The organism is Thermodesulfovibrionia bacterium (assembly GCA_030646035.1).
Lineage (GTDB): Bacteria > Nitrospirota > Thermodesulfovibrionia > UBA6902 > UBA6902 > JACQZG01.
Genome location: JAUSMY010000023.1, coordinates 57,672 through 163,701, shown reverse-complemented (window position 1 = coordinate 163,701; position 106,030 = coordinate 57,672). Strand labels below are relative to the sequence as shown.

Genomic DNA, 106,030 nt, shown 5'->3' with positions numbered 1-106,030 from the left:
TATCCGAGCTGTCCGGAAAGATGGAAGACCTTGAAAAGGCTTTGAAGTTAAAGAACAGCCTTGCTTCTGCTGAGATCTATCTGCATTAAGAAGGTATTTGATAAGCCCTGTCCCTTAATTTAAGGGGCAGGGCTTATTTTGTTTACAAATAACCTCTTTCGTGCTGACCACTTCTATGATTCTCAAAAAGACATCCCCACAGGACATTTCTATTTTGGCTTGATAAATAATCATCATCCAATTGACAAAAAATCGCCATTCCCTTACTTTAGAAAATACAAATAATTTCAGGAGGGCCATTAATGCCGAAAGCTATAGTTAAGCTGGTTGACGGGATGCAGTTTACAGGGAGTGCTGATTCAGGCCATGAGGTCGTGATGGATGCGCCTGCCTCTTCAGGCGGCAGGAATATCGGCTCAAGGCCGATGGAACTGCTGTTGATGGGACTGGGCGGATGCACAGGTATGGATGTTATATCAATAATGAGGAAGAAACAGCAGATAGTGACAGGGTTTGAGATAAACGTCTTTGCCGAACAGGCAGAAACTGACCCGCACAGATACACCTCGTTTCATATTGAGTATGTTGTAAAAGGAAAGGATATATCTGAGGAGGCGCTGAAACGGGCTATCCAGCTCTCGCTTGATAAGTACTGCTCTGTAGGCGCAACGCTTGGCGCTGGAGCAAAGATCGAACATTCCTATAAAATAATTCAGGAAGCCTGAGAATGAAGAAGATACCGCAGCACATAGCCACACTCGGTTTTGTAGGCTTCATGCCGATAGCGCCCGGCACATGGGGCACAGGCGTTGCCGCCCTCTTTGTATATCTGCTTGCCTACATGCTGGACATGACATCTCTTTTTGGAGACTATATCCTCATCGCAATATTCATCCCCCTCTTCATCCTCGGCGTCTATGCGGCAGGCAAGTCTGAAAAGCTGCTCGGCAAGACAGACAGCGGCCATATTGTAATTGACGAGGTCTGCGGCTACCTGATAACAATGCTCTTTCTTCCAAAGACGCTGCCTTGGCTTATAGCGGGATTCTTTGTCTTCAGGCTCTTTGATGTGGTCAAGCCGCCTCCTGTAAGGCAGGTTGAAAGGGCGCTTAAGGGGGGCTTTGGAGTCATGTTCGATGATGTTCTAGCTGCCGTATATTCCAATATCTGCCTGCAGCTCTTCAGGTTAATTTATTAAATTTACCATACCTCTTTGATATGTTATTCTATATGGCATGCTGAGATGTTTTATCGCCATAGAGCTGCCTGAAGAGATAAAGGAATCACTGGCGGAAACCCAGAGGGAACTTCAAAAATACGGAGCTGACATAAGATGGGTAAGGCCGGAAAATATCCATCTTACGCTTAAGTTCCTCGGCGACACAGCAGAAGATCATATAAAAAAGATATCAGAGAATCTCAGCGGCGTATGCAAAGGCTTTAAAGTTTTCAACCTGGAGATGACCGGACTTGGCGTATTTCCCGGCACGATGTCGCCAAAGGTATTGTGGGCCGGACTAATCGGAAGTAATAATATCATTGATCTTCAGAAAGAGATTGAGAGCAGCATGGCTGAAATCGGATTCAAGCCTGAGAATAGAGTATTCAGCCCGCATCTGACGATAGGGAGGTTCCGGTCACCTGAAAACAAGGATGCCCTGCTCGAAGCAGTCACGTCAGAGAAGGTGAAGAACCAGGGGATTTTTGAGGTTAAAACAGCAGTATTGATAAAGAGCAGCCTGACTAACTCAGGATCTGTATATACAAAGATCTCAGAGGCGCTTTTAACTAACCCGTAATACTTATAAGTAAAATAGACGATTCACTATAACGAATAACAATACCCCGGAGGAGCGCGATGACTGACAAGAACCGTTTAAAAGCTTTGGAAGTGGCAATTTCACAGATAGAGAAACAGTTTGGCAAAGGCTCCATAATGAAGTTAGGCTCTGAGGGGAGAACCGAAATCGAGGTGATACCGACCGGTTCCATCGGACTTGATATAGCGCTCGGCGTAGGCGGCTTTCCGAGAGGCAGGGTCATTGAGATATACGGGCCTGAGTCATCAGGCAAGACAACCCTCACGCTCAATGCGATTGCGCAGGCTCAGAAGGCAGGCGGCGCTGCCGCATTTATAGATGCTGAGCACGCACTCGACGTAACATATGCCGAGAAGATCGGGGTAAATATAAACGAACTTCTCTTGAGCCAGCCGGATTCAGGGGAACAGGCGCTTGAAGTGACAGAGACGCTTGTCAGAAGCGGTGCGCTTGATCTAATCGTTATCGACTCTGTTGCCGCGCTGGTTCCGCAGGCTGAGATAGAGGGCGACATGGGGCAGAGCCTTCCGGGGCTTCAGGCAAGACTTATGAGCCAGGCGCTCAGAAAGCTCACATCCGCCATCTCAAAAAGTCATACAACCGTCATCTTTATAAACCAGATAAGGATGAAGATTGGAGTCATGTTCGGGAACCCGGAGACAACTACCGGAGGAAACGCTTTGAAATTCTACTCATCGGTAAGGCTTGATATCAGAAAGATAGAACAGCTCAAAGACGCTCAGGAGTCTGTCGGAAACAGGGTCAGGGTGAAGGTAGTAAAGAACAAAGTCGCCCCGCCCTTTAAGCAGGCGGAATTTGACATATACTTCAATGAGGGCATCTCAAGGACCGGCGAGATCATTGAACACGGGGTATTAAAGGGAATTGTAGAAAGGGCAGGAGCGTGGTATTCTTATAATGGCAACCGGATAGGCCAGGGAAGAGACAACACCAAGGAATATCTTAAGTCAAACCCTGAGCTCGCCAATGAGATAGAGGATAAAGTGCTTGAGGCTTACGGCATGAAGAAGCATAAGAAATAAAGATATGGCAAGAGATATAAACGCATTACTGAGAAAAACGGTTTCTATGGGGGCATCAGACCTCCATATTAAAGTGGGCAGCCCGCCGATCATAAGGATCAGCGGAACACTGGTTCCTATGGAAGGCGAGGAAAGGCTCTCAGGCGATGATACTAAAGGCATCGCCTCTGCCATCCTCAACGAGTATCACCTTAAAGTCTTTGATGAGACAAAAGATGTTGATGTCGCCTACAGCATCCCGGGACTTGGGCGGTTCAGATGCAACTGCTTTTCCCAGAGAGGGACCGTCGGCATAGTCTTCAGGGTCATCCCTATGGAGATAAAGTCCATTGACGACCTGCTGCTGCCGCCTATCCTGAAGAAGATCGCTTCTGAAGCGAGAGGCCTCATTCTGGTCACAGGAGCAACGGGAAGCGGTAAATCAACCACGCTTGCCGCGATCATTGATTATATAAACACCACACGGCATGAACACATCATGACGATAGAAGATCCGATAGAGTTCCTTCACAGGGACAATATGAGCATAGTGAATCAGAGGGAGACAGGCTCTGACACGGTATCTTTTGCCAAGGCGCTGAAGGCATCTCTGAGGCAGGACCCTGATGTAATACTCGTCGGCGAGATGCGCGACCATGAGACGATCCAGACAGCGCTTGTCGCAGCTGAGACAGGCCACCTCGTTCTCAGCACGCTCCATACGGTGGATGCATCCGAGACTATCAACCGTATCATCACAGTATTCCCGCCGCATCAGCATCAGCAGATGAGGATACAGCTTGCCTCCGTGCTTAAGGCAATAATCTCGCAGAGGCTCGTGCCGACTGCCGACGGAAAGGGCAGGGTCGCGGCTATAGAAGTGCTTATCGCAACCAAGACCGTCAAGGGGTGCATTGAAGATAAGGATAAGACCGGCATGATCAGCGACTATATCGCTGAAGGCGCAAGCCAGTACGGCATGCAGACATTTGACCAGTCGCTTCTCAACCTTTATAAAGATGGCCTGGTAACATACGAAGATGCCCTTACCAGATCCACCAACCCTGACGACTTCGCGCTTATGGTCAGGGGCATACAGTCAACATCCAGATTTATGGATGACACCAGAAAAGGCGATAAAGGAAAAGAAGGAACCGGAGTTGTCGTTGACGATCAGACCCTCTTTGCATTATATAAAGACGGCACTATCTCATACGGCGACGCCTTAGCCAAGGCCAAGAACAAAGAGGACTTCAGGATGATGGCCGAAGTTTATAAATCTTCTCCCGACTATGCAGATCCCGCAAAAAAATCTCCAAAGAAAGATAAGGTCTCTGATGAGAGGTTCTCAAGCTGACGCAAAAAGTTCTGCCCTGAGACTCATTGACTACCGCCCCAGAAGCCGCAAAGAGATGATCCAGCGGCTGAAGTTAAAAGGCTTTGAAGATGATGAGATAAACGGCACAATTGAATACCTCGAACGTGCCGGGCTTATCAATGACGAGATCCTGGCTGACGGGCTGCTAAAACACGCGATTGAAAGAAAATTACTTGGAAAAAGAGGCGCGGAGCTCTTTCTTTACAAACGCGGGATAGAAAGAAACCTTATATCTAAAGTCATCTCCTCCCATACAAAAGAGAACGAAGACGAAGCCGCAAAAAAACTCCTCGAGAAAAAATTAAGAACATTAAGCAAACAGCCTGAAGAAGTCATAAAGAGAAGGCTGTACGGAATGCTCCAGCGAAGGGGCTTTGCCTCTGATGTGATAAAAGCGGCCGTCAGCTCTGCGATGAAGTAACGCCATCTGCCACGCTTCTGCCGATAACTTCTATATTTATATACGGATTTTTGTATAATACGGTATCAAAAAATCAGCAGGAGAATAATCCCGGAATGAATAGCAGCGATATAAGAAAACTCTTCATAGATTTCTTTAAGGACAAAGGGCATAAGGCGATGCCAAGCTCCCCTCTTCTGCCTGTTGATGACCCCACGCTTTTATTCACCAATGCAGGCATGGTCCAGTTCAAATCAATCTTTCTGGGCGATGTTGAAAGCCAGCATAAACGGGCTGTGACCGTTCAGAAGTGCCTGAGGGCGGGCGGCAAGCACAATGACCTTGAGAATGTCGGAAGGACGGCAAGGCATCATACCTTCTTTGAGATGTTAGGCAACTTCTCATTCGGCGATTATTTCAAGAGAGAGGCGTGTGAATGGGCGTGGGAATTTCTCACAGAAAAGGTAAAACTTCCGGCTGACAAGCTGATGATAACCGTTTTCAATGATGACGACGAGGCTGCTGAGATATGGCAGAAGCATATAGGCATACCTGCCAACCAGATATTCAGGCTCGGAGAGAAGGACAACTTCTGGCAGATGGGCGACACAGGGCCGTGTGGGCCGTGCTCTGAGATACTTATAGACCAGGGGCCTGAGATGGGATGCGGAAAGCCCGGCTGCATGGTTGGGTGCGACTGCGACAGATACCTTGAGATATGGAACCTCGTATTCATGCAGTACAACAGAGATGCGGCAGGCAAACTTCACCCGCTGCCCAAGCCGAGCATTGACACAGGAATGGGGCTTGAGAGGCTTGCCGCTGTGATGCAGGGAAAGAAGAACAACTTTGACTCAGACCTCTTCATGCCGATAATAAAATATGTTGCAGGCATTTCAGGGAAGAAATATGGCGCTGACAAAGCAACAGACGTCTCGATGCGGGTCATAGCCGACCACATAAGGTCATCGGCATTCGTGCTTTCCGAAGGACTGGTGCCTTCAAATGAAGGAAGAGGTTATGTCTTAAGAAGGATCATAAGAAGGGCTGCGAGACACGGGCTCATGCTCGGCATCAAAGGGCCGTTCCTGCATGATGTTCTTGATGCAGTGTATGAGATAATGTCCGGCTCTTATCCTGAACTGAATGAGAACATCGGGATGAGCAAAAAGGTTCTCAAGTTCGAAGAAGAGAGGTTCGCGCATACACTCTCTTCAGGCATGGATCTGATGGATAAGGTCATTAATGAGATAAGGGCATCAGGCAAAGAGATGATACCGGGCACCGAACTATTCAAGCTTTATGACACATTCGGCTTTCCGCTTGACCTTGCGAGAGACATTGCCGAAGACAACGGCTTGAAGATAGATGAAAAAGGCTTTAATGAAGAGATGGAGCTTCAGAAGACAAAGGCGCGCGCATCATGGGTCGGAGGCGGAGAGGAAGTTTCAGGGATATACAAAGAGATCGAAACGCTTGTCGGGGCCACTGAGTTCACCGGCTATGACGCGCCGGATAAAACAGAGAGCGTGGTCAGGGCGATGATAAAGAACGGCGCCATTATAAAAGAGGCCAAAGAAGGCGAAGAGGTTGAAGTAGTTCTGGACAAGACCCCGTTCTACGGAGAATCAGGCGGACAGGTGGGCGATACCGGCATAATGGAGCACGGCGAAGGGCTCTTGAAGCTTGAAGTGATGAATGCAAAAAGAACCCACAACCTTATTCTTCATTCAGCAAGGATAATCAAAGGGACTTTAAGGCCTGACGTTTATGTAAAGCCTATAATAAATGACGAGAGAAGAGAGGCTGTCAAACGCAATCATACCGCCACGCATATTCTGCACGCGGCGCTGAAGGAAGTGTTAGGCGATCATATAAAACAGGCAGGCTCGTTCGTAGCGCCTGACCGGCTGAGGTTTGACTTCAACCACTTCTTTGCCATGGATGAAAGGGAGATCAAAGAGGTTGAGAGGATAGTTAATGAAAAGGTGATCAAGAACATGCCTGTCCATGTCTCTGAGACATCTCTTAATAATGCGATAGCCCATGGAGTGGTGGCGCTCTTTGGTGAAAAATACGGTGAGACGGTCAGGGTCGTAAAGGCGGGAAATTACTCTGCCGAACTGTGCGGGGGAACGCACTGTGACGCGACCGGGGATATCGGCCCGTTCAAGATAATCTCTGAAGGAAGCGCGGCTGCAGGCATACGAAGGATAGAGGCGCTGACCGGCTTTTACGCGCATAAGTTCATTAATGACGAGGAAGAAGAGCTGAAAAAAGCTGCCGGCCTTCTTAAGGCAACCCCTCTTAATGTTGCAGAGAAAGTGCGAAAGGCCTTAAGCGACCTCAAGCTTCTGGAAAAGGAGATGGAAAAGCTGAGGAGCAGTTCAGCCTCTCAGGACATAGAGAGCATCCTTGGAAAGACGGTTGAGATAGACGGCATAAAGGTGCTTGCACACAAGATAGACGGGCTTGATATGAAGACGCTCAGAGATCTGGCGGACAAACTGAAAGATAAGATAGGCTCCGGGGTCATCGTCCTCGGCTCCATACTTAACGGCCAGGCGTCATATGTATCACTCGTCACAAAGGACCTCGCCTCCCATTTCCACGCGGGAAATATATTAAAGAGCGTCACCGGCGGCAAGGGCGGCGGCAGGGCTGATATGGCGCAGGGCGGGACAAAAGATATCGACGCTATTGATATGGCAATCTCCTCAGTACCTGATATAATTAAGGGAGAGGCAAAATAATTAATTAGGAGGTTTGTTATGTCATTATCTGATATCTTTCAGAAAACATGTATGGCAGGGCTTGGGATACAGGAGAAGTTCAAGGAGTTCGTAGACGAGCTAATCAATAAGGGAGAGCTCAGCGAGGCACAGGGCAAGAAGCTATTTGACGAATGGTCTGAAAAGGCGGGCAAGACCAAAGAAGACTTTGAAAAGAACATAACTGACCTTATTAATAAATCCCTCGATACTATCAACATACCTAAGAAATCAGAAGTCGAGGAACTTAATAAAAAGGTCCAGGCGCTTTCAAAGAAAGTGGATAAACTCGAAAGATCGCTCAATAAAGAGTGATCATAAGATATGGCTTTCTCAGGATTACTAAGGTTCTGGCGGGGATATAGAAATATCGCCCGTATAAGACAGATAGTAAATGTATTTCTGAAGCACGGCTTCGGGCAGTTCATCGAACAGATAAACCTGCAAAGATTTATCCCCCTCAGAAAGAGGATCAGGGTATTCGGCCAATGGAAGGAGCCTGAAAAATTCACGATACCTGAAAGGCTCAGAATAGCCTTCAGCGAACTCGGCCCCTCCTTTATAAAGCTCGCCCAGATACTATCCTCAAGGCCCGATATTATAACCAGCGAGTATGCTGACGAGTTCAGGAAACTCCAGGATGATGTGCCCCCCTTCCCTGCTGAAGAAGCCAGGGCTATGATAGAGTCCGAGCTTAAGAGATCCATCGGGAAGATATTCGCAGATTTTGAAGACGAGCCTTTTGCAGCAGCCTCCATTGCACAGGTTCACAACGCGACTTTAATAAGCGGGGAGAAGGTCGTTGTAAAGGTGCAGAGGCCCGGCATACATAAAACAATAGAGACCGACATATCCATCCTTAGAATTATAGCGCGCCTTATGGTCAGGCACATTCCCGAAGCATCGTTTTTAAACCCCGAAGGCATTGTCGATGAATTCGCAAAGACCGTCACAAAAGAGCTCGACTTTATCGGAGAGACGAGGAACGCGCAGCGCTTCAGAAGAAATTTCGCTGACAGCAAGATAGTCTATATCCCGCTTGTCTATACAGATTTTGTAACTGAAAAGATCCTGGTAATGGAGAGGATCGAAGGCGTAAAGATAGATGATATCAAGGCCATAGACACTCTGAGTATTGACAGGCCCAAGCTCGCCAAAAACGGCCTCAATATATATTTTAAGATGATATTTGAGGACGGCTTCTTTCACGCAGACCCTCACCCCGGAAACATGTTCGTCTTTCCGGACGGCAGGCTCGGCCTCATGGACTTCGGCATGACCGGCAGGCTGACGCCTGAGATGATGGAGAGCATAGCCAACACATTTCTGGCATTCTTTAATAAAGACTTTGACAGACTTATAGATGAGTATATCGAACTCGGCCTTTTAAGCGACGGTGTGGATCAGGACATCTTTAGGAAAAAGTTCAAGAGCGACCTGGTGGATCTGCTCGAACCTGTTTACGGCCTTACCATCTCAGAGATAAATTTTATTGACTATATGGAGAAGGTCACACGCCTCGCCATAAAACACGGGCTGACGATACCGTCTGACCTGATACTGGTCAATAAGACAGTTCTGATGCTTGATAATATAGGGCGGCAGCTTGACCCTGATTTTAATTTCATAGCCGCTGCTGAGCCGTATGCGGCAAAACTTGTAAAGAGCCGGATTAACCCTCAGAGGATCTTTGACAAGGCTAAAGACAATATATCAGAGATCAGCAACCTGCTAATCGATACGCCAAGACAGATCAACAGGCTTTTGGCAAAGGCGTTAAAGAATGAGATAAGCCTGAAGGTCGACCCGATAGGCATAGACAGGCTTATAAGAGATATCGACCGTTCAAGCAACCGGCTCGCCTTCAGCGTGATAGTGGCTTCGATCATTATCGGCTCGTCGCTTCTGATCCAGTCAGGCATAGGCACAACAATATTCGGCCTGCCTGCCATAGGGGCGATCGGATTCTTTATCGCGTTCCTGTTAGGCTTGTGGCTGCTTATATCCATTCTAAAATCCGGAAGACTATAGGAGACAAACAATGACGATCGATGAACTGAAGCAAAACTGTGAAGATGAATTTAAGAATATTGACGTTATCCTTCAGCACCTGCACTCTGTTTATGACAAAGGCAAGCAGGAACATACAATAGCCGAACAGGCGTCAATAGCCACCTTTATCATAAACATCTACAGCGGTGTTGAAACCATTCTTAAACAGATGCTTATCTACGACAAGCTCGATATAAAAGACTCGCCGGGATGGCACGAGATCGTTCTTAAAAAAGCGAACGAGATCGGCATACTGCCACCTGACCTTTATCAGGACCTGTCAAGGTATCTGGCATTCCGCAATTACTTCATCTACAACTATATTTTCAATATCAAATGGGATGACCTGAAGGCGCTGACAGATGCCGTAAGTGAATTGATTACGAAAACAAAAGCTGAGGTTGATGAATATATTCAGACGATATAGCATTGCCGTTCATCAAACAAATTTTTTCCTTTGAATTTTTATGGAATTAGTATAAAATTCAATTAAGAGACACGCCTGAATTGCACAGATCATATAATATATTTCTAAAAGGAGAGCATCCGATGAAAAGATATTCCTTTGTAATCCTTACCCTGACTGTTTCAATCTTATTTTTAATATCTTCCTGCGCAACCGGCATCAAGCAGGCTGAAGACGCGCCTGTTGATAACACATTGAAGATCATTGAAGGCGGCAAGCTTTATGATCAATGGTGGGTGGTTGTCAAAGGGGCTGAAGAGCCGAAGCTAAACCAGCCGTTATGGTCGCTGCAGAGCACAAACAAAAGAAGCGGCAGCGATACCTGGAGATGCAAAGAATGCCACGGTTGGGATTACCTTGGAAACGAGGGAGCATACAGCTCAGGTTCCCATAAAACAGGATTTGCCGGAGTGTTTCAGATCCAGAAAATGTCTTTAAAGGATATAGAGGCGATACTGCTGGGATCAAAAAATCCCTTTCATAATTTCAGCTATGTCATGGACTATGACGCCATTAATAACCTTGCCATATTTTTAAAAGAAGGGCTGATAGACGACAGGATATATATCGACTACAATACAAAGGCACCATTTAATGCTGATACAAAGAACGGCAAGGTGCTGTATGAAAAAATGTGCCTTAAATGCCACGGCGCTGACGGCACTGAGCTTAACTTCGGCACAGACCAGAGCCCTGAGTATGTCGGGACTCTTGCTGTATCAAACCCATGGGAACTTGTTCACAAAATAAGGTTTGGCCAGCCCGGCAGCATTATGCCCGCCCTCAGGCTCAGGCTGAAGCTCTCTGAAAAAGAGAACAAGATGCCGTCCGGCATAGAGACAGGATATACAATGCAGGATGTAATGGATATAGTAAGATACTCACAGACACTGCCTAAATAAGGTTTTCTGAAAAAGAGTTCAAGTATGGGATGAGGGCTATTAATCTCCTCATCCCATATTTTTTATGATATCGGCTTTCTTCTGCAAAAGTATTAATGTCCCAACCAGGCATGTCCCGGCAACCGTCTCGAGCGCATGCTGCGTGCCTACATAATGCGCCAGGCTTCCAATCGCTAAGTTCCCGAGAGTTGCCGTGCCGAGAAAGACGAGCGTAAACGCGCTCATCACCCTGCCCCTCAGCCTGTCAGGGACAGCAAGCTGCAGCATGCTGTTTGCTGTTGCTATATGGCTCACCGCTCCCCACCCGACTAAGAAGAGCATGACATTGGAAAGCCAGGCTGCAGTTGAAAAAGAGAATATGAGCAGGCTTATCGAAAATACGATCCCTGATACGGCAAGCAGCAGTCCTTTTCTTGAATGATCCCCTTTAAGCACAAGGCTGATAGCTCCGGCAAAAGCGCCCGCACCTGCAACGCTCATCAATATACCATAACCTGCCGCTCCGGTATTAAGTATGTCCCTCGCGTATATCGGCAAAAAACTTATATAAGGAAGCCCGAAGAACCCGGTTATCGCTATGAACATCAAAAGTGTATAGACGCTTGACTCGCTGAATATATACCTCATCCCCTCTTTGAATTCCTCCATTACCCCCTTTCTCTCCTCTTCCTTCTTTTCAGATACTGCGATCCTGATCAGCATAAGCCCTATGATCGCAGCCAGAAAGCTCAATGAGTTAAAGAAAAAACATGCTGCTATGCCCATGAAGCTTATTATTAACCCTGCGACAGAAGGGCCGATGACCCTTGAACCGTTAAATGCGGCTGAGTTTAGGGCTATCGCATTCATAAGATTCTCCTTACCGACCATCTCAATAAAAAAAGCCTGCCTCGCGGGCATATCAAAGGCGCGCGTCGTCCCGACAAAAAAAGCTATCGCCACGACATGCCAGACAGTCACCACATCTGCCATGACCAGGAAGGCGAGCAATAACGCAAGGAACATGAGCACGACCTGCGCCGCAATGAGTATCTTCCTCTTTGATAACCTGTCAGCTGCAACGCCGCCTGCCAATGAAAAGACAACCGAAGGCAGTGATGCAGCAGCGCCGACAAGGCCGAGATAAAAAGGCGAATCGGTCAGCTTCAGCACAAGCCACCCCTGAGCGGCAGAATGCATCCACGTGCCGGTAAGGGATATCACCTGCCCGAACCAGTAAAGGCGGAAGTTCCTGTTGTAAAGCGATGAAAAAACTTTAAAGGACATGGTCAAATTAATATAACACAACCCCCTCTTTGCCTTGTGCCTTTATGCCGGCGTAACTTCGTTATTATCTTTTGACATGAAAAACTCCATACAGTATCATAACGTGATGAAGAAGATAAGGCTTACTGAAAAAGTAAAAGCAGCAGGCTGAGCAGCCAAATTAGGTCCGGCGGACCTATCGGAGATTCTGACAGACCTGTATAAATGCAAGAACCGGAGCGTTGTCGTTGGCCCGGGAGATGACGCCGGCGTATTCCGCTATAAAAACACACTTATGGTGGAGACGGTTGATGTTATAACGCCGATAGTTGACGACCCATACACCTTTGGGGCGATCTGCGCTGCAAACTCTGTGAGTGATGTTTACGCAATGGGAGGGAGGCCTCTCACCGCACTCGCCATCCTTGGATACGCATCCTGCGATTTCGGCCCTGATGTCATAAGAAGCCTTATGAAGGGCGCAATGGACAAGCTTCATGAAGCAGATGTCTGCCTTATCGGAGGCCACAGCATAGAAGACAATGAGATAAAGTTCGGTTTTGCTGTTTCAGGGGTCGTCGAGAAAAATAAGATATTAAGAGCCGGCGGAGCGTCTGAAGGCGAGATACTCATCCTCACAAAAAAGCTCGGCACAGGCATACTGACCTCAGCTGTAAAACTCAAAAAGATGAAAGAGGCCGGATTAAAAGATGTAATTGACTCGATGCTGACGCTGAATAAAACCGCTGCAAAGGCTGCTGTTGCAGCCGGGTCTCAGTCTGCAACCGATGTAACCGGATTCGGGCTGCTCGGGCATGCGCTGAACATGGCGGCAAGCTCTAAAAAGAATCTTGTCATCTCATATGATGAAGTCCCGTTCATGGACAGGGTCAAAGAATTTATCGCAGCAGGCGTGATACCTAAAGGCGCAAAAAAGACTCTGGAGTTCTGCAGCAAAAATTCAAAGTTCTCAGACAGGCTTTCAGATATCGACAAGATAGCCCTCTCTGACCCGCAGACATCCGGCGGCATGCTCATAGCCCTGCCGCAAAAAGGGCTCGCAAAATTCAAGAAGTTTATGAATAAGGAGAATGCTCCTTACTGGATAATCGGAGAGGTTGTTAAAGGCAAAGGTGCGGTTATTGTCAGATAACGATCTGGATGAGATGAAGAAGATGATCGCCGACTATATGGAGAGCGGTTTTCTTGACAACATAATAGCGATGTTCAGGCAGGATAAAAGCCTCTACAGCATCATCGGAGATATCATCGGAGATGAAAGGCTGCGTGTACGGATAGGCACGATTGCGTTGGTTGAGTCCCTGATAGATGAAGACTATGTCCACCTCCATGCAGCCATACCCGGAATAGCAGAGCAGCTGCATAATTCAATCCCTTCCATACGCGGTGACGCAGCACATCTGCTCGGCATCATAGGACACAAAGATGCCCTTCCTTATTTAGTGAAAGCTCAGGATGAAGGCCACGAGCACGTAAAAGAAGTGATTGATGAATCCATAGAGGCAATCAGACAGAACGCGCTTTCTGAAAAGATAATAAACGGCGAATAACATAATTCATATTGCCAAAATGACAAAAGCCATCAGGCAGTCAATCGCAATAATCTGCATATTATTTTCAATGGCATTCTGCGCCTCCTCACAAGCAGATGAGAACAGCCTTTACGATTCCGAACTTGCAAAGGTCAAGGCATGCGACGAGTCATCTGATTTCACCAAACTGAGACTTCTATACTCAAAGACAGCCAAATATAATCCATATGCTTCTGATCAGAAAAAAAGCGAAGAGATGTACCGTGCGTTCAATGAAGGGAAGTTTGAAGAAGCCGTCAGCTATGCCAACCTGATATTAGATAAAAATTATGTCGATCTTGATGCTCATTTATTATTAACATTCGCCTATCAGGAGATCGGGAATTCGGAGAGGTCAGGTTTTCATGATTTTGTAGTTAACGGCCTGCTGAACTCCATCCTTGCTTCCGGAGACGGTGAGTCCCCAAAGACAGCCTTTGTGGTCATCACCGATAAGGAAGAATACGCAATCCTGCAGCTCCTGGAACTTCAGGCAGATGAACAGAAACTGGTCAATGAAGACGGGCACAGCTATGATGTATTTAAGGCCACAGACCTAAAGACCGGGCAGAGTTCAGTATTGTATTTTAACGTGGATATTCCCTTGGGCTGGTTGGGGAAGAAGATTTAGGGATGGTGACAGAGAGGATTTAAGAAGAAATTTCCACAGCCGGAGCAGCGCCCATCTTGTCAGGATTGATTATCCATATGATACCAAAGCCCTTCTCCTGATATATCCTTGCGAGTCCGAGCCTTGATATCTCAAGCAGCGCGAGAAAGGTCACTATGATCGAGACCTTTGTATAGTTGCCTTCAAAGAGGTCCTGAAACCTTATCCCGTCCTCTTTCTCAAGCCTTTCAACAATGAAGTTTATCTTGTCGGAGATCGTGAGCGTCTCTCTGGTTATCTCGAGCATCTGCATGGGCGCGGTCTTAAGCAGTTCCTTGAATGCGGAGATCAGGTCAAATACGCTCATCTCATCAAAGAGCGGCTCAGGCTCAAAATCAAAATCATCTTTTTGCGGAAGAGGCCTGTGAAAGACATTCTTCCATGTCTCTTCCCTCTTTCTTAAATAGGATGAAGAGTCTTTGAACGCCTGATACTCCAGCAGCCTCATGACAAGCTCTGACCTCGGGTCCTCGACAGCTTCGTCAGCTGCCACTTCATCAGGAGGCAGCAGCATCTTTGTCTTGATATGTATGAGCGTGGCAGCCATTACCAGGAACTCTCCGGCTATCTCAAGGTTCAGCTCCTTCATGAGATCAATATACTCGAGATACTGTTTGGTAATATGAACTATAGGTATGTCATAGATATCGATCTTCTCCTCTCTTATCATGTGAAGAAGGAGATCGAGCGGCCCCTCAAAATCAGGCATCTTAAAGAGGAAATTTTCCTGCTCTTCTGCTTGTAAAATATCTTCGCTCATTTCGGGGGTTATTATAACACGGAATTAATTTTTTTCTTGACTTTTTATGCACGGATTCGGCTTAAATCAATGATTAATTTTCATAGATAAATCTTAATAAAAAATGCTTGCCTATGCGTGTTGTTATCGTATATAATACTTAACCCTTCTTCAGGCGTTATCAACAAGTTATTCACAATTGTTGATAACTATAATTTTTAATTACTTTAAGGAACCCTTTCATTGCACTTGGAAAAAGAGATGGACGTACAGGAAACCTGGGATAAAACCCTTGAAATCATTCAGGAAAAGATCGGCGGCCAGACCTTTGACCTCTGGTTCAGGCCGATAAAGTTCTTATCGCTGAAAGACCAGCAGATAGCCCTTGAGGTCCCGAACAAGTTCTTTAAGGAATGGATAGAGGACCACTTCCCCCTGCTTATCGCAACAACTTTCTCAGGGCTGCTGAAAGAGAACGTCTCTGCCAAGTACAAGATCACTGAAAAAAAAGAATCCGTTGCGCTGAAAAAGGTCGAGGTAAAACAGGAGAACAGAAGGGTCAAGCTGGCAAAACGCGGCATCTTTCTTAACCCGAAGTTCACTTTTGAGTCTTATGTTGTAGGGCCGAGCAACCAGTTTGCCCATGCCGCTGCCAATGCTGTAGCTGATTCTCCGGGCACTGCATATAACCCGCTCTTCATATACGGCGGGGTCGGCCTCGGCAAGACACACCTGATGAACGCTATCGGCAATAACATAATCGATAAGAATCCTGACATAAAGCTGATGTATGCGCGGGCTGAACAATTCACCAATGAGTTTATCAACTCCATGCGGAACAAAAAGATGGACAGCTTTAAGGAGAAGTTCAGGAATTTCGATGTCCTTCTCATTGATGATATCCAGTTCATAGCCGGGAAGAATGCCACTCAGGACGAGCTCTTTCATACATTCAATTCACTGTACGACAGGCATAAGCAGATCATATTCTCAAGCGACAGGCCGCCAAGGGACATATCAGATATCACCGAGAGGCTCAGGTCAAGGTTCGGCATGGGGCTTATCGCGGATATACAGCCCCCTGAGGTAGAGACAAAGATGGCTATACTCGGAAAGAAGTCTGAACTCGAAGGCATATATCTTCCTGAGGATGTCTCGCTTCTTCTCGCAAACAAGATAAGGTCCAATATCAGAGACCTTGAGGCTGCGATGATAAGGCTCGGGGCGCACTCGTCACTTTCAGGCAAGGAGATAACCGTGGAGATGGCAAGGACCATACTCAAGGATATGATCCATGATGAGGAAAAGGCGCTGACAGTCGAGTACATCCAGAAGATAGTCTGTGAATATTACGGGTTGAAGATCCAGGACATCAAGGCAAAAAAGAGGACGAGGGATATCGCATTCCCAAGACAGATAGCGATGCATCTCTGCAAGATCCTGACCCACTCGTCCCTCAGTGATATCGGAAGAAAGTTCGGCGGCAAAGACCACTCTACAGTCATACACGCCTGCAAGCTCATTGAAGAGCAGAGGAAAAATGACAAGGACTTCAATGCAAAGGTTGAATACCTGATAAAAAAATCACGCGAGATCTAATAACATAAAAAATTTATAGTCTGAAATTTTAGGAGGAGATGATGAAACTCAGGATAGAAAAAGAAGAACTGCAGAAGGCGCTACAAAATATCCAGGGAATTGTGGACAAGAAGACGACCATGCCTATTCTAAGCCATTTCATGCTGAAGGTCGATAAGGCCACATCCATAATGGCCACTGACCTGGAGATCGCACTGAAAGGCCCTGTAGACGGAGAGATAATAGAAAAAGGCAGTCTATGTATACCGGCAAGAAAGCTCTTTGAAATAGTCAAAGAGGTAGATGGAGATATACTGCTCGAGTCACAGGAGAATAACTGGCTGAGGATCACATCCGGCAAAAGCACTTTTAAACTGATGGGCCTGCCGGAGGAAGAGTATCCGACCCTGCCGGAGATGACAAAGGCGGAAGATATCAGCATAGATGCCGGCACATTTAAAAATATGATCGAAAAGACAGTCTATGCCACAGGCGAGAGCGACACAAGATACACTCTGAACGGCCTGCTGATACACCTCATCCCCGGAAAGAAGACCACAGAGATCATAATGGTCGGGACCGACGGCCACAGACTTGCTATCATCTCAAATAAGATAGCTGGTGATATCTCCGAAGAGATGAAGCTGATCCTGCCTAAAAAAGCTGCCATGGAACTCAGGCGGATACTTGAAACAAGCTCAGGCGAAATAACCCTGCATCTCGCCAAGAACCATATCTTCTTTACGATAGGCGATATCGTATTGACATCAAGGCTTATTGAGGGCAACTACCCCAACTATGATCAGGTGATACCGAAAGGCAATGAGAAAGAAGTGATAATAGATAAGGTCACCTGCCTGAAGGCGCTGAGAAGAACATCCATAATGAGCAGGGAGAGGACAAATGCCGTCAGGTTTGACATAGAGGCCGGCAAGATCACACTCATCTCGATCAACCCGGATATCGGTGAGGCAAGAGAGGAGATCGCAGCCCAGTATAAGGGAGAGCCGGTATCCATCGGATACAACGCGCGCTACCTTATGGATGCCATTCAGGCAATGGACGGTGAATCAATAAGGTTTGAGATACAGGAACCTTTGAGCCCCACTCTGCTTGTAGAGACAGGCGGTGAAGGCGCCAGATGCGTAATAATGCCGATGAGGGTCTGAGAAATAAAGTGAAAACGGGAAGTGAAAACTAAGGGGACATAGATGAACGAAAATACGAACGAAAATACGAAAGAAGTAAAAGAAGACAGCTACGGCGCAGGGGATATCAAAGTTCTTAAGGGCCTGGACGCAGTAAGAAAGAGGCCGGCGATGTATATAGGAAGCACGGGTTTTGACGGCCTTCACCATCTCGTTTATGAGATAGCCGACAACAGCGTTGATGAGGCGCTTGCCGGCTACTGCAACGAGATAAACATAACCATACATCTTGACGGCAGCATAACAGTTGTTGACGACGGCAGGGGTATCCCGACAGGCGTGCATCCGACTGATCCGGAAAAGAGAACAGCTGCGGAGATAGCGCTTACCGAGCTTCACGCAGGAGGCAAGTTCGAGAACAAGGCGTACGCAATATCCGGCGGGCTCCACGGTGTGGGCGTATCTGTGGTAAATGCCCTTTCGGAACAGCTTGACCTTGAGATCAAGCAGAACGGCGAGGTATGGGAACAGCATTACAAAAGGGGCATTCCGTTAGGCCCGCTCACAAAGGTGGGCAAGACAAAAAAGAGGGGCACCAAGGTCACATTCAAGCCTGATTCAGAGATATTCGAGAGCGTTGAATTCAGTTATGACACACTGAGCAACAGGTTCAGGGAGATCGCATACCTGAACAAGGGCATCACTATCAAAGTCTCTGACGAAAGGTCAGGCAAAGAAGATGAATACCATTACGAAGGCGGCATAGTCTCTTTCGTTGAACATCTGAACAAGAACAAGACCCCTCTTCATCCTAACCCGATATACGTTGAGAAAGAGAAGGATGGAACTTCCGTGGAAGTGGCGCTTCAGTATAATGACGGATACTCTGAGACGCTCTACTCTTTTGCCAATAACATCAACACCAAAGAAGGCGGCACGCATCTCGTGGGCTTTAAATCAGCGCTTACAAGAACTGCCAACAGTTACGCAACAGCAAACGGCATAATCAAGAATCAGGCTGAAACCCTTACCGGTGATGATATACGTGAAGGGCTTACAGCTATCATAAGTGTAAAACTTCCTGACCCGCAGTTTGAAGGCCAGACAAAGACCAAGCTCGGAAACAGCGACATGAAAGGGATAGTCGAGTCGCTTGTCAATGACACCCTCGGCTACTACTTTGAACAAAACCCTTCTGTCGCGAAAAAGATAATCGAAAAGGCGATCCAGGCATCAAGGGCAAGGGATGCCGCGAGAAAAGCAAGAGACCTCACAAGGAGAAAAGGCGCGCTTGAAAACACAGGCTTGCCCGGCAAGCTGGCTGACTGCGCTGAAAAAAGCCCCGAGTTGAGCGAGATATTCATCGTTGAGGGTGATTCAGCCGGCGGCTCTGCAAAACAGGGCCGGGACAGGCAGAACCAGGCAATTCTCCCGCTAAAAGGAAAGATCCTCAACGTTGAGAAGGCGCGGTTTGACAAGATGCTTAATTCCGATGAGATAAAGATCCTGATAACCGCATTGGGCACGGGTATCGGCTCTGATGATTTCAATATCGCTAAAGCGCGTTATCATAAGGTAATAATCATGACTGACGCTGACGTGGACGGCGCGCATATCAGGACGCTTCTTCTGACATTCTTCTTCAGGCAGATGCATGAGATGATCGAGAGAGGATACCTTTATATTGCACAGCCCCCGCTCTTTAAGGTAAAGAAGGGCAAGACTGAAAAATACATACAGAATGAGAGGGAGCTGGAGGATATGCTGTTTGAGCTTGCCTCAGATGAGATAACGATACAGGCTGAAAACAGCCTGCTTGCCGGCAAGACTATAATCCCGCATATTAAAAAACTGTCAAAACTCGCTAAGCTCACAGAATGGTATTCAAGAAGGAAGATAGACACAAAGATGATCAACGCGATCATTGACCTTGGCGGGAATAAAGAGAGCATAAAAGACAATGTGAGCATGAAGGGCCTGCTCAAACAGCTTAAGTCAAAATTCCCCGGGATGTCAGAAACCATAGAAGAGGATGAAGAGCATCAGGCGTTCCGGGCACGAACAGAGAGAGACGGCATGACCCTCGTCATTGATAACGAACTTTTCGCCTCACCTGATTTCAGGGAATTCCAGGCCCTGCGCTTAGGCCTGAAGGAACTGGGCCGCCCTCCATTTAAGATCATCCATGAAGAAGAGACGATTGAGTTTGAAAAGATCAGGGACCTGCTTGACCACATATTATCAATAGCAAAACACGGAATAAACATACAGAGGTACAAAGGCCTCGGCGAGATGAACCCTCAGCAGCTCTGGGAGACGACCATGGACCCGAAGAAGAGAACTCTCCTTCAGGTAACCATTGAAGACGCGGTAAAGTGCGAACATATATTCACTACCCTCATGGGCGACAATGTCGAGCCGAGAAAGGCTTTTATCGAACAGCACGCGCTTGAGGTAAGCAATTTAGATATTTAAACACAGCAGTCGGTTGATATTATCTGCTGGCGGCTGAATGCTGACAGCTTTTTTAAGGAGATCATATGGAACGTTCAGTGATAAATATTGAAGAAGAGATGAAGACATCCTACCTTAATTACGCGATGAGCGTAATTATAGGCAGGGCGCTTCCTGATGTAAGGGACGGACTCAAGCCTGTCCAGCGGAGAATACTCTACGCGATGCTCAGGGAAGGATTGCTTCCGGGCAAGAGATATTCAAAATGCGCCGGTGTTGTCGGAGAGGTGCTCAAGAAGTATCACCCGCACGGCGACTCCGCAGTCTATGACGCGCTTGTCAGGCTTGCGCAGGATTTCAACATGCGGAATATACTTGTGGACGGACAGGGCAACTTCGGCTCTGTTGACGGCGACCCTGCTGCTGCATACCGTTACACAGAGGCAAAGCTTACAAAGATAGCAGAGGAGATGCTCACTGACATAGATAAGGAGACGGTTGATTTCATCCCCAACTATGATGAGACCACGACTGAGCCTACCGTTCTGCCTTCAAAGGTTCCGAACCTTATCATCAACGGCTCCTCCGGCATCGCAGTCGGCATGGCGACAAATATCCCGCCGCACAATCTCGGCGAGGTGGTGGACGGACTTCTTATGATGATAGCTGACCCTGATGTTGAGATCTCCGCGCTGATGAAAAAGATCAAGGGGCCTGACTTTCCGACAGGCAGCGCCATATACGGGAGAAAAGGCATAAACGACGCCTACACGACCGGCAGGGGACTGATAAGGATCAGGGCAAAGACAGAAGAGGAAGAGTATCAGAAGGGCACACGTATCATCATCACCGAACTGCCGTACCAGGTGAATAAATCAAGGCTTGTTGAAAAGATAGCAGAGCTTGTGCGTGAAAAGAAGATCGACGGAATCTCTGACCTGCGGGATGAATCAGACCGCAAAGGCATAAGGGTTGTTATCGAACTCAAGAAAGGCGCCTTCCTTCAGGTCGTGCTTAACCAGCTTTACAAGCATACCCCCATGGCAACCACATTCGGCGTCATACTCCTTGCCATAGTCAACGGACAGCCGAAGGTGCTCAACCTTGCGCAGATACTCTCTCTCTTTCTGCAGCACAGACGGATCATCATCACAAGAAAGACCGAGTTCGAACTGAGAAAGGCAAGGGAGAGGGCCCACATACTCGAAGGGCTCAAGATAGCTCTTGATAACCTTGACGCGATAATCAAACTCATAAGGGCGTCAAAGACACCTGCCGAAGCTCTTGAGGGACTGATGAATAAATTCCCTCTCACAAAGCTCCAGGCGCAGGCGATCCTTGATATGAAGCTGCAGAGGCTGACAGGACTTGAGCGGGACAAGATAATCGAAGACTATCAAGCCCTTATTAAAGAGATAGAGAGGCTTATATCAATCCTTGCAAGCCCTGAACTCATCAATAACATCATCAAGGAAGAGCTTACCGAGATAAAAGAGAAGTACGCAGACAAGAGGCGCACAACGATCACAGGCGAGGCAGAAGACATAACTATAGAGGACCTTATCAGCGAAGAAGATATGGTCGTCACGATCTCCCGCCTTGGTTTTGTGAAGAGAACAGCAGCTGATCTCTACAAGAGCCAGAAGAGGGGCGGCACCGGAAAGAAGGGCATGTCTCTAAGAGCAGGCACAGCGAAGAAGGCTGCGGATGGAACAGCTGTTACATCAACGGACGCGCAAGCTCCTGTAATTGAGAGAGAGGAGGATCTGGTCGAGACACTCTTTAAGGCATCGACGCATGACTATGCCCTATTCTTTACAAATTTCGGCAGGCTATACTGGCTCAAGGTCTATGAGATACCTGAAGGCGACAGGGCCACAAAAGGCAGGGCCATCGTGAACCTTTTAAAAATATCTCCGCATGAAAGGATAACGGCTGTCTTCCCGGTCAAAGAGTTCCGGAATGACCAGTATCTGGTCATGGCAACAAGAAAGGGCACCGTCAAGAAGACAGCTCTTGAGGCATACAGCCATCCGAGGGCAAACGGCATTAACGCCATATCGCTTGAGGAAGGGGACGAACTTGTAGGCGTAAGGATAACCGGCGGGGATGAGGATATAAATCTCAGCACAAAGAACGGCCTCTCAATACGCTTCAATGAAAAAGATGTCAGGTCCATGGGGCGCACTGCAAAGGGAGTGAGGGGCATCAGGCTCAAAGCTGATGATGAGGTTGTCTCTGTGGATGTTCTGGATGAGGAGACAACGCTTCTTACTGTTACACAGAACGGATTCGGCAAGAGGACCAAGGCGAGTGAATACAGGCTTCAGAGCAGGGGCGGCAAAGGTGTCTTCACGATCAAGGTCACTGTCAAGAACGGCAAGGTGGTCGGCGTGCTCAAGGTCACAAAAGATGATGAGATAATAATCATAGCAAACAGCGGCAAGCTTATCCGCATGAAGGCATCAAGCATATCCCTTATCGGCAGGGCAACCCAGGGGGTCACACTCATAAAGCTCGCCGAAAACGACAAGGTCGTCGGGATCGCACTTGTCGCTGAAAAAGATGAAGAAGAGAGTAACGAGGATATAGCAGAGAAAAAATAAAACCTTTTGAAAACAAGACAGCTTAAAGAGCTATTGGATGAACGCTACAGCAGTTCCTTCAATAGCTCTTTGTAATTCGGAAGGGCATCCACGATCTCAACGCCTATGCTGTTGGTCAGTTTATGCGGCGGGGTCTTGTATAGCCACTTTACCCTGCAGTTAAGACAGATAGGTTCCTTATCCTGCGGTTCAAGTTTGACCTGAACTTCTGAGCCGGGATATATATTCATGTCTGCTTCCAGCGGGAAGGTTCTCATATACAGGCCATCCTCACAAATACTGCTTGTCACGCCCTGGAAAGTTGAGTTCCCGGATAAAAGTTTTGCCTTAATATTAATTATCTTCTTTGTAAGGCAAATCATGCTAAAACTCCTTTGATTTTTTTTATTAAGTTAAATATCCTGTTTTATATTCTGTTTATATCATCAAAACCCCGGGCCTGCAAATTTAAAGTTGTCATAGACAGATAACGGGGGCTTATTGGTATGTTTGCGCAACTAAGGGGTTCTCTGAAAGCTAACGTGAATGACTTATCTGTCTTCCCACCAAAGCCCATACCCGTAATGCCATGGATAACCCATTTCAAAGCGGTGCCGGGGATATCTGTAATAGTCTTCCTTAACCTCTTCCCATAGGTAAAGTTCTACGATCTTAAAAAGAGGATAAGTGTATTCGATCTCATCGATCATACCTTTGCGCGTCCCGATATATTCACCGGCGATAGTTACCTCTCTTTTTTCCTGGAAGATCATAGGGTCAAGGATCTTGGCGCTGCCGGGGAAAATAGCCAGAAACCTTCCTGCGGAATTATCAATACCCTGATGATATCCCCTTGAATCAACAGCTACGTACAAAGCTTCGATAAGCGAACCTTCCTTTGTCAAAGTGGTTTTAGCTATAACCCCTCCGAACATAAGGGTTTTGCCCTGATAGAAGCCCGGGTTTTGTGCTACATCTGTCAATGTGAAGTTATAAACCGATTGCCCGGCAAGGTCCTGCCTGAGTACAGACGCGCAGGAGATAAAATTAATTGAGATAAGGAAAATAAAAAAAAGGCGCTTCATACCTGAATCTTACACGATTTTTGCGGGATAGTAAAAGGGGGTTAACTATCTTTCTGTTCGACTGATGAGCCATCATCGGAAGAAGCAGTTAATGAGATAAGGAAGTTATCTATAAGATAATTCGGCAGTGCCCTTCTATTAGCTGTTTTTCTTCTGATATGATACCTTCTCTGAGGGCCTTTGTAATTATTTGACCCGCCCATTTTTCTCCTGTCCTTGAGGGCCCTTCTGTCATATTTCCGGCACTCCTGTTTAGTGAATACATCTTCTACATATGATAATTTTTTCAATGTAACATTATTATTATCTTTCCACGGCCAGAGAACTATCAGGACTACGCTTCCTTTATAAATACCGTAATGTAAAAGCTGCCCTTTTTTGATCCCGCCTATTGAGTGGGCAAGTATCCTCGCAAGCTTGCTCCTTGTAGCGGGTTGTTTCTCAGATAATATCTCAAGTTCGTCAATTTCCTCATATTCTATCGGTGGCCCCAGCCTCTCAGCCAGTATATTGTTCCATTTTGAGAGATCCTCACTCTGAAAGACCAATTCAGCGTAATTGTCAGTATCGCTCCTTATCTCTTTAATGGAAGCGCTTAATTCTTCTCCAAGTATCTCTTTAATCTTCATAGAATGGGTTTCACTTGTCTGCTGAAACTTTAATATAAAAACTTATATTTTATTTACTTCAACAATATTATATACTGGAAAATATTTAAATTTGAAGCCTTTCAAAATAAGCCGCATTCAAGAGATACAGAAGGCAATTACCCTACTATTAGCGGGTGTTTCATGAGCTGGTTTCTCTGGGCCGAGCGAACTGTGTTCTCAAGCAGCATGGCTATGGTCACAGGTCCCACCCCGCCGGGAACAGGCGTTATAAAGGACGCCTTCTTTTCGACTGATCCAAAATCAACATCTCCGACTATGCTGCCGTCCTTAAGAACATTGATGCCTATGTCGACAACCACGGCGCCTACCTTGACCATATCTCCTGTGATCAGGCCTTTTACTCCTGTTGCAGAGCAGAGTATATCCGCCTGTCTTGTGAAATTGCCGAGGTCCTTTGTCTCCCTGTGGCAGACGGTGACAGTGGCTTCTTTTGCAAGGAACATAAGTGAAAGCGGCTTCCCTACAGCAAGACTCTTGCCGATAACAACGGCATGTTTGCCCTTTATATCAATTCCGTAGCTCTCTATAAGCCTGATGACGCCGAACGGTGTGCAGGGCAGATAGCTTGAGATAGCGTGCATGGCCATGCCTTCATAGAGGTTATCGTAACCACCGTTCTTAAATATCTGAAATGTGGACTCGTCAGCCGCAAGTCTCCCGACAGAGAGTGAGCCGAGTCCGTCTATATCCTTTTCAGGAAGTATCTCATTAACTATCCTGCGCGGGTTAATCTTTTTTGGAAGAGGGAAGAGCACCAGAAGCCCGTTTATCCTCTCATCATTATTAATGGAGTGAACTTTATTCAGCATCTCATTCACTGAAGCGTCAGCCGGCAGGATATATTCATACGCCTTTACCCCGGCCTTTTTGCAGGCCTTTAAGGTTGCGAGGAAATATTGTTTTGCCGCAGGATTGTCATCAAACATGAGCAGCCCGAGCCCGACATCTATGCCGTGTTCTTTGAGGTGTTCGACATCCTTTCTCACCCTCTCTTTTATCTTTTCCGAGAGGCTGTGCCCCTTCATTATCTCTGCCATGTTATCCGCCTTTCTGTTATCAATGACCGTCTCATTAGTTTGTTATGCTAATTTTACCATTGAACCGCGCCTTAATCCATACCGTGGAAAATGTTAAACTTTAATACCTCGCATAAAATCAAAGGAGCATAAATGTTAAAGAATATACCGTTAAAAGATATAAAATACGTTCTACTCGATATGGACGGGACGCTGCTTGACCTCTATTTCGATGATTATTTCTGGAAGCATCTCGTGCCGGAAAAGTATGCTGAAAAACATGATATTACATTCGGCGCTGCGCAGGATTATCTATATAAAACATATAAACACCATGAGAAGACACTGAACTGGTGCGATATCGACTTCTGGTCAAGTGAATTGAAGCTTGATATCCCGGCACTGAAGGAGCAGATAAGGCATCTCATCGAAGTGCATCCTCATGTTATTGATTTTCTCAAGATGCTCAGGAAAGAGAAGAAGAAGGTATTCCTTCTGACAAACGCGCATTACAAGACGGTCAATATAAAGTTCAAGAAGACCGCCATCGGGGAATATTTCGACTCTGTCCTCTGCTCTTTTGATGTCGGTCATCCGAAAGAGTACCTGGAGTTCTGGGAAAAGGCCGAGAAGAAGCTCGGATTTACAAAAGAGCATTCCCTATTCATCGATGACACTGAAGACGTGCTGAAGACGGCAAGGGATTACGGGATAAAATATCTCCTCTTCAAAGCGCATGCGAACTCAAAGGCTGAGCATGGCAAGTCAGAGCACTTTCAGTCCATCACCGACTTCAGGCAATTGATGTAACAGCAGGCAAACAAGAGCCTACTTGTTCATCATCTCAAGGAAATCCTTGTTGCTCTTTGTCCCGTTAAGCTTATCAAGCAGGAATTCCATGCTCTCAACAGGGCTGAGTGAATGCAGGACCTTTCTCAGTATCCACATCCTCTGAAGCACATCCCTTTCAACAAGAAGCTCCTCTTTTCTTGTGCCTGAGGCATTAATATTAATGCTCGGGAATACGCGTTTCTCAACAAGTTTTCTGTCGAGGTGAAGCTCCATATTGCCGGTGCCTTTGAACTCTTCAAATATGACATCGTCCATCCTGCTGCCGGTATCAACAAGCGCGGTAGCGATGATCGTGAGACTGCCGCCGTCCTCTATATTTCTTGCGGTGCCGAAGAATCTCTTTGGTTTCTGAAGCGCATTGGAATCAAGGCCGCCTGAAAGCACCTTGCCGCTTGCGGGTATCACAGCGTTGTAAGCCCTTGCAAGCCTTGTTATGGAATCAAGAAGTATGACCACATTCTTTTTGCTCTCAACAAGCCTCTTCGCCCTCTCCATGACCATCTCGGCGACCTGTATATGCCTCTGCGGCGGCTCGTCGAATGTCGATCCGATGATCTCAGTATCAACCTGCCTCTTCCAGTCGGTGACCTCTTCAGGCCTCTCATCTATAAGAAGGATGATAAGATGGACTTCAGGGTGGTTATGTTTTATAGCCTTTGCTATTGATTGAAGAAGAACCGTCTTGCCTGTCCTCGGCGCTGCGACTATCATACCCCTCTGCCCCATTCCGATGGGGGTGACAAGCTCCATAACGCGAGTAGAATAGTCATTTTTATCATGCTCAAGATTTATGCGCTGGGTCGGATAATACGGGATGAGGTTGTCAAAGAGCTGCCGCTTTACGTTCTCATCAGGCGGCTCATGTGTTATAGCCTCAACTTTGAGCAGGGCAAAGTATCTTTCGCTCTCTTTCGGAGGGCGTATCTGCCCTGTGACAAGGTCGCCGGTTCTAAGGTTAAATCTCCGAATTTGAGAAGGCGAGACATAAATATCATCAGGCCCGGGGAGGTAACTGTAATCAGGAGAACGGAGGAAACCGAATCCATCAGGTAGTATCTCAAGCACGCCCTCACCAAAGATGAGCCCGGTCTTTTCTGTCTGAGCCTGCAATATGGCGAATATAAGATCCTGCTTCCTAAGCCCTCTGGCGCCTTCGATATTCATTTCTTTTGCCAGCTGGGTCAGCTCGGATATCGGCAGTTCTTTTAATTTAGTTATGTTCATTCCTTCGGACTTCATTACCGGTTTGTTTTCTGGCTTGTTCTCTGTTTTAACGGCCGGCTTGCTCTCTGTCTTTGTATCATTTGCTTTTCTTACCACGAGAATTACTCCTTTTTTTGCGAGGTTTTTAATTTGAGGTTTTTATTTGTGGGGTTTCTTATATGAATTCATGGATCATTGATAAAATATCTATTGAAAGTTTTACTCTATAAGCTAAAACCGGATATAAAGAAGGACTTCAGTTTGCATAAAGCAGATAAATAGTTTTTTAACAGAATTTCTTGATTGTGAAATTTATTTTATTGGAAACATTAATTTCAAAGATTATATATCGGGAACTGGTTGAAGAACTATTACAACTATAAAGAAGAATATATATTTTGTCAATATACCTTTGGTTTCCATATTATTATTATTTTTATTTATCATCTCAGGTTGCATTTTTACAGGCTCTCTGTAAAAATAATTAGCCATGTCATATAATGCATCTCCAGAAGAGATAATAGTCTTTATTACATCATCAAGTGAAGAAGAGGCAGCCCGTATCGCAGCTTCTCTCGTAGAGGAAAGACTGGCGGCCTGCGTTAATATCATAAGGAATATCCGCTCAATCTACTCATGGCAGGGCAAGGTGTGCGATGATGCAGAAGTGCTTATGATCGCTAAAACGCAGAGAAGCCTTTTCAACAGCCTTAAAGAGAGGGTTAAGGAACTTCACAGTTATGAAGTCCCTGAGATAATCGCCATGCCGATCGTAGATGGTTCGGAAGATTATCTTAAATGGATCAGGGAATCAACAGGCAAATAATATAAGCCGGGAGAATAATATAAATGGAAGATAACAGCGCTGACAAATTAGAAGAATCCCTGGAAGGATATAAGGGAAAGATACTTGAGGTGAACAAAGGTTTTCTTGAATGGGACAAAGACCTGATCTTCAGGGTCAGGACGCAGATGGGATATGAGATAGATTATGACGCGAATCTGCAGTGGGGCTGCGCTCCCACGGAAACACTCTTGGCAAGCGTTGCCGGATGCATGGCGATCGATGTGCTCTTCTTTCTGAAAAAGATGAGGGCTGAGATCAAAGACTTTAAGATAAATTTTACCGGGGTAAGAAGGCCGGAGCCTCCGCAGTATTACAAATCCATAGACCTGCTTATAAAGGTGAAAGGGGAAGGCATCACGCCCAAGAAGATGGACAGAGCTATCTCACTTTCGCACGATAAGTACTGTTCGGTCTATAACGCCTTAAGAAAAGAGATCGAGGTCACAACACGCTACACAATAAACGAGGACTAAGAGACGTTCAGCTCTTTCTTCAGCCAGGCTTCAAGCTCTTCGGAAAGCGGATACATGCCTGCTACGCTCTCGCCCTGTTTAAGCTTCAGCGCATCCTGCAGAAGTGTTTCAGGAATATCTTTTATATATCCGACAGTCTTGCTCTGTGAATAATGGTTCTTCATTATAAAAACGGCAGGCTTGTCATCTACGAAATCGATATACAGCATATAACCATCGATGTTGTCAGGCCCGCTATCTGCCTTTTTCCCTGAATATTGCCCCTGCCGCATAAAGACCTTTGGCGTTACATCCCACCTGATCTCATCAATAAAACTCTCTTTTTTGTCCTTAAGGTCATTGATGCTGATATCTTCCATGCGTTTACTATATACCAATACTGCGAATAATTAAAGGGAAGCGTGCACTCCTGTTTCAAGGCTAATTATTTCAGTGCTGTGCTAAAATGAATCATCCCGTTTCATATAAATATCAAAGGAGGCGATGCAAATGGATTGTCTGTTCTGCAAGATTATCAAAGGTTTGATCCCTTCAAAAAAGGTCTATGAAGATAACGATGTATTTGTATTTGAAGATATAACACCGCAAGCGCCTGTGCATATTTTAGTAGTGCCGAAAAAACATATCTCAACGATACTCGAAGCAGGGCCTGAGGATAACGAACTGATAGGGAAGATGTTCCAGGCGGCAAACAGGATAGCGAGAGAGAAAGGCATTGACCAAAGAGGCTTCAGGCTCGTCATGAACTGCAACAGAGAGTCGGGCCAGACCGTATTTCACATCCACCTTCACATGCTTGGAGGCAGGCCGATGCACTGGCCGCCAGGGTAAGAAGTGCTTAAGAAGATCTACCGCACCCTCTATAAATCCTTCGGACCGCAGAACTGGTGGCCGGGTGACACGCCTTTTGAGATAGCCGTTGGCGCGATACTGACTCAGAATACCAGCTGGGGAAATGTCGAGAAGGCCATCAGCAATATAAAAAGACAAAAGGCGTTAACCGCGAAAAAACTTCACGAGATGCCGCATGAAGAGCTCGCTTCATTAATAAAACCTTCAGGCTACTTTAATGTAAAAGCAAAAAGGCTCAAAGGCTTTTTGTCATACCTTTCTTCCAACTACGGGGGGAGCATGGCAAAGATGCAGAAAAGAGGCCTGCCCATGCTCAGGAAAGAACTTCTCGAAGTAAACGGCATCGGCCCGGAGACAGCAGACTCCATACTTTTATATGCGTTGGAAAAACCGACCTTCGTGATAGATGCCTATACAAAAAGGGTTCTGCAAAGACACGGGATCGTGAAAGAAGATGCAACATATCATGAGATGCAGGAGCTATTTCATAACAACCTGCCGCATGATGTATCTTTATATAATGAGTATCACGCATTATTCGTGATGGCCGGCAAGCATTACTGTAAACCAAAACCAAAATGTGAAGGATGCCCGCTCGAAAAGATATGACTACCAATGTAAGGAAAACGCGCACTACCGGCAGAAAATCCGGCAGGATGAGCAAAGCGGGGCGCAGCGCCCTTTCCACAATACTCCCTCTTATCAAGCTATGCACAGAGTCTGTTATGGATAAGGCGGATGTCTTTGGAAGAGAAGCTCCACTCTACCTTGAGATCGGATTCGGCACCGGCGCTTTCCTGTCTGAAAAGGCGGCAACTGCTCCGCAACACGATTTTATCGGTATTGAAATATATGTGACCGGGATATCAAAACTGCTGGTCAATCTCATAAGCCAAGAAGATCCGGATGCACTTTCCATTACCAATGTCAGGGTATTTAATAAAGACGCCAGGAGTGTGCTTGAAAATAATATACCTCCCGACTCTTTCGACGGCATATATATTCTCTTCCCTGACCCGTGGCCCAAGAAGAAGCATCATAAAAGAAAGCTGATAAATCCTGAATTCGCCGCAATCCTTTTCCCCAGGCTTAAGGCGCAAGGATATATAGTTGTTGCCACAGACTCGGATGAATACGCAACAGAGATAGAAAGCTCTTTTGCCTCTGCCGGATTCGTGATCGAGGGAGAAGACCTCTCTGATATAAGCAGAACCGCTTTTGCGTTAAAGGCAGCTAAAGACAACAGACAATTTAATAGATACAGGTTTGTTAAGGCTGGTATCCGGTTAGTGGAGTAAAACATAGTATAATTAATAAGGTTTTTGCGAACTTGATACACAGTTGAAGCTGATAAAGTAAAAGCATTTAGCTGGGAAAAGGAAAAAGTTTAGGTTGTGAGTATTAGATGGAAAGGATAAAAATATAGGCATGAGAAATTTCTTATTTCTTTTTTTGGCACAACACCGTATATTCTGGGCAGCACGTGCCTTGCTTTCTCAGCTCTTATTCTCAATCAAACGTCATTTTTTTAAATTCCGCTATGGGTTGCAAGAAGAAATAACAAATTTTCAAACAGTTCGTGGTTTATTTCATAACACAGGTGGACAACTATTACTTGCCATTTCTGTTTCCATTAGTCTACAGATCATTAACCCATATCTACAACCTTTCTATGAATATGCTCATTTGAAAATTCCTGAAGATAGCGATTATGTAACATTCCTTGCTACTGTGAGTGGAATTGGTGGAATATTCATTGGTCTTTATTTTGCGGGAATAACTACTGTAGGGGCATCTGTCTATTCTCAAGTACCAAACAATTTACGTGAGTTATTGGCAAAAGAACGCTTTGGAAATGTGTATATGCGTTTTCTTGCATTTTTAACATTTACAGGGCTGTGCCTGATCGGATTGAGAATTTTAGGATATCCAAGAATCCCTATAGTTATTCCATTTATTATTCTTTTATCCGGTGTTGGAATTATTGCTTTCGTTAAATATGGTCGCATGTTTTTCTATCTATTTGACCCCACTGTCCTTTCTCACTCTATTTTCGATGACTCACGACGCTGGCTTAGAACAGTTAGTGTTGGAGGATACCGGTGGGATGATCAAGCATTTCAAGCTCATGCCAATAAACAGGCAACAATTGCCATAGAAACACTTGAGACCTTAGCGGATTTAACAAGCAACCCGAAATCTCCACATCTAAATGGTAGGCCATTTTCAGAATTAGCAAAATACACTCTTATTTATTTGATTCACTATCACAAATTAAAGAATCAGATACCATCTGGGAGTCTATGGTTTGAGCAACGCTATAGCCACAGAGACTGGTATCGCACTGAAGACACAGCACTAACGATAGCTCATCAGACAGGCACAATGATTCAGCCTGAAGTTGTCAATGATAAACTTTGGATTGAAGATAGGCTTATTCCCATTGTATTACGTTGCGTTGATACAAACTTAAAAGCAAAACGTTTCAATTTGGTGCAAGAACTACTTGGGGGATTAGATGCTTACCTGAGCAGTCTTTCTAAGAGAGGGGAAGTAAAACAGGCATTTGATACATTAGAAAAACTAAACTTAAGCATATTTACAGAAATTGGTAAGTCAGCGGATAAAATAGTTACAGAAGAACCAATTGAACACCTTGGAGTAGCTGAACGCTTGGCAATGATGCCAATTACCATACTATTATCCTATTCAGAATCTATAAGTAATCTCAGCAAGGCTGAAATCTCAAGAAGATTGGCTCACATTCGGTGGCAAAACAGTTCTGATATATATCTGCAGGGATTCCATGAGTATATGTTGCCCCGTCTTGAATGGTTTAAGGGAAGAATGGATTTTGAGTTATCTATAGAAGATAAGCTCATAAGCCCTTTGTGGTATCAAACAGAATTAATTGTTCAGGTTGAGGTAGAGAAGTTAGTTGAAAATATTAATTGTCTTGTTTCTACTGCAATGCAACTTTATCAAAAACTGATTGAGCAACTAAACACTGCAAAACATCAATGGGTTGCTTCGGTTTTCATCAGTAGAGAATGGGAATACTGGAATAAAATGGAATCTCACATTGGTAGATTATTTAAAATCTGGCAAGATTTTAGTGAGCATCGTTACATTGAAGATTTGCCTTGGCCTGATTATAAAATAGAAGTCAGTCAACGACAGGTTAAAAACAGAAAGAAAGAAGTCCTTAAACTCATGTCACAACAAAGCACAGTCCTTTTATTAATTCCTCGACCAAATAATTCCACAGATTACGGAGGACAATTCCTATACACAGCAGGCGAATCAATATTAGATGCACTTTGTAATGGTGATTTCGAGTTAATTAAAGCTACATTTAAAGCATACCTTTACGGATGCTTGTTAAAATTTGAAAACCTGAGACCAAAAACAGGCTCAACAGATTGGCGAGCCCAGCAAGAATTAAAAATAGCTGCTGCTCCTTTGCTAGATTTGATGGAGCTTAGTGGTTATGCTTGCCTATTGTCAGACTTCCATAATAATCCTGTTTTATGGACAGAAGTTACTGCCACTTGGGATGAATATCTAAATGAAAAACCCAACGCACATGTTATAAACCTGTTGGCTGCTGCAGTTGCAATAACTGAATCTGGCTTTGAGATACCACATCACGGTATATTACGTACAGGCTGGAAACAAAAAGTTGAGCATTGCTTTGTGGGTCTACCGAGGAAAGAAATATTTCATCGTAGGTGGCATACTTCAGATAGTATTATAATTCATGACAGCCCATTAGTTCGTATTTTTGCACGAGAACCGTATGGAAGTTTTCATGACGGTATCGATATATTTATTGCATTATATCTGCGGAAACGACCTGAAGGAAAAGATATCGATTTTGGTCAGAGAAGAAGGGATTTAGAAGAAGATTTAGAACGCGAAGAAAAGTATTACACAGAAATTGTTAATCATCAACAGGAAGGGGAAGATGAGGAAATATAGGGGAAATAGAAAAGGCCGACCCCACAAGCCGAGAGTAATATCTCATTTTCCAAGCTTATCGGAATACAAAACAGATCTTAATGTGCATATGTTTACAGAGGACGTTAGTCTCGCAGTGATGCCCATAGGTGGGAAAACTGACAAACATCCAGAGTTTGCTATTAAATTTAAAGGTAATGAGGTAGACTGCGAACGAGCTATAGAACTGTGCAGTTCGCTTGCCCAATATGATCACAGTGATATTGTTAAAACAGTGTGCGATGTCGTGCAACAGGTTACATTGAATTTGGCATGGTATGGGTATGCAGTCCACGAGATTATACGTGACGATGAAGATAATAGTAAATATCACTTGTATGGCTTTACCAGTAAGCGTCTCTTCCGACTCCCAAGATATTTTATTCAATGGGTTCCAAAACAGGACTATGAGTATTTAAAAAAACGTTATGTAATCATCCCTTCAACAGATATATGGGAGATTTCAATCCCTTCTGCTTTAGGTGGGGCCTCTGGTTATAAGAACATGCTTTTGAGACTAAAACGATTTGAGCATATAGGTCCGAAATTCTGGCGAAGCGACTTAGAAAATCAAATACAAACAAAAGGTTATAATTTCCAGGAATATGTCCTTACTACTGAAAGTTACTATAGAAAGATTACCAAACACTGGGGATGGAATCGTAGAGACCATTCGCAAAGAAATTGCACAGAGTTTTTCACTATCTATAAAGGGATTACTTTTAGATGGGCACAAGCCATATTACGCGAACATATTATTAGCGAAATAAATAAATTGCTTTCTCGCTTACAAATTAATGCCAAAATTGTTATTGCTGGGATACCATTAGCAGACGATATTTTACGGATTCGACAAGAATTAGTTGATGGAAAAATAGATTTTCAAGTGGCATATGATAAGTCATCTATTTGAATAAAAATCAGCGCAATTTTGATAATATTATGCTTACTTATAAAAACGGAATTATAAACAACCTATAAATGAAAGATCTCTTAGAGCAAACAGACTCCCTCAAATCCGCCCTCGACAGCCATCGTCCATTCCCCGACCATGTTGTCAAACAACTGAGAGATTACTACCGCATAGGGCTAACCTACACATCTAACGCAATTGAAGGCAACACCCTCACGGAATCAGAGACAAAGGTTGTCATTGAAGACGGCTTAACCATAGGCGGAAAATCTTTAAGAGAACATTACGAAGTGCTTGGACATGCAAAGGCGTATGACCATATCTATTTTTTATTGGACAGAGCAATAACAGAGGAAGATGTTCTGCTCCTGCATAAACTCTTCTTCCGGCAGATAGACTCTGGAAATGCCGGCAGATACAGGCAGCGGAACGTGATCATTACCGGAACGGATTACCTTCCACCTGATTACCACGAAGTCCCTGAGTTAATGAAACAATACATTGAAGGCCTGAATAGAGTTGATAGAGATAAACATCCTCTTGAACTGGCGAGTGATCTTCATGCTGAGTTTGAAGCAATCCATCCATTTATAGACGGTAACGGAAGAATAGGCAGGCTTCTATTGAGTATCCTGACCCTGAAAAACAGCTATTGTCCTGTTATCATTCCTCCGATCAGAAGGGCGGAATATATAACCGCAATGCGGAAGAGCAACAAGGGAGATTTGATCACCCTGCGTATCTTTATCCTAAGCGTTATTCATGAAGAGATGAAGTCATTGAAGAAGGTTGTTGAAAGTCTTGTTAGATAAAATCTCCCTTTTCTCAAAATATTAATATGAGCAACAAGACCCTCTTCATAGCCCCGCCTGGCGCGAGAAAAAAGAGAGACCGCATCTTCAAGGAACTCGTATCGCTTTGCCCTGAAAACGATTTCTCTTCTATCCTCTACATCTGCCCGAACAGCTTTATCATCACAGAGGCTGAAAGAGATTTCCATAACTATCTGAAGAGGCCTGCCTATATCCCGTTTCAGACGGCTGCGTTAAAGCAATTTGCTGAGCGTATCTTCCATGAAAAGTCCGGCGGAATTATCATCTCAGAGCGCATAAGGCCGCTCATCATCTCTGAGATCATTTCAGAAAAGAACGCAGGCTATACCCGCCTTTTATCCGACCTCCTGCGGAAGCTGAAACACTATATGCCCGGGAAAGAGCTTTCTGAGATCAAAGATCAGACGGTCTCGTTGATATTTGAGGAGAAGGCGGCAACCCGGGCTGCAGATGCTATAGAGAACCTGATCAAGTACGAAGACTGGATCAAGAAGAAGGGCCTGGCTGATCCTGAAGAAGTCCTTAAAATGAGCGTCCCGGTTATAAAGGGATCCAAAGAGATGACTATCGTTGTGATAGACGGATTCTTTGACCCGGCTCCGCTTGAGCTTGAAGTTATTATGGCGCTTATTGAAAAAGCTGAGAATGCTTTTTTGCTTGCTGAAGGCAGTAGCGGAATATGCCAATCACTGCCTGACCATAAGGGTTTATCTGTCATAAAACTTGACTCAAAGATCCGCAGGGAAAACCCGTCCTACTCCTCTTATCCCTCTATTGAGGAAGAGGTTGAATCAATCGCAAAGTCTTCTAAAGCGATGATCCTTGAAGGAGCGGACCCGTGGGATATAGTCGTCTCATTCCCTGAACTCGGAAAATACGCGCCAATTGTGAAGAGGGTCTTTGCAAAGCACGGCCTTCCGCTGAGCATTACAGAGCAGGACCTCTCATGCGCAAGTCCTGTCATCGCGCTTGAGAGCCTGCTGACATGCATTGAAGAGGATTACCCGTCCTATGACTTTCTCGCGCTCCTCACATCGCCTTCATTCCCTGAGATCCATCCGCTTATCAAGGAGTGGTCTGTCGCATATTCATACAGGGCTGGAGTCATCAAGGGGAAGGGATCATGGCTTTCAATAAAAGAGACTCTGCTTAACTCCATGACAGGAAAGATGGAAGATGAAGAGCGCGCAAGGATAGGAGATATCCAGAACGGGATAAAGGATATTATCGGCCTTATCGAGAATGTGAAGAGAAAGAAGGCGCTGCCCGGATTTCTTGACGCGCTTGAAGATACGCTCAGGAAACTCGGCTTCTCAGGCAACCCCGCGTATACAGAAATCACTGATATGATAGATGAGCAGTTTGATGAACTCAGGCAGTTCCATAAGATCTGCGGCAGGACACCGAACTTTGAGAGCCAGCCTGTTTCTCTTCTCAGAAATATCTTAAGGGACATGAAGGCGTTCTCAAAGAGAGACAACGGAGTACGCCTCATCCCGTTTGAGCTTGCCGCAGGAGTTGAGTCAGAAGTTCTCTTCTTCGGCGGCGCGGTTGAGGCAGACCTTCCTTCAAGGCCTGTGATAGACCCGATACTGCCTGAGAAGGTCAAGAAGGAGCTCGGGCTCCCGTATCTTGAATACTACATCCAAAGGCAGAAGCGTTATTTTAATATGATACTTCATTCCTCAAGGAGAGAGCCTTGCATCTCCTGCCCCTCGGCAGAAGGAGATAATCTGCTTCTTGCATCGCCGTTTCTTGACTGGGATTCGGTTGTGCCTTCTTCAGTACCGAATATATTTTCCGAAGAAGAGATACATGTAATGGAAGGGATGCGCGGTAATCATAGAGCCGGATCTGAAGCATCGATTGATACAGGCTCTTACTTTAAAGGTTACATAAGCGTGACGGATATTGATTCATACAGGAGGTGTCCCCGCAGGTTTTACATTGAGAAGGTATTGAAGATAATTGCTGAGGAGCCGCCCAAGTTTGAGGTCGAGGCAAGGCTGTGGGGAAGCCTCGCGCATAAGACGATGGAGCACCTTTTCAAAGACGGCGATATTGAGATTGACAGTATGGACAAGCGGCTCTTTGACGGGCTTTCGCTTGCACTGAAGAGATTTCCCGTTGGAGACTTCTGGTCAAAGGTAGCGCATGATATCTTCAGAAGGCTCCTTCCCGAACTCAAGGCGCGGGAGAATGAGATCAGGACTGACGGGTTCATGCCTTTTGAGGTTGAAAAGAAGGTGGCTGTAGAGATCGGCAGCCTGAAGCTTAAAGGCAAGATCGACAGGATCGACATAAAGACTCAGAGTGAAGTGGAAGGAAGTACCATAAGAATAATCGATTACAAGACCGGTAATCCTGATAAGGAGAGCCTTCAGCTTCCTCTTTATGTCTCTATGTGGCAGAAGGAGAACCCTGACATGGTTGAAAGAGCGGGTGTCTATTCCTTAAGGGACGGCCGTATCACCTGGTATCCTTCAAAAGGCGACATGGGTGAATACACCGAAGCTGCTCTCACAAAGGCGGAGGAGATCGTCGGCAATATAAGAAGAGGCATATTTCATCCTGAGCCGCATAATGCGCAGGAGTGCAGATACTGCTATCACAGCCCGTTATGCGAAGGTGCAAGGTAAATTAGTGTCTTTTGTGAAAACCAATAAAGTTGTTTAACAGGATCAGGGAAGAAGTGTCTGTCATTCCGGCTTGTCCGGAATCTATCTTTTAATATGGAAGTTAAGGTTTTCGCAATATATATCATGGCAAATTCCAGACCAACATTATATGTTGGTGTAACCAGTAATCTTGTTAGAAGAGTTTATGAACATAAGAATAATCTCAACACGAATAGTTTTACCGCTAAATATAATCTTCACAAGCTTGTATATTATGAGATTTGCAATAACAGTCGCAGTGCAATTATCAGGGAAAAACAGATAAAAAATATGAGCAGAGAAGAAAAAATAAATCTTATTAAATTAAGCAACTTTGCTTTAAAAGATTTATATGAAGACATTAAAGGACAGATTCCGGATAAGCGGGAGTGATGGTCGTGTGTAGGACATTATATGGAATGATTTTAATTAAATATGAGTATGACAAATCTTAACCTCAACACAGAAATTAGTTTCGTTGGCAAAGCCCTATTTGGAGAGGGTTGGCATCAAGCTTTCGTTAGAATGCAGAGTGATTTAGAGTTGGATATATTCTTTACTGATTTTGACATTTATTCAAAAAAAGAAATACCAGCTGTAATTGAGGGGAGCATAGAAGAGTGGACGATCACCGCACAGCGCTGTCTGAAAGTTACGTATAAGGGGTTCAAATATTTTAATCAACTTGTTGAAGATATAAATCTTAGAGCGGACCAGGCTGAAATAATCCCATTGATTGATCGTGGAAAGCCATGGTGGCATATGATTGTCCGCCCCCAAACGGTAGATTTTATAAAAATTGGATGCGGAGACGTTGTTCCTGATGAGTGGGGAATCAATTTTTATCCAGAAGATGCAAATAAAGCCCTCTTTAATCTTTTGCATGAGGGGTCGCGTGATCCTCATGGATTACCGCATATTTTTGCTGATGTTGACTCAAGTATTTATTTCAAGAACAGGCAAGGATGGACAATTACTTCTGTACGGGACAAAATCAAACTAATCCCATCGATTCTGACGCTTTTTGCAGGCTCTCCTCTCTCATATACTTCTTTGATTGGACGAAATGATAGAGATGTCATATATGTACGAGCGAACTACATATCAAGCCGCAATTCTTTTGTTTGTCCCGGTACTTTTAATGGACATGCTTATATCAACGATAGTGCGCTGGTTGAATTCAAAACAACCTTTACAGGCATTATTGATCGAGTTAACGACAATCCTGATCGAGAAAAAATAGGCATTATTTTATCCTATTTTGAAGAACTCTATACTGCGCTTCACGAAGAAACAAGACGTGCTTTTAGCTTTCAGCTTATAGAGGCTATTGCACGCTATAAGGGAATAAAGATAAAAAACTCTTTGATGAATAATATAAAGGAGAACTTGCTAAAGAAGTATTCAAAAAAACTATGCCCCAATTGTTTTTCTTTGCTTAATAGTGAGTTACAGCCCGAAACTGATGGTTTTGAACCATACATTGAGCAAGCTCTCGATGTGATTGGAGCAAAGGAAACCTTTAAACTGAATCCAGCAGTTGTAAAAGATATTGCAAGACGATATAGGAATGAAGTTTTTCACGGCAATTTTTTTGATGATATGACTGAAATTGAAAAACGATTGGATGAACTGCCAGAAAATTTGACTGTGTTGCTTCAAGCGGTAGCTTCCGTTTTGGGAGCCCATTTTTTATTAAGTTTGGATTTTAGCCAATTGACAGCATTAAAGAGAAAAATGTACCAAGTTACTTGAAAATTTTACTGTTCCAGAAAGTCGCTTTAAACCGTGTGATTATGTTATTCAATAATGATCTTAACATGATGCGTATTTTGGGGGACGCCCTAAGTGAAAACAGACGGAATACTCGATAATTGGGAAAAGATTGCAAAAGAAGCCGAATCAATACTCGCAAACAAGGAAGTATTGTCCATTGATGTTTTAATAAGCATTATAAAGCGCATAAACCCCACACCTCATCTCAATCTCAGACTTGAAGATAAAGTAAAAGCCTACTATCTAAAATCGGAACTCCAGAGCTTGCTTCTGACAAATTATGCACAGCTCTTTGACCTTGAACCTGTCCAATGGGATGACAATATAGTACTGCTCCGTTACAAACTCTCACCTTTTGTTGATGCCTGCCATGCAAAACTTCACATGCTGTCAACAATGGCACTTGAACAAGTTAGAAAAGCCAATAATGTGCCTGTAAAAAAACCACAAAAGAAAACAGCGATTAAGAGACCTAAACACATAGACGTCAGCACACTAAATGGTTTGTTGGAGCAGGCAAGCTTACATATTAATAATTTCGAATACGATTCAGCGAGAGAATTGCTTTCAGGCATTCAGGTTGATTCTTCAGATGAGACACCACTTTTTCTAAAAGGCGTATCTATATTGATTGATGAGCTTGGCGCATATGATATAGCCCTCAATCTTCTTTTTAACCTGCCAGATAATTTAATGGGTGACAATATGAGAGAAATTACTGCAAACGTATGTTGGCTTAATAATCGCTTTACTGATGCAAGGGGGCTTTTTGAGAGCTGTGTAATTAAGGAATTGAGGAAAGAATCTATTTTTAGATATGCAGATATACTTTATAGAGAAAAAGAATCAAGGGATGCCTTTGACTTGCTCAATTATTCTGAGGGTATGAGGGGCCATGTAGAAGGTCTGGATGCTTTAAAACAAAACATTTATCAGTTACTGCGGGAAGAAGCTGAGCCTTATCTTAATACAGCAAAAAAGGATTTTGACATAAACAGGTTTGAAACTGCTGAAGAAGCAGCCAGAACAGCACTATCGATATTTCCCGAATACAATGAAGCAAGGGAACTTTTGAGGATTATAAGAGATATTAAGGATGAGGATACGGTTAAATCTCTTTGGGGGAAATATGAAAAATCAGAAGACCACTCGGAAAGACTGAATATTCTAAATAAACTGCAGATTAAAGACCAAGGGGAAAAGAATAAAATTGCAGAACTTATTGAAAAGGAAAGTAGGGAAGAAAAAAAGAAACAACAGACAAAGGTTTTTCGTGAAATAACAGGATACCTGAAGAATAGAGATTATGGGGAAGCTTTTATAAGATTGCAGCCCATATTGAAAGAGAATGACTGCCCCGAACTTATTGAAAAATTGACAGGAGAGTACCCACTGATTCAGAGCATTATAAACAACGAGCATGTATTACGCCTAAAACGTACTGAAGGCAAGGAGTCATGGTTATCATATCTTCAACTAAGGGAAGTAATTTGTGAATGCGATACAGACAAAGCTTTATCACTCTTAAAAAAGGCTTGGGAAGGATTCCATGAAGATCCAGCTTATATTGCAATTAGAGAAAAGTGTAATACGATATCCGCAGAACAAAGCAGGATAAATATTCAGAACTATCTTAAAGAACTTGAAATGGATGATATTAAAATTGATAACGCTGAAAAGATTGTCGCATTGATTAAAAAAGAATTAAAAAATCTGCCTAAAGCAGAAGTCCGTGTATTTCAACTCAAATCAGAGAAGCTATTAAATAAATTACGGCACGAATTTAATGTCTCTTTAAGTAGAAAAAGATATCAGGAGTATTGCAGACAAATAGAAGCTGATGATATTAACCTCGAAAAGGCTGAAATAATAATTGCACTAATGGAAGAAGAATCGATCAATATTCCAAAGGAAGAATCCGAGAAAATTACCGTAATGTGCCAGGGAATATTAAATAAGCTACGGCAAGAAAATAACATATCTGCATTCAGGAAAAGTCTTCTGTTGGGTGATATTGAATCAGCTACTCTGCTTAAAAAACAAATTCACGACAATACTGTTGTATCACAGATAGAAGATGAGGTCGCTTCATTGTTTGCTGTTGAGAGGGCACAATTAAATGTTTTGTTCAATACAGACATTAATTCTGCTCTTAAAACTGACTGTATGGAGGGATTAGAATTTATACGCAATATTAATGACGAGGCATTCTTTAATCTATCAATCTCTGATAATAATTACCTTGTAATATATAACTTTAATAATTCACTTGCCGGTCAATACAAAATGACGAACTTCAATTTTAAAATCGAAAAGATAATCCATGCTGATCCTGGAAAAAGTGAATATCATCTCCTTTGTAAGGACGATACCGATGGTTTTTATTATATAAAAGCAATATTTCATACTCATAACTCAAGTGTTATGGCGCACCTAAACATATCTGAATTGCTAAAAGTCAACGAGGATTCAGAGATAGTAGACGCGCTTTTTCTTACAGATGATTGCAAATATCTTTCAGTACTATATATACCTGATTCAGAAGGTGACTGGGATTACCGGATGCTGGGAGTCATTGATTTGTACAATGGAAATACTCACAAAAAGAAGCAAATTAAGTTTGGGAGTTGGGGTTATGCAAAGATACCAACAAATCCACCTCGATTTCTACTTGGAGATGATGAACTCTTCCTATATAATGACAAGTTACAGAAGATAAAGAGGGTTCAATTTTGTTTTAAGGGCAAGGAGTGGTTTGATGAAGTATCAGTTAATGAAGAAAAGAGACTCATTTATATATTTATGGATAAAGATAAATATTATGGAAGATACTCATTCTTAATTCTGGATTTTGATTTAAATATTATTGAATGTCATGATAATATTTCTCCAAGGTATGATTTAAGATCCAGTGAAAATTTCTATGATGCAACACGAGATATACTCTTTTCTGCACCTGATTATTTTTATGACTACAAACAAAAGAGAATTTTGAAAAACCTAAGAGATGATGATTTTACTGAAGCCGATTTCGTTTTGTATTCAATATCGATAAATACTCTTTACCAGGCAATAAGAGATGATGGATATAATTACAGCATTCAAGAGGAAGATAACAAAATTGATTTCCTTAATAATATTCTTAAGCTCGGCAATTTTTGCAATCAGGTTAAGATTAGGAAACCTGACATGCAATGGTCTGAAGAAAGATTAGAACAGATGGAAGAAGCTAAGGAATTCATTGGTAAAGAATTTGATGATATAGAAAATTATGAGCAATGGCAATTGAAAAGTTTGAACAGAGGTCTGTTAGAGGATATTTATCCAGATCTTGTCCCTAAAAAAATATCTTTAAATTCTACGCGGAGTTTTATAAGGCAGAAGACGGACGAATATTATTTATGTGACTTCTTGACTGATACGGGTAAGTTAGTCATCACAAATATAACTTCATATATAGATAAGATTGTCGATATTCATAACTGATGAGCTAATGTCCATGATTTCATGGCAAATCTGTCGAACCATAGATTCCGGACAAGCCGGAATGACAAACTCTTTGCATTTAAAATAATGGATTAAATAGTTACATGACCTACCTCAACACAGATAAAAGCGTCATCATCTCATCGCCTGCGGGTTCGGGCAAGACCGAGAAGCTCGCAAGAAGATATATAGCGCTCTTAAAGAGCGGGGCAGGAGTTGAGAGGATACTCGCTGTCACATTCACTGAAAAGGCTGCGGCTGAGATGAAGCAGAGGATATTGACGATACTGAAGGCAGAGGACAGCCGCCTCTTTGATTCCCTGCTTGATAAGATGCCGCTCATGCGCGTCTCGACCATCCATTCTTTCTGCGGCACGCTTTTGAGGCGCTTCTCATTCGAGGCAGGCATAGACGCAAACTACAGGGTTGAGAATGCGATAGACTCAAGAATAATGTGGGAAGAGATAATTTATGAACTCCTTATGGAGGCCGGAACCGGCGACGGCAATCATGAGCTCTTTCTCCATACGATAGGCGAGAAGGGCTTCAGAGGGCTTGCAAATCTCAGTGATACAGTCAATTACCTTTATGAGAAGAGGCCGTTCTCTCTTGAGGCGACAGTTCCTGTGTATGAATCAACTGACATGCCGCAATTGATCAATGAACTTCTCTCATGGGAAGGCGCGGAAGAAGCCATAGACGGCTACCGTGATTTTTTCAATGAGAGAGAAACTGAAAAGATGGCGGGATTTGAAGATCACTTCCTGACAAAGGAAAAAGCGCCGCGCAAAAAAACTCCGAAGGGACTTGACGGAATAGCTGAATATAAGGAGTGGGCAGTGAAGATGCACGACTTCTGGAAGGAGAGAAAGCTTCAGGAGTACACAAACAGGGCATTGCGGATAAGGGAGATATTCAGCAGCTGTCTTAAGAGGCATGAGTTTCTCAAGAGTTCAAGATCGCTCCTTGATTTCAGCGACCTTGAATATATCGCGTACCGCATGCTCACCGAAGAGCCTGAATGGGCGAACATACTTTACGCGTTTGACGAGAAGACAGACCATATACTCGTGGATGAATTTCAGGATACTAATAATTTCCAGTGGGCTGTGATAGACAGGCTTACTGAGGAGTGGCGCTCAGGCCTTGGCGCAAAGCGAGACGAGGGCATAAAGCCGACGGTATTCTTGGTAGGCGACAGAAAGCAGTCGATATACTACTTCAGAGGCGCCAATGTCGAGATATTCCGCAGGGCAAAGGAGAAGCTCTCTGAATGGCTCGGAGATGAGTTTCACTATGAAGAGGTGAAGGAGAATTACCGGAGCGCGCCTGCTATCATCAAATTCACAAATGCCCTCTTCTCAAAGATAATGTCTGCTGATAACGCCTCGCCCGCATGGATGACAGAATACGGCGAATTCGAAGCCCGCAGAAAGAACCTGACAGGCGATGGAAGCGTAGAGATAATAATGCTTGAAGACCGGGATGAGGGCATATCGCTTCAGAGAGAAATGGAGGCGGATGTCATGGCAAAGAGGATAAAGGGGCTTGTCGGGAATCTCCGTATCACTGAGAGAAAGACCGGCGTTCAGAGAGAATGCACGCATGCCGACATCGCCATACTCCTCAGGAAGAGAACCCATCTGAAAAAATATGAGGAAGCGCTGATCAGGCATAACATCCCTTTTATCGCGGTAAAAGGGATCGGCTTTTATCAGGAGCCTGAGGTTGCGGTACTCCGGGCATTGGTCTATTTCCTCTCAAATCCGAAAGATGATTACAGCCTCTATGTCCTGCTTAAAAGCCCGCTATTCAATATTGATGAAGGCAGTATCCTTAAATTGATAAGCAATCAAGGAGATAGCCTGTTTGGAAAGATGAACACACCCCTTAATCTCTGCTTAAGGCACCTACAGTTGGCTTTGATAGAGGGGAAAACGCCACCAGTAGTATTTCTTCAGCAATGGCTCTCGGCGATTAAAGAGACACCGCTTGCCGAGTTGATAGAGCGCGTCCTTGTCGAGACGGGTGCGTGGCGTTATTATCACGAACCGCAGCAGCGCGCAAATATAAAGAAGTTCATCAGGATCATGGAAGAGACGGAATCAGGCGGCAGGCCTCTTATAAAGATCAGGGCGTTCCTTGAAAGGACGATAGACCGTGAAGATGAGCCGAAGGCGAATGTTAATACAGCAGGGATGAACGCGGTAAAGATACTCACGATACATACAGCAAAAGGACTGGAGTTCCCGGTTGTCTTTCTGCCCGCTATCGAAGACCAGTTCACTTTAAGAAGCAATGAGAGCCTTGTGTATGAAAGAGACGGGAAGTTCTTTTTTAAGACAATAAGGGAATCTGCAATAAGAAATGATGACAATGACTTCCGGCTCCATCTGATGAAAGAGGAAGAGGAGCAGAAGAGGCTCTTTTATGTTGCCGTGACAAGGGCTGAGGAGGCGCTCTTTCTTGTCGCAACATGGAAAGAAAGAGGCAAGAGCTTTCTCACTTATCTGAAAGATGGAATAGGGCTTGAGAAGAGAGATGACGGCTACAAAGTTAATGAAGATATTCCGGGGCTCTCAATTATTGACGGAGCAGCAATAACAGCCCCTTCCATTAAAACATCTGCCGGAATTAAGAAAAGGCATCCTCACGCGGAGTTCATATCAACGCCTGCGAGAGCTGAGAAAGAATGGAAGACAGTAACCGGAGACATGAAGAGAGCTGTGCGGTACAGCGGCAAGACAACGGTTCCCGGCGAGATAATGCATGAGATATTTGAGAAGATATCCAAAGGTGATTTAACAGATGACAAGATAGCGGATATGGCAAAGAGGCTCTTCATATCCGGAGAGATGAATGAGGCTGATGCTGAAGACGGCATAGCCGAGATAAATAAGACAGTCGAGATTCTTAAAGAGAAAGGCATATGGCAGAGCATCATTCAGCCTGTAAAGGATTCATTTACCGAACTCCCGTTTGTCCTTGAATCAGGGAACTCTGTCTACAGGGGCAGAATAGACAGGATAATAAAAGATGGCGATGTTTACAATATCTATGACTACAAGACATTCCCGGTTGCGGATGATGAGATGGAAGAGCTTGTGAAAGAGCACTCATTCCAGCTTGATATCTACAAAAAGGCAGTGAAGAAGATATTTAATACAGACAAGGTCAGGTCGTTTATTGTTTTTACGTATACGGGAGAAGTGAGAGAGGTATGAAACGCCCATTTGGACAGCATTTTTTATTCGACCCGAATATCTTAAACAAGATCGTTGACTGCAGCGGTGTTACGGATGAAGATACGGTTGTTGAGATAGGCCCGGGACTTGGCAGGCTGACAGGGATACTTTCGGAGCGGGCTAAAAAGGTAATAGCTATAGAGTTTGACAAGAGGCTTATCGAGAGGCTTACAGACGAGCTTGCAGAGAGAAAGAATGTCGAGATAGTTCAGGGTGACGCGCTTAAGTTTCCGTATGAAGATATCAAGGGAAATTTCAGGGTCGTTGCCAATATTCCATATTACATCACTACCCCTATTATCTTTAAACTGCTTGAGTATAAAGAGAAGATGCCGTCCATGACGCTGCTCATGCAGAAAGAGGTCGCAAAGAGGATAACAGCGTCACCCGGCACCAGAGAGTACGGCGTTCTCTCAATTACAACCCGGCTGTATACAGAGCCTGTGCTTAAATTCAGTGTCTCAAAAAAGGCATTCTCCCCTCCGCCAAAGGTTGATTCAGCAGTGCTTCATTTCAAGGTATCATCCGTGCCCAGATTTAACATTAAGAATGAAGAGCTCTTTTTAAAGATCGTCCGGGCCTCGTTTTCACAGAGGAGAAAGACGATACTGAACGGCCTTAAGAAGTTTGAAGGGATAAAAGATGCGCTGGATAAATCCGGCATCGACCCGAGACTTCGGGCAGAAACCCTTGGCATAGAAGACTTTGCAAGGCTTTCTGATGCCTTGACATAAACTGTTTCTTCCACAGACAATGCAATGCTATAATAAAATAATGAAAAAATCCGCGCTGTCTCTCGTTGCCTTAATTATCCTTGCCATCACCAACCTTGCATATAATAATGTCTTTGCTTCCGAACCTGAGTATGTCCCCGGAGAAGTGCTTGTAAAATTCAGAGACATCGCTGACGTCAGGAGTATGCAGAATGTTCATTCTGTCTTGAAAGCCACCCCAAAAGGAGAATTCAGCAGGCTCAAGATACATCACATGAAACTTCCTGCTGGAATGAGCGTTGAAGATGCGGTCATGAAGTATAAAGAAGACCCGAATGTCGAGTATGCCGAGCCGAATTATATTGTGCATACTCTTGCCGTCACGCCGAATGACACATCATTTACCCAGCTATGGGGGCTGAATAATACCGGACAATCTGGCGGTACCTCTGACGCTGATATTGACGCCCCTGAAGCGTGGGACCTGACTAAAGGCTCAGAAAGCGTGATAATCGCTGTAGTGGATACAGGCGTTGCGTATAACCATACTGATTTTTCTAACAATATCTGGATAAACAACGCTGAAGTGGCAAATGGTAACTGTACTAACGGCATTGACGATAACCTCAATGGTTTCATAGATGACTGCGGTGAATGCGGAGATGGTATTGATAATGACAGCAATGGATATACCGACGACTGTCGCGGCTGGGACTTTGTTGAGCATGACGGCTCTCCTTTTGACCTAAATGAACACGGCACTCATGTCGCAGGCACGATCGCGGCGCAAGGCAACAATGCGCTCGGGGTGACAGGGGTAATGTGGAACGCAAAGATAATGCCTCTCCGTTTCTTAGGCTTAAGCGGAAGCGGCACCACATCCGACGCGATACTCGCTATCCAGTATGCGGTTGACAACGGCGCAAGAATAATTAACAACAGCTGGGGCGGCGGCGGCTTTTCTCATTCTCTTGAAGATACGATAGAGATATATGGGTCAGATGTTTTATTTGTCTTTGCCGCTGGCAATACAAGCAGAAGCAATGACACAAGCCCTACATATCCTGCGAGCTACGATAGCAATAACATAATCGCTGTAGCAGCCACAGACAATCAGGACAAGCTCGCGTCCTTTTCAAGCTACGGCCCAACAACTGTTGACCTCGGGGCGCCGGGTGTAAGCATATACAGCACGATACCGCAATACAGCTACGGAGCACCTGTTACTGTATATGATTCTCTCGGCTTTGAAGGTACAACAGGCGCCCTTCCACTACAGGGATGGAGCAGATTTGGCACTAACTTCACCTGGGCAGTAACTGCAGGAACAGGGGCCGGAGTAAGCAACAGCCTTGAGGACAGTCCTCCTGGCGCAAATTATCAAAACGATACACTCTCAACAGCAGGCTACATGACCCCGATAACTTCTGCCAACGGCAAGCGTTATACGCTTAAATTTGACTGGAAGGGGGAACTTGAACACGGGTGGGACTTCCTGGATATAAAATATACTGATACTGATGTTAATAATGACGGCATCGATGATGGAATATGTGATAATGCCGCATGGGACTGGATAGACTACAGGACAGGGGATACAAACGGACTATTTGTCCTTAATGATCAAGCAGACCTTACACCTGTTGCCGAGACTTATGACAAATTCTGTTTCGGCTTCGGGATGGACACAGATATTGATACTGTTTATGATGGTGTTTATATTGACAATGTGAGGCTTGAAATGAGTGATATAACCATTAGCGGGTATAGTTACTATAATTACAGCGGCACATCCATGGCAACGCCGCACGTCTCAGGAGTTGCAGGGCTTATACTCGCAGTCAATCCTAACCTCACCAATCTTCAGGTCAAGGATATTATCCTCAACAATGTGGATACCGCCGCAAGCCTCACAGGCAAGGTACTGACCGGCGGCAGATTAAACGCCTTTAATGCGGTTCAGGCGGCTGAGGCAACCGTGGACACAGGCGGTGGGGGTGGCGGCGGTGAGGGAGGTGGCGGCGGATGTTTTATAGCAACCGCGGCATATGGAAGCTATCTTGCGCCTGAGGTTGAGATATTAAAACATTTCAGGGACAGGCATCTTCTGACAAATACCTTGGGGAGAAGCTTTGTAAAGCTCTACTACAGATACTCGCCTGCTCTTGCTGATACTATTAGAGAAAATGAAGGGTTGAAGTTTATCACAAGGGCCTTTCTGCTTCCTGTCATATTGATCGTAAAACACCCTCTTGCCTCATCCATATTCTTTATTTCAATTCTTCTGCTGATAACAATTCTTTTGCCTAAAACCAAAAGAGAGTCGATTTCCTGAACAAAACTTGCAGTCACCCCGATAAGCTGATAAGATTTATGAAAATGTCGGCATGAATTCAGGAATGAGGGACGCTGCAAAACACTGCCGCTCCTTACTCCTGCGGCATGAAAAAACTTGCGCATTCTGAAGACATTTCGAGTATAATCTTAGGTAAAAGCAGGCCCTTAAATTAAGATAATCAAAAAATAAACACAGGAGAATGCCATGTTTAATAACCGCAAAATATTACCGGCCATACTATTATGCTTTTTTATCTTTGCGATCTGCGCAGTCAGAGAGAGCAGCGCAGCAGATGCGGATAAGACCCTGAACCGAAACGCGATTGTATCAACCATTCAGAGCCAGGGCTATGCAAAGATATTGGTGACGCTCGATGTTCTGGGTATAAATTCTCTGACAAGGGCCTCAACCGGTGTCAAGGCCGTCAGGCCCGGGCAGAGCACTTTCGGGGTTCCGGATGCTGACCTTACATTATCTGCTCAGATAAGCTCTACTGCAGATAAAGTGATATCCCAATTGGGCAGTTATTCCACCTCATACAATGTGACTCATACATATTCGACCCTCCCCCTGCTTGCGATGAGCGTCACACTTGATAGCCTGATAGCTCTTGAAGCTGACCCGAATGTGACCAGGATATCTGAAGACCGTATTGTGAAAACCACTCTTAACAACACCGTCAACATAATAGGCGCAGACGCGGCATGGGCAGCCGGATATACAGGTGAAGGATGGTATGTTGCCATTCTTGATACAGGGATCAGGAAGAGCCATCAGATGTTTACAGGCAAGAATATTGTAGAAGCATGTTTTGCCAACGGCCAGGAACTCTCTGATACAAGAGGCCACTGCCCTAACGGCCTGAATGAGATGATCGCCTCAGGCGCAGCAGCTCATCATCCAAGTAATTTCGAAGGTTATGACCATGGAACACATGTAGCCGGTATAGCCACGGGAAACGCCCCTATTCTCAAGGGAGTTGCCAAGGACTCTGACATAATCGATGTACAGGTCTTTTCACGCTTTTCCGGACAGGGTGTGAATGAATGTAATGGAGTTGACTACTGTGTTATTGCTTTTGATTCTGATGTCATCAAAGGGCTTGACTATGTCTACTCGATCAGAGGCAGCTACAGCATAGCCGCAGTAAATATGAGCCTTAGCGGCGAGTCCTTTTCTGACCAAACATCATGCGACACAACATATGCCGAGTATAAACTTGCCATAGATAACCTCCGCAGCGCTGATATAGCAACCATTGTCTCTTCGGGAAATGACGGCTTCTGCGACGGTATTTCTGCACCGGCATGTGTCTCATCCGCCATCGCAGTCGGAGCTGTTGCTGACAATAATGCTGAGGCATGGTTCTCAAACTGGCATCCTGAGCTTCTGGACCTCTGGGCGCCCGGCGTTGATATCTATTCCTCAACAGGAGCGGCTGACAACAGCTACGCATCGTGGAGCGGCACATCAATGGCAGCGCCGCATGCAGCAGGCACATGGGCTATTTTAAAAGATGAAAACCCTGCCGCAACAGTAGACGCGGTACTGAATACCCTCTCTTCAACAGGAGCATTTGTAACAGCCAGCGACAAAATTCCTGTCTGCTCAGGCCCGATGACTGAAGAAAGAAGGATACAGCTTGGAGATGCATTAGGCGTAGACCCGCTTGCACCTTCACTTAACCCGAGCGGAGGCGGAACCGGCGGATGTTTCATAGCAACCGCTGCATACGGCAGCTACCTTGCGCCTGAGGTTGAGGTGCTGAAAAAGTTCAGGGACATGCACCTGCTTACAAACTCATTAGGAAGGCAATTTGTCAAAGTGTATTACACATATTCGCCGCCGGCAGCTGATTTTATATCGCATCACAGTTCATTGATGCTTATCTCAAGGATCATACTGACGCCTGTTGTTTACTGTGTTAAATATCCTTTTGCGTTTCTTTTAGCGCTGGCTGTTCTGGCTTTTATTATATGGAAGAGAAGAACCAGGTCTGTTGCCAATTAATTGACCAGATCATTAAACCTAAAATCTTAAAAAAGGAGAGTTCGGTATTATGAAAAAGACCATTTTTTTTGCATTGTCAGCTTTACTTCTTATCTGCAGCCAGGGGTACGCACAACAGGCGGACCGGTTATCAAAGGATAACAGCATAGCCTTAAAGATAGGAGGCCATGTTTATCCGGATAGCGACTTTATGGATTTCTGGAGAGCTGATGCTGCCGACTATAACGGCCTTGCATTTGAGCTGTCATATGAAAGAATGCTCACGCCTAATCTTGGTATCGAGATCCCTGTGGGTTACAACAGCTCAAAATCTACATACAGCAACGTCTTCTCTGCCGGTGATAATTCCAAAGTCGACATCGATAACCTCTATATTTCTCCGAGCTTAAAACTCCATATCCCTCTCAACAGGGTTTTTGAGGCTTACATAGGCGGCGGTATTGACTTTTACCACACATGGGTAGATTTTGATTATTCAGACACAAGCCCGGCTGTCTTTAATGAGAGTGAGACCGCCAATACATTAGGGTACCACGGCCTTGCCGGCATCGACTGGTTCTTTGACAACAGCAACACAAGCTTCCCTGTAAGTATCTTTGTTGAATACAAGTACACATCGCTTACAGTTGATAACGCCGACGATAAGGTGCTTGATGCCATGGGCTCCTCCGCTTCAAAGCATGACCTTGATGTTGGCGGAAGCAGCTTCTTCACAGGCATGAGGTGGCATTACTAAAACAGCTGCATTTACAGCTATACATTTTAGCGGGGCTGCCGTTTTTTTCAACGGCAGCCCCGCTCTGTTTACATTGTCCTTCTTTCCATATAAAATTATCCGATGGATACATCCCTCTTCTTCTTCATAAACAATTCCATGCAGAACAGCTTCTTTGACCTTATAATGCCTTTTATCTCTAACAGGGCTTATCTGCCTTTTCTTCTGATAGTCAGTTATGAATTTTTTAAAGACAGGAAGCAGACGCTCTTTGTCCTCTCTCTCTGCGTTCTGGCATTTGCCCTTGGTGATTCGAGCGCAAACATCCTCAAACATATCTTTGAAAGGCCGAGGCCGTGCCATGCGCTTGAAGGCATAAGGCTCCTTACCGCATGCGGCAGTTCCTTTTCATTTCCTTCCGGCCACTCGGTGAACTCATTTGCGATAGCAGCTGTATTTGCGCATTTCTTCAGGCGGACGGCTTTTGCAACTTTTACCTTAGCTATGCTCGTCGCCTTCTCCAGAATTTATATCGGCGCTCATTATCCTTCTGATGTATTAGCCGGAGCCATATGGGGAGGCGTGACCGCATGGGTGATAATCGACCTTCAAAAATGGTTTGTTAAAGGTTATAAAGAAAAGCCTGCCGCGACAATATTCATCACATCCCTGCTTGCCCTGACCTTCTTCCGTTATTACTATATATTCACCGGCCCGCTTGACATGAGCCCGGACGAGGCGCATTACTGGGAGTGGGCAAGAAGGCTCGACCTTAGCTATTACTCAAAAGGCCCGTTGATCGCCTGGCTCATAGCCGCTACTACATGGATACTTGGTGACAACCTCATTGGAGTGAGGTTTCTTGCTCCTGTATTTCTGGGTTTCAGCTCTATCTTCCTTTACCTGCTGACGATGGATCTCTTTGCCCATGATGAGAAGAAACACCTCAAGTCTTGCGCAGCAGGTTTATTGATCCAGTTAACGCCTCTCTTTTCAGCATACGGCATATTGATGACGATCGATTCTCCTTTTATCTTCTTCTGGACGCTCTCGCTTTATCTCTTCTGGAAGGCGGTAAGCAGTGAACACGGACTTTTTGTATGGATCCTCCTCGGCATCAGTATCGGGCTTGGGCTCCTTACAAAATATACAATGGCATTCTTCTATATATGCGGCTTCTTCTTTCTCTTCTTTTCAAAAGAAGAGCGGAGATGGTTCAGCAGGAAGGAGCCGTATATCGCATTGCTTGTCAGCATCCTTGTATTCAGCCCGGTCATTATCTGGAATGCAGGCAATGACTGGGTCACATTGAAACATACAGCAGGCCAGGCGCATATTTCAGAAGGCTTTAAAATATCATTTAAATACTTTTTTGATTTTATCGGTTCGCAGTTAGGTGTTATAAGCCCGCTTATATTCTTTATGCTGCTGTATGGGGCTGCAAAGAACAGGCGGTCATTTAAAGCTCTTCAGAACCTGCGCTTTCTATTCTGGTTCTGGTTCCCTGTGCTCTCTTTCTTTTTAATAAAGAGCCTTCAGGGAAAGGTGCAGGCGAACTGGGCGATGCACGCCTATATAACAGCATTCATCGCATCTGCGGATTATTTTATAAACAAAGATATGCGCGATAAAGCCCTGAAGATATTAACAGTAAGCTCATTGGTAATCCTGCTCATCTTTGCTGTAATCACATATTATCCGTCTTTGATACACCTGCCTGTTAAACAAGACCCGACCTCAAGGCTTCAGGGATGGCAGGAGCTCGGCGTCAAGGCAGATGAGATATACGATGATATGCGCTCTTCAAGCGAGAGAGGGGTCTTTATATTTTCCGACAAGTACCAGGTCTCAGGCGAACTTGCTTTTTACATGAAGTCGCACCCGGTCACATATAACGCCAATTTCGGCAGAAGGATGAACCAGTATGATATGTGGGAGGGGTTTGAAACACTTTCGGGTTATGACGCCATCTTTATCAGCATGGGAAATGAGAGCTTTCCAAAGGAGCTTGAGGGCGCTTTTGCACATTACAGCAAGGAGATCCTTACAGTTTACAGAAGAGACGATAAAGTCCTGAGAGAATACAGCATATTTAAATGTTATAATTTCAAAGGTTTATTGAAGAAAGATTTTGAGAGCTATTAAGATCAAGGAGATATTTTGTTCGTATCAATAGTTGTCCCGCTTTATAACGAAGAAGAGAGCATCCCGCATCTTTACTCATCGCTCAAGTCTGCCATGGACGCAGGCGGGAAGGCGTATGAGCTGATATTTATCGATGACGGAAGCACTGACAGGACGCTGAGCCTGATAAAGGAGCTCGCCAAAAAGGACAGCAATGTCAAACCGTTAAGCTTCAGGCGCAACTTCGGCCAGACAGCAGCATTTGCAGCAGGTTTTGACTATGCAAAAGGCGACGTGATAGTCACCATTGACGGCGACCTTCAGAACGACCCGAAAGATATCCCGAAACTTCTCGCCCTCATAGGAGAATATGACATAGTCAGCGGATGGAGGCGCAACAGAAAGGACAAGCTCATCTCACGAAGGCTTCCCTCTGTCATGGCGAACCGGCTTATAAGCTGGGTGACAGGCGTTAAGCTCCATGATTACGGCTGCAGCCTTAAGGCATATAAAGCGGATGTTGTGAAGAATATTAACCTGTACGGAGAGATGCACAGATTCATCCCTGCCGTTGCGAGCTGGTACGGCGTGAAGATCGCCGAGGTGGAGACCACGCATCACCCGAGGAAATACGGCACATCCAAATACGGGATAGGCAGGACGATGAATGTCATCCTCGACCTCATTACTGTTAAATTCCTCCAGAGCTTCTCAACAAAACCGCTTCAGGCGTTCGGGCCGTGGGGACTTTTGTCCTGCGCCGCAGGCGTGATAATCTCTCTTTACCTCACGGTCATCAAGCTGTCAGGACAGGCCATAGGAGGCAGGCCGCTCCTTCTCCTTGGAATACTACTCATCATTGTCGGGATACAACTGATAGGCATGGGCCTTCTCGGTGAGCTGCTCGTAAGGGTATATCATGAGAGCCAGAAGAAGCCGATATACACTTTGAGGAAAGCTGAAATTGAAGAAGGTTCTTAGCTTCGGTCTGAAACTCCTTGTCAGTTTAACGCTTCTATATCTCTTCTTCTCGAAAGTTGACATTCACAATATCCTCGCTACACTGAAGCATACCAACCTGACAATATTTTTTGCAGGATTTGCAGTATATACAAGCTCCATATTCATATCAGCTAAGAGATGGTCGCTCTTTCTCCCTCCTTTTGTAAGATACTCCAGGCTTGCATCGCTCTATTTTATAGGCGCTTTCTTTAATACATTTCTGCCCGGCCTTGTCGGTGGTGACGCGGTAAAGGCATATTATCTTTACAAGGAAAAATGCGAGATAGGGGCTTCACTGGCATCCGTATTCATGGACAGATATATGGGGCTTACGGCGCTTGCTATTATAGGATTCATAGCCTTTATCTTCGGGCATAATTATTTAGAAGGGACTAAATTATTCTGGCTTGTTCCAATCTTCTGCGGAACCTTTATATTCGCAAGCCTCTTCTTCTGGAATATCAACTGGGGAAAGATAAAGTTCCTCAGCACATTTCACAAGCCGCTCATGGAGTTCAAGAAAAAAGGAGATGTCATCTTCAAAGGGCTCTTTTTAGGATTAATAATTCAATCAGTCGTCATAACATCTTTTTACATATTATCTCTGTCATTAGGATTCGACCTGGATATCATATACTTCTTTTTATTCATCCCGTTGATAACCGTTGCCACTGCCGTGCCTTTATCAGTCGCCGGGCTGGGTATCAGGGAGGCAGGCTTCCTCATCCTCTTTACCAAGGCAGGCATGACAGAGGTTGAAGCGCTCAGCCTTTCGCTTCTTATCTTTATAAATATGAGCATAGTAAGCCTCATAGGCGGACTTGAGTTCTTCAGGCTCAGCAAGCCGTCAAAGAAATTTGAAGTTAAGAATTGAGAATGGAAAATCACAACTTTGACATCATCGTCATCGGCGGCGGACATGCGGGCATCGAAGCTTCACTCGCCTCTGCGAGGATGGGACTGAGCGTCGCCCTCTTTACAATGAGCGCAAAGACTATCGGCCAGATGTCATGCAATCCTGCAATAGGCGGATTGGCAAAAAGCCATCTTGTGCGAGAGATAGACGCGCTCGGCGGGGAGATGGCAAAGATAACTGACAAGGCAGGCATACAATTTAAGATACTTAATAAAAGCAAAGGCCCGGCGGTCTGGGCAACAAGAGTTCAGTGCGACCGCGCGCTATACAGAAAATATGCTTTGGAAGCTGTAGCATCACAAGAAAGGCTTGAGATAATAGAAGAGACTGTTGATGAGGTCATCTCTGAAAACGGAAAGATCCTTGGCATCAAAACCCCTTTGGGCGAATACCTTTCAAAGGCTGTGATAATCACTACAGGCACATTTCTTAACGGGCTTATACATATCGGGCTGAATCAGTATCCCGCTGGCAGGGTTGGAGAGCCACCTTCATTAGGAGTGTCAGAGAGCCTTTCCGGTATGGGGTTAAAACTGGGACGGCTAAAGACAGGCACGCCGCCTCGCCTCGCGCATAAAGGCGTTGACCTCTCGGTCATGATCGTACAGGACGGCGATATCCCGCTGCCACGTATTTCGATATTTACAAAAGAGATAACCAACCCGCAGCTGCCGTGCTACATGACATACACAAATAAAGAGACCCATGAAATAATCCTTAACAACCTCCATGACTCGCCTCTTTACAGCGGTGTTATAAAAGGTGTCGGCCCGAGATACTGCCCTTCTATTGAAGACAAGGTTGTGCGGTTCAAAGAGAGAGAGAGGCATCAGGTCTTTCTTGAGCCTGAAGGGCTGGATGTTGATGAGTATTACGCAAACGGCATATCAACAAGCCTTTCAGAAGATGCGCAGACAAAGTTTGTTCATAGCATCGCAGGGCTTGAGAATGCAAAGATAACCAAGTTCGGATACGCAATCGAATACGACTATGTCTATCCCACACAGCTCCTTCCCTCGCTTGAGACAAAACTTATTGAAGGCCTCTTTCTCGCAGGCCAGATAAACGGGACATCAGGCTATGAAGAGGCTGCCGCTCAGGGGCTCATGGCAGGCATAAACGCCGCGCTCAAGATAAAAGGCAAAGACCCGATGATCCTCGGCAGGGATGAGGCATACATCGGCGTGCTGATAGATGACCTTGTCACAAAAGGGACAAAAGAGCCTTACAGGATGTTCACATCACGGGCTGAATACCGGCTGCTATTAAGACAGGACAACGCAGACCTTCGCCTCATGGAAAAGGGGCATGACATCGGGCTTATAAACAAAGAAAGCCTTGGCCTGCTTAATCACAAAAGAGAAGCGACAAAGGCTGAGATAAAAAGGCTGAAACACACAAGGGTCAAACCGCAGGAAGCAAATCCGGTTTTGATCAGTCTCAACAGCACAGAGATAAAAGAGGATGTCAGCCTTTACCAACTGCTCAAGAGGCCGGAGGTGGAGTATTCTGATATTGAAAAAATGTCTCCGCAGAAAAACGAGCTTTCTCCTGACATTATCAATCAGGTTGCGATACAGACAAAATACATAGGCTATATAAAACGCCAGGCCGAGCTTGCGGAGAAATTGAAGAAGATAGAGATGGTAAAGATACCTGAAGATTTTGTTTTTAAAGGCATCCCCGGACTGTCAAACGAAGTAGTCGGCAAGCTCGAAGAGATAAAACCGCTCAACCTCGGACAGGCAGGAAGAATCCCCGGCGTCACACCTGCGGCAATATCGCTTTTGATGGTGGCGGTTGAGAGGGATAAACGGGCAATGAAATCATAATACAGAAAGCGCAGAGCCTATCCGTATATCAACTTAAATAACTTCCCTGCCAATTCCTTGTTCAGCCCTTTTAGAATGTTATGACTTTCAATCGCTGCGGTCTTGTTGTTTGAAGTCAAATATAATATCCCGAGATAATAATGTGCATCGGCAAAATCCGGTTTAAGCTTCACAGCCTGCTGTAATGACGATATTGCATCTTTATAATTTCCTGTTTTTTGATTGGCTATGCCGAGGTTGTAATATGCATCCGCAAAATCAGGCTTCAGCTTAACAGCCTGTTTGTTGGCCTCAATCCCTTCCTTGAACATCCCAAGATTAGCGTATGCGATGCCCATGTAGTAGTAGGCATCGGGGAAATCATTATCCAGCCTTACCGCCTGCTTGAGCGCGTCCAGCGATTCTTTGTACATGCCCTTGTTTCCATACGCAGCACCGAGGCTGAAATGCGCATCAGTAAAATCAGGCGATAATCTGACAGCCTCTTTGTACGCTTTTATCGCCTCTTTATTTCTGTCTAACTTTTCACAGGCTATGCCGAGATAATAATGCGCCTCGGCAAAACCGGGCTTCAGGCGTATCGCCTCTCTTAAGACCTGCGCAGCCTCTTTGTCCGCCTTCACCTGAATAAGGAAGTAGCCGAGATAAAACCAGTAGTCAGCGGTCTTCTGATAATTTTTGATCGTCTTATCGAGAGAAGCGATATTCCTGTTTGATATTTTTTCTGTTATGAGAGACGCGGGCATCGCAAGGATGATATGCTCTGCTCTTTTAATGAGAAAGGTTACGATGCCGATGACCGATCCATCTTTGGTGAATACAGGGCTCCCGCTCTCTCCGTGCGAAGCAGGCGCGGTAATATGAATGGCCTTTGTGCCGGAAGGCGTTGTTTTGGATCCCTCAAAAACACCTTCATGGATCGTGTTCCCGGACTCGGTTGAGCTGCTTATAAGATAGACCTGCTCTTTGATATTTATTTTTCCGGCATCTGCAAATCTGACTGCGGGGAAGTTACTGCCCTTCGCCTTGAGAATTACGAGGTCATTCTCCTTGTCAGCATAAATTACGCCTTCAACTTGAAGCTCCCGGCTGCCGGTCCAGATCCTGATCTTATCAGCAATACCTATCACATGGTAATTCGTAACTATCGCACCGTCAGAGCTTGCAAAAAACCCTGTGCCTTCGGTGAGGTCCTCGCCTTTATCGCTGTATGCCTTGACCAGTACGATTGACCTGCTGTTCTCGCTGAAGACCTTTTTGCTATCGGCAAAAGAGAGAGAAGGAAGAAGCAGGAGCAGCAGAATAAAAACAATACGTCTGAGGATCACAACTTGCCCGGCTCCATATGCCGGATTATCTTGCCTTCAACCATGTATATGACATCCTCGGCGATGTTTGTCGCATGGTCGGCGAGCCTCTCAAGATATTTTGATACATATGTAACCTTGACCACCCGTGTTATTGTGGAAGGGTCGCGGATCATCATCTCCATAAGCTCTTCGCATACCGCGCTGTTAAGATCATCCACATCGTCATCACGCATAATGACGTCTTTTGCAAGAGATGTATTCTCGCTCACAAAGGCGTTGATCGCATCAATGACCATGCCCTGCGCTATCCTTGACATGCGCGGGATATCTATGTAGGGCTTTAGTATGGGTTCCCTGTTAAGTTCAACCGCTCTTTCGGCGATATTGACCGCGTTATCAGCTATCCTTTCCATGTCAGTTGTTATCTTCATGGCGGTTGTTATAAAGCGGAGGTCTTTGCCCATCGGCTGTTTCAACGCAAGCAGCCTTATACACTCCTCGTCTATCTTTACGTCGTAAGTGTTTATCTCCCTGTCCCTTTCAATGACCTGAACGGCAAGGGCTGAATCCCTGTCAACAAGCGATGTTACTGAATTCTTGATAGCCGCCTCAACAAGGGAGGCCATGTTCAAAAGCATCTCGTTAAGATGCCCGATCTCATTGCTCTTAACCGTCATTATCCGAACCTCCCTGTAATATAATCCCCTGTCAGTTTTTCCGACGGATTTGTAAATATCCTATCAGTCCTGTCGAATTCTATCAAATCCCCCATCATCATAAACCCGGTCCGGTCAGAGACCCGCGCTGCCTGCTGCATGTTGTGCGTAACTATTATTATAGTGACTTCCTTCTTCAGTTCAACAACAAGGTCCTCTATCTTTGATGTTGATATCGGGTCAAGCGCTGATGTCGGCTCATCAAAGAGAATGACCTTCGGCTCAACAGCAAGCGCGCGCGCGATAACAAGCCTCTGCTGCTGCCCCCCCGAAAGTGCATATGCGCTTTCATTAAGCTTGTCCTTTACCTCTTCCCAAAGCGCCGCATTGACAAGCGCCTTCTCAACCCGCTCTGCAAGCTCATCCCGCTTCTTTATGCCCTTGAGCTTCAGTCCGTAGGCTATATTTTCAAAGATGCTCATGGGAAAGGGTGTCGGCTTCTGAAAGACCATACCCGTGCGGCTCCTGAGGTCGATCAGGTCGGTATCGCCTGCGAGTATGTTCTTCCCGTTCATTAGTATATCACCGCTGTACCTGTTCCCGGGATAAAGGTCATGCATCCTGTTAAAACACCTCAGCAGAGTTGTCTTGCCGCAGCCCGACGGGCCGATCAGCGCGGTGATGCTGTTCTTATAAACAGGCAGGCTGACATTCTTCAGTGCATGCACATTGCCAGGATAGTAAAAATCCAGGTTCTTAACTTCGATCTCAATCGTCTCGTTCAACGCCCTCCGTACCTCCATTTTATAATGAGCCTGCCGATCACAGTAAGCATAAGTATAAATAAAGTTATGACAAAAGAAGCAGCCCATGCCTGCGCATGCCACGAATCATAAGGCCCCATGGCATATTGAAATATTGTAACTGTAAGCGACGCAACAGGCCCGTTCATGTTCAGCGAATAGAAGGAGTTATTAAAAGATGTGAAGAGAAGCGGCGCTGTCTCTCCGGCAACGCGCGCAATTGAAAGCAGTATTCCCGTAAAAATACCAGTCGCAGCCCCCCTGTAAACAACCTGGATAATGACCTTGTAATACGGCGCCCCGAGCGCAAATGCCGCCTCTCTCAGGGTCCATGGAACCAGGGTCAGCATATTTTCAGTAGTCCTCATGACAACAGGGATCATGATGATCGATAGCGCGATCGCACCGGCCCATCCGCTGAAATGGCCAAGCGGCCTCACAAGCACGGCATATATAAATGTTCCTATAACAATTGAAGGAACGCTTACCATGATATCCGACAGTACGCTTATTATCCTTGCTATCTTTCTGCCGCGCGCATACTCGGCAAGAAATGTCCCGCCAAGCACGCCGACAGGCACGCCGATCAATGTTGCGCACGCGGTTATCATCAGCTGTCCGACAAAGGCGTTCCTCAGGCCTCCTCCTTCAACACCTGCCGGAACGGGATCATTAGTGAATAAACTCAGGTTCAACGCCTTCATCCCATGCACGAGCACGTCGCCTAAAATAAAGACAAGCCAGAAGAGGCCGATAGCCGCTGCAAGTGTGCTCAGCGTCATTGCGATAATGCCTTCAACCTTTCTCTTCTGCGCATTTGTCATCGTGAATATTTCCTCTCCGCCTTAATGAGAAAGATCTTGGCTATGGCAAGCGTAATAAAGCTCATGACAAATAGCACGAGCGCAAGGTAAAAGAGCGATGACAGATAAATGTCATTGTCCGCCTCTGCAAACTCATTTGCAAGCGTGACCGTTATTGTTGCAGCCGCGTCAAGCAGCGATGTGGTGATCCTGTGGTTATTGCCGAGGACAAATGCAACAGCCATGGTCTCGCCTATCGCTCTTCCTAATGAAAGGACTATTCCGCCGAATACGCCGAGCTTTGAAAAAGGGATGACTATATTCTTAACTACCTCCCACCTTGTCGCGCCGATGGCGTAAGCTGATTCCTTTACTATGGAAGGAGTGAGGTTGAAAGAGTCCCTTGCGATGCTGGCTGTGAACGGGATAATCATGATGCTCAGGATAACGCTCGCGGTCAAAATATCTATCCCCATCGGCGTGCCCTTGAAAAGGATATTGACGAACGGTATCCCGGCAGTGATCTCTTTTAGAAAGGGCTCAACATATTTGCTCATTATAGGCGAGAGCGTGAAGAGCCCCCACATGCCGTAGATGATGCTCGGTATCGCCGCCAGAAGCTCGATAGCCGCGCCGATGGGTGCTTTAAGGAAATTGGGCGATATCTCAGTTACAAATATCGCGATGCCGATGGCAACAGGTATCGCTATCAGCAGGGAGAGAACGGTCGTAAGTATCGTGCCGTAAATATTCGTTAATGCGCCGAAAGACTCTTTTACCGGATTCCATTCTGTTGATGTAAGGAATTTTAATCCGAACCTCCCTATCGCAGGGGAAGATTCATAGACAAGTATGTAAAAGATCCCGATGATAAAGATGATGACTGAAAATGCGGCTATGGCGGTAGTTGTTAAGAAGACGACATCAGCGGGATTTTTTTTATATTGTAACGGCATAATAGTTGTCCTGCTCCCCCTCTTGCCTAAAGCACCTACTTTTGGTAATTTAAGAGGGGGTTGGGGGGCGTTATTTTTAATAAATTCCCTTTTCCTTCCAGTAAGCCCTGACCTTATCTTTTAACAATGCCGGCAGTGGAACGTACACGAGCTCTTTAGCCTTATTATCGCCGTTCTTAAAAGCCCAGTCAAAGAATTTAACAACTTTCTTGTTTGTATCAGCCTTCTCTTTTGCAAGGAGGATAAAGGTTGCTCCCGCTATCGGCCATGAATCCTTGCCCGGCGCATTTGTAAGCCATAGATAAAAATCTTTTTTAGGGTCAAAATCCCCTGTCGCAGCAGCATCCTCAAAACTCTCGAAGCTCGGCTCTATAAAGTTCCCCGCTGCATTTTTGAGCTGAGTATGATTCAGCTTGTTCTGTTTTGCATAAGCGAACTCTACATACCCTATTGAATTAGCTGTCCTCTGTACGTAGTTGGCTACACCTTCATTTCCCTTTCCGCCGATCCCGACAGGAAATTGTACAGCCTTGCCGGAGCCGACCTTCTCCTTCCAGGCAGGGCAGGTTGCGTTGAGGTAATCAGTGAATATAGCAGTTGTGCCTGAGCCGTCGGATCTGTAAACTACGGTTATATCGCTGTGGGAAAGTTTAATGCCATTGTTCATCTTCACTATCTGTGCATCATCCCAGTACTTAATATCGCCAAGAAAGATCTTGCACAGAGTATCAGAATCGAGCTTGAGCTGCCCTGTCTTAATGTTTTCAATATTCACAACAGGGACAACCCCTCCAATAACCGCGGGAAACTGAAGCAGCTTATCCTTCAGAAGCGCTGCTGTTTCAAGCGGAGCATCCGATGCCCCGAAATCAACGGTCCGCGCAGAGATCTGTTTTACCCCGCCTCCTGAACCGATTGACTGATAGTTAAGCTGAACCCCAGCGATCTTACTGTAATCATACGCCCAAGCCGAATATACGGGATACGGGAATGTGGCACCTGCACCGTTGAGTGTTTCCGCTGCATTCACATAAGTAAATGACAAAAGCAATGCTGTGATTACTGTTAGCTTCAGAATTGTTTTCATATTATCTCCTTTTCCCCTTTTTATTAACTTTTTGTACTCTATGTTACATCTATCATTGTTACAGGGATATTACAAGGATATTAATGGTGTGTTAAGTTTCGGAGAAGGGGGAGGCAATTTACGAATAATAAATCTTCACGGCCGTGCCCTTGCCGGCTTCGCTCTCTATCTTCATCTCCCAGCCGTGGGCCTTTACAAGGTGTTTGACGATTGACAGGCCGAGGCCTGTGCCGCCCATCTCTCTTGACCTCGACGGGTCAACCCTGAAGAAACGCTCTCCGATCCTCTGGATATATTTATGCGGGATGCCTATGCCCGTGTCCTTAACAAAGAGAAAGCCTTTCCCGTCATCCGCTGCAGCGCCTATTTCAATGCTACCGCTCTCTGTGAACTTTACCGCGTTTTCAGCAAGGTTAAGAAGTATCTGCTCTACTCGGTCGGCATCTGCGGATATCGTTATCTTTTCTGTATGGACCATCATATTTATAGAGAGCCCTTTCTCATCTGTACTGCCCTTAACCGTCTCAATGACATTGCCAATTATTCTGGAGATATCAATATCTCTCTTATCTATCTTCATCACTCCGAGTTCTATTTTCGAAAGCATGAGCAGGTCATCCACAAGCCTGTTCAGTCTGTCGCTGTTTGATTTTATCGTATTAACAAAACGCAAGGCGGTCTCCTTCTCCTCAAGAGCGCCGTCAATGAGAGCATCCGCAAAACCGCTTATCGCTGTCACAGGTGTCTTTATTTCATGGGAGACATTAGCTACAAAATCCTTCCTCACCTGATCTACTTTCTTCAGTTCGGTAGTGTCATGGAATATCGCCAAGATCCCGGCAAGTTTTCCTTCCTGGAAAAAAACCGGGGAAGTGCGTACTGAGAAGTACCGCTCCGCAGCGTGCCCCAGAGTTATCTCTGCTTCACCTGGCAAAAGGCTCTTCTTAACTTTATCAAAAAGATCAGAGAAGGCCGGGCTCCTTACTGCCTCTATGAAGGGCCTGTTCCTGAGTTCCCTGCCTCTGAAAAGCTCCTCTGCCGCATTGTTTGCAAGTTCGATATTCCCTTCAGGATTAATCAGCATGAGCGCGTCAGGGATATTTCTGAGAATTACTTTAAGGCGGTTCGTCTCCTCTTTGTTCTTGTCAATGCTTGATTTGAGATCTGATGCCATCTTATTAAGGCTCTCGGCTATCTCAGTAAATTCCCCGGCATCTTTAATATAAAGTTTTTTCCTGAAGAGGCCGTGCTCAATCGCACCTGCGTATTCTGAGATCTGGCCGACAAATTTTCTTATCTTTTCAGTCTGCCATACAATGACCAGCCAGAAGATCATAAATGTGAAGATCACGGCAAGGTCGATCTTAAACCGCAGATCGTTGACCGCAGCATTCACGTCTTTGATAAGGCCTGGCTGCGCAGAGCGGAGAACATCAGCCACATACAGATCAATGGATATAAGGGAGAGCAAAAAAGCGGCAAGATAAATAATGAATATTCTTCTAAAAAAATATCTCTTCATAGGTCTGTCTCAAAATAGTATCCGATGCCCCTTTTCGTCTTTATATAGCGGGGCGCTGAAGGCTCATCCTCTATCTGTTCCCTGAGCCTTCTTATGTGAACATCAACCGTCCTCGGTTCAACAAATGCCGTATCTTCCCATGCACCGTCAAGAAGCATGTCCCTGCTCAGGACCTTCCCCTTTCTCTGCATAAGATACCGAAGAAGCCTGAACTCCGTGGCGCTGAGGATTATCTCTTTGCCTTTTTTGGAGACATGATAGGTCTCGGTATCGATCTCAAGGCCGCCAGCGATTATCAGCCTCTCTTTTAACGGCGCTCCTCCGGCTCTTCTCAGCACCGCTTTTACACGCGCGATGAATTCCTTCGGATTAAAGGGTTTTGTGATGTAGTCATCAGCACCTGATTCAAGGCCGAGCACCTTGTCAAAATCATCGCTCTTTGCCGTAAGCATAATTATCGGGAGTGACGATGTCTTCTCCTCGGCTTTCAGTATTCGGCATAGTTCCATTCCGTGGATCTTCGGAAGCATCAGATCAAGGATTACAAGATCGTATTTGTTCTGCCTGATAAGACTTAAAGCGTCCTCTCCGTCAGAAGAGGCTGTAACGTCAAAGCCCTCTTTCTTTAAATAATACGCGATGAGCTCCTGAATGTCTTTTTCATCTTCAACAACAAGGATCTTCTCTTTCATGGTTTTGAATGGAAATACTATTTCTTAAAAAGCAGTTTAAAAAATACATGGAAGTATCTGACGCTCGACAGCATCATCGCCCCTCCAAACCCTATATATATAATAGATAGATATGCCTTTGGCAGCGGCGAACCTCTCAGGATTATTCCCATACAGACCATTATAGCGATGATCAGGTAGCTCTTCCACTCCTGAAAGGCAAAGATACATACCTTGTCCTTATCATATGCCGAGATGCGTTCAATATTCTTATCAGCAAGCTTAAGAAAGCCGAAGTGGTGGATCAAAAGAGAGAGGATAGCTCCAGACACAGCGAAATAGCCGGCAACATCACCTGTTGTCTGAGACAGCCATCCGATGGCAAGATGACAGAGCATTACTCCTACCACACCCCACACCAGCCCTGAAAGGAGTACTAGCAGCCTTTTATCAACTGCCGGTTCATATTTGCTGAAATTATCTCTCACCTTAACAATAATCCTTGTTATTAATATGTATTTGATTTTTTTACGGTGTAATTGTAGAATACTAATTCCAAAGATTAGATTCAATAAGATATAGTAAAAATAAGTAAGGGGAGTAAATCATGACATATACAACATATCATCCTTCTGTAAAGAAACGCAGAAGAAAGCACGGCTTTCTGGAGAGAATGAGCACCAGGTCGGGCCGGAACATTATCAAAAGCAGACGTGCCAAAGGCCGCAAGAGACTATCTGTATCTATATAGTGTGAAAAGGATCACAGTCCTTACCATTAAAGGTTACCAGAGATACATCTCGCCGTTTCTTCCCGGTTCGTGCAGGTTTTATCCCAGCTGTTCAGCTTATTGCATAGAAGCGGTAGAAAACCACGGCGTTCTGAAAGGTCTGTGGCTTTTTCTTAAGCGTATCCTGAAGTGCCATCCTTTTCATCCGGGTGGATTTGACCCTGTAAGATAATGAGAAGTCAGATAAATTACTCCACATCAGAAGACCGGAAATAATAATATAATGGAAAAACGCACCCTGATAGCTGTTGTTCTATCCGCATTTTTTTTGTTAGCCTGGTATGCGCTATTCCCGCCCAAGCCTACTGTAATCGTGCCTATTGAGCAGGTACAGACTCAGACAGAGACAAAGATCGATGATAATAAGGCAGAGATGCCTTCTCCGGTTCCGCTTCTAGGTGATATCGCCGTTGCGGCCAATGCTACGGGAAGTGATGTTACTGTTGAAACAGACCTTTACAAAGCTGTTTTTTCAACAAAAGGCGCTATCATTAAGTACTGGGGGCTTAAGAAGTATCATGATGATAAAGGCATGCCGGTTGTGCTTTTAAAAACGCCTGGTATTATATCACCCCTTAGTATCCTTTTTGAAAATTCAAACCGCGACCTTCCACAAGGCTTGATCTACAGCTCAACCGGTGACAGGCTCGTGCTTTCCGAAAGCGGCATAAAAGAGGGTGAGATAACCTTCAGTTATGAAAATCAGGGCGTATCCATAACAAAACGCCTTATATTTCATAATGATGACTACAGGGTTGATATATCTATAGAGACCGCTAACACACCTGACTACATGGTGCCTGTCGGTTCCGGATTTGGAATTTTTGACATGGAGAGCGGGATGCGGACACATGCAGGCTCCACACTGCTTATTGATGCAAAACTCGAAAAGTTCACAGATAAAGACTCAAACAAATATCTGACAGGGCCTATTAGATGGATTGCACAGGAAGATAAATACTTCACTGCCGCTATCATGCCTCAAACCCCTATAATCGGCGCAAATTTCTGGAAAGAGGCTGACAAATCCGAGATAGGATTTAAGCTCGCCTCAGGAAAACAGAACCTTGTGCTTTATGCAGGGCCGAAAGAGCATGACAGGCTCCAGAAACTTAATATGGGGCTTGAGCATATTATAGATTTCGGCTGGTTCTCTATTGTTGCGCAGCCGCTCTTCTGGGCGCTCAAGTACTTACAAAAGTATGTCGGCAATTACGGATGGACGATCATTATCATGACGATCATCATCAGGATACCTTTTATTCCGCTTCTTCAGAAGAGCCAGCAGTCTATGAAGAAGATGCAGAAGATACAGCCGATGATGGCCGAGATAAAAGAGCAGTTCAAAAAAGACCCTCAAAGACAGCAGAAAGAGATGATGCTTCTGTACAAAAAACACAAGGTCAATCCTCTTGGCGGCTGTCTGCCGATGCTGCTTCAGATACCTGTCTTTATCGCGCTCTACAATGTACTGCTTCAGACGATAGAACTGAGAGGCGCGCATTTTGCTCTTTGGATCACAGACCTCTCTGCAAAAGACCCTTACTATGTTCTTCCGATAGTCATGGGAGCAAGCATGGTCGTACAGCAGAAGATGACCCCGACCACCGCAGACCCGATGCAGGCAAAGATAATGATGTTCCTGCCGGTTGTCTTTACCGTCATGTTCCTTAACTTCCCGTCAGGGCTGGTCATATACTGGTTTGTGAACAACCTCCTCGCCATCGGCCAGCAGTATTTTGTAAACAAACAACCTGAATAGAAATTAAGGAAGTCCGACTTCCATAATTAACATGTACGATCTATTAGACTTTCTTTCAGAATTCTATGGATGGCTCTTTCTTAAGAAAAGCAGGAGAGAATTCACCGGCGATGAAGCGAGAAAAGCGTATGTCTTTTCATGGATAGTCCTGGTTTTATTAGCAATCATTATTATATTTCTGACAGTAAGCTTATTCATTTCTCCTGTTTCACCTCAAAAGACCTGACAACTCCCATCTCTTTCTGTAAACTATCAGCATGCATCAAGAAGATACAATAGCGGCTATATCAACTCCGATAGGACACGGCGGCATAGGCATAGTCAGGCTCAGCGGGCCGGATGCGCTTAAGATAGCTGACAAGATATTTGTCTCTGCTCGGAAGAAAAAACTCGCCAATATAAAGTCGCACAGGATCATCTACGGCCATATTGTTGCCCCTTCAACTAAAGAGACTGTTGATGAAGTACTTGTCTCTGTGATGAAGGCTCCTGACACTTATACAAAGGAAAATGTCGTGGAGATAAACTGCCACGGCGGGCCGGTATCTGTTCAGAGGATCCTTGAACTTCTCCTCAACGCAGGCGCAAGGCTTGCCGACCCCGGAGAGTTCACCCGAAGGGCGTTCCTCAATGGCAGGATAGACCTTGCTCAGGCAGAGGCTGTGCTCGATACTATCAACTCGCTTACTGAAAAGAGCCATAAGGCATCTCTCCATCAGCTTGAGGGCAAACTCTCCCAAACTATCGGAGAGATAAGAGAGGAGATGCTCGACCTCACGGCAAATGTTGAGGCGTATATAGATTTCCCTGAAGATGATATTGAACCCGCTTCAAAAGATGAACTCAAAAAGAAGGCAATAAAGATAGGTGACAGACTCAAAGCGCTTATTGATTCATCAAGGCACGGTATTATCCTGAGAGAAGGGCTGAAGACGGCGATCATCGGCAGACCGAATGTCGGCAAGTCATCTCTGCTGAACGCCCTGCTTGAAAAAGACCGTGTCATTGTCACAGATATCCCGGGCACAACAAGGGATGTTATTGAAGAATACCTGAACATCAAAGGGCTGCCTGTAAAGGTGCTTGATACAGCAGGGATAAGAGAGTCGCACGACCTCGCGGAAAAAGAGGGTGTCAAGAGAAGCCTCAAGGCGATGAAGGACGCAGGCCTCATCATCCTTCTCCTTGACGGGACCGAACCGCTTCATGAAACAGACAAACGGCTGATAAAAGATACAGCTTCAAAAGATGTGATAATTGTTATAAACAAGACAGACCGTCCTCTGAAAATAAAATTAGATATGCTGCCGAAAGATGACCCCGCAGTAATGATCTCCGCTATAAAAGGCACGGGGCTTTCCGAATTAAAAGAGCGTATCATTGAGAAGGCATTACAGGGAGGCTCAATCTCCGGCGACGCCCTTGTAACCAACATCCGGCATATCAAGGCGCTGCAAAAGGCATCCGGCTCGATAAGGTCATTTAATGCAGGGCTGAAGAAAGGGCTATCTCCTGAATTCCTATCTATCGAACTCAGGGATGCGCTTGACGCAATAGGCGAGATCCTCGGCATAACAACGACAGAGGATATCCTTGACAGGATATTCAGCAGCTTCTGTATCGGGAAATAAGGTTTTGAATGTTCAAGAAGCAAGATCTTACCACAAAATGTTAGGATTCGATATTGAAATATCAATAATATCTTTTTAAAGGGGGAGCATGGGTAAATTTAATCAGAATCTATTTAAATTTTGCATGATCGTGTGCAGTTGTTCATTATTATTGATCAGTTGTACGACTACACCTAATGCCAAATTGATTCGAGCCGCATATGCAGGCAACCTTTCAAATGTGCAGACTGCGCTGACTGACGGTACTGATGTAAATGCAAAGCATACCAACGGCGCAACGGTCCTGATTGTGGCATCGCAAAACGGCCATGTTGATGTCGTCAAACTGCTTTTGGATAAGGGCGCTGACGTAAATGCAAAGACCAACCTCGGCGCAACGGCCCTGATTGTGGCATCGCAGAACGGCCATACTGATGTCGTCAAACTGCTTTTAGTTAAGGGCGCTGATGTGAATCTTAAGGCAACCAGCAACGGCACAACAGCCCTGATTGCGGCATCGCTGAGCGGCCATACTGATGTCGTCAAACTGCTTTTGGATAAGGGCGCTGATGTGAATGTTAAGATGACCACCGAGGGCGTAACGGCCCTGATGATGGCATCGCATAACGGCAATATGGAGGTCGTCAAACTGCTTTTGGATAAGGGCGCTGATCTAAATGCAAAGATGACCACCGACGGCGCAACAGCCCTGATGATAGCATCGAAGAACGGCAATATTGGTGTCGTCAGGCTGCTTTCTTTAAGGTCGCAGGGCCTTGATTATGGCATCGAAGAACAAAATTAGTTGAAGAAACATTGGAGTCAGGTATTGTTTCTTGCAAATTTGAGACAGACCTGACATCAAGATGTTTATTCAGCAGTTTCTGTATCGGGAAGTAGATTTTAAACGATTCAAACCTATTAAATCTGGTATACTTTATCAATTGAGACAAGCGGTTTTTTAATCTATTTCATATATAAAAGGAGCGGATATGTCTTTACTAAACAGGCCGAGAAGGCTCAGGGCGAATGAAAGCATAAGAAGGCTGGTTCGTGAAACACACCTCAGTACGGATGACCTCGTATATCCATTGTTCGTGACCTTTGGCAAAAACGTAAAGAAGAAGATAAACGCAATGCCCGGATGCTTCCAGATGTCTGTGGACCTCATCGTGAAGGAGGCGCAGGCAGCGTACAAGCTCGGCATACCTGCTGTTCTGCTCTTTGGCATTCCTGAACATAAAGACGCCCATGCGTCAGAGGCATATAAAAAGAACGGCGTGGTTCAGACTGCTGTAAAGGCGATAAAGAACAAGGTGCCCGGACTCCTTGTTATAACAGATGTCTGCCTGTGCGAATATACCGACCACGGCCACTGCGGCATTATAAAGGGAGAGAAGGTCCTGAATGACCCGACGCTTGAGGTGCTTGCGAAAGAGGCTCTCTCGCACGCAGAGGCAGGCGCGGATATCATCGCCCCCTCAGACATGATGGACGGCAGGATAGGTTATATAAGAGACGCGCTTGATGAGCATGGTTTTGATGATACACCGATAATGAGCTATGCAGCGAAATACGCATCTGCTTTTTACGGCCCGTTCAGGGATGCAGCAGAATCAGTGCCGCAGTTCGGCGACAGGAAGAGCTATCAGATGGACCCTCCTAACAGGATCGAGGCGCTCAGAGAGGTTGCCCTTGATATAGAAGAAGGCGCTGACATCGTAATGGTCAAGCCTGCGCTGTCATATCTTGATATCATATCGGATATTAAAAATACCTTTGACCTGCCTGTTGCCGCATACAATGTCAGCGGCGAATACTCGATGGTCAAGGCTGCTGCCAAGCTCGGCTGGATAGATGAGAACAAGGTCATGATGGAGATACTTACCTCCATAAAAAGGGCAGGCGCTGACATCATAATCACCTATCACGCGATGGAAGCTGCCAAGCTTCTCAGATAGATGGGTAAAGACCTGAAGATAACCCTGGCATCAGGCAAGGTCATCCCTGCATCCGCTGATTCATCGCTTCTGGAAAGTCTCAACCGCGAGGGCGTATTCCTTACGTCTTCATGCGCGGGCAAAGGCACATGCGGCAAGTGCAAGGTTATCGTAAGGTCAGGCTCTGCGGATTCAAAGGCAAAGACAAAACTTTCACACGAAGAGATCAGCAGGGGCTATGTGCTCGCGTGCAAGACCTTTCCGCAAAGCGACCTGAGCATAGACATACCCAAAGAGTCTGTCCTCACGATCGAAGGAAAGATAGCAACAGAAAAGTCCAAAGACCTGCAGGCCCTTTTCGCAGCTTCAGGCGCAGAGCTGGACCCGCTTACCGAGAGAGTTGTGCTTCAGCTTCCTCCTGCGTCACTTGATGACAATATCAGCGACCTTGCGCGGTTAAAGAGAGGGCTGGATTCATACGGACTTTCCTGTCTTAAAGTGCCTTTCAGATTATTGAAGAACCTTTCCGCAACATTGAGAAAAGAGAAGTGGAAAGTGACGATCTCCTCGATACATACAGAGGACTGCCATGAGGTCATTAATATCTTCCCGGGAGACAAAGAGGCGCTGCGCTACGGTGTTGCCGTTGATATCGGAACAACAACGCTTGCTCTCTATCTCATCGACCTGACAGACGGCAAGGTAGTTGATATCGCATCAACATATAATTCGCAGATAAGATTCGGGGATGATGTCATAACAAGGATAGTTCATGCGACAGAGCACGGCGAGCTCGCCAATATCAATGAAGCTGTTATAAATGACATCAACATCATGCTGGCGTTGCTGATGAAGGCGCATGCTACAGACCCGGATACGATAGACCAGCTTGTTATCGCGGGCAACCCCACTATGACACAGCTCTTCTTCAGCCTTGACCCTTCATCCATACGAGAGGAGCCTTATATCCCGACTGCAAATACCTTCCCGATCTCTTTCACAGGCGAGCTCGGAATAAATCTAAACCCGAATACGCCTGTATATACCTTCCCGTCAGTCTCAAGCTATGTCGGCGGAGACATCGTCTCAGGCGTTCTCGCGTCAGGACTGCATAAAAGAGAGGAGCTCTCTCTATTTATGGATATCGGCACCAACGGCGAGATAGTCCTCGGCAACTCTGAACTGCTTGTGGCTGCCGCATGTTCAGCAGGCCCGTGCTTTGAAGGAAGCGGGATGAAGCACGGCATGCGCGCGACAGAGGGCGCGATAGAGGATGTTAAGATAAACCGCAGCACTTTTGAGCCTGAGATAAAGGTGATAGGTGAATCTCAGGCTCTCGGCATCTGCGGCTCGGGAATGATCGATGCTATATCAGAGATGTTCTTCACAGGCATCATTGACCAGAGGGGCAAACTGCAGAAAGATGTTTCAAAGAGAGTGAGAATGGGCGAGGACGGACTTGAGTTCGTGATCCATTACGGAAAGGACAGGGATATCGTGCTTACCGAACCTGACATAGAGAATATACTCAGGGCGAAAGCAGCCATCTACGCAGGCATATCGATACTCCTAAGCGAAGTGGGTTTTACATTCGATGACATTCAAAAGGTATACATAGCAGGCGGCTTTGGAAAGTTCCTTGATATTGAAAAAGCGATCATACTCGGGATGCTTCCTGACATGCCGAGAGAGAAGTTTAAATTCTTAGGCAACACCTCTGTCACAGGCGCATACCTCTGCTCTCTCTCCAGAAAACTGCGGGAAGAAGGCGAGAAGATAGCAGAGAGGATGACCTATCTCGAGCTCTCTGTCTCACGCTCTTTCATGGATGAGTACGTCTCGGGATTGTTCATCCCGCACACGAATATGGATGCCTTCCCGAGCGTTAAGGCGCTGATGAAGAAGTAGCCGATATTGAATCTTCATACATAAATCCTGTATTCTTTTCTAACTATGACAATGCTAAAACCGGAAGAACAGCTGAAGATATTCAAGAGGGGAACATTTGAGATCCTGCTTGAAAAGGAGCTTCTCAAAAAGCTCGAGCGCTCTTATAAAGAGAAGAAGCCTTTAAAGCTGAAGGTCGGTTTTGATCCTACCGCTCCAGATATCCATCTCGGACATACTGTGCTCCTTCAGAAGATGCGGCAGCTCCAGGACATCGGGCATCAACTCACCCTCATCATCGGCGACCTGACAGGAATGATAGGCGACCCCACAGGGAGAAACGAGATAAGAAAGCCGCTTACAAAGGAAGAGGTCTTGAAGAATGCGGAGACATACAAGACCCAAGTCTTTAAGGTGCTTGACCCAAACAAGACCGAGATACGCTTCAACAGTGAATGGCTCGACAAGTTATCCACCATGGAGATCATAAAGCTTCAGGCAAAACAGACCGTTGCCCGCATGCTTGAGCGGGATGACTTTAAAAAGAGGTTCGCAAACAATAACTCCATCGGCATCCATGAGTTCATGTACCCGCTCCTTCAGGGATATGATTCAGTTGTGCTTCAGTCTGATGTCGAGCTTGGAGGCACAGACCAGAGGTTTAACCTCCTGATGGGCAGAGAGCTTCAGGAGAAGGACGGGCAGGAGCCGCAGGTGCTTGTCATCATGCCGCTTCTTGAGGGGACAGACGGCATAAAGAAGATGTCAAAGAGCCTCGGAAACTACATCGGCATCTCAGAACCTGCAAAAGATATATACGGAAAGATCCTCTCCATCAGCGATGAACTCATGATCAAGTACTATGAACTCTTGAGCCATATATCTGTTGATGAACTGGCCAAATTAAAAGAGGGCTTGAAAGACGGTTCCGTCCACCCGAAGAAGGCAAAAGAAGAACTTGCCCTTGAGATAACTGAGAGGTATCACAGCAAAGACGAAGCGCTCAAGGCAAAGGAAGAGTTTGACAGCATCTTTAAAGATCATGGCATACCCGATGATGTTCCTGTCTACACACTTGAAGATGATAATGACTTCTGGCTTCCCAAAGTTCTAAAAGATTCAGGCTCAGTCAAAAGCACCGGAGAGGCCATAAGGCTCATGCAGCAGGGCGGTGTGAAGGTTGATGATGAGAAGTGCGATGACCCTGATAAGAAACTTCCTGCAGGTGAGTATTTGTTAAAAGTAGGGAAGAGACGGTTTTTGAAGATAGTGGCTAAGAAGTAATGTCATCCCTTTATCTACCTTTCAGCCTCTTAACCTTTTCAGGAGTCTCAAGATAATTCTCTTTTGACACAACCCTCTTGCCAGTCTTCTTCTCAAGGTCTTTTCTCGCCATGCCTGCAACCTCGCCGCCCTTGCGCGCTGAATGTTTGCTCTCATGAAAACCTTTTGCATCATCAACTCTGGTTATCTCTGTCGTGGCAGCTTCGCCAAGCATCGAGAAGATCAACTCAAGGTCATTCATATGGTCTCTCAGGTTCTCGCGTTTCAACCCTTTTAATTTCTTATGCTGACCCGGGGTTACGCCGAATGCAGCCTTTGCGATCTCGGCGGTAAGTATCTCATATTCCCTCTTCTCTTTCACTTCTCTCTTCTTCCATTCGTCCGTAAGCTCTTCCCTGATAGCAATGCCGCGCATACGCTTTTCTATCCATTCATCAGAATAACCCTTTGCCTTATACAATTCCCTTGTCCGCTTTGTTCCGAGTTCAGGATTTTCAATTTCCTGCACGCGTTCATAGCCCACTTTAGCCAGCCAGCGTTTAAAAGGCTCAGCCTTAGGGGATGGGATGGATTGGATAAAGCGGAATATACCTTCTGTATTTGCGCAGTCAGTTTCGTAATTTTTTCCATCAGCAGCTGGTAATTTCAGTCCGTGACAAAATGTCACGACCTCGCTCCCTTCTTTTTTAAGTCTTTGTTTCAACTTCCTCCAGTATGCGCCTGCATCGGGGCTTTCCGTAAGCGCTCCGCATACATCTATGACAGAAAACCACCATTCATTCTTATGAATAGTCTTCCTGATCCCCTTCCCTCTAAAAACTGCTATGTTAGTTTCCATCTGCCTCCTTATGACCAAAAGAATAATGCCTTATTCTATTCCTAAAAATGATTTTTGCCAAGACATTTATTTGTGTCTAACATCATCCGGATTAATTCATTATCTTGAAATAAAATAGTCAGTTATGAGTGTCTTGGGAATATCAATGAGAAGCTGAAATCACAAATTGTGATTTCAAGTTGGGGAGAAAATAGCAGGGCAACATCAGAGGAATGAAAAGCTGGATCGGTCACAAAAAGTGTTACGGTTTAATTCAGAAAGATCTAAGCATTTCCTGCGGCATTATTATCAACAACAGACATCTTATTCAGCTCCTGGATCAATAAAAGCGGCATGAACCTTCTTTCCTGATAGACTCTCCTCGTGCGGTATCTTCTGTTAGGACATTTAGGTTTGAGGGAGCTTCCCATCCTTCTCCGCTCCCTGAGCGCCCTTCTCTGATATATCCTGCGCTCATCTGCATTTAATATATCTTCATTATAAGAGAGCTTCTTCAGTGTGACATGGTTTTTATCTTTCCAGGGCCACATCATGATCAATACCTTAGAGGCATCATGCGTTCCGTAGTAGATGGACTGGCCTTCGCGCACCCCTCCAATGTAGTCTGAAAGAACTTTGATAGGCGTCTTTTCCTGTAACGCGTTATCTACAGGGCCTTCAGGTTCCATCCTGTCTTCCAAAATCACCGGATGTCCAAATTTGCCAGATAAGATCTGATGCCAGTTGGAAATGTCTTTACTGAAGAATACTAATTCAGCGTAATTATGTGTATCCTGCCGAATTTCCTTAACAGAACTGCTTAACTCTTCACCAAGGATCTTTCCAATTTTCATGACAGCCCCTTTATCGATTCCATCTCAATGTTATAAATTCTGTTGCTATTATAAAAAGCTGATAAACATAAAGCAATAATCACCACCACAGCATCCTCCACCACTCTTTTAACCTCTCAATGTACTTCTCCAGCACAAAGACATCCCCCTTGACCGGCTTCTTCTCCCTATCGTGCCTGATCCTGACACCGTGTTTATCATATACCATCTGGATCTTGATCCCGGCGGATAAGATACCTTCAATAACAGCCTTAATAACCATATCCTTTTCATCGCCGTAATCATTCTTTATATAAATATTAACTTCAAACATCCCGGCATATGTCGCTTTTTTCGCAGCAGCAGCTGCAGCTTTTTTCGCAGCCTGAGGTGTTGTTCTCCACTCGCCCTTAAACCCCTGAGCAAGTGTAGATGACCATGTAACAACCTTACCTTTCATGTCTAAGAAAGTTACTATGATATTGTCAGGCATCAGCTGCACAGCAACGTTGCCTGAAACCACTTCATCCTTCTTAAACATTACCCTCCCGTGAACGACTAAAAACTACTCTCTGCCGAAATCATCATCAAATCTCACGATATCATCCTCTCCAAGATAATCGCCCATCTGAACCTCGATTATATGAAGGGGCTCTTTGCCCGGGTTCTCAAGGCGGTGGCGGTTCTCTTTAGGGACGTAGGTTGACTGGTTCTCTTTGAGGATAATTGCGTGGTCGCCGTTGATTATCTTTGCGATACCTCTTACAACGACCCAGTGTTCGTTTCTGTGATGATGCATCTGCAGAGAGAGCTTTGCACCGGGATAAACAACGATACGTTTTATCTTTGTATGTTCCATCTCTTCAAGGATAGTGTATGTCCCCCAAGGACGATAGACAGTGCTATGTGACTTGTACTCCTCGCGGCCTTTCTCCTTCAATTCAGCGACTATATTTTTTACATCCTTGCTCTTCTCAAGGTCTGAGACAAAGACGGTATCAGGAGTATCAATAACAACTACATTCTCAAGCCCTGTCACAACAACCAGCCTGTTGCCGCCCCTGACAAAACTGTGTCTTGTATCTTTTAATATGACATCCCCTTCCACAACATTATCATCGGAGTCTTTCGGAAGAAAATTATAAAGAGTCTCCCATGTCCCGATATCGCTCCACCCGAAGTCTGACGGGAGCACGACACCTCTTTTGGTCTTCTCCATGATAGCGTAATCAATGGAGATATTGGGCAGCGCCGCATAGCTGTCCATAGAGACAGGCCCCTTGCCTGACAATATCGCGCGCATGCTCTCTAAAAGTTCCGGCTCTGCATCTGCAAACTCCATAAGCATTACAGATGCCTTAAATGCGAACATGCCGCTGTTCCAGAAGAAGTTCCCCTTGCTGAGATAATCCTTTGCAGTCTCAAGATCCGGCTTCTCAACAAACCTCTTGACCCTGAGCGCTCCTTCCTCTACAGCTCCCACGCCTTCTATGTAGCCGTAGCCGGTCTCAGGCCTGTCAGGTTTTATTCCGAAGGTAACGACGTAGTCTTTTTCTGCAAGCCTTACCGCAGCCTCAAGCCTTTCATGAAAACCCTGAAGATCCTTTATCACATGGTCTGAAGGGAATACCAGCAGGACCGCATCCTCTTCGGTCTTTAAGATATTAAGGATTGCCAGTAATATCGCGGGCGCGGTGTTTCTTCCGCATGGTTCGGTGATTATCTTTCCTTCTGAGGATATTCCAAGCGCCTCAAGATGCCTTGCGATCTCAAATAAATGTTCTTTGCCGCAGACTATCTTCAGCCTCTCAAGGTCGACTGTAGGTGAGAGCCTCTTGATCGTGTTCTGTATAAGCGATTCATCTCCGACAAGGTTCACAAGCTGCTTAGGGAATAACTCCCTTGAAACAGGCCATAGCCTTGTGCCTGTTCCGCCTGCCAGAAGGATCGGATGGATATTTATTTCTCCCCCTCTTTCCATGAAGTGACCCTGTTCTTCCCTTCCTTTTTTGAGATATACATCGCTTCATCAGCCTTATTGCAGAGGACTGAAAAACTGGCGCCGTCCTCAGGCGCAGAGGCTATGCCCGCGCTGAAGGTGCAGAGAAGTTTTGCGTCGCTTACAGGGGTCTCTCGAAATGATGAAAGAAGCCTTTTGGTCAACTCCATGGCGCCTTCCTTGTCTGAGTTTATAAGGCAGAGCACGAACTCCTCGCCACCGTAGCGCCCTGCGAAATCAATGGTCCTCAGCTTCTGCTGAAAGAGCTGGCCAAGCTGTATAAGCACAATGTCGCCGATGGAATGGCCATGCTGGTCATTTACTCCTTTGAAATTATCTATATCAATAAAGACGATCGATATGCCGCCGCCGTAGCGGCCGATGCGTGAAAGCTCTTTCTCCACCCTTTGCTCAAGCGCCTGACGGTTCAGAAGCCCTGTAAGCTGGTCAATACTGGACCTCTCTGTGAATGTCGCATGCCGCTCGATCACAGACCGTACGCGGGCGACAAGGATGGACGGGTCGAACGGCTTGGTAATATAATCATCCACCCTCAGGCGGAATCCCTTGACCTGGTCCACAGACTCGGAGCTTGCCGTAAGAAAGATGAAAGGGATATCCCTGGTCTCGGACTTATTGAGTATATTCTCGCGGAATTCAAAACCGCTCGTTCCGGGCATCTGAATATCACAGATAATAAGATCCACATGGTTTTTGGACAAAGCCTCCATGGCGCTGCTGCTGTCCATTGCGGTAAGCGTCGCAAAACCTGCCTTCTTCAATTTAAGGTCTATGAGCCTTGTGAGCGGCAGGTCATCGTCTATGATAAGGACTAAATTTTTATTATCATTCATGGCTGTTCATCTCTCATATGTATCTTGACGGTTGAAAGATAATTATCAAGACGGCTGTTGAGTTTAATTATAGCCTCTTTATCACTGTTTTTTGCAGCCTCTTCCATCTCTTTCCCGATATCTGTTATCTCATTGAAGCCATAGCTGCCGCCTGTTCCCTTAAGGCTGTGGCCTATCCTCTGTATCTCATTGAGATCATTCTTGCTGAGCATGGCGCCTATCTTCTCAACCTCTTTCTTCATGCTGTCAAGGAAATCCGGTATCAGGTCCTGAAGGTCAGGATCGATATAGACAACATTATCGCCATATGTCCCGTCTGCGGCTGAAGCCTCAGGCAGAGCGGGCTTTTTCCCTCTGAGATATTCCTGTATCGCCTGCAGAAGAGCAGCCTTTCTGATAGGTTTTGCCAGGTGGGAAGTGCAGCCGGCCTGGAGACACTTTCTAACCTCGCCTGTCCCATCGTGCGCGGTCATGGCAACGATAGGCAGGTTCGCGCCGCCTTCAAGCCCCCTGATATTGCTTGTTGCCGCATAACCGTCCATCTCAGGCATCTCCATATCCATGAGTATCAGCGACACCCTCTGTTTCTTAAATATGTCAACCGCCTCTTTTCCGTTCGAAGCAGATATCAGCCTGCAGTTTTCACCCTTGAGATAGTTCTCAATGAGGCTCCTGTTGTCCTTTATATCATCCACAACCAGGATAACAGGATACATATCGAGCCATTTATCAACGGTATCCAGCAGGATCTTCCTGTTCAGCGGCTTGGTGATATAGTCATCCATATCATTCTCCATGCATTTTTCACGATAGCCCTTCATCGCATGGGCTGTTAGGGCTATTACAGGAGTCCTCCTCCCGCCCTTTTCAAGCATCCTTATATGCCGGGTTGCTTCAAATCCGTCCATCTGCGGCATCTGGATATCCATCAGTATCAGGTCAAAATGATATTTTCTAAACGCCTCAACAACATCCCTTCCGTTATCTGCCGTATCCACTACAAAGCCTGCGCTCTCAAGGAATTTTCTTGCAAGTTTCTGGCCGTCAGGATTGTCATCGGCAAGCAGTATCTTGATATGCCCCTTCTCGTCAATGATCTCTATCTCTCTCTTTGGAACCACAGCCTGGTCATGTACATTAATACGCAGTACCTTTAGCAGCGTATTAAAGAGGCTTGACTGCTTAACAGGCTTTACCAGCGCTTCGCAGATCTTGAGCTTCTTCATCAAGCCGGGGTTTATCCTGCCCCAGGAGGAGAGGATCAAGATCTTAAGGTCCTTGAACTTTTTGTCGCTCCGCAGCGCCTCAACAACCTCGATTCCGTCCATCTCAGGCATTTGATAGTCAAGAATAAGAAGATTATAATTTTTTTGGCCTGACTGCAGAATGGATAACGCATCTTTCCCGCTGACCGCCTCGTCAACGTTAAATCCCCACGCGCCGAGTATCTTCTGCAGGATAAACCTGTTGGTGCTGCTGTCATCGACAACAAGCGCTGTTATCTCTTTGAAATCAGGATAGGCATACTCTATCTTTCTCAACTCTCCGGGCTCTTCTTCATAAGGAAGTGATAAAACAATATGGAAAGCGCTGCCTTTGCCGATCGTGCTCTCTGCCCATATCTTCCCGCCCATCATCTCTATGAGAAGCTTTGATATGCTCAGGCCGAGTCCGGTTCCTCCGTACTTTCTGGTGGTTGATGAGTCAGCCTGCGTGAACTTATCAAAGATCTTCGCTATATCAGCTTCTGATATCCCGACCCCTGTGTCCGTGACCATGAAGTGAAGCCCGACGACTTTTTTTATCTGGTCAGTATAAGACGGCGAGAGTTCAACCTTGAGCACGACCTCTCCCTTTTCAGTGAATTTAAGCGCGTTACCCATAAGGTTTATAAGTACCTGACGAAGCCTGGTTGGGTCTCCAAGAACAGTGGATGATGTGATGCCGGGGTCAACATAACATATCAGCTCCACCTCTTTATCCTTGGCCCTTACATTAAGCCCCTCTGCGACACCCTCTACAACCTCCTTAAGGTCAAATGGAATGTGCTCCAGCTCCATGTTGCCCGCCTCTATCTTGGAGATATCGAGAATATCATTGATGAGGGAGAGAAGCGCTTCAGAGTTTGACTGGACTATCTTAAGATACTCATTCTGTTCAGGAGTGAGGTTCGTATCAATCGTAAGCTCTGTCATGCCGATGATGGCGTTCATAGGAGTGCGTATCTCATGGCTCATATTGGCAAGGAACTCGCTCTTGGCCATAGAAGCCGCCTCTGCGGCCTCCCTCGCCTTCTCGAGCTCAGCCTCTGCACTCTTGTGCTCAATTATTCCGGCCAATGTATTGGCAATGGCAAGGAAAAAGTCCTCGTCCCTGCGGTTCCTCTGGTACCCCTCGCCAAGATACAGGTTCATTACGCCGTTGATCTTATTGCCAAAGAGTATAGGAATGCAGTACTGGCTCTGCTTACGGGTATTATCAGCAGCATCAAAACTGCACCTGTCAGCCCATTCATTAAAAATTATCTGCCTTGTTGAAGCTGCCTTGCCGCAATAACATTCGTTAAAAGGAACAACCGAACAGGTATGTGAGATCTTTTGCGGAAGTCTGTACTTTGCTTTCATAAAAAGCATCTCCGCGTCTTCATCCGCGAGATATATGCATCCGTTTGAGCTTTCATCAAGCCATGGAAGCGAAAAGAGCACGCCGAGCGTCTGCTCAAGCTGGTCTTCAAGCGAAACAGGCGTAAGAGATATCCTGAGCACCGTGCTTATGACACCCTGCATATGGCGGTCCTTCTCAAGTTTTTTGGCAGCCAGCTTAAGTTCGGTTATATCCCTTACCAGCAGGACCTTCTCTTCAGTGAAGATATCAGGCCCGCTTATGCTGAAGATATGCTCATTGCCGTCCTTATCCAGCAGGATGCGCTCAATGATCTCCTCCCCATCTATCTTAAAGGCTGAGATATCCCCGCACATCTCGGCAAATGCCTCCATCTGGCTGTTGGCAGCCTTCATCCCTGAGGAAGTCATGTTAATTACGCCGACGCCGACGGCATTTGTTACGGACTGAAGCAGCTTAAGATGATTCTCTTTCTCAGCCATCTCCACCTGCCTCTTCTCAAGCAGCAGCTTCTTCTCCGCCTCGATCCTCAATGCTTCGCGCGCGCCTATTATCTCATCTGTAAGATCCTGAAATCTCGTCTCAAGTATATAAAGCTGGTCGCCTTTGAGCACCTGCTGCGTCTTTATCCCCAGTGTATTTCTGGAGAAGTCGGAAACACGCTTTGTTAATCTCTGTATACGCACTGTTATCCAGAGCACTACAAGCGTCACCGCCAGGATAATGACCGCAAGCTGAATTATTGAGTGCCTGCTGATCTGTTCGCCCTGGATCCTCTCAAAAAAGAGTGAGGCGCTGAACCCTGCCAGGATGGTCACTATGGCCATCTTAATGCTCAGAGGAGTGCGCAGATGCAGTTCTTTTATTTTTGATTTAAGAAGTCTCATTTCACGTGTCTTTACAATATATAAATATTTCAGAGCTCAGATACAGCTATCTTTCCGATGCCCATTTGATAATCTCATTAACCATCGCTTCAACAGTCGCCTCTTTAGGCATTATGCTGACCTTCAATCCTGCCTTTTCAACCGCCCTCGCGGTCACAGGCCCGATGACAGCGATAGCCACGCCATCCAGAAGCGATTCGGCATCGTCTCCAACCATATCCATGAAATTGTTAAAAGTAGCAGCGCTGGTAAATGTCGCGACAGTTATCTTACCCTCTTTCAAAAACCTCTTGAGCCTTTTGCCGTGTATCTCAGGCTTAACCGCTCTGTAAGCAGTGACAACATCGATCTCACCGCCCATCTCAATGACCTTTTTTGGAAATACATCCCTTGCTGTTTCAGCCCTTGGCAGAAGAAATCTCATGCCCTTTAACAGGTCAGGATTATTAACCTGTGATGTTGATATGAAAGCGGATATAAGCCCCTCTGCATTAAACTCCTCAGGCACCATATCAACCTTTACCCCATACTCCTGTATCGCAGCTGCGGTCTTTGTCCCGACCGCGCATACCCTGATACCCTTGAGATCCCTGATATCCCTCTTCTCAAAAAGCCTTTTGAAAAAGAACTTCACCCCGTTCGCGCTTGTCAGCACGAGCCAGTTATAAGTCTCTAATTTGTCTATTGCTTTATCAAGCTCTGTCCAGTCTTCAGGCGGGACAATTTTGATAGTATGGAACGCGATCAGTTCCGCGCCCATATCCTCAAGTTGTTCAAAGCCCTCTGCATGCTCTCTGGTAACAAGCACTCTCTGGCCGAACATGGGTTTCTCCTCATACCACTTGAGCTTCTCCCTCAGCTTGACCACATCCCCCACCACCATGACAGCAGGCGGCCTTATCTCCTTCTCCCTGATCAGGCTGACGATGTTCTGAAGGCTGCCCACAATCGTCTTCTGGTCAGCCCTTGTACCCCACCTGATCACTGCGACAGGCGTCTCAGGCTTTCTGCCGTTCTCAATAAGCCGCTGGCATACCATATCGATATTCTTTACAGCCATCAAAAAGACTATGGTGTCGATACCGGTGGCAAGCCTCGACCAATCGATAGAGCTCTCCCCTTTTGTAAGGTCCTCATACCCGGGAACTATTGCAAGCGAAGACGCATATGATCTGTGCGTAAGAGGGATACCGGCATATGCAGGAGCCGCTACAGCGGAACTTACCCCCGGCACAACCTCGAACTTGATGCCGTTATCAAAAAGAGCCTCTGCCTCTTCGCCCCCCCTTCCAAAGACGAACGGGTCGCCTCCTTTGAGACGGCAGACGATCTTGCCCTCTTTGCCCTTTTCAACAAGGACCCGGTTGATATCTTCCTGCACCATAGCATGCTGCCCGCCGCGCTTGCCGGCATAAATCAACTCAGCGTCATGCTTTATATAGTTCAGTATCTGGGAGTTAAGATGGAAGTCATAGACCACCACCTCCGCCTTCTGAAGGCAGCTTAATCCCTTGACCGTGAAGAGCCCTATATCACCGGGCCCGGCGCCGACTATATATACTTTGCCTTTCTTATTTTGCATACATTTTCAATGAATAGATTGCACAAAAAATCCATAAATAATAACACATATAGAGGGATATATATAAGTATATTAGGGGAGAACAAAAAAGAAGGTTTCAAACAAGATGTCTGAAACCTTCGGAGTGAAAGCTGATTTTTATTACGCTGAAAAGGACTAAATGTCTTTTGTCGCCATCTCCCTGAGTTCCTTGCCGACCTTAAAGTAAGGGACTTTTTTTGGGGCAACCTCAACCGAGTCTCCTGTCTTGGGGTTTCTGGCCTTGCGGGCATTTCTACTTCTGAGCCTGAAGTTGCCGAAACCTCTTATCTCAACCTTGTCACCATGCGCCAAAGCGTCTTTGATGCTGTCAAAGATCGTCTCGACCACAACCTCAGTCTGCTTTCTTGTAAGCCCTTCAACTTTTTCAGCTATCTTCTCAATAAGAACAGATTTAGTCATACCGGCCTCCGATAAATTATTCTGAAATTATAAACTAATAAATCAATTATTACCGTTTTAAATGTACAACATAACAACAGGATATGCAATATTTTTTTATGGCGAAAGCATGTATTGCAGTTTTATTCCCGGCATGGAATTTATCAAGAAATTTTTAGTGAATGAACTCCTTAAAAAACCGAAAAATCCGGTATCCTCTTCCTTCTCAACTACCTCCGGCTCACCCTCGATCCCGCTCAGCTTGGCAGCCAGCTTTATCGCCATATCAAGATTGCCGAGTTCATCTACCAGCCCGACCCCTTTTGCCATCCTTCCGGTAAAGATACGCCCGTCGGCAAGGAGTTTGACCTCGTCAATGCTTAAGCCTCTGCCTTTTGAGACAGCCTCAATAAACTGTTCATGCACATCATCAAGCACGACCTGAAGCAGCTTCCGCTCATCAGGGCTCATGGTTTTAAATATTGATGCTATGTCTTTATGCTCTCCGCTTTTTACGATCTGATTCTGAATGCCGATCTTCTGCATCAGCCCCTCTATGTTGGGGATCTCCATGATCACACCCATAGAACCTGTAAGCGTTCCTGCATTGGCAACGATCTTGTCAGCAGGGCAAGAGATATAATATCCCCCGGAAGCGGCAACAGAACCCATTGAGACCACGATCTTCTTATTAGCCTTGGCCTTGACCACCTCATCATATATCTCCTGAGAAGGTGCTACTCCGCCGCCCGGGCTGTCCACCCTCAGGACGATGGCCTTGACCGAGCTGTCGGAAGAATAATCCTTGAGCTCTTCTATAACACTTTTTGAATCTATTATCACGCCCTCAACCCGGACAACCGCGACCTTATCCCCGAGAGGGACCTTGCCTGTGATGGCAGTGAAAAGGCTGATAATTACAATTATCGCGGTTATGATTATGAAAAAAATGAGTATCTTCTTCATGAAACTTAGCCTGCCATAGTCTTGGTGCTGAGACCGATCTTTCTGTTATCCAGATCAATATGAATTATCCGCGCTGTCAGTTCATCGCCCGGCTTAAAGATATCCTCTGTCTTTTCACTGGGCTTTTTATCGATCTCGGATATATGCAGCAGCGCCTCGACACCTTCTTTAAGTTCAACAAAAACCCCAAAATCAGCGACATTTGTAACCTTGCCTGTTACAGGATCGCCAAGCCCGTACTTGTTCGGTATCTCAGTTATCCAAGGATCCGGCGTCAGGCTCTTTAAGCCGACAGATATCCTTCTCTTGTCAGCATCTACCTCTATTATTGCAACCTCTATCTCCTGACCTTTCTCCAGAACATCGGACGGGTGCCTGATATGCTTGACCCAGGAAAGATCCGAGATATGAAGCAGCGCGTCAACGCCCTCATCCAGGCCGATAAATGCGCCGAAGTCAGTGAAGCTCTTTACGGTCCCTTTTACCTGCTGTCCGACAGTATATTTCTCTTTTACAAGGTCCCAGGGATTTGCCTTAAGCTGCTTTATGCTGAGTGATATCTTCTTGTCGCTGCTGTTGACCGAAAGCACGGATGTCTCTACGATCTCGCCTATTGAGAAATACTTGGATGGTTTTTTGACCTTCTCAAGCCAGTCTATCTCACTAACATGCACAAGGCCCTCGACCCCTTCCTCAAGCTCTATAAATACGCCGTAATCTGTAATGCCTATCACCTTGCCTGAGACCTTTGCACCGAGCGGGTATTTTGCTTCAACAGACATCCATGGGTCAGCTTTTCTCTGTTTATAGCCAAGGGTCACCTTCTCTTTCTCAGGGTCAAAACTGAGCACAACAACATCAATTTCATCATCCACGCTGAAGAGTTCGCTCGGGTGGCTGATCCTGCCCCAGGACATATCTGATATATGAAGAAGTCCGTCTATCCCGCCAAGGTCTATAAAAGCACCATAGTCAGTCAGGTTCTTAACAGTCCCTTTCATCACAGCGCCTTCTTTTATATTAACAAGCGTAACATCCTTCTGTTTGTTGCGCTCCTCCTCGAGGATAACGCGCCTTGATATGATCACATTAGAGGTCTTCTGATCCAGCTTGATGACCCTGAATGCCAGTGTCTGGCCGATAAGGGCGTCTGTATCTCTTATTACCTTCAGGTCTATCTGGGAGCCGGGGAGAAATGCCATTACCCCTCCTATGCTGACTGTCATCCCGCCTTTAACCTTGCCCGTGATCTTGCCATTCACCTGAGTCCCGTTGTTAAGCGCGTCTTCAAGATTTGACCATGTCTTTTCCGCAGCAGCCTTCTGCCGGGATAACTTGATAAAGCCCTGTTTGTCATGAAGGCCGGTAACATGGACGTCAATCTCATCCTCTGCCACAAGGCTTTTGTATTCATCATCCAGAAGCTCACCGATCGGGATAAACCCTTCCCGCTTGTATCCCACATCAACTATTACGCCGTCAGCCTTGATCTGCAGAACTTTGCCCCTTACAATTGAGCCTTCATGCAGATTATTAAATGTGTCGGCATAAAGTTTTTCGAAATTATCATTTTGTATTTCCATAGCTGTGTATTATATTACCTCCCGGAAGATATTTCTTTTATTTTTTTTACAACATCATCAATGATCCACTGCGGAGTAGAAGCCCCCCCTGTAATTCCGGCCTTTTCTACGCCGGTGAACCACTCTTTATCAAGTTCTTCAGACGTTTCAATATGATACACATTTTCACAACCCTGTTTTGAGATATTCACAAGCTGTGTTGTGTTTGCGCTGTTCTTCCCCCCGACAACTATCATAATATTAACCTTTCTCGACAACTCTTTTGTTTCTTCAACCCTGCGGGCGGTATAATCGCATATTGTATTATATATTTTCAGCTCCATTGCCGTGCTTATGACCTTGTCAACAATATCCCTGAATACTTCAAACGGCTGAGTTGTCTGAACAATTATCCCGACCTTCTTCTTTATCAGAGGCATGGGCTCATCTCTGCTGACAGTGACAACGTCATCACCGGCAAAACCTATCAGCCCCTGAACCTCAGGATGTTCCCTGTCGCCTATTATCAGTACCTGATATCCTTCTTCACTCAATGTCTTTGCATAACGCTGGGCCTTTTTTACAAAAGGGCATGTAGCGTCAATAAGCTTGTAACCGACCCGTTTGGCTATGGTATATATTTCCGGCGAAACTCCGTGTGTCCTTATGATAAGTGTTTTAATGTCACGGGAGCCGATGTCGTCAGTCTGTGAAACACCTTCCTTCTTCAGTTTATCTACAACCTGAGGATTGTGGATAAGCGGGCCAAAGGTAAATATCCCTTCCTTCCCCTCTTCAGCAAGCTTAAAAGTAGTATCTACAGCGCGCCTGACCCCGAAACAGAATCCCGCTTTTTTAGCTACTATTATCTCCATATCTCTCTTTGATCTCTCGTATAGATGACATCACCTGGATGCTTATTTTTTCATATCCTTCATTTTTATTTTCAGCATCCTCATCCATAACAGGATAAACAGGACTGCCGAAGATTACTTTTATCCTGGCGCGCCTCAGCCACTTTGCATCAAATGGAAGCGCATAGTTTGCCCCTATTATGAGGGCAGGTACAACAGGCGCGTTGCTAAGAGCAGCCAGCATGCCTATCCCGCGTTTCGCCTTCAGAAGCTCACCTGTTATGCTCCTCTGTCCTTCAGGAAAGATGGTTATAAGTTCACCCGCCCTGAGCCTGCTGATCGTCTTCTTAATGACAGAAGGCTGTGTGCCGCCCTCTTCAACAGGAAATGCATAATGACTTATGACCCAACCAAGCACAGGCATGTCAAAAAGCTCCTTCATGGCAATAAAGGTGCCTCTTCTTGGAAGCACTGAACCTATTAAAGGAGGATCCAGATAACTGACATGGTTGGCGGCTATTATAACACCGCCTTCAAGCGGTATGTTCTCTCTGCCTATGACTTCAAGCCCGCCGTTAATACGTAATATTGCTCTTATGATCAGTGAGAAAAATCCATAGAAAAAATCAGATATCAGCCTTCTGCTCTGCAATATATGGTTATGCTTCTCCTGTAAGATCTAATGAAATAAGGAACATTATTATATAGTATTTAGAAAAAATATTAATCAATTCAACAATATACCGTGTTCAGCGCTTAAACTTTCAATACCCTTATGATCTCTTTTACAACCTCTTCTTTACTCAGGTATGTTGAATCTATATAAACCATATCAGCGGTTCTGGTCAATGGAGATCTCTCTCTTGTAGAATCTCTGTGGTCTCTTTTTTTTATGTCTTCAATCGTCTTATCAAGAGTGATCTCAGGGTCTTTGGCCTTCAGTTCCTCAAACCTTCTCCTTGCCCTCTCCTGCAGGCTTGCGTCAAGATAAAATTTATTCTCAGATTCAGGAAAGATGGCTGTGCCGGCATCTCTGCCTTCGATAACGATCTTACCCTTAAGGCCCATCTCTCTCTGTATGGAGAACAGGCCCTCCCTTACCATGGGAATTGCTGAAACCTTTGAACTGAGCTCCCCTATTTCAGCTGTCCTTATTTCGGCTGTAATATCCCGGCCTCCGACAAGAACCTTTTGCCCGTTGAATGTGATCTCTATCTCATCAAGTATCTTTTTCAGCGACCCATCATCATCAGGGTCAGCGCTGTCATGCCTCACCTTCCACGCTACCGCCCTGTAAAGAGCGCCGGTATCAAGGTAGCTGTAGCCGAGACGTTCGGCAAGCATCTTTGATATAGTGCCCTTGCCTGAGCCTGAAGGCCCGTCTATAGTTATTACATTCTTCATTATCGATTCAGTAATATACAGAAAAATATGCTGCTTCCATAAAGCAGACCATACGGTGAGAATCAAAAAAACCTAAATAATATATCTAATTCAGGAGGTTTAAATCAAAAAAAATATTTTAATGCGCGGATTCCTTTGAGGCATGTGTTGCCTGGAGCTTTGACAGCTTTGTAATTCGGGTAGTCCCGATACAACGGGACTACCCATCTATAACAATTTATCCCTTTGTCTGTCTCTCTTTTTCTTTGCTGTAAGCTTCTTTGCCGGCCTCGTAAGCATTTGCGATCAATGACTTCTTGTCTTCCATAAAACTCTTCCCGCTGTCTACTGCAGAAGAGAATTTTTCTTTTGCCTGCCCTGCGTATTCAGAAACCTTTTTTCTGCCGTCATCGGCAAATTCCATAAGCTTCTCCCTTGTCTCTCTTCCTGACTGCGGTGCTGTTAATAAAGCCACGCCTGCGCCGACTATGCCGCCCAATACAAATGCAAGAATAACACTGCCTGCTGAATATCCTCTTTCCTCGCTCATTCTATTTTCCTCCCTTTTTTATGATCCCCTGCGTAAGAACGCCAAGGGCTGTTTTTATGCCGGAACTGAAACCCAGCGTTGTAAATGAAACCACCATCTGTATCTTTCTCACAAAACCATTGATGTCAGAAATTATCGACCCTGTTTCTCCTATGGCTTTTGTCAGGTTCTGCATGTTGCCCATTGATTCATCCAACTTTAAAACAACATGATTTACGCTCTCAACCGTCTGCTGGAGATCTGCTAAAAGCGGGGCAATAGACTGCCGGGTAGTAATAAGCAGGTCTTCCGCAGCCCTTGCGGTCCTTTTGATCTGCAATATGGCAGGAATTAAAAAGAGCAGAAGGAAAAAAAGAAAACCGGCAATAATTCCCAAGAGAAATTCAACGTTCATAATAGCTCCATGTTGTTAATTATATGTCTAATTTGTTTTGCAAGCAAATATATGATACATAAAGCCATAACAGGTTGCAAACAAATAATTTTCCTTATTGTCTCAGCCTATTCATCATATCCATAAATCCGGGAAAAGAGGTATCTATACATTCTGTGTCGTCAACCGTTGTCTCCCCTTTTGCCATAAACCCTGCAACGACCATCGACATCGCGATCCTGTGGTCCCCATGGCTGTGGACTTTTGCCGCTTTCAGGCTCTCATTTCCTTTGATGATGATGCCGTCCGGAAGTTCTTCAACCTTAACACCCATCTTCGCGAGTTCCAAAGCCATCGCCGCTATCCTGTCCGACTCCTTTACCCTGAGTTCCTTGGCGCCTGTTATCTTTGTTGTGCCATCTGCCAATGCGGCTACAACACATAGTATCGGGAATTCATCAATAGCCCTTAAAAGCATCTCCCCGCCTGTCTCTATACCTGAGAGGCTTGAGTGTTTTACAAATATATCAGCAACCGGCTCGCCGGAGATATCCCTCTGGTTCAGAAGCTGAATGGATGCCCCCATCATTATTAGAATATCAAGCAATCCGGTCCTTGTCTGATTTATCCCGACATCTTTGATCAATACCTCTGACCCTGGCACAAGCAGGCCGGCAACGATAAAGAAGGCGGCTGATGAAAAATCAGCAGGCACCCTTATATCCATAGGGTTTAATCTGGCAGGGCCTTTAATGCTCACTTCAAGCCCTTGCACATTAATATCAACGCCGGCGGCCCTGAGCATCCTTTCTGTATGGTCTCTGGACCTCTCCGGCTCAACAACTGTGGTTATCCCGTTACAGTAGAGGCCGGCAAGGAGGATTGCAGATTTGACCTGCGCGCTGGCAACAGGAGAATTGTATTTTATAGGACTGAGATTCCCGCCTTTAATATGAAGCGGCGGAAGCCCGCCTGATTCAGAAGTGATCACAGCCCCCATCTTTGTGAGCGGGCCGATCACCCTCTGCATCGGGCGTTTAAGAAGATATCTGTCGCCTGTAAGCGTTGAAGAAAATGGCTGTCCCGAAAGCACGCCGCTCATCATCCTCATTGTAGTGCCGGAATTGCCGCAGTCTATCGGGCCGACAGGCTCAGAAAGTCCCCGCAGCCCTTTGCCTATAATCGTCACCGTCCTTCCGTCAGCAGACTGTTCGATCTCTATGCCCATCTGCCTGAATGCTTCAAGCGTCCGCATCGGATCCTCGGCAGCGAGAAAGTTTTCAATAACACTCCTGCCCTCGGCAAGAGAAGAAAATATTACGGCGCGGTGTGATATGGACTTGTCAGGAGGAGGGGAGGCCTCACCTTTAAGCGGATCGCTGTGGCAGACCTTAATCTGATTCAAGACGCTGTCTCGCCTCTTTTGCTCTTTTGAATTCTTCCTCAAGCCCTTTCCAATCTGACTTTTCAAACCGTTTTATGATGCCGGAGATATTGGAAGAGAAGTCGTTGAGCGACCTGAGCATGTGATCCCTGTTCTGGGAGCATATATCTTTCCAGAGCTCAGTCGGGCTCAGTGCTATCCTGGTCATGTCTTTGAGCCCTCTGCCGCCAAAGTCAAGTATGTCTTCCCTGATGCTGCTTATCGAATTCACAAGAGCATATGCCAGGACATGCGGCAGATGGCTTACAGCTGAATAGACCTCATCATGTTCGTCAGGGGTCATGTGCAAGACCCTTGCTCCAAGCTGCTTCCAGAGTTCGGTGATATCCTCCAGCGCATCCTTATCAGTATCAGGCGTGGGCGTGATAATACATTTCGCCCCCCAGAAGAGTTCGGATGTGGCCGCCTCCAGCCCCTGGCGCTCCCCGCCGGCTATCGGATGCGCGCCGACAAAGCTCACGCCTTCAGGCATTAATGCATCCAGCCTTCCAACCAGTCCGCCTTTTACACTTCCGACGTCAGTAACGATAGCCCCTTTTTTTAACTCATGCCTTATGTCACTGACTATATTTTCAAACTGGCCTACAGGAGTCGCAAGCAGGACCAGATCAGCGCCTGCCACACCATCAGCCGGCACAGTGCAGTATTCATCTATGATCCCTAATTCTTCCGCCTTTTGAAGGTTCTCCTCATTCCTGCCGACACCGGTGATAATGGCGTTGCTACCGACCCTCTTTAATGAGAGGGCGAACGAACTGCCAAGCAGGCCGACACCGATTATTGTTATTTTTTCTAAATTCATTTTAATCCCTATTTATATCTCTCTGCCCACAGCCTTTGCAACAGCCTTGAGTTCCTTCATAAGCGTCTTGAATTTAGCAGGCTTCAATGACTGCTCGCCGTCAGAGAATGCCTCTTCAGGGTTTGAATGCACCTCGATCATGAGCCCGTCAGCGCCTGCAGCAACAGCAGCCTTTGCCATAGTGGCTACAAACTCCCATCTGCCAACGGCATGGCTCGGGTCAATAACGATCGGCAGATGAGTAAGTTCCTTCAGTACCGGAATTGCGCTGAGGTCAAGCGTATTCCTTGTGGCTGTTTCAAAGGTCCTTATTCCCCTCTCGCAGAGAATAACCTTGCTGTTGCCCTGCGCCATGATATATTCGGCAGCCATGAGAAGTTCTTTTATCGTAGCGGAAAGCCCTCTCTTGAGAAGAACCGGCTTGTTGTAAGAGCCGACCTCCTGAAGGAGCCTGAAATTCTGCATATTCCTTGCGCCGATCTGGATGATATCAACATGTTTGATTATGAGGCCTATGTCCCTCGGGTCCATTATCTCAGTTACAACAGGAAGCCCTGTCTTCTCACGCGCCTCAGCAAGTATCTCAAGCCCTTCTTCCCCAAGCCCCTGGAAGCTGTACGGCGATGTCCTGGGTTTAAACGCTCCGCCCCTTAAAAATGTAGCACCCGCCTTCTTCACATCCTGCGCTACATTAATGAGGTTTGCCCTGTTCTCAACAGAGCAGGGGCCTGCCATGACATGTATCCTCTTCCCGCCGATGACATGCCTGCCGACCTTTATTAGTGAGTCCTTCTGCTGAAAGTTCCTGCTTGCGAGCCTGTATGGCTGGGTGATCCTGTGTATCTTCTCGACACCGTTCAACGCCTCAAATGAACTGCTCTCATCCTCTGAGACCTTTGAAGTATCGCCAATCACCCCGATGACCGTCCTCTCTGTGCCGGTTGAAAGATGGGCGTCAAAGCCCATCTGTTTCAGACGTTTAACTATATTCCGCTTCTCTTTTGCAGTTGCCTTTGGTTTAAGTACTATAATGTCCATAGATCCTCCATGAAAATCGTGATGCGTAAAGCGTAGTTATTGCTTCATTACAGCCTGTAACGCTTTTATAAACCTTTTATTCTCATCGGCAAGGCCGATAGTTACCCTCAATTCGCGTTTGCCCATCGGCCTTATTATAACGCCCTTCTTCAGCAGCTCATTATAAAGCTGAAGGGCTGTATCATGCTTTAAGATAATATATATGAAATTTGCCTCTGTGGGAAGATAATCTACTCCCATTGATCTGAGTTCTTTGTATAGAAATTCTTTTCCATCTTCATTTGTCTTCTTTGCCCTCTCAACATGTTCTGCATCTTCAAGCGCAGCAAGCGCAGCTATCTGAGCAAGTGAGTTTATATTGAACGGCTGCCGTACCTTGTTCATCTCTGAGATAATGGAGCTGTGTGCCAAACCGTATCCTATCCTCAATCCTGCAAGTCCGTATATCTTTGAGAATGTCCGCAGTATCAGGACCGGCCTGCCTTTCTTAAGATACTCCATGCTGTCAGGATAATCAGTTGAAGAGACATATTCAAAATACGCCTCGTCAATGACTACAAGCACATCGTCAGGAACCTTCTCCATGAAGGCATCCATTTCTGCGCGGCTGTTTATCGTGCCTGTAGGATTGTTCGGGTTCGCAATGAATATGACCTTTGTCTTAGCTGTAATTGCAGAGGCCATCGCCTCAAGGTCATGGCGAAAGTCTTTAAGCGGAACAACTATGCTCTTTCCTCCTGCTGCCTGCGTCACTGTGGGGTAAACGACAAAAGAGGGGCTTGCCATTATCGCCTCATCACCCGGGCTTAAAAATGTCCTGACAGCCAGTTCGATGATCTCATTGGAACCGTTGCCAAAGATGATCTCTTCAGAAGCGATGCCGAGCTTTTGAGAGAGAGCGTTCTTCAGGCTGTAACAGCTTCCGTCAGGATACCTGTTAAGGCCGTGTATGCCGTCTGCCAGCGCCTTGACCGCAAGAGGTGAAGGCCCGATCGGGCTTTCATTGGAAGCAAGCTTTATGGAACCGGTTATCCCGAGTTCCCTCTCAAGCTCTTCTATCGGCTTTCCGGGCACATACGGTTTAATGTTTTTTATATGTTCAGGAGCTTTTATCATAAGGAGTAAAGGATTGCTGATGAAAAACATGCTTATGAAATATTAACCTAATCTGCCAAAGGGTAGGAGCCCAGCACCTTGAGATAAAGGCATTCCTTCTTTACGGCATCAATAGCCTTCCTGACCTTGAGGTCCTCTACATGCCCCTGCATATCAACAAAGAATATGTACTCCCATGCCTTTCTCTTGGACGGCCTTGACTCGATCTTTGTAAGGTTTATCTTATGCTTTGCAAAATGCTCAAGTATCTTATGAAGTGCGCCGGGTTTGTCCTTTACCGAAAACATAATGGATGTCTTGTCATTGCCTGTCCTTGGAAGGTAATCTTTTGCGATAACAAGAAAACGGGTGAAGTTATTCTTGTAGTCTTCTATGCCCTTTGCAATAAATTTTAGTTTATAAATATCAGCGGCAAGTTCACTTGCTATGGCAGCGGATGACGTTTCCCTGGCGACACGCTTGGCAGCCGAAGCGGTGCTCATCCCGCCTATAAGCGGAACGCCGGGATAGTGCTCTTCAAGCCAGCCCCTGCACTGTGCGATCGGCTGAGGATGGGAATATATCTTTTTTATGCCCGTAGCCTTGCCCGTCTTTGACATGAGGTTATGCCTTATGGGAAGCATAACTTCAGAGGTGATATTCAGGTCAGAATCCATGAACATGTCAAGCGTATAATTGACAACGCCCTCTGTAGAGTTCTCAATAGGCACAACGCCGTACTGCGCCTTGCCTCTCATTACAGATTCGAAGATAGCCTTGATCGTGCTTTCAGGTACATATTCGGCTGACGCGCCGAACTGCCTTCTTGCCGCGAGATGCGTAAATGTCGCAGGCGGGCCGAAGTATGCTATCTTTAACGGCTGCTGCAGCGAGCGCGAAGTAGAGAGTATCTCTTTATACAGCGCGATAAGCGCGTCACCGGGGAAAGGGCCTGTGTTGAGTTTCCCTAACCTCTTTAGAATCTCTCTTTCCCTGGTCGGCGAGTAGACCTTAAGCCTGTCGTCCTTTTTAGCCTCTTTAATATCAAGAACGATCTTCGCCCTGTCGTTTAAAAGCTTAACGATCGTGTTGTCGATATCATCTATCTTGTTTCTCAGGGATTTAAGTTTGGCCATAATATCTCTCTCTATAACTGACTATTAATAAGGTGTAATGTATCAAGTTCCCTTGTTTTTTGCAAGCGTTCTTAAGCTCAGAAACCAGCTAAAGACAACATGTTAAGTAATCCTGTAAAATATGAACCAGATAAAAATTGATAGGCATTTTTCTTTATACACGATGAAACCAACACCTCGAAATCCATTCCTTACGGTTGATGCAATCATTGAGATTGACGGCGGCATAGTTCTGATCAAAAGGAAGAACCCTCCTCCCGGCTGGGCGATCCCCGGCGGTTTTGTTGATTACAACGAAACGATTGAGGATGCTGTTATCAGGGAAGCTAAAGAAGAGACAGGACTTGATATAAAGCTTATCCGTCAATTCCATACCTATTCAGACCCGAAGAGAGACCCGCGCCATCATACAGTTTCAACCATATTTATCGCGACAGCGTCAGGCACGCCCAATGCAGGAGATGATGCAAAAGAAGCTGAGATCTTTTTTAGAGATACACTGCCCGATGACATAGCCTTTGACCACAGGCAGATACTTGAGGATTATTTTGAGAAGAGGTATTAGGCTATTTTTTTAAACTACTAATAAGGAGCGATAAATGAAAAAGATTCTAATAATTGCCTTACTGAATATTGTAAGCTTGTCAGTCTTTGCAGGTTGTGCGTCCGCAATACGTATTGATGGCCCGTATAGAGGCAGAATAATTGATGCTGAAACAAAACAGCCGATGGAGGGGGTTGTTGTGCTTGGGGTGTGGGACAGAGAAACTCCAACAGCAGCTGGGGCAATTCATGAGTATTATGACGCCACTGAGACAGTGACTGACAAAAACGGTGATTTTGAGATCAAAGGATTAGGGTTGCTCGTCATGAGTAATATTATTCCTATGAATGTTTTGATATTCAAAGCTGGGTATGAATACTGGGGATTGGGGCCATGGATTGGTCTTAAGAAAGGTTATCGTTCAAGCGAGACGGTCAAATGGGAAGGAGATAAGGCGATTATATCTTTGAGGAAATTAACGATGGAGGAGAGGAGAAAGAACATTCCACCGCCTCCACCGGGTCGAGCTTCTAAGGAAAAAGTAATACTAATGTTAAAAGAAATGGATAAAAATTTAAAAGACCTAAACATGGAACCCTTTAATGAAACGAGTTGGAGGTGAAAAAGTAATGAAAAAGATGGTTCATGTTGGGACTTCGGCAATATTCTTTGCAATCTTTATTTTTTATGAAAGTGCATTAGCGTGGGATAATACGGTTACTCATAAGGATCTTTCGGAATATGCTGCAGATTATTCTATTTTACGTCCTTGTAACAATGCACAAGATATAAATTGCGCTTGTGGAGTGGAATGGGTAGATGAATAATGAAAATGTAGGAGCAGGTCTTGTGCCTGCCCGGATTGAAGAAGGGCACCTACAATTAATATGACATATAATCCTGACATACATCACCGCCGATCAATACGGTTAAAGGAATACGATTATTCACAGGCAGGCGCGTATTTTGTAACGATATGCACAGCGAGCAGGGAATGTCTATTCGGTATTATTGAAGATGCGCAGATGAAAATGAATGATGCAGGAAAGATGGTACAAAACGTCTGGCATGAACTGCCCGGTCGTTTCTCTGAAATCCATTTGGACGAATTTATCATTATGCCAAACCATATTCACGGAATTATTTTACTTGTAGGGGCGCCTCTTGTGGGCGCCCGATTTTCGAAAGAAGACAGGGCAGGCACAAGACCTGCCCCTACATTAGGTGATATCATAGGCGCATTTAAATCAATAACAACCCATTCATATACTGAAGGCGTAAAACAACAGCAATGGCAACGATATTCGGACAAATTATGGCAACGTAATTACTACGAACACATAATTCGTAGCGAACCTGAATTGAATAAAATTCGTGAATACATCGTCAACAATTCTTTAAGATGGGAGACAGATGAGAATTACAAGAATTAATGCCGACATCCTCACGAAAAATAAAATCGGCGAGATGCTTTTTAAACCTTTACCAGTTTCCCCTTCGCATCAGCTATAAGCACTCCGTCAGCAGTCACTGCCTTTACAAATGCCTCGATCGTCTTTCTGGTCTCTTTTGTGATCTCAGCCGTGACAGTTATCTGAACACCCACATTTAAAGGTTTTTTCAGGCGGACATCCATCTGCGCGGTAACGGCAGGCATTCCCATTGCGATGGCGAGCTTTACCATGGCCTCATCAAGAAGTGTTGTTATGATCCCGCCGTGCACTATATTGAAGTATCCCTGATGCTCTTTCTTCGGGGTGAACTCCGCCGTTATCGTCTTTCCGTCAAAGGAAAAATCCAGTTTAAGGCCGATGGGGTTTTTAGGCCCGCAGACAAAACAGTGTCCGTCGTCAGTAAGGTCCATGTCCGAAATGTAGCATAATGAAATGATAATGACAACCCGCGATATGTTAAAGTCTCAGGTCAGTTTAGTAATGTCCGTGCTATCCAAAATAATGACAGGTATTTGCATAACTGTAGAATAAAGTTATATATTCTGCTGCTTTCATTAACTATATATACATGGTAGAATATTACGTCTTAAACCCATAGCTGTTTCAGGAGATCTAAATGCCTAAAAAAACCAGAAGCATAATAAAAAAAGCTGTTTTTCCGGCTGCGGGCCTTGGAACAAGGTTTCTGCCTGCAACAAAAGCATCCCCTAAAGAGATGCTTCCGATAGTTGATAAACCCATGATCCAATATGCGGTTGAAGAGGCTCAGAAATGCGATATTAACGAATTCATAATGATAACCGGAAAATCAAAGAGGGCGATCGAAAACCACTTTGATTCTGCATTTGAACTTGAGGAGACACTTAAAAAGAAGGGTAAGCACGCCATGCTTGCAGAGATCAAAAAATTAGACCACCTTCATTTTGCCTATATAAGGCAGAACGCTCCTCTGGGGCTTGGCCATGCCATCTACTGTTCAAAACCTTTTGTAAATGACGAGCCGTTTGCAGTAATTCTGAGCGATGATATAATAGACCCTGATGATGACCTTCTTGGAGAGATGATAAAGCTTTACGATCAATATCAGGCGCCGATACTGGCACTTCAGAGAATGCCGAAAGCTGAGATACACAATTACGGTGTAATAGCCGGCAAAGAGATCAAGAAGAACTTATATAAGGTAACGGGCATGGTGGAAAAACCGAAACCGGCTGACGCTCCGTCTGATCTTGCTATCATTGGAAGATATATACTTACTGCCGATATCTTTAAATATATCGAAAAGGTCAAGCCCGGGAAAGGCGGAGAGATCCAGCTGACCGATGCTATAAACGCGATGCTAAAGAAGAAACCTGTTTACGGTTTCCTCTTTGAAGGCAGAAGATATGACGCAGGCGACAAGGTCGGATTTCTTACAGCCACGGTTGAACTCGGCCTTAAGAACCCGGCTGTAAAACACGATTTCAAGAAATATCTGTTGTCGATACTGCCTAAAATTAAAAAGGAGAAATAATGACTGATATAGATGCAAAAGAGATCAATGCAAAGGATGAACGCAATGTTGATGTTCCCTCTGCCTTGCCTGTTCTCCCTGTGAGAGATATAGTTATCTTTCCATATATGATACTTCCGTTATTCGTCGGCAGGGATGTTTCGATAAAGGCTATTGAGAATGCCGTGGGCGAGAACAAGCTTTTAATGCTTGTTACACAGAAGAATGTTGATGTTGAGAACCCGACCAAGGATGACCTTTACAGGATCGGGACTGTGGGAAGTATTCTCAGGACTTTGAAACTTCCCGACGGCAGGTCAAAGGTCCTTGTTCAGGGCATAACAAAGGCAAGGATAACCAATTTCACTCAGACAGCCCCTTATTTCATAGGAGAGCTCGAGAAGCTGGCTGACATTAAAGAGCATGAGCTGACCATTGAGGTGGAAGCGCTTATCCGCAACGTCAAGGAACTCCTGGACAAATCAGTAGCCCTCGGCAAATCCTTTATGCCGGATATAATTCTTCTGATAGAAAATATCGATGAACCCGGAAGGCTGGCCGACCTCATAGCTTCAAACCTCGGATTAAAGGCGGATCAGGCGCAGGAACTTCTTGAGAAGCTTGACCCTGTAGTAAGGCTCAAGAGGATAAGCGAGATCCTCAGCAGAGAGGTGGAACTCCTTCTTGTCCAGCAGAAGATCCAGTCAGACGCAAAGGGCGAGATAGACAAGACCCAGCGCGAATACTTTTTGAGAGAGCAGCTTAAGGCCATACAGAAAGAGCTTGGCGAAATAGATGAAAAGACCGAGGAGATATTTGAACTGAAGCAGAAGGTCGATGAAGTAAAGATGCCGAAAAAAGTTGAGAAGGAGGCGCTCAAGCAGATCAGCCGTCTTGAGAAGATGCATCCTGACTCTGCCGAGGCAGGAACTATAAGAACCTATGTCGACTGGCTTGTGGAGATTCCATGGTCCAAGGCAACAAAGGATAATCTTGACCTCAAAAAGGGGAAGCAGGTGCTTGATGAAGACCATTATGACCTTGAGAAGGTAAAAGAGAGGATACTTGAATACCTCGGGGTAAGAAAACTGAAAGAGAAGGCCAAAGGGAAGTCCGGGATGAAGGGGCCCATACTATGCTTCGTCGGGCCTCCGGGTGTCGGCAAGACATCATTGGGCAAATCCATTGCACGCGCACTTGGAAGAGAGTTCTTCAGAATGTCTCTCGGCGGCGTGAGGGACGAGGCTGAGATAAGAGGGCACCGCAGGACATACGTCGGCGCGATGCCCGGCAGGATCATTCAGGGCATTAAGACAGCCGGAAAGAACAACCCCGTATTCATGCTCGATGAGGTCGACAAGATAGGCATGGACTTCAGGGGTGACCCTGCGTCTGCATTGCTTGAGGTGCTTGACCCTGAGCAGAACTTTGCATTTACCGACCATTATCTTGGCGTTCCTTTTGACCTTACCAATGTCATGTTCATAACCACTGCCAATCTTATTGATCCGATACCGTCCCCACTCCGTGACAGGATGGAGATCATCTACCTCTCCGGGTATACGGCTGAGGAGAAACTCGGCATCGCCAGAAACTACCTGATCACAAAACAGCTTGAGGAGCACGGGCTCACCGGCAAGAACCTCAAGATAATTGACAGCGCAGTGCTCCAGATGGTTACGCACTACACCAGAGAGGCAGGCGTAAGAAACCTTGAGCGTGAGATAGCGAACGTGTGCAGAAAGGTCGCCAGAAAGATCGCAGAGGGCAAGGATAAGATGTATCACATATCGTCAAGCAACCTCTCAAAATATCTCGGTGCTCCCAAATATCTGCCTGAAGAAGAGATGGAAAAGGATGAGGTCGGCGTATCTACCGGCCTTGCATGGACAGAGACAGGCGGGGATATTATCTATATTGAAGCCTTGATCATGAAGGGCAAAGGCGATATAACGCTTACCGGCCAGCTCGGCGATGTCATGAAAGAATCTGCTTATGCAGCAAGGAGCTACATACGTTCCAAGGCAAAAGAGATCGGGATAGAGAGCACCGCCTTTGCAAAGAATGATATTCACATACATGTTCCCGCAGGAGCTATTCCTAAAGACGGCCCTTCAGCAGGCATAACTCTGGCAACCGCCATTGCATCGGCATTTACCGGAAGGCCTGTTTATAAGAGCACGGCAATGACCGGAGAGGTAACGCTTCGAGGCAGGGTATTGCCTATAGGCGGGCTCAAGGAGAAGACCCTTGCTGCAAAGAGGATGGGGATAAGCAGGATGATCATTCCAAAGAGGAACCAGAAGGACCTGGAAGAGATACCAAAGTACATAAGAAAAGATATGGAATTCATCCTCGTCGACACAATGGATGAGGTGCTGAAGGCAGCGCTTAAAAAAGGGCGCAGCAAGAATAAGCCTCATTAGGTTTTCTATCCGATGAAACCATGAAGCTATCTCAACTCGGTGAATTCGGCCTGATAAAAGAGATCAAGCGAATCTGCGACAACGGTTCAAAGAATGTTCTCCTGAACATAGGCGACGATGCCGCAGCTGTAAAGACAGGCTCCGGAACAACTCTGATCTCCTCTGACATGCTTGTTGAGGGCGTTCATTTTGACCTGAAGTTCACCTCCTATTATCAACTCGGGCATAAAGTTCTGGCAGTGAATCTGAGTGATATCTATGCTATGGACGGCGAGCCTAAATACTTTCTTCTGAATATCGGAATACCCAATAAGTGTGAAATAAATGACATTAAAGATCTATATAGAGGCATGAGAAAATTGGCTGATATGCACGGCGTTGCAGTTATCGGCGGAGATACCTCAAGCTCAGAGCACGGCCTTGTACTCAGCGGCACTATTATAGGGGAAGCGAAGAGAGTTATTTCCCGCAAAGGAGCAAAGCCCGGGGACAGCATCTATGTGGCAGGAACACTGGGGGACTCGGCAATCGGGCTTGAGATACTGAAGCAGGGCAAAGGGAAGATGGTAAAGGGAATAGATAAGGAATATCTTTGCAAACGCCATCTGATGCCGGAGCCAAGACCGTTAAAAAAGACTAAAGATATAACAGCAATGATAGATGTAAGCGACGGGCTCCTGATAGACTTAAGCCACATATGTGATGAAAGCGCTGTCGGCGCAGTGATATATGAAGAAAAAATTCCGCTCTCAAAAGAGCTCTCAGCCGTTTCAAAGAAATCAGGCAAAGACCCGCTCAGCTACGCGTTAAAAGGCGGAGAGGATTTTGTCCTTCTGTTCAGCTCTTCGGCAAAAAGCAGGAAAGACGCAGTCAGGATCGGGGAGATAATAAATAAGGGACGATATATAATAGACTCCAACGGCAAAAAACAGGCGTTCAGATCAGAAGGGTACGAGCATTTTAAAAAATAGATTTAACATTTTATTTTATGGCTTATTTAAGAGATAAATTTAAGAGCATAATGCAGGTGCATGAGACGCCGCACCGTATCGCGCTTGCCTTTGCCCTCGGCGTATTTATGGGAAACTCCCCATTCCTCGGCCTTCACTATATAGGAGGCATCTTTCTCGCGTGGATATTCCGCCTGAATAAACTGGTCGCCTTTGTCGGGGTGAGCGTCAATAACCCGTGGACCATAGTGCCGATCTCCACATGCTCCGTATGGCTCGGGGCAAAGATCCTTATGATAAAAGATGTCCTGCCTGAAGTGGATTGGAACGCCATGACATTCACTACGGTCATGGCATGGTTTAAGAGCCTCATAACTGATTCTGATAATTTTTATAATCTTATACTTGAGCTGATGCCTATGATCAAATCTTTCATCGTAGGTTCTTTTATAGTATGTACTCTTTCATCAGTTGCGAGCTACTTTATCATCCTGGGGGTAGCCAAGAGGTACAAGAAGATCAAACATGCCGCATAACCTGACACGCATCCATGTTCTCCTCTTTGTACTAACCTTTATCACAACCACTCTTGCAGGCGTTATGCTGAGCGGCATCGCCCCATGGGAGGAACCTGCAAAGATATATATGGGCCTGCCGTTCTCTCTGACACTGCTCTTTATCCTTTTAGTGCATGAGTTCTCACACTACTTCATGTCCCGTAAACATCATGTGCAAGCCTCGCTTCCTTACTTCATACCGGCTCCGTCACTCATAGGAACGTTCGGGGCGATAATAAAGATGAAACCACCGATACCTGACAGAAGGGCTTTGATAGATATAGGAGCTTCAGGCCCGATAGGCGGGTTTATCATTGCTGTTATCGCTGTTATCATTGGCCTGAACCTCTCCACAATAATCCCGATAGATGAGATGAAGAAGATGCCTGAGTCAATGTCTCTCGGCAGCTCAATGCTCTTTTATCTTCTTTCCAATATTGTTTTGAACATAGACCCTGATAAATTTGAAGTAATCCTTCACCCTGTCGCATTTGCGGGATGGATAGGCCTGCTCGTTACCGCGCTCAACCTCCTGCCTGTGGGACAGCTTGACGGTGGCCATATTATTTATGCACTCTTCGGCAGAAAGCATGAGATCATCTCAAAAATAACTATTCCTTTGCTGGCAATTATGGGCGCATTCTTCTGGACAGGCTGGATGGTATGGGCTGTGCTGATGATAATAATCGGCTACAGACATCCGCCTGTTGTATACGAGATGGTCGAGCTTGATAGAAAAAGAAAGCTCATCGGATGGGCTGCGCTCTTGATCTTCATAATCACATTCACCCCTGTGCCGATGCAGGGGATGTAAGACATTGTTTGTATCGGAATCGGATTCCGATAATTTTAAAAGGCAATAAAAAAAAGGGGACTCTGACCAGAGCCCCCCTTTGCAGTTATATCGCAAAAAACTTTAAGCAGCGTACTTCTTTATCCGCCAGTATTCCGCATTGAGCGTCTCAACAACATAATCAAGCCTGCCTGTCTTGAGCCACTTTCCGATAGCTGTAAAGAATATCAGCGGGTTCTTCATGGCGATCGACATGAGTATCGAGTAGAAGTTGACGTTTCCTGAACGCGTGAGGTAGTTCTTCCTGAAGAAGTGGTTCTGCATCTTCTTGCGGATATCCCTCAGCTCTTCCTTCTTGAATGTTATAGCCATGAGCGGGAGCTCAGGCTGCCTGTGCGCCCAATTCTCAGAGAACGGAATAGTCGGATCGAGCCAGCCGTTCTTTATCGCCATATCGTATATATCAGTTCCGGGGTAAGGCGTAAGGAAATAGAATGCCGTATAATCAGCTTCGATGTCCTTTGCAACCTGGTAGCTCATCTCTATATCTTCCAGCGTCTCTTCAGGATTGCCGATAATGAATGTGGCAAGCGTCCTTATATCCAGTTTCTTGCAGAGCGCGAATGATTTTTTGATCTGCTCTGTCCTGTCTCCGTGGCCGCCCTTGCCGAGCACCTTCAGGATCTTTGGTGAGCCGCTCTCAACTCCGAAGTCAAGCTGCACAAGCCCGGACTCTTTCATCAGCTTCATGAGAGATTCATCTGTCTGGTCAACCCTTGACTGGCCTGCCCAGACAACTCCCATATTCCTCTTCATGATCTCCTCACAATACTCCCTGACCCAATTCTGGTTTAGAGTAAATGTGTCGTCACAATAGTACACTCCCTTGATGCCGTATGTCTTATGGAGATGCTCTATCTCGTCAACAACATTCTTGACGGAACGCCTCCTTGTCTTTCTTCCGAAGATATTATGGCTGCCGCAGTATATGCACCTGTATGGACAGCCCCTGCTTGTAACGATGGTCGTCTGGTTCTCGGTTGCATAGCCCCTGATGATGCCGGGCGGCATTAAATACGGCTTCATATCTATAAGATGGCGCGCAGGGAACGGGATCGAATCCAGGTCTTCGATCA

Annotated in this window: 96 protein-coding genes and 2 pseudogenes (1 of these 98 running past the window's edge); 58 read left to right on the top strand and 40 right to left on the bottom strand. The window is 45.5% G+C overall.

Features of this window, described 5'->3' with window-relative positions; genetic code table 11:
• The first annotated feature begins 302 nt into the window (after nucleotides 1-302).
• The 11 genes from Q7U10_03645 (at nucleotide 303) to Q7U10_03595 (ending at nucleotide 10,811) form a co-directional block, all read left to right on the top strand.
• Entirely contained in the window at nucleotides 303-725 is a 423-nt protein-coding gene (locus Q7U10_03645; protein MDO8281710.1) for an OsmC family protein, read from the top strand.
• Nucleotides 726-727: 2 nt separating this feature from the next.
• Nucleotides 728-1,198, top strand: a complete 471-nt coding sequence (locus Q7U10_03640) for a phosphatidylglycerophosphatase A (GenBank protein ID MDO8281709.1) — start codon at nucleotides 728-730, stop codon at nucleotides 1,196-1,198.
• 37 nt (nucleotides 1,199-1,235) lie between these two features.
• Nucleotides 1,236-1,799 carry an RNA 2',3'-cyclic phosphodiesterase gene (gene thpR, locus Q7U10_03635; protein ID MDO8281708.1) on the top strand — a complete coding sequence of 188 codons (564 nt, stop codon included), beginning with the start codon at nucleotides 1,236-1,238 and terminating at the stop codon, nucleotides 1,797-1,799.
• Between the two features lie 59 nt (nucleotides 1,800-1,858).
• Nucleotides 1,859-2,863 (top strand): recombinase RecA, encoded by a 1,005-nt coding sequence (gene recA, locus Q7U10_03630; protein MDO8281707.1) that lies wholly within the window; start codon nucleotides 1,859-1,861, stop codon nucleotides 2,861-2,863.
• A gap of 4 nt (nucleotides 2,864-2,867) precedes the next feature.
• Entirely contained in the window at nucleotides 2,868-4,199 is a 1,332-nt protein-coding gene (locus Q7U10_03625) for a type IV pilus twitching motility protein PilT (protein ID MDO8281706.1), read from the top strand.
• A complete protein-coding gene (locus tag Q7U10_03620; GenBank protein MDO8281705.1) occupies nucleotides 4,180-4,641 on the top strand; it encodes a regulatory protein RecX in 462 nt (153 codons plus the stop codon). The genes Q7U10_03625 and Q7U10_03620 overlap by 20 nt, the downstream gene beginning before the upstream one ends.
• A 95-nt stretch (nucleotides 4,642-4,736) precedes the next feature.
• Complete coding sequence (alaS, locus tag Q7U10_03615) at nucleotides 4,737-7,373, top strand: alanine--tRNA ligase (protein MDO8281704.1); 2,637 nt, start codon at nucleotides 4,737-4,739, stop codon at nucleotides 7,371-7,373.
• 18 nt (nucleotides 7,374-7,391) lie between these two features.
• A complete protein-coding gene (locus Q7U10_03610; protein ID MDO8281703.1) occupies nucleotides 7,392-7,706 on the top strand; it encodes a phasin family protein in 315 nt (104 codons plus the stop codon).
• 9 nt (nucleotides 7,707-7,715) lie between these two features.
• Nucleotides 7,716-9,422 carry an AarF/ABC1/UbiB kinase family protein gene (locus tag Q7U10_03605; GenBank protein ID MDO8281702.1) on the top strand — a complete coding sequence of 569 codons (1,707 nt, stop codon included), beginning with the start codon at nucleotides 7,716-7,718 and terminating at the stop codon, nucleotides 9,420-9,422.
• A gap of 10 nt (nucleotides 9,423-9,432) precedes the next feature.
• Nucleotides 9,433-9,870 carry a hypothetical protein gene (locus tag Q7U10_03600; protein ID MDO8281701.1) on the top strand — a complete coding sequence of 146 codons (438 nt, stop codon included), beginning with the start codon at nucleotides 9,433-9,435 and terminating at the stop codon, nucleotides 9,868-9,870.
• A gap of 122 nt (nucleotides 9,871-9,992) precedes the next feature.
• Nucleotides 9,993-10,811 (top strand): cytochrome c, encoded by an 819-nt coding sequence (locus Q7U10_03595; GenBank protein MDO8281700.1) that lies wholly within the window; start codon nucleotides 9,993-9,995, stop codon nucleotides 10,809-10,811.
• 48 nt (nucleotides 10,812-10,859) lie between these two features.
• On the opposite strand, the gene Q7U10_03590 is transcribed toward Q7U10_03595, so the two are convergent.
• Entirely contained in the window at nucleotides 10,860-12,077 is a 1,218-nt protein-coding gene (locus Q7U10_03590; GenBank protein ID MDO8281699.1) for an MFS transporter, read from the bottom strand.
• A gap of 163 nt (nucleotides 12,078-12,240) precedes the next feature.
• Here Q7U10_03590 and selD point away from each other — a divergent pair.
• The 3 genes and pseudogenes from selD (at nucleotide 12,241) to Q7U10_03575 (ending at nucleotide 14,279) form a co-directional block, all read left to right on the top strand.
• Nucleotides 12,241-13,209, top strand: a pseudogene (gene selD / locus Q7U10_03585) (selenide, water dikinase SelD).
• Nucleotides 13,199-13,627 carry a HEAT repeat domain-containing protein gene (locus tag Q7U10_03580; protein MDO8281698.1) on the top strand — a complete coding sequence of 143 codons (429 nt, stop codon included), beginning with the start codon at nucleotides 13,199-13,201 and terminating at the stop codon, nucleotides 13,625-13,627. Before selD ends, Q7U10_03580 begins: the two are co-directional and overlap by 11 nt.
• Nucleotides 13,628-13,646: 19 nt before the next feature.
• Entirely contained in the window at nucleotides 13,647-14,279 is a 633-nt protein-coding gene (locus Q7U10_03575) for a DUF4919 domain-containing protein (GenBank protein MDO8281697.1), read from the top strand.
• Nucleotides 14,280-14,298: 19 nt separating this feature from the next.
• On the opposite strand, the gene Q7U10_03570 is transcribed toward Q7U10_03575, so the two are convergent.
• Entirely contained in the window at nucleotides 14,299-15,078 is a 780-nt protein-coding gene (locus tag Q7U10_03570) for a segregation/condensation protein A (protein MDO8281696.1), read from the bottom strand.
• Nucleotides 15,079-15,318: 240 nt separating this feature from the next.
• On the opposite strand from Q7U10_03570, the gene dnaA reads away from it, so the two are divergent.
• From dnaA to gyrA, 4 genes are all read left to right on the top strand, one after another.
• The gene (gene dnaA / locus Q7U10_03565) at nucleotides 15,319-16,656 is read left to right on the top strand and encodes a chromosomal replication initiator protein DnaA (protein ID MDO8281695.1); all 1,338 of its coding nucleotides are present in this window, start codon (nucleotides 15,319-15,321) and stop codon (nucleotides 16,654-16,656) included.
• A gap of 38 nt (nucleotides 16,657-16,694) precedes the next feature.
• Nucleotides 16,695-17,804 (top strand): DNA polymerase III subunit beta, encoded by a 1,110-nt coding sequence (gene dnaN / locus Q7U10_03560; protein MDO8281694.1) that lies wholly within the window; start codon nucleotides 16,695-16,697, stop codon nucleotides 17,802-17,804.
• 42 nt (nucleotides 17,805-17,846) lie between these two features.
• Nucleotides 17,847-20,258, top strand: coding sequence for a DNA topoisomerase (ATP-hydrolyzing) subunit B (gene gyrB / locus Q7U10_03555; GenBank protein ID MDO8281693.1), 2,412 nt, complete (start codon nucleotides 17,847-17,849; stop codon nucleotides 20,256-20,258).
• A 65-nt stretch (nucleotides 20,259-20,323) separates the two neighbouring features.
• Nucleotides 20,324-22,843: a DNA gyrase subunit A gene (gyrA, locus tag Q7U10_03550; protein ID MDO8281692.1), complete on the top strand. Its 2,520-nt coding sequence runs from the start codon at nucleotides 20,324-20,326 to the stop codon at nucleotides 22,841-22,843.
• 44 nt (nucleotides 22,844-22,887) lie between these two features.
• On the opposite strand, the gene Q7U10_03545 is transcribed toward gyrA, so the two are convergent.
• The 4 genes from Q7U10_03545 to Q7U10_03530 form a co-directional block, all read right to left on the bottom strand.
• Nucleotides 22,888-23,205 (bottom strand): PilZ domain-containing protein, encoded by a 318-nt coding sequence (locus tag Q7U10_03545; GenBank protein ID MDO8281691.1) that lies wholly within the window; start codon nucleotides 23,203-23,205, stop codon nucleotides 22,888-22,890.
• 168 nt (nucleotides 23,206-23,373) lie between these two features.
• Nucleotides 23,374-23,907: a Slp family lipoprotein gene (locus Q7U10_03540; GenBank protein ID MDO8281690.1), complete on the bottom strand. Its 534-nt coding sequence runs from the start codon at nucleotides 23,905-23,907 to the stop codon at nucleotides 23,374-23,376.
• A gap of 41 nt (nucleotides 23,908-23,948) precedes the next feature.
• On the bottom strand, nucleotides 23,949-24,536 hold the full coding sequence (locus Q7U10_03535) for a hypothetical protein (protein ID MDO8281689.1): 588 nt from the start codon (nucleotides 24,534-24,536) through the stop codon (nucleotides 23,949-23,951).
• Nucleotides 24,537-24,673: 137 nt separating this feature from the next.
• Nucleotides 24,674-25,615: a bifunctional 5,10-methylenetetrahydrofolate dehydrogenase/5,10-methenyltetrahydrofolate cyclohydrolase gene (locus tag Q7U10_03530; GenBank protein ID MDO8281688.1), complete on the bottom strand. Its 942-nt coding sequence runs from the start codon at nucleotides 25,613-25,615 to the stop codon at nucleotides 24,674-24,676.
• Between the two features lie 132 nt (nucleotides 25,616-25,747).
• On the opposite strand from Q7U10_03530, the gene yrfG reads away from it, so the two are divergent.
• Nucleotides 25,748-26,404 carry a GMP/IMP nucleotidase gene (gene yrfG / locus Q7U10_03525; protein ID MDO8281687.1) on the top strand — a complete coding sequence of 219 codons (657 nt, stop codon included), beginning with the start codon at nucleotides 25,748-25,750 and terminating at the stop codon, nucleotides 26,402-26,404.
• Between the two features lie 18 nt (nucleotides 26,405-26,422).
• Here the strand turns inward: yrfG and rho are convergent, their stop codons facing one another.
• Together rho and Q7U10_03515 are read right to left on the bottom strand one after the other, a co-directional pair.
• Nucleotides 26,423-27,670 carry a transcription termination factor Rho gene (gene rho / locus Q7U10_03520; protein MDO8281686.1) on the bottom strand — a complete coding sequence of 416 codons (1,248 nt, stop codon included), beginning with the start codon at nucleotides 27,668-27,670 and terminating at the stop codon, nucleotides 26,423-26,425.
• Between the two features lie 321 nt (nucleotides 27,671-27,991).
• Nucleotides 27,992-28,141 (bottom strand): hypothetical protein, encoded by a 150-nt coding sequence (locus Q7U10_03515; GenBank protein ID MDO8281685.1) that lies wholly within the window; start codon nucleotides 28,139-28,141, stop codon nucleotides 27,992-27,994.
• Here Q7U10_03515 and cutA point away from each other — a divergent pair.
• The gene (gene cutA / locus Q7U10_03510) at nucleotides 28,140-28,475 is read left to right on the top strand and encodes a divalent-cation tolerance protein CutA (GenBank protein ID MDO8281684.1); all 336 of its coding nucleotides are present in this window, start codon (nucleotides 28,140-28,142) and stop codon (nucleotides 28,473-28,475) included. The genes Q7U10_03515 and cutA overlap by 2 nt on opposite strands.
• 23 nt (nucleotides 28,476-28,498) lie before the next feature.
• Nucleotides 28,499-28,969, top strand: a complete 471-nt coding sequence (locus tag Q7U10_03505) for an OsmC family protein (protein MDO8281683.1) — start codon at nucleotides 28,499-28,501, stop codon at nucleotides 28,967-28,969.
• Here the strand turns inward: Q7U10_03505 and Q7U10_03500 are convergent.
• Nucleotides 28,966-29,328 carry a hypothetical protein gene (locus tag Q7U10_03500; GenBank protein ID MDO8281682.1) on the bottom strand — a complete coding sequence of 121 codons (363 nt, stop codon included), beginning with the start codon at nucleotides 29,326-29,328 and terminating at the stop codon, nucleotides 28,966-28,968. The genes Q7U10_03505 and Q7U10_03500 overlap by 4 nt on opposite strands.
• Nucleotides 29,329-29,458: 130 nt before the next feature.
• Between Q7U10_03500 and Q7U10_03495 the strand changes: the two genes are divergently transcribed.
• From Q7U10_03495 to mnmG, 19 genes and pseudogenes are all read left to right on the top strand, one after another.
• Complete coding sequence (locus tag Q7U10_03495; GenBank protein ID MDO8281681.1) at nucleotides 29,459-29,800, top strand: histidine triad nucleotide-binding protein; 342 nt, start codon at nucleotides 29,459-29,461, stop codon at nucleotides 29,798-29,800.
• A 3-nt stretch (nucleotides 29,801-29,803) separates the two neighbouring features.
• Complete coding sequence (locus Q7U10_03490; protein MDO8281680.1) at nucleotides 29,804-30,430, top strand: endonuclease III domain-containing protein; 627 nt, start codon at nucleotides 29,804-29,806, stop codon at nucleotides 30,428-30,430.
• Nucleotides 30,427-31,119 carry a tRNA (guanosine(46)-N7)-methyltransferase TrmB gene (gene trmB, locus Q7U10_03485; GenBank protein MDO8281679.1) on the top strand — a complete coding sequence of 231 codons (693 nt, stop codon included), beginning with the start codon at nucleotides 30,427-30,429 and terminating at the stop codon, nucleotides 31,117-31,119. The genes Q7U10_03490 and trmB overlap by 4 nt, the downstream gene beginning before the upstream one ends.
• Nucleotides 31,120-31,249: 130 nt before the next feature.
• A complete protein-coding gene (locus Q7U10_03480) occupies nucleotides 31,250-33,802 on the top strand; it encodes a hypothetical protein (GenBank protein ID MDO8281678.1) in 2,553 nt (850 codons plus the stop codon).
• Between the two features lie 115 nt (nucleotides 33,803-33,917).
• On the top strand, nucleotides 33,918-34,733 hold the full coding sequence (locus Q7U10_03475) for a hypothetical protein (protein ID MDO8281677.1): 816 nt from the start codon (nucleotides 33,918-33,920) through the stop codon (nucleotides 34,731-34,733).
• Nucleotides 34,734-34,801: 68 nt separating this feature from the next.
• Nucleotides 34,802-35,374, top strand: a pseudogene (locus Q7U10_03470) (Fic family protein).
• 197 nt (nucleotides 35,375-35,571) lie between these two features.
• A complete protein-coding gene (locus tag Q7U10_03465) occupies nucleotides 35,572-38,205 on the top strand; it encodes an exodeoxyribonuclease V subunit gamma (protein ID MDO8281676.1) in 2,634 nt (877 codons plus the stop codon).
• 93 nt (nucleotides 38,206-38,298) lie between these two features.
• Nucleotides 38,299-38,616: a GIY-YIG nuclease family protein gene (locus Q7U10_03460; protein MDO8281675.1), complete on the top strand. Its 318-nt coding sequence runs from the start codon at nucleotides 38,299-38,301 to the stop codon at nucleotides 38,614-38,616.
• A gap of 42 nt (nucleotides 38,617-38,658) precedes the next feature.
• Nucleotides 38,659-39,978, top strand: coding sequence for a hypothetical protein (locus Q7U10_03455; GenBank protein MDO8281674.1), 1,320 nt, complete (start codon nucleotides 38,659-38,661; stop codon nucleotides 39,976-39,978).
• Nucleotides 39,979-40,071: 93 nt separating this feature from the next.
• Nucleotides 40,072-43,485 carry a hypothetical protein gene (locus Q7U10_03450; protein MDO8281673.1) on the top strand — a complete coding sequence of 1,138 codons (3,414 nt, stop codon included), beginning with the start codon at nucleotides 40,072-40,074 and terminating at the stop codon, nucleotides 43,483-43,485.
• A 104-nt stretch (nucleotides 43,486-43,589) separates the two neighbouring features.
• Nucleotides 43,590-46,709 carry a UvrD-helicase domain-containing protein gene (locus tag Q7U10_03445; protein ID MDO8281672.1) on the top strand — a complete coding sequence of 1,040 codons (3,120 nt, stop codon included), beginning with the start codon at nucleotides 43,590-43,592 and terminating at the stop codon, nucleotides 46,707-46,709.
• Nucleotides 46,706-47,464, top strand: coding sequence for a 16S rRNA (adenine(1518)-N(6)/adenine(1519)-N(6))-dimethyltransferase RsmA (gene rsmA, locus Q7U10_03440; protein ID MDO8281671.1), 759 nt, complete (start codon nucleotides 46,706-46,708; stop codon nucleotides 47,462-47,464). Before Q7U10_03445 ends, rsmA begins: the two co-directional genes overlap by 4 nt.
• 40 nt (nucleotides 47,465-47,504) lie before the next feature.
• Nucleotides 47,505-49,778: a S8 family serine peptidase gene (locus Q7U10_03435; GenBank protein MDO8281670.1), complete on the top strand. Its 2,274-nt coding sequence runs from the start codon at nucleotides 47,505-47,507 to the stop codon at nucleotides 49,776-49,778.
• A 207-nt stretch (nucleotides 49,779-49,985) separates the two neighbouring features.
• Entirely contained in the window at nucleotides 49,986-51,791 is a 1,806-nt protein-coding gene (locus Q7U10_03430; protein ID MDO8281669.1) for a S8 family serine peptidase, read from the top strand.
• A 49-nt stretch (nucleotides 51,792-51,840) separates the two neighbouring features.
• Nucleotides 51,841-52,527 (top strand): outer membrane beta-barrel protein, encoded by a 687-nt coding sequence (locus tag Q7U10_03425; GenBank protein MDO8281668.1) that lies wholly within the window; start codon nucleotides 51,841-51,843, stop codon nucleotides 52,525-52,527.
• A 102-nt stretch (nucleotides 52,528-52,629) separates the two neighbouring features.
• Nucleotides 52,630-54,651: a glycosyltransferase family 39 protein gene (locus Q7U10_03420; protein MDO8281667.1), complete on the top strand. Its 2,022-nt coding sequence runs from the start codon at nucleotides 52,630-52,632 to the stop codon at nucleotides 54,649-54,651.
• A 15-nt stretch (nucleotides 54,652-54,666) separates the two neighbouring features.
• The gene (locus Q7U10_03415) at nucleotides 54,667-55,611 is read left to right on the top strand and encodes a glycosyltransferase family 2 protein (GenBank protein MDO8281666.1); all 945 of its coding nucleotides are present in this window, start codon (nucleotides 54,667-54,669) and stop codon (nucleotides 55,609-55,611) included.
• The gene (locus Q7U10_03410; protein ID MDO8281665.1) at nucleotides 55,595-56,506 is read left to right on the top strand and encodes a lysylphosphatidylglycerol synthase transmembrane domain-containing protein; all 912 of its coding nucleotides are present in this window, start codon (nucleotides 55,595-55,597) and stop codon (nucleotides 56,504-56,506) included. The genes Q7U10_03415 and Q7U10_03410 overlap by 17 nt, the downstream gene beginning before the upstream one ends.
• A 2-nt stretch (nucleotides 56,507-56,508) precedes the next feature.
• Nucleotides 56,509-58,380, top strand: a complete 1,872-nt coding sequence (gene mnmG / locus Q7U10_03405; protein MDO8281664.1) for a tRNA uridine-5-carboxymethylaminomethyl(34) synthesis enzyme MnmG — start codon at nucleotides 56,509-56,511, stop codon at nucleotides 58,378-58,380.
• Nucleotides 58,381-58,397: 17 nt separating this feature from the next.
• Here the strand turns inward: mnmG and Q7U10_03400 are convergent, their stop codons facing one another.
• From Q7U10_03400 to Q7U10_03360, 9 genes are all read right to left on the bottom strand, one after another.
• Nucleotides 58,398-59,708, bottom strand: a complete 1,311-nt coding sequence (locus Q7U10_03400) for a tetratricopeptide repeat protein (protein ID MDO8281663.1) — start codon at nucleotides 59,706-59,708, stop codon at nucleotides 58,398-58,400.
• Nucleotides 59,705-60,367 (bottom strand): phosphate signaling complex protein PhoU, encoded by a 663-nt coding sequence (gene phoU, locus Q7U10_03395; GenBank protein ID MDO8281662.1) that lies wholly within the window; start codon nucleotides 60,365-60,367, stop codon nucleotides 59,705-59,707. Before phoU ends, Q7U10_03400 begins: the two co-directional genes overlap by 4 nt.
• Nucleotides 60,367-61,131, bottom strand: a complete 765-nt coding sequence (gene pstB / locus Q7U10_03390) for a phosphate ABC transporter ATP-binding protein PstB (protein ID MDO8281661.1) — start codon at nucleotides 61,129-61,131, stop codon at nucleotides 60,367-60,369. The genes phoU and pstB overlap by 1 nt, the downstream gene beginning before the upstream one ends.
• On the bottom strand, nucleotides 61,128-61,973 hold the full coding sequence (gene pstA, locus Q7U10_03385) for a phosphate ABC transporter permease PstA (protein ID MDO8281660.1): 846 nt from the start codon (nucleotides 61,971-61,973) through the stop codon (nucleotides 61,128-61,130). Before pstA ends, pstB begins: the two co-directional genes overlap by 4 nt.
• Nucleotides 61,970-62,908: a phosphate ABC transporter permease subunit PstC gene (gene pstC, locus Q7U10_03380; GenBank protein ID MDO8281659.1), complete on the bottom strand. Its 939-nt coding sequence runs from the start codon at nucleotides 62,906-62,908 to the stop codon at nucleotides 61,970-61,972. Before pstC ends, pstA begins: the two co-directional genes overlap by 4 nt.
• 76 nt (nucleotides 62,909-62,984) lie before the next feature.
• A complete protein-coding gene (pstS, locus tag Q7U10_03375) occupies nucleotides 62,985-63,995 on the bottom strand; it encodes a phosphate ABC transporter substrate-binding protein PstS (GenBank protein MDO8281658.1) in 1,011 nt (336 codons plus the stop codon).
• 118 nt (nucleotides 63,996-64,113) lie between these two features.
• On the bottom strand, nucleotides 64,114-65,517 hold the full coding sequence (locus tag Q7U10_03370; protein ID MDO8281657.1) for an ATP-binding protein: 1,404 nt from the start codon (nucleotides 65,515-65,517) through the stop codon (nucleotides 64,114-64,116).
• The gene (locus Q7U10_03365) at nucleotides 65,514-66,209 is read right to left on the bottom strand and encodes a response regulator transcription factor (GenBank protein MDO8281656.1); all 696 of its coding nucleotides are present in this window, start codon (nucleotides 66,207-66,209) and stop codon (nucleotides 65,514-65,516) included. The genes Q7U10_03370 and Q7U10_03365 overlap by 4 nt, the downstream gene beginning before the upstream one ends.
• 17 nt (nucleotides 66,210-66,226) lie before the next feature.
• Nucleotides 66,227-66,676 carry a hypothetical protein gene (locus Q7U10_03360; GenBank protein MDO8281655.1) on the bottom strand — a complete coding sequence of 150 codons (450 nt, stop codon included), beginning with the start codon at nucleotides 66,674-66,676 and terminating at the stop codon, nucleotides 66,227-66,229.
• Between the two features lie 119 nt (nucleotides 66,677-66,795).
• Here Q7U10_03360 and rpmH point away from each other — a divergent pair, with 119 nt between their 5' ends.
• The 9 genes from rpmH to tyrS all read left to right on the top strand — a co-directional run bounded on the left by rpmH (nucleotide 66,796) and on the right by tyrS (nucleotide 75,461).
• Nucleotides 66,796-66,939: a 50S ribosomal protein L34 gene (gene rpmH, locus Q7U10_03355; protein MDO8281654.1), complete on the top strand. Its 144-nt coding sequence runs from the start codon at nucleotides 66,796-66,798 to the stop codon at nucleotides 66,937-66,939.
• Nucleotide 66,940: 1 nt separating this feature from the next.
• Nucleotides 66,941-67,150 carry a membrane protein insertion efficiency factor YidD gene (gene yidD, locus Q7U10_03350; protein ID MDO8281653.1) on the top strand — a complete coding sequence of 70 codons (210 nt, stop codon included), beginning with the start codon at nucleotides 66,941-66,943 and terminating at the stop codon, nucleotides 67,148-67,150.
• 51 nt (nucleotides 67,151-67,201) lie between these two features.
• Complete coding sequence (yidC, locus tag Q7U10_03345; GenBank protein MDO8281652.1) at nucleotides 67,202-68,740, top strand: membrane protein insertase YidC; 1,539 nt, start codon at nucleotides 67,202-67,204, stop codon at nucleotides 68,738-68,740.
• 31 nt (nucleotides 68,741-68,771) lie between these two features.
• Entirely contained in the window at nucleotides 68,772-68,966 is a 195-nt protein-coding gene (locus Q7U10_03340; GenBank protein ID MDO8281651.1) for a hypothetical protein, read from the top strand.
• A 31-nt stretch (nucleotides 68,967-68,997) separates the two neighbouring features.
• Nucleotides 68,998-70,371: a tRNA uridine-5-carboxymethylaminomethyl(34) synthesis GTPase MnmE gene (gene mnmE, locus Q7U10_03335; GenBank protein ID MDO8281650.1), complete on the top strand. Its 1,374-nt coding sequence runs from the start codon at nucleotides 68,998-69,000 to the stop codon at nucleotides 70,369-70,371.
• Nucleotides 70,372-70,459: 88 nt separating this feature from the next.
• Entirely contained in the window at nucleotides 70,460-71,155 is a 696-nt protein-coding gene (locus Q7U10_03330) for an ankyrin repeat domain-containing protein (GenBank protein ID MDO8281649.1), read from the top strand.
• 187 nt (nucleotides 71,156-71,342) lie between these two features.
• Nucleotides 71,343-72,311 carry a porphobilinogen synthase gene (hemB, locus tag Q7U10_03325; GenBank protein ID MDO8281648.1) on the top strand — a complete coding sequence of 323 codons (969 nt, stop codon included), beginning with the start codon at nucleotides 71,343-71,345 and terminating at the stop codon, nucleotides 72,309-72,311.
• The gene (locus Q7U10_03320) at nucleotides 72,312-74,198 is read left to right on the top strand and encodes an ASKHA domain-containing protein (GenBank protein MDO8281647.1); all 1,887 of its coding nucleotides are present in this window, start codon (nucleotides 72,312-72,314) and stop codon (nucleotides 74,196-74,198) included.
• 51 nt (nucleotides 74,199-74,249) lie between these two features.
• Nucleotides 74,250-75,461, top strand: a complete 1,212-nt coding sequence (gene tyrS / locus Q7U10_03315; GenBank protein MDO8281646.1) for a tyrosine--tRNA ligase — start codon at nucleotides 74,250-74,252, stop codon at nucleotides 75,459-75,461.
• Nucleotides 75,462-75,471: 10 nt separating this feature from the next.
• Here the strand turns inward: tyrS and Q7U10_03310 are convergent, their stop codons facing one another.
• The 20 genes from Q7U10_03310 to pheA all read right to left on the bottom strand — a co-directional run bounded on the left by Q7U10_03310 (nucleotide 75,472) and on the right by pheA (nucleotide 96,678).
• On the bottom strand, nucleotides 75,472-76,299 hold the full coding sequence (locus Q7U10_03310) for a Bro-N domain-containing protein (GenBank protein ID MDO8281645.1): 828 nt from the start codon (nucleotides 76,297-76,299) through the stop codon (nucleotides 75,472-75,474).
• 263 nt (nucleotides 76,300-76,562) lie between these two features.
• Nucleotides 76,563-77,132, bottom strand: a complete 570-nt coding sequence (locus tag Q7U10_03305) for a hypothetical protein (GenBank protein MDO8281644.1) — start codon at nucleotides 77,130-77,132, stop codon at nucleotides 76,563-76,565.
• Nucleotides 77,133-77,211: 79 nt separating this feature from the next.
• The gene (gene rpsK / locus Q7U10_03300) at nucleotides 77,212-77,652 is read right to left on the bottom strand and encodes a 30S ribosomal protein S11 (protein ID MDO8281643.1); all 441 of its coding nucleotides are present in this window, start codon (nucleotides 77,650-77,652) and stop codon (nucleotides 77,212-77,214) included.
• Between the two features lie 24 nt (nucleotides 77,653-77,676).
• A complete protein-coding gene (locus tag Q7U10_03295) occupies nucleotides 77,677-79,092 on the bottom strand; it encodes a mannose-1-phosphate guanylyltransferase/mannose-6-phosphate isomerase (GenBank protein MDO8281642.1) in 1,416 nt (471 codons plus the stop codon).
• Nucleotides 79,071-79,964: a diguanylate cyclase gene (locus Q7U10_03290; GenBank protein ID MDO8281641.1), complete on the bottom strand. Its 894-nt coding sequence runs from the start codon at nucleotides 79,962-79,964 to the stop codon at nucleotides 79,071-79,073. The genes Q7U10_03295 and Q7U10_03290 overlap by 22 nt, the downstream gene beginning before the upstream one ends.
• The gene (locus tag Q7U10_03285) at nucleotides 79,961-83,473 is read right to left on the bottom strand and encodes a response regulator (GenBank protein MDO8281640.1); all 3,513 of its coding nucleotides are present in this window, start codon (nucleotides 83,471-83,473) and stop codon (nucleotides 79,961-79,963) included. The genes Q7U10_03290 and Q7U10_03285 overlap by 4 nt, the downstream gene beginning before the upstream one ends.
• A gap of 46 nt (nucleotides 83,474-83,519) precedes the next feature.
• Nucleotides 83,520-85,055, bottom strand: a complete 1,536-nt coding sequence (gene cobA / locus Q7U10_03280; protein ID MDO8281639.1) for a uroporphyrinogen-III C-methyltransferase — start codon at nucleotides 85,053-85,055, stop codon at nucleotides 83,520-83,522.
• Between the two features lie 156 nt (nucleotides 85,056-85,211).
• On the bottom strand, nucleotides 85,212-85,496 hold the full coding sequence (locus Q7U10_03275; protein ID MDO8281638.1) for an integration host factor subunit beta: 285 nt from the start codon (nucleotides 85,494-85,496) through the stop codon (nucleotides 85,212-85,214).
• Between the two features lie 96 nt (nucleotides 85,497-85,592).
• Entirely contained in the window at nucleotides 85,593-86,441 is an 849-nt protein-coding gene (gene sppA / locus Q7U10_03270) for a signal peptide peptidase SppA (protein MDO8281637.1), read from the bottom strand.
• A gap of 5 nt (nucleotides 86,442-86,446) precedes the next feature.
• Complete coding sequence (locus Q7U10_03265) at nucleotides 86,447-88,024, bottom strand: 30S ribosomal protein S1 (protein ID MDO8281636.1); 1,578 nt, start codon at nucleotides 88,022-88,024, stop codon at nucleotides 86,447-86,449.
• A 14-nt stretch (nucleotides 88,025-88,038) separates the two neighbouring features.
• Nucleotides 88,039-88,878, bottom strand: coding sequence for a 4-hydroxy-3-methylbut-2-enyl diphosphate reductase (locus Q7U10_03260; protein MDO8281635.1), 840 nt, complete (start codon nucleotides 88,876-88,878; stop codon nucleotides 88,039-88,041).
• The gene (locus Q7U10_03255) at nucleotides 88,859-89,509 is read right to left on the bottom strand and encodes a lysophospholipid acyltransferase family protein (GenBank protein MDO8281634.1); all 651 of its coding nucleotides are present in this window, start codon (nucleotides 89,507-89,509) and stop codon (nucleotides 88,859-88,861) included. Before Q7U10_03255 ends, Q7U10_03260 begins: the two co-directional genes overlap by 20 nt.
• Before the next feature lie 104 nt (nucleotides 89,510-89,613).
• Nucleotides 89,614-90,261, bottom strand: coding sequence for a (d)CMP kinase (gene cmk, locus Q7U10_03250; GenBank protein MDO8281633.1), 648 nt, complete (start codon nucleotides 90,259-90,261; stop codon nucleotides 89,614-89,616).
• A gap of 217 nt (nucleotides 90,262-90,478) precedes the next feature.
• A complete protein-coding gene (locus tag Q7U10_03245) occupies nucleotides 90,479-90,790 on the bottom strand; it encodes a YtxH domain-containing protein (protein ID MDO8281632.1) in 312 nt (103 codons plus the stop codon).
• Between the two features lies 1 nt (nucleotide 90,791).
• Nucleotides 90,792-91,184: a DUF948 domain-containing protein gene (locus Q7U10_03240; protein ID MDO8281631.1), complete on the bottom strand. Its 393-nt coding sequence runs from the start codon at nucleotides 91,182-91,184 to the stop codon at nucleotides 90,792-90,794.
• Between the two features lie 94 nt (nucleotides 91,185-91,278).
• Complete coding sequence (aroA, locus tag Q7U10_03235; protein ID MDO8281630.1) at nucleotides 91,279-92,568, bottom strand: 3-phosphoshikimate 1-carboxyvinyltransferase; 1,290 nt, start codon at nucleotides 92,566-92,568, stop codon at nucleotides 91,279-91,281.
• Nucleotides 92,555-93,409 carry a prephenate dehydrogenase/arogenate dehydrogenase family protein gene (locus tag Q7U10_03230; GenBank protein ID MDO8281629.1) on the bottom strand — a complete coding sequence of 285 codons (855 nt, stop codon included), beginning with the start codon at nucleotides 93,407-93,409 and terminating at the stop codon, nucleotides 92,555-92,557. The genes aroA and Q7U10_03230 overlap by 14 nt, the downstream gene beginning before the upstream one ends.
• Nucleotides 93,410-93,421: 12 nt before the next feature.
• Nucleotides 93,422-94,447: a 3-deoxy-7-phosphoheptulonate synthase gene (aroF, locus tag Q7U10_03225; GenBank protein ID MDO8281628.1), complete on the bottom strand. Its 1,026-nt coding sequence runs from the start codon at nucleotides 94,445-94,447 to the stop codon at nucleotides 93,422-93,424.
• Between the two features lie 36 nt (nucleotides 94,448-94,483).
• On the bottom strand, nucleotides 94,484-95,563 hold the full coding sequence (gene hisC / locus Q7U10_03220; protein MDO8281627.1) for a histidinol-phosphate transaminase: 1,080 nt from the start codon (nucleotides 95,561-95,563) through the stop codon (nucleotides 94,484-94,486).
• Nucleotides 95,564-95,610: 47 nt separating this feature from the next.
• A complete protein-coding gene (gene pheA, locus Q7U10_03215) occupies nucleotides 95,611-96,678 on the bottom strand; it encodes a prephenate dehydratase (GenBank protein ID MDO8281626.1) in 1,068 nt (355 codons plus the stop codon).
• 121 nt (nucleotides 96,679-96,799) lie between these two features.
• Here pheA and Q7U10_03210 point away from each other — a divergent pair, with 121 nt between their 5' ends.
• From Q7U10_03210 to Q7U10_03195, 4 genes are read left to right on the top strand one after another with little or no spacing between them, the layout of a single operon-like run.
• Nucleotides 96,800-97,243 carry an NUDIX hydrolase gene (locus tag Q7U10_03210; GenBank protein ID MDO8281625.1) on the top strand — a complete coding sequence of 148 codons (444 nt, stop codon included), beginning with the start codon at nucleotides 96,800-96,802 and terminating at the stop codon, nucleotides 97,241-97,243.
• Nucleotides 97,244-97,277: 34 nt separating this feature from the next.
• On the top strand, nucleotides 97,278-97,844 hold the full coding sequence (locus Q7U10_03205; GenBank protein ID MDO8281624.1) for a hypothetical protein: 567 nt from the start codon (nucleotides 97,278-97,280) through the stop codon (nucleotides 97,842-97,844).
• A 7-nt stretch (nucleotides 97,845-97,851) separates the two neighbouring features.
• The gene (locus Q7U10_03200) at nucleotides 97,852-98,049 is read left to right on the top strand and encodes a hypothetical protein (GenBank protein ID MDO8281623.1); all 198 of its coding nucleotides are present in this window, start codon (nucleotides 97,852-97,854) and stop codon (nucleotides 98,047-98,049) included.
• A 60-nt stretch (nucleotides 98,050-98,109) separates the two neighbouring features.
• Nucleotides 98,110-98,655, top strand: a complete 546-nt coding sequence (locus Q7U10_03195; protein ID MDO8281622.1) for a transposase — start codon at nucleotides 98,110-98,112, stop codon at nucleotides 98,653-98,655.
• A gap of 41 nt (nucleotides 98,656-98,696) precedes the next feature.
• On the opposite strand, the gene Q7U10_03190 is transcribed toward Q7U10_03195, so the two are convergent.
• Entirely contained in the window at nucleotides 98,697-99,086 is a 390-nt protein-coding gene (locus tag Q7U10_03190) for a PaaI family thioesterase (protein MDO8281621.1), read from the bottom strand.
• 206 nt (nucleotides 99,087-99,292) lie between these two features.
• On the opposite strand from Q7U10_03190, the gene galU reads away from it, so the two are divergent.
• The 5 genes from galU to Q7U10_03165 are packed head-to-tail and all read left to right on the top strand — an operon-like array spanning nucleotide 99,293 to nucleotide 104,915.
• Nucleotides 99,293-100,189, top strand: a complete 897-nt coding sequence (gene galU / locus Q7U10_03185; GenBank protein MDO8281620.1) for a UTP--glucose-1-phosphate uridylyltransferase GalU — start codon at nucleotides 99,293-99,295, stop codon at nucleotides 100,187-100,189.
• Nucleotides 100,189-102,594 (top strand): endopeptidase La, encoded by a 2,406-nt coding sequence (lon, locus tag Q7U10_03180; GenBank protein ID MDO8281619.1) that lies wholly within the window; start codon nucleotides 100,189-100,191, stop codon nucleotides 102,592-102,594. Before galU ends, lon begins: the two co-directional genes overlap by 1 nt.
• Before the next feature lie 20 nt (nucleotides 102,595-102,614).
• Nucleotides 102,615-103,565 (top strand): thiamine-phosphate kinase, encoded by a 951-nt coding sequence (gene thiL, locus Q7U10_03175; protein MDO8281618.1) that lies wholly within the window; start codon nucleotides 102,615-102,617, stop codon nucleotides 103,563-103,565.
• A gap of 17 nt (nucleotides 103,566-103,582) precedes the next feature.
• A complete protein-coding gene (locus Q7U10_03170) occupies nucleotides 103,583-104,080 on the top strand; it encodes a DUF2062 domain-containing protein (GenBank protein MDO8281617.1) in 498 nt (165 codons plus the stop codon).
• Nucleotides 104,070-104,915: a site-2 protease family protein gene (locus tag Q7U10_03165; protein ID MDO8281616.1), complete on the top strand. Its 846-nt coding sequence runs from the start codon at nucleotides 104,070-104,072 to the stop codon at nucleotides 104,913-104,915. The genes Q7U10_03170 and Q7U10_03165 overlap by 11 nt, the downstream gene beginning before the upstream one ends.
• A 102-nt stretch (nucleotides 104,916-105,017) precedes the next feature.
• On the opposite strand, the gene Q7U10_03160 is transcribed toward Q7U10_03165, so the two are convergent.
• Nucleotides 105,018-106,030 carry the 3' portion of a radical SAM protein gene (locus Q7U10_03160; GenBank protein MDO8281615.1) on the bottom strand. The gene runs 466 nt beyond the window's last position, so the window shows 1,013 of its 1,479 coding nt (coding positions 467-1,479); the start codon falls outside the window, past its right edge; it ends in the stop codon at nucleotides 105,018-105,020.

What these genes read in the sequence shown, in the direction of transcription:
- Q7U10_03170 (MDO8281617.1), top strand. Translation starts at nt 103,583, where the DNA reads ATGGCTTATTTAAGAGATAAATTTAAGAGCATAATGCAGGTGCATGAG.
- hisC (MDO8281627.1), bottom strand. Translation starts at nt 95,563, where the DNA reads ATGATAAAAGCTCCTGAACATATAAAAAACATTAAACCGTATGTGCCC.
- Q7U10_03595 (MDO8281700.1), top strand. Translation starts at nt 9,993, where the DNA reads ATGAAAAGATATTCCTTTGTAATCCTTACCCTGACTGTTTCAATCTTA.
- Q7U10_03480 (MDO8281678.1), top strand. Translation starts at nt 31,250, where the DNA reads ATGAGAAATTTCTTATTTCTTTTTTTGGCACAACACCGTATATTCTGG.
- yrfG (MDO8281687.1), top strand. Translation starts at nt 25,748, where the DNA reads ATGTTAAAGAATATACCGTTAAAAGATATAAAATACGTTCTACTCGAT.
- Q7U10_03590 (MDO8281699.1), bottom strand. Translation starts at nt 12,077, where the DNA reads ATGTCCTTTAAAGTTTTTTCATCGCTTTACAACAGGAACTTCCGCCTT.
- Q7U10_03290 (MDO8281641.1), bottom strand. Translation starts at nt 79,964, where the DNA reads ATGAATGATAATAAAAATTTAGTCCTTATCATAGACGATGACCTGCCG.
- alaS (MDO8281704.1), top strand. Translation starts at nt 4,737, where the DNA reads ATGAATAGCAGCGATATAAGAAAACTCTTCATAGATTTCTTTAAGGAC.
- cmk (MDO8281633.1), bottom strand. Translation starts at nt 90,261, where the DNA reads ATGAAGAATGTAATAACTATAGACGGGCCTTCAGGCTCAGGCAAGGGC.
- Q7U10_03460 (MDO8281675.1), top strand. Translation starts at nt 38,299, where the DNA reads ATGGAAGTTAAGGTTTTCGCAATATATATCATGGCAAATTCCAGACCA.
- Q7U10_03425 (MDO8281668.1), top strand. Translation starts at nt 51,841, where the DNA reads ATGAAAAAGACCATTTTTTTTGCATTGTCAGCTTTACTTCTTATCTGC.
- pheA (MDO8281626.1), bottom strand. Translation starts at nt 96,678, where the DNA reads ATGGCCAAACTTAAATCCCTGAGAAACAAGATAGATGATATCGACAAC.
- pstS (MDO8281658.1), bottom strand. Translation starts at nt 63,995, where the DNA reads ATGAAAACAATTCTGAAGCTAACAGTAATCACAGCATTGCTTTTGTCA.
- pstC (MDO8281659.1), bottom strand. Translation starts at nt 62,908, where the DNA reads ATGCCGTTACAATATAAAAAAAATCCCGCTGATGTCGTCTTCTTAACA.
- cobA (MDO8281639.1), bottom strand. Translation starts at nt 85,055, where the DNA reads ATGCAAAATAAGAAAGGCAAAGTATATATAGTCGGCGCCGGGCCCGGT.
- Q7U10_03430 (MDO8281669.1), top strand. Translation starts at nt 49,986, where the DNA reads ATGTTTAATAACCGCAAAATATTACCGGCCATACTATTATGCTTTTTT.
- Q7U10_03465 (MDO8281676.1), top strand. Translation starts at nt 35,572, where the DNA reads ATGAGCAACAAGACCCTCTTCATAGCCCCGCCTGGCGCGAGAAAAAAG.
- mnmG (MDO8281664.1), top strand. Translation starts at nt 56,509, where the DNA reads ATGGAAAATCACAACTTTGACATCATCGTCATCGGCGGCGGACATGCG.
- Q7U10_03365 (MDO8281656.1), bottom strand. Translation starts at nt 66,209, where the DNA reads ATGAAAGAGAAGATCCTTGTTGTTGAAGATGAAAAAGACATTCAGGAG.
- galU (MDO8281620.1), top strand. Translation starts at nt 99,293, where the DNA reads ATGCCTAAAAAAACCAGAAGCATAATAAAAAAAGCTGTTTTTCCGGCT.
- Q7U10_03645 (MDO8281710.1), top strand. Translation starts at nt 303, where the DNA reads ATGCCGAAAGCTATAGTTAAGCTGGTTGACGGGATGCAGTTTACAGGG.
- Q7U10_03500 (MDO8281682.1), bottom strand. Translation starts at nt 29,328, where the DNA reads ATGGAAGATATCAGCATCAATGACCTTAAGGACAAAAAAGAGAGTTTT.
- thiL (MDO8281618.1), top strand. Translation starts at nt 102,615, where the DNA reads ATGAAGCTATCTCAACTCGGTGAATTCGGCCTGATAAAAGAGATCAAG.
- Q7U10_03530 (MDO8281688.1), bottom strand. Translation starts at nt 25,615, where the DNA reads ATGGCAGAGATAATGAAGGGGCACAGCCTCTCGGAAAAGATAAAAGAG.
- Q7U10_03295 (MDO8281642.1), bottom strand. Translation starts at nt 79,092, where the DNA reads ATGGAAAGAGGGGGAGAAATAAATATCCATCCGATCCTTCTGGCAGGC.
- thpR (MDO8281708.1), top strand. Translation starts at nt 1,236, where the DNA reads ATGCTGAGATGTTTTATCGCCATAGAGCTGCCTGAAGAGATAAAGGAA.
- Q7U10_03310 (MDO8281645.1), bottom strand. Translation starts at nt 76,299, where the DNA reads ATGGAAACTAACATAGCAGTTTTTAGAGGGAAGGGGATCAGGAAGACT.
- Q7U10_03620 (MDO8281705.1), top strand. Translation starts at nt 4,180, where the DNA reads ATGAGAGGTTCTCAAGCTGACGCAAAAAGTTCTGCCCTGAGACTCATT.
- aroF (MDO8281628.1), bottom strand. Translation starts at nt 94,447, where the DNA reads ATGGACATTATAGTACTTAAACCAAAGGCAACTGCAAAAGAGAAGCGG.
- Q7U10_03535 (MDO8281689.1), bottom strand. Translation starts at nt 24,536, where the DNA reads ATGAAGATTAAAGAGATACTTGGAGAAGAATTAAGCGCTTCCATTAAA.
- Q7U10_03435 (MDO8281670.1), top strand. Translation starts at nt 47,505, where the DNA reads ATGAAAAAATCCGCGCTGTCTCTCGTTGCCTTAATTATCCTTGCCATC.
- pstA (MDO8281660.1), bottom strand. Translation starts at nt 61,973, where the DNA reads ATGACAAATGCGCAGAAGAGAAAGGTTGAAGGCATTATCGCAATGACG.
- Q7U10_03445 (MDO8281672.1), top strand. Translation starts at nt 43,590, where the DNA reads ATGACCTACCTCAACACAGATAAAAGCGTCATCATCTCATCGCCTGCG.
- dnaN (MDO8281694.1), top strand. Translation starts at nt 16,695, where the DNA reads ATGATGAAACTCAGGATAGAAAAAGAAGAACTGCAGAAGGCGCTACAA.
- Q7U10_03275 (MDO8281638.1), bottom strand. Translation starts at nt 85,496, where the DNA reads ATGACTAAATCTGTTCTTATTGAGAAGATAGCTGAAAAAGTTGAAGGG.
- trmB (MDO8281679.1), top strand. Translation starts at nt 30,427, where the DNA reads ATGACTACCAATGTAAGGAAAACGCGCACTACCGGCAGAAAATCCGGC.
- cutA (MDO8281684.1), top strand. Translation starts at nt 28,140, where the DNA reads ATGTCATATAATGCATCTCCAGAAGAGATAATAGTCTTTATTACATCA.
- rpsK (MDO8281643.1), bottom strand. Translation starts at nt 77,652, where the DNA reads ATGTTTAAGAAGGATGAAGTGGTTTCAGGCAACGTTGCTGTGCAGCTG.
- Q7U10_03515 (MDO8281685.1), bottom strand. Translation starts at nt 28,141, where the DNA reads ATGGCTAATTATTTTTACAGAGAGCCTGTAAAAATGCAACCTGAGATG.
- Q7U10_03505 (MDO8281683.1), top strand. Translation starts at nt 28,499, where the DNA reads ATGGAAGATAACAGCGCTGACAAATTAGAAGAATCCCTGGAAGGATAT.
- Q7U10_03370 (MDO8281657.1), bottom strand. Translation starts at nt 65,517, where the DNA reads ATGAAGAGATATTTTTTTAGAAGAATATTCATTATTTATCTTGCCGCT.
- Q7U10_03610 (MDO8281703.1), top strand. Translation starts at nt 7,392, where the DNA reads ATGTCATTATCTGATATCTTTCAGAAAACATGTATGGCAGGGCTTGGG.
- Q7U10_03245 (MDO8281632.1), bottom strand. Translation starts at nt 90,790, where the DNA reads ATGAGCGAGGAAAGAGGATATTCAGCAGGCAGTGTTATTCTTGCATTT.
- dnaA (MDO8281695.1), top strand. Translation starts at nt 15,319, where the DNA reads ATGGACGTACAGGAAACCTGGGATAAAACCCTTGAAATCATTCAGGAA.
- Q7U10_03320 (MDO8281647.1), top strand. Translation starts at nt 72,312, where the DNA reads ATGGGTAAAGACCTGAAGATAACCCTGGCATCAGGCAAGGTCATCCCT.
- Q7U10_03625 (MDO8281706.1), top strand. Translation starts at nt 2,868, where the DNA reads ATGGCAAGAGATATAAACGCATTACTGAGAAAAACGGTTTCTATGGGG.
- Q7U10_03640 (MDO8281709.1), top strand. Translation starts at nt 728, where the DNA reads ATGAAGAAGATACCGCAGCACATAGCCACACTCGGTTTTGTAGGCTTC.
- Q7U10_03260 (MDO8281635.1), bottom strand. Translation starts at nt 88,878, where the DNA reads ATGGAGATAATAGTAGCTAAAAAAGCGGGATTCTGTTTCGGGGTCAGG.
- sppA (MDO8281637.1), bottom strand. Translation starts at nt 86,441, where the DNA reads ATGAAGAAGATACTCATTTTTTTCATAATCATAACCGCGATAATTGTA.
- rpmH (MDO8281654.1), top strand. Translation starts at nt 66,796, where the DNA reads ATGACATATACAACATATCATCCTTCTGTAAAGAAACGCAGAAGAAAG.
- Q7U10_03455 (MDO8281674.1), top strand. Translation starts at nt 38,659, where the DNA reads ATGAGTATGACAAATCTTAACCTCAACACAGAAATTAGTTTCGTTGGC.
- Q7U10_03240 (MDO8281631.1), bottom strand. Translation starts at nt 91,184, where the DNA reads ATGAACGTTGAATTTCTCTTGGGAATTATTGCCGGTTTTCTTTTTTTC.
- Q7U10_03575 (MDO8281697.1), top strand. Translation starts at nt 13,647, where the DNA reads ATGACAAAAGCCATCAGGCAGTCAATCGCAATAATCTGCATATTATTT.
- gyrA (MDO8281692.1), top strand. Translation starts at nt 20,324, where the DNA reads ATGGAACGTTCAGTGATAAATATTGAAGAAGAGATGAAGACATCCTAC.
- Q7U10_03420 (MDO8281667.1), top strand. Translation starts at nt 52,630, where the DNA reads ATGGATACATCCCTCTTCTTCTTCATAAACAATTCCATGCAGAACAGC.
- Q7U10_03210 (MDO8281625.1), top strand. Translation starts at nt 96,800, where the DNA reads ATGAACCAGATAAAAATTGATAGGCATTTTTCTTTATACACGATGAAA.
- Q7U10_03200 (MDO8281623.1), top strand. Translation starts at nt 97,852, where the DNA reads ATGAAAAAGATGGTTCATGTTGGGACTTCGGCAATATTCTTTGCAATC.
- phoU (MDO8281662.1), bottom strand. Translation starts at nt 60,367, where the DNA reads ATGACGGTTAAGAGCAATGAGATCGGGCATCTTAACGAGATGCTTTTG.
- Q7U10_03285 (MDO8281640.1), bottom strand. Translation starts at nt 83,473, where the DNA reads ATGAGACTTCTTAAATCAAAAATAAAAGAACTGCATCTGCGCACTCCT.
- Q7U10_03570 (MDO8281696.1), bottom strand. Translation starts at nt 15,078, where the DNA reads ATGAGCGAAGATATTTTACAAGCAGAAGAGCAGGAAAATTTCCTCTTT.
- Q7U10_03495 (MDO8281681.1), top strand. Translation starts at nt 29,459, where the DNA reads ATGGATTGTCTGTTCTGCAAGATTATCAAAGGTTTGATCCCTTCAAAA.
- lon (MDO8281619.1), top strand. Translation starts at nt 100,189, where the DNA reads ATGACTGATATAGATGCAAAAGAGATCAATGCAAAGGATGAACGCAAT.
- Q7U10_03545 (MDO8281691.1), bottom strand. Translation starts at nt 23,205, where the DNA reads ATGATTTGCCTTACAAAGAAGATAATTAATATTAAGGCAAAACTTTTA.
- Q7U10_03340 (MDO8281651.1), top strand. Translation starts at nt 68,772, where the DNA reads ATGTACGATCTATTAGACTTTCTTTCAGAATTCTATGGATGGCTCTTT.
- yidC (MDO8281652.1), top strand. Translation starts at nt 67,202, where the DNA reads ATGGAAAAACGCACCCTGATAGCTGTTGTTCTATCCGCATTTTTTTTG.
- mnmE (MDO8281650.1), top strand. Translation starts at nt 68,998, where the DNA reads ATGCATCAAGAAGATACAATAGCGGCTATATCAACTCCGATAGGACAC.
- hemB (MDO8281648.1), top strand. Translation starts at nt 71,343, where the DNA reads ATGTCTTTACTAAACAGGCCGAGAAGGCTCAGGGCGAATGAAAGCATA.
- Q7U10_03330 (MDO8281649.1), top strand. Translation starts at nt 70,460, where the DNA reads ATGGGTAAATTTAATCAGAATCTATTTAAATTTTGCATGATCGTGTGC.
- tyrS (MDO8281646.1), top strand. Translation starts at nt 74,250, where the DNA reads ATGCTAAAACCGGAAGAACAGCTGAAGATATTCAAGAGGGGAACATTT.
- Q7U10_03540 (MDO8281690.1), bottom strand. Translation starts at nt 23,907, where the DNA reads ATGAAGCGCCTTTTTTTTATTTTCCTTATCTCAATTAATTTTATCTCC.
- recA (MDO8281707.1), top strand. Translation starts at nt 1,859, where the DNA reads ATGACTGACAAGAACCGTTTAAAAGCTTTGGAAGTGGCAATTTCACAG.
- Q7U10_03305 (MDO8281644.1), bottom strand. Translation starts at nt 77,132, where the DNA reads ATGAAAATTGGAAAGATCCTTGGTGAAGAGTTAAGCAGTTCTGTTAAG.
- Q7U10_03205 (MDO8281624.1), top strand. Translation starts at nt 97,278, where the DNA reads ATGAAAAAGATTCTAATAATTGCCTTACTGAATATTGTAAGCTTGTCA.
- Q7U10_03190 (MDO8281621.1), bottom strand. Translation starts at nt 99,086, where the DNA reads ATGGACCTTACTGACGACGGACACTGTTTTGTCTGCGGGCCTAAAAAC.
- Q7U10_03195 (MDO8281622.1), top strand. Translation starts at nt 98,110, where the DNA reads ATGACATATAATCCTGACATACATCACCGCCGATCAATACGGTTAAAG.
- Q7U10_03230 (MDO8281629.1), bottom strand. Translation starts at nt 93,409, where the DNA reads ATGAATTTAGAAAAAATAACAATAATCGGTGTCGGCCTGCTTGGCAGT.
- Q7U10_03265 (MDO8281636.1), bottom strand. Translation starts at nt 88,024, where the DNA reads ATGGAAATACAAAATGATAATTTCGAAAAACTTTATGCCGACACATTT.
- Q7U10_03165 (MDO8281616.1), top strand. Translation starts at nt 104,070, where the DNA reads ATGCCGCATAACCTGACACGCATCCATGTTCTCCTCTTTGTACTAACC.
- rho (MDO8281686.1), bottom strand. Translation starts at nt 27,670, where the DNA reads ATGAACATAACTAAATTAAAAGAACTGCCGATATCCGAGCTGACCCAG.
- gyrB (MDO8281693.1), top strand. Translation starts at nt 17,847, where the DNA reads ATGAACGAAAATACGAACGAAAATACGAAAGAAGTAAAAGAAGACAGC.
- Q7U10_03600 (MDO8281701.1), top strand. Translation starts at nt 9,433, where the DNA reads ATGACGATCGATGAACTGAAGCAAAACTGTGAAGATGAATTTAAGAAT.
- rsmA (MDO8281671.1), top strand. Translation starts at nt 46,706, where the DNA reads ATGAAACGCCCATTTGGACAGCATTTTTTATTCGACCCGAATATCTTA.
- Q7U10_03605 (MDO8281702.1), top strand. Translation starts at nt 7,716, where the DNA reads ATGGCTTTCTCAGGATTACTAAGGTTCTGGCGGGGATATAGAAATATC.